Below are 98,930 nucleotides of genomic sequence, written 5' to 3' on the forward strand. Positions count from 1 at the left end.
GCTTTCGATGGCGACGATGGGAACGAAGCTAAGGGGGGCGGTGATCGCGAGCGGAAGTGTCATTTGCTACCTGTGGAGCGTCGGAATCGAACGATGCGGCGCATGCTAGTCGCCTGCTGCCGGTCGTTGTTTGCGCCACGTCAAAGACAAGGGCCATTCGCCGCCACAAACAGGCTCCATGAACAGGACCTTTCGCCCGTCAAAGGGCTTTGCAACGCTTCAGGATTTTATCGACGCGCTCGAGCGCGAAGGCGATTTGAAGCGGATTTCGCGACCGGTTTCGCTGGTGCATGAGGTGACCGAAATCCACCGCCGCGTGCTTGCCGCCGACGGGCCGGCGCTTCTCTTCGAGCGGCCGGTCGATGCGACAGGCGCCGCACAACCGATCCCGCTTCTGACCAATCTCTTCGGGTCGGAACGCCGGATCGAGCGTGGTTTCGGCCTGGCGCCGGGCGGGCTCGATGCGCTTGCGGGTGAACTTGCGGAGCTGCGCGATCCGAGAGCGCCGCAGTCGCTGCGCGACGCCTGGGATCGGCTGCCTCTGCTCCGATCGGCGATGTATATGCGGCCACGAAAGGTAACGCGTGCGCTGTGTCAGGAGGTCGTCTGGCGCGATCAGGAAATCGACCTTGGGCGCCTGCCGGTTCAATGGTGCTGGCCGGGAGAGCCGGCGCCGCTGATTACCTGGCCACTGGTGATCACGCGCGCGCCGGATGATCCGTTCGATGTCAATGTCGGGATCTATCGCATGCAGGTGCTGGGGCCCGATCGCGCCATCGTGCGCTGGCTCGCCCACCGCGGCGGCGCCCGCCACCATCGTCTCTGGCAACGCCTGGGTCAGGACATGCCGATCGCGGTCGTCATCGGTGCCGACCCAGCGACGATCCTTTCTGCGGTCATGCCGCTGCCGGACGGACTGAGCGAGCTGAATTTCTCAGGCCTGCTTCGGCGCGGCAGGACGCAACTCGTGAAGGCGAAGACCGTGCCACTTTCAGTGCCGGCCAATGCGGAGATCGTGATCGAGGGTACGGTCTCGGCGAGCAAGACCGCGGAGGAGGGCCCCTATGGCGACCATACCGGCTATTACAATTCGGTGGAGCCGTTCCCGGTCATGCGTCTGTCGGCGATCACCATGCGTCGGAATCCGCTCTATCTTTCCACCTATACCGGCCGACCGCCGGACGAGCCTTCGCGGCTCGGAGAGGCGATGAACAGGCTGTTCGTGCCACTGGTTCGCAAGCAGTTTCCGGAGATATCCGATCTCTGGTTGCCGCCGGAGGCCTGCTCCTACAGAGCCATGGTCGTCGCGATCGACAAGCGTTATCCCGGTCAGGCCAAGCGCGTGATGATGGGGCTTTGGTCTGTCTTGCCGCAGTTCAGCTACACCAAGCTGATCATCGCCGTCGACCCGGATATCGACGTGCGCAACTGGTCCGACGTAATGTGGGCTCTTGCGACCCGCTTCGATGCCAGCCGCGACGTGACCGTGATCGAGGGCACGCCGATCGACTACCTCGACTTCGCGTCGCCACGCTCCGGCCTCGGTGGCAAGCTCGGGCTCGACGCCACCAACAAGATCGGCGCCGAGACAGACCGTGAATGGGGGCGGGTGCTCGAAATGTCGCCGGAGGTCGTGGGTCAGGTCGATGCGATCTGGGCCGGTCTCGGGCTTGGAGGGCTGACCCGATGAACCGGTTGAAGATCGTCCTCGGTGTCACCGGGGCTTCGGGTGCTGCGATTGCGGTGCGCATCGCGCAGCGGCTCAGCGAAATCGAAAGCGTCGAGCTGCATCTGGTTCTGTCGCCGGCGGCGCACCGCACGCTCGCGCATGAGGTCGGCGCAGGCGCTCTTCCATCCCTGCTGCGTCTGGCCGCGCGGACCTATGACCACGCCGATATCGGCGCGGCGATTGCGAGCGGATCGTTTTCGACGGCCGGCATGATCGTCGCGCCGTGCTCCATGCGCTCACTTGCGGCGATCTCTGCCGGCATGGCCGATAACCTCGTGGTACGGGCAGCCGACGTGCATCTGAAGGAGCGGCGCAGGCTGGTGCTGATGGCACGCGAGACACCGCTGCATCTCGGTCACCTGCGCAATATGTGCGCCGTCACGGAAATGGGGGCGATTATCATGCCGCCGGTGCCGGCCTTCTATCATCGGCCTGAGAGCGTCTCGGCCATCGTCGACCATCTGGCGGCCCGAGCGATCGACCTGCTGGCACTGCCGATCACCCCGCAGGCTATGGCCTGGCAGGGTGAGGACCAAAAATCATTGTGATCTAGGAGACGGTGGCCTGAAGCAGCGGATCGGCGCCGAACAGGACCTCGTGACCGCCAAGCAGCAGCCACACGGCAATCGCGACGGTGGCAAAGGCGGCGATGATCATCACGGGATCGGCGCGCAAACGGGTTTCGCCTCGAATGATGGCCGCAAAGGGCCAGACTGACGTGCCCTTCGAGGCCGCTTGCCAGTTGTCACCCAAACGCCGGCGGGCACGCTTTTCAAGCATGAAGAAGCCACCGGCGGAAAACAGTGCGAAACCGCCGAAAAGAACCAGCGCGCGCAAGTCGCCATTGGGCACGATGTGACCGGCGGCCCAGAGCAGGAAGCCCCAGAGCACCGGGTGACGGGTGATCGTTACGATGGCGCCGGGCCGCTCGTTTCCCTGATAGATGGAGATCGACAGCGCGTTTTCGCTGAAGAGGCCAGCCAGCACGAGAAAGATGCCGAGTGGCGCCAGCACGAAGGTTACCCAGGCCTGCCAGGCCGCCGGTTCCCAGAGCGGGATGAAATCGAGCTGAAGGGCCGCGTGAAAGACGAAGCCGAGAGCAAGCACGGAAAGAAGCGAATACACCGCGAAATAGGTCGAGCGACCGAGCCGGTCGATCAGGCCCTGGCGTAACGCCGGCCAGGCCGGCACCAGATGGAGCAGCAGGAAGACGGCGAAGGCGAGGAGAAAATAGGTCATATCGGTTGTCTCACGCATGGCGCCAGAGAAGCAGGCGCTCCGTTGCGACATGGCGGCGAACAGTTTCGAAGAAGCCCCGCAGCATGTAGCCGATCGCATCCCAGCTGAGCGATGGCCTGTTGTCGAGAACCGCCTTCAGCACACGTACCAGCTCGACGGCTGCCCGATCGTCCTGGTCATGCTCGGCGCGCAGCCGTGCGATCAAGGCGTAACGGCCGTCGTCTGCCCGCTGAATTTCGACTGCTGGAAACAGGATCATTTCCTCCAGCGCGTGGACGCGCCTGAGCTTTTCCGGCAGCTCCGTCAGGATCACGCGGCAGCTCGTCAGGTCGATGCGGCGCGGGATGGAATCGGCCAGCGTCTCGAGGCGATCACACAGGGATAAAAGCTCGCGGTAAGCCTGCCCCAGCTCGTGATGTTCTGAAAATTGCTGCTGCATCGATCTGCTCCGTTGAGTGTTGGTTCGAACTACACCCGACGGCAATGATCCTCTTTGACATTTCTCAAAGTCTGCAGATCAGCGATCGAGAAACAGAACGATGGCGATCGCAACGGAGGAGAGGATCGCCGACAGCGTCGCGCCGCGCTGAAGCACGCCCATGCGATAGAGCACGAGGGCGAAGACGATGATGATGGGGGTCGCGACGGAAAGGCCGATCTGTGCGTCTGTCATCGGAAGGCTCCTTTGTTGTCAGCCAATAGCCCCGCCCCCTGCCGGCTTCTTTGCTCAATCGCAAAGACAGGGTGCGCGCTCGCGCCTAGCTCGAACGATGTTTTTTGAACGGAGGCGCTGACATGGATGCCCGCAGTCATCCGATTGCCGCAACGGTGGAAGAGGATACGACGGACGCCTTGCTGCTCTGGGTGCTCGTCTGGAGTGAACTTGCCGCGTTCGGTATTCTGCTTGTCGGCTTCCTGATTGTGGGTCTTCTCCAGCCGGACGCGTTTGCCGCCGCCCGCTCGCATCTCGATCCGCTGCTTGCCGGTATCAACACGCTTGTTCTTTTGACAAGCGGCTGGCAGGCGGCCTTGGCGACGAGGCCGAGTGCATCGCTTAAGCAGCGTCGGCGGGCGCTGGTGAATGCAGCACTTTTCGGCTTCGCCTTCGTGGGGATCAAGCTCTTCGAATATAGCGCCGAGGCCGGCGTTGCCGGCGATCCTCAGTTCGGCTCCTTCTTCGAGCTCTATTTTCTCGTCACGGGCTTCCATCTGCTGCACGTCGTCTTCGGTGCCTTCGTGCTCATCATCGTTGCCTGGCGACCGAAACCCGGCAATGTCGAGCTGATCACCACGCTCTGGCACGTGATCGATCTGGTCTGGATCGTGATGTTCCCGCTCGTCTATCTCGTGTGAGTGCCATGACCGATCGCAATCCCAGACAATTGTTCAAGACCTGGCTGCTGCTTGCCGTAGCCGTGATGTCGGGCATGGCGCTGATGGCGGTCGCCGGGCCGGCCACCCTCGTCATCGTCGTGTTGCTCGGGCTCGCCATCGTCAAAAGCCGGTTCGTCGCGCTCGATTTCATGGGGCTCCGGCAGGCGCCGTCGGCCCTTCGTCTTGGCCTTTTGATCTGGCCCGCAGCACTCGTCCTCGTCGCTGCAGCGAAGCTGGTCCTGAGCACTGCTTTCATCAGCTGAGGCTAGCCGCGGACTTGTTTGCCGAAACGCAAAGAAGCCGCCGCCGATTTCCCTAGACATGAGTCGCCCCGATTGTTGCCGGCTGCGCCGCACGAGGAGGGGATCAGATCAGCCGGCCGCACTCTCAGCGGCCAACTGAAATCGAAAGGACCACGTGATGGCAGAACGCCTCACCAAAACCGGGGCCCGTAACGTCTTTTACGGCGGGTCCTTCTTTTTCTTCGCAATCTTCGTCGGGCTGACCGCCCACAGCCACTACTACATGCGGACGACTTCGACGGATGAGTCGACGCTGACCGATGCGGTCGCCCGCGGCAAACACGTCTGGGAAAAGAACTCCTGTATCAACTGCCACACGCTTCTCGGCGAGGGCGCCTATTTCGCGCCCGAGCTCGGCAACGTCTGGAAGCGATTCGGCGGCGAGGCCGATCCGGATGGCGCCCGCGATACGCTTGAGGCCTGGATGGCTGCCCAGCCGACCGGCATCGAGGGACGGCGGCAGATGCCGCAGTTCAATCTCACCGAACAGGAACTCAACGACCTCGCCGACTTCCTCGAATGGACGAGCCGCATCAAGACCCAGAACTGGCCGCCGAACGAGGCAGGTTAAGCGAACCGAGTGGAGTGTGACACCATGAAATACCAAACCCAAAAGGTCGCGATGCTCTATTTCTACGGAGCGCTTGGCCTGTTTCTCGCCCAGGTGCTGTTCGGCGTGCTTGCCGGCACCATCTACGTCCTGCCCAACACGCTCTCCGAGCTCCTGCCCTTCAACATCGTGCGCATGGTCCACACCAACGCGCTGATCGTCTGGCTGCTCATGGGCTTCATGGGCGCGACCTACTACCTGCTGCCGGAAGAGGCAGAAACCGAGCTCTACAGCACGAAGATCGCCATCGCGCAGTTCTGGATCTTCCTGATCGCCGCTGCCATTGCCGTCGTCGGCTACCTCATGCACATCCACGAGGGGCGTGAGTTCCTCGAGCAGCCCTTCGCGATCAAGGTCGGTATCGTCATCGTCGCGCTGATGTTCCTCTACAACATCACACTGACGGTGTTGAAAGGCCGCAAGACGACCGTCACCAACATCCTGATCTTCGGGCTTTGGGGTGTCGCGATCTTCTTCCTCTTCGCTTTCTACAATCCGATCAACCTGGCGCTCGACAAGATGTACTGGTGGTACGTAGTCCATCTCTGGGTCGAAGGCGTCTGGGAACTGATCATGGCATCGGTGCTCGCCTTCCTGATGATCAAGCTCAACGGCATCGACCGTGAGGTCGTCGAAAAATGGCTCTATGTCATCGTCGGCCTGGCGCTCTTCTCCGGCATCCTCGGCACGGGCCACCACTACTACTGGATCGGCGCGCCGGGCTACTGGCAGTGGATCGGTTCGCTGTTCTCGACGCTGGAAGTGGCCCCCTTCTTCACCATGGTGGTCTTCACCTTCGTGATGACCTGGAAGGCCGGCCGCAAGCATCCGAACCGCGCAGCCCTCCTCTGGTCGATCGGCTGCTCGGTCATGGCCTTCTTCGGCGCTGGCGTCTGGGGCTTCCTGCACACGCTGTCTTCGGTGAACTACTATACCCACGGCACCCAGGTGACCGCGGCCCATGGACACCTCGCCTTCTTCGGCGCCTACGTGATGCTGAACCTCGCGGTCATGGCCTATGCCATCCCGGAGATCCGCGGCCGTGCGCCGTATAACCAGTGGCTGTCGATGGTGAGCTTCTGGATCATGTGCACCGCCATGTCGGTCATGACCTTCGCGCTGACCTTTGCCGGTGTTCTCCAGGCGCATCTGCAGCGCGTGCTCGGCGAAAGCTACATGGACGTCCAGGACCAGCTGGCGCTGTTCTACTGGATCCGCCTCGGTTCCGGTGCCGTCGTCCTGATCTCGGCGCTGATGTTCATCTGGGCCGTTCTGGTGCCCGGACGCGAGCGCAGCGAGAAGCTCGCCGGTGTCGTCCAACCCGCTGAATAACCGACCAGCCGGCGCGGCTCGCCGCGCCGGCATCTCCCCAAGAATTCCCAGCATGGAGACTTGCCATGAGCCCTGTCCAATCTGCCGTCAGTCGCGCGGCGCTCGATATCCCCGCCTATAGCCCCTCCGGCAATGAATGCGCGTTGTTCGAAAGCGCCTGGGTGCGCCAGCTGCCGCTGCTCTTGAAGGGACCAACAGGATGCGGCAAGACCCGCTTCGTCAGCCACATGGCAGCGAAGCTCGGCCTGCCGCTTTCGACCGTTTCCTGCCATGACGATCTGGCCGCCGCCGACCTTACCGGTCGCTATCTGCTCAAGGGTGGCGACACCGTCTGGGTCGACGGCCCCCTGACCCGGGCCGTGCGCAACGGCGGCGTCTGCTATCTCGACGAGATCGTGGAAGCCCGGAAGGACGTGGCCGTCGTCCTGCATCCACTGACCGACGACCGCCGCATGTTACCGCTTGAACGGACCGGCGAACTGCTCGAAGCACCGTCGAGCTTCATGCTGATCGTGTCCTACAATCCCGGCTACCAGAACCTTTTGAAGAGCCTGAAGCCGAGCACCCGTCAGCGCTTCGTGGCGATCGAGTTCGATTTCCTGCCGCGCAACGCGGAGATTTCAGTCGTTTCGCAAGAGAGCGGACTGCTGGAGAGCCAGGTGGCGCCGCTCGTCAACCTCGCGCAGCGCCTGCGCGCTCTGAAAGGGCATGATCTCGAAGAAGGCGTGTCGACCCGGCTGCTCGTCTATTGCGCCTCGCTGATTGATGCCGGAATGCCGGTGAAGGATGCGGTGCGGGCCGCGATGATCGAGCCTCTGACCGACGAACCGGATGTGCGCTCAGCACTTCTCGAAGTGGCCGGTTCTCTGATCGCCTGAGGTGAGCCATGCTTGATTTCCTCGAGCTCGAAGAAACCGTCGGACGAGCCTGGCACCGTTTCGTCGGCAACACCAGAACCTGGCGGCGTTATCCGGAGGAGGCGGTGAAGCTCGCCGACATGCTGCCGGTGCTCGGCGTTTGCTTTCGCGGACATGGCGGCGAGCCAGCGGTGCAGATCGTGCCCGCCCGCGGGCGCACGTCGACCCATCGCTTGCGGTGGCGGCAGCGCATGGGACTTGGCGAAGAGAAACTCGTCCAGCCGGCGCGCGACCACGCGTCCTTGATGCTGCCGGGCGAGATCGACATTTTTCCGACGAAAGACCTGAACCGGGATCTCTATCACTGGCTCGTCGCCTATATGGCGACGATGCCGGTCGACCCCGTCAGCGAGACCGATCCGCTCCGTCGTGACCTGGCGCTGATATCGCGCGCGCTGGAGACGGTCGAGGACGTCTTCCAGCGGTTCCCAGGCCTTAGGCGGCGCTATCGGCGTCTGGCCGAGGCTACCCTTGCCGAGCGGAAGCGGGGCGCTCTGCCGTCGATCGAGCAGCATCTTGAAAACCGCGTCCTGCGGCTGTTGCGCAGGGCCACAGGCGAGGCAGATACGACGCTGCCGGTGATCTTCCCGCATCGTGCGCCGCCCGGCTACCTGCCGATGCTGCCGATGCCGCTATGGCCGGACACGCTGTTGCGGGCCGAAACCACGACCGTGCGCGACGAAGATGTGGCCGCGACAGCGGGCACGCAGAGTGAGGGTGTCGAGGTTGAGCGCCACGTGGCGGTGCGCGAAAACCCGGAGAACCGCAAGGGCGAACGCAGCCCGTTCATCCTCAATCGCTTCGAGAAGATCCTGGCCATGGCCGAGATGGTCAACGTCGACCGTCCCGGCGACGACAGCGACGACCACGACAGCAAGGCTGCCGAGGAACTGGACGACATGACGCTCGGCGAGCGCAAGGGACGGCCCTCGGCGCGATTCCGCTTCGATCTCGATCTGCCGCCGGAAGCCGTCGATCCGACGCCGCTGACGGCCGAGCTGACCTATCCCGAATGGAACTACCGGACCGGGCAGTACCTCAAGGACCATTGCCGCGTGCTGGCAATGCCGGCTTCCGCCCAGGAAGAGCGGCGCGAACTGACCGAGGAAAGCCGGAGCTTGATCCGCCGGGTGCGGCGCCAGTTCGAAGTGCTGCGCCCGCGGCACGAGATGCTGCGTGCACAACTTGACGGCGCCGATCTCGATCTCGACGCGGTCGTGCGTGCCCGCACCGATCTCGCCGCCGGCGGCCAGGGCAGCGACCGCATCCATCTGATGAGTCGGCCGCAGGTGCATGACCTGGCGGTGACGATCCTCGTCGACGTGTCGCTGTCGACCGATTCCTGGTCAGACAACCGGCGGGTGCTCGACGTGGAAAAAGAAGCTTTGCTCATCCTTGCGCACGGGCTGTCGGCCTGCGGCGACAACCACTCGATCCTGACCTTCACCTCAAGGCGGCGTGACTGGGTGCGGGTGGAAACCGTGAAGGCCTTCAACGAGGCTATGGGGCCGCTGGTCGAAGCGCGCATTGCCGCACTGAAACCCGGCTACTATACCCGCATCGGTGCTGCGATCCGGCATGCCTCGGCCGAGCTTCGTCGGCAGCCGAACCGCAAGAAGCTCTTGCTTGTTCTGACCGATGGCAAGCCCAACGATATCGATCACTACGAGGGGCGTTTTGCGCTCGAGGATAGCCGTCGCGCGGTCACGGAGGCACGGCGCAGCGGCATAAACACCTTCGCCGTCACGGTCGACCGGGAGGCGAAGTCCTACGTGCCCGCCATGTTCGGCCAGAACGGCTATTCCGTAGTCGGCAACATCTCGCGGCTGCCGGCGGCACTGCCGGCGATCTACCGCAATCTGGTGGGGTAGGGCGGTCCCCAAGTCGAGAGAGAAGCAAGAGGCCCGGCAACCGCCGGGCCTCTTTGATTCAACGGAAGCCGTTTGCCCGCCGCGCGTGCGCCGTTTCGCGGCCATTCGGTACGGATTTGCCGATCCGCTCGCGGCTATTCTCGGGGGGGAGGAGGCTGAGTCTCGATGCTCGGGAAAAGCCGGGCATGACGTGTTGGATGGGCAGTTTTGCCAAAGTGTATCGCTGAGCTGCCAGCGATGGCTGCCGACGACAAGCTTGGAAACGGCTCGTTTTCAGTGAGCGTAGTTGCCCCAAACTTCGTCATCGTCGCCCTTGAGGCGAGGATCCAAGGCGCATCCGAACGTATTTCGTGGCACAAAATAACGAAGTGCTCGGGTCGAGCCCGAGCATGACGGAAGAGACGGATGACGCTTTGCCGGCGTGATTGCGCCGGGAAGGCTCGCAATACCAAACCTTCCCGGCGATCAGCGCACTCAAGCCGCCTTGCTGTGCACCCTCTGGGACTCGTCGATATAGGCGTCGAAGGCCGCCGCCACCGCACGGATGACGAAGCGGTGCTCGGGACGCACCGTGATGACGCCATCAGCAATATCGATCACGCTATCCTTTCGCAGTTCGGCCAGTTTGCTATTGCCGTCGACGAACGATTGCCAGTCCCGGCCATGCGCTGCGGCGATTGCGGACATATCCGCGCTGAAATCGCACATCAGCCGTTCGATGATCGCGGCGCGCAAACGGTCCTCGTCGGTCAGTCGGTAGCCCTTGGTTGTTGCGAGCCGTCCCGATGCGATGCGGCTTGCATAGACGCCGGGGGGGACCTCGTTCTGGACATAACCGTCGTGCGAGCGGCCGATTGCCGAAGCGCCGAAACCTATCAGCGTTTCGCAAGTGTCGGTCGTATAGCCCTGGAAGTTGCGGCGGAGTTGCCCGGCCTCCTGGGCGGTGACGAGATCGTCGTCAGGAAGCGCAAAATGATCGAGGCCGATCTGGCGGTAGCCGGCTTTGACCAACGCTTCGCTGATCGCCATCGCCTGTTCGGCGCGGGCGGCACTGTCGGGCAGCGCGTTCTCGTCGATCATGCGCTGGTGCTTCTTGAAGCTCGGCACATGGGCGTAACCGAAAACCGCGAACCGTTCCGGTCGCATCGCCGCGGCCGCTTCGACCGTCTCGACGCAGGAGCGCACCGTCTGATGCGGCAGGCCGTAGATCAGGTCGAAATTGATGCCACCGATGCCCGCGCCGCGCAGATGGTCGACGGCTTCGGCCGTCTGCTTCTCGCTCTGGATGCGGTTGATCGCCTTCTGCACGACGGGATCGAAGCTCTGCACGCCGAGGCTGGCACGCCTAACGCCGCCTTCGCCGAGTGCCTCGGCCATCGCGAGCGTCAGCCGGCGCGGATCGATCTCGACGGCGACATTGGCCGATGGTGACAGCGCGAAGCGCTCGCCCATCAACGTCATCAGCGCAAGGAATTCACGTGGCTCGATGATCGTCGGCGTGCCGCCGCCAAAATGTACCTCCGAGACCGGAAGCGGCCGGCCAATGGTATCGGCGACCATGCGGATCTCGTCTCGGAGCACATCGAGATAGTCGAGGATCGGATCGTCCTTCTTGGTGATCGTCGTGTGGCAGCCACAGTACCAGCACATGGAACGACAGAAGGGGATGTGCAGGTAGAGCGACACGTTCTGCCCCTCGGGGATCGCCTTCAGCCAGTCGCCGTAGGTGTGATCGTCGACATCAGCGGCAAAGCGCGGTGCGGTCGGGTAACTCGTGTAGCGCGGCAGGCGCATTTCACCGTATTTCAGGAGCGCGGAAGCTAACATTTCGTCCTCATCTGGGTGGCGATGGATACAGCTTTTGTAGGCCGCGCTGGCAGGCACCTCTTTGCGAAAAGTCAAGGACGGGGTTGGTCGAGGCCAAAGCGAGATTTGTTTGCGCTTCGACAAAATGTCGCGGCGGCGCTGTCGCTAGGTTGCGGAAATCCGGGGCGTGTGCGCCGGCGTTTCCCGGATCATCATCAAACCACGGCGCTCAGAATCGGATAACCATGACCATTGCAGAGACCGACAAGCCCTTTATCGATGTGCGGACGATCCCGCCGGTAGAACGCCATCCGAAAATCTTCGGCATGTTGAACGCACTTGCCGAGGGTGGCGCCTTCATCATCGTTAACGACCACGATCCGCGTCCACTGCACTACCAGCTGGAAACCCGCTATCCGGGCGAATTCACCTGGGAATACCTCGAGCAGGGGCCGGAGGTCTGGCGAGTTGAGATCGGTCGGCAACAGTCCTCCGGCTGTGACTGCTGCTGCGGCGGGCACTGAGCCCCTGGTGTCCTTCAAGAGCGGGGTGAGAAAAAGCGTGCGTCATTTTCCGCTCTCATCCCGCTCCCACTTAGCAGAATCGATCACGCTTGTTCGGCTCGACCAGAGCCATCGTGATCCAAGGGTTGAACCACCATGTTCGCAGCCACGCTATCCCGCTGGACCATGTCCTATTTCGCGGCCGCGCTGATTTTCCTCGTCCTTGGCGAGACCATGATGGTTCTCGGCTTTGGTTATCCGGTCTTAGCCCTTGAGGCGCCTGAAACGCTGGCGCTCGTCCATATTGTCGCTCTCGGTTGGCTAAGCCTGCTGATGACCGGCGCATTGCTGCAATTCGTACCTGTTCTCGTCGGCCAGCCGCTGTCCTTGCCGACCGTCGCCCTGCCGGCGCTCCTCTTTCTTATCGTCGGCATCGCCACCCTGACCCTCGGCTTCGTCGGTCTTTCCGGTGCGATCGATGTTCCCGTGACGCTGCTTCCTCTTGGAGCCGCTTTCTCGATCGTTGGCTTTTCGGTGCTGGGCTTTTCCTTCGCAGTCACGCTTTGGCATGCACGCCCCCTACCACTACCGGCCCGCTTCGTCGCGGTCGGCCTTGCCGCTCTCTTCGGCACGATGCTGCTCGGCGGCGTCTATGCTGGCGTGCTCTCGGGCCTGATCGACGCGGCGGGCGCGATCGACCTCACCGTCGATGGTCTCTCGCTTCATGCCTCCCTCGGCCTCTGCTGCTGGTTGAGCTTCACCACCATGGGCGTCAGCTATCGACTTTTGACCATGTTCATGCTGTCGCCAGACAAAGAGCGGACAAGCAGCCGTGTTGTCTTCATGCTTGGTGCCTTTTGCCTCGGCGTTCTGGCGGCCGCAGTGCCCGTCATTCTCGTGGGCACCGTTGGTCGCTCGCCGCTTTTCCTCCTTGCCGTCGGTTCCGGCGCGGCCGTGGTCGCGATCTATGTCGGCGATATCCTGCGTATCTATCGGGAGCGCCGGCGCAAGGCGATCGAACTCAACAGCCGCGCCAGCATCGGCGCCTTCGTGTCACTGGTCGCCGCGGCTATGCTCTTCGTCGCGCTGCTCTCGGCCGGCCGCCTTGATGAGGCTATCGGCGCCGTTATTTATCTCGCCACCTTTGGATGGCTGACGGGCATGGGGCTCGCCCAGCTCTACAAGATCGTGCCGTTCATGACCTGGCTCGAATGTTACGGGCCGGCGCTTGGGCGCATGCCGACCCCGAGGGTCCAGGACCTCGTCAGCGAAACGTCCGCCCTTCGCTGGTTCCAGCTCTTTTATCTGACGGTCGCGGTTGGCACGTTCGCCCTCCTGATCGGCAGCGCGCCTATTTTTCGTTTTGCAAGTCTCGGCCAGTTGATTGCCGTCAATGCGCTCATCCTGGAGTTCGTGCGAACACGGCGACTGATCAACGTTCCGGCCGAACTTCGATTGCCTGATGGACTTGTTCGACCAGGCCTGTTTCTGCCATCTTTTCCTCACGGAGGTTCCCATGAGCCAAGATCCTTATGAACTCGACGTCCGGCCGCACTTGCGCGGCGGCAGCGACCCGTTCCAGGCCATCATGAATGCAGTCGACAGCCTGGCGCCGGGCCAGGCGCTGAAGCTGATCGCGACCTTCCGGCCCGTTCCGCTCTTCAGCGTCATGGCGGGTCGAGGGTTCACCCATCAGGACCGCCCGCTCGACAATGGCGACTGGGAGGTTCTGTTTACACCAGAAGGCGAGGTCGAGGGGATCAGGCTTTCGGTCGGCGAAACGGATCTCGACGCCTGGCCCGACCCGAGCCGCCAGCTCGACCTGACAGAGCTCGATCCGCCGGAGCCTATGGTGCGCATTCTGGCAACGGCCGAGAAGATGGCCGAAGGCGAGGTTCTGTTCGCCTTGCTCGCGCGCGAACCGCTGTTCCTTTATCCGGAGCTCGCCAAGCGCGGCCACAAATGGGCCGGCAATTTCGATGCGACCGGCGAGACCTACCGGATCCTCATCCGCATCGGTGGGAGGCGTTCCCATGTCGGCGCCTGAAACCCTGGACCTCGAGGCGAGGATCCGCGATGCCTTGCGCATCATCATCGACCCCGAAATGGGCAAGAACGTCGTCGATCTCGGCCTGATCTATGACATCGACGTTCAGGAGGGCGGCATTGCCCGTGTCACCATGACGACGACGATCAAGGGCTGCCCAGCGACCGCCTTCCTCAAGGAAGCGGTGCAGAACTGCGTCTGGTATGTGCCGGGTGTCGAATATGCCGAGGTCCGGCTGACGTACGAGCCGCCGTGGACGCCTGACATGATCGCCGACGGCGCGTTGGAACTTGGCCACGGCAGCATCTTCTAGGACCAGCCTTCTAGAAAAGAAAAGGCGCCGCATCTGCGGCGCCTTTTGCGTTGGGTATCGACGTCCGGTCAGGGTGAGGCGCGCGGCGAGCGGCGCTCGCGCACCAGCATCGGTCCGTATTCGAGCGTGAACAGCACAAAGGCCGCGATCCACAATACACCCGAGAGCGCGATCAGGTGATGATAATGCTCCGGCAGCACCTCGGCCAGCGGCCGGATTAGCGCGGCGCCCGCGATCGCGACATAGGAGGCGCTGGTGAGTGCCGATCCCACCAGCGGCCGCCCGGTATGGCCGCGAGTGGCGCGCGTCATCACGGCGAGCATCATGAAGGCGATCACGCCGACGGTCAGCACATGCATGACCGGGTAGTCGCTGAGGAGCTCGATCGCGCCGGCCGATATGGCCAGGAAGCCGAGCGGCACGAAGGCGTAAGCCGCGTGCAGAACGAAGAGCAGCTTCTCCGGCCAGGTCGGTGATCCGTGCCAGCGCAGCAACCGTACCGTATGAAAGGCGCACGCGATCACCGCAATCGCTGCGGTGACGATGTGAACGGGCGCGAAGGTCCAGGCACCGAGCGCTGCAACGCCGATCAGGATCGCCGCGGTGTCGAACCTGTTGTAGGGCACGGGGAAATCGGTGCGGCCAACCTTGTTCAGCCAGTTGCGAGTGAAGCTCGGCACGATGCGTCCGCCGACGATCATGATCAGCATGGTGTAGGCCCCGATCGCCAGCCGCGCTGCGGCGTCGACATCGAGATTGCCGAGGACCGAGAGGTGGAACCAGATATTGGCGGCCGACAAAATTATGAGCCCGCCGATCACCTTGAGGTCCTTCCACTTGCGACCAACGATCACCTCGCGCGCGCAGATCAGCAACAGCACCGGCAGAAACAGCGCCTCGACAGCGGCTGCGACGGGTAGGCCGATGATGCCGCTCGACAAGAGAGCAACCCGACCAATGACCCAGAGTCCGAAGAGGGCAGCGAGCGGTCGGCCGGAAACCGGCAGCCTTCCCGTCCAGTTCGGGATCGCCGTCAACAGAAAGCCGCCGAGAACGGCGGAGGAAAAGCCAAACAGCATCTCATGCGCGTGCCAATGGGCGGCACCGTAGTCGCCGGCTAGGTCTAGTCCGAGAATCAGTGCGGCGATCCACAGCGCCATGGCGCCGATCGCCCAGAGGGCGGCTGCGAGAAAGAACGGCCGAAAGCCATAGGAGAAGAGCACCGGGCCGGTGGTCGAGAGTCCGCGCGGAATGCCGCCGCTCGGTTTCGGTCTTATCAATCTGTCCAACATGGTCGTGGTCCTCGTCGTGCGTCCTTGCGGACTTGCGGATGAGGCTTGATCTATCAATGGGTTCGAAGGCCCTCTTTGCGAAAACGCAAGTATCGCTGCCCGGTCGGACCACCGACGTCGCAAGGCGTAAAGAAAAGCGATCTCCTCGCAACGATTTGTTCCAAGACAAAGACGAGATTCGTCTGTGGTTCTACTTCTCTAGTGACTGCTGGGGGACCGGTGGTCGAGACCGGAGGTGAGGCCGCCCAAGTCGGCGCCGCCCACCCTAACTCGTTGAATACAGGTGCGTTTCGCAGAAGGCCAATCCCGGCCGCTGGAACGCGCCGAAGGAGAGCAAGATGACTGAACAACTTCAGATGACCCGCCGGACGATGCTTGCCGGCGCTGCCCTGGCGGGCGCGGTTGCGCCGCTTCTCCACACCGCTCAGGCGCATGCCGCTGGCGCTGCCGCGGCAGCCGGTGCTGCCCCCGTCGATATCTCGACCCTGCCTCGCGTGAAGGTCGACCTCGTCAAGCCGCCTTTCGTGCACGCCCATGACCAGGTCGCCAAGACCGGACCGCGCGTCGTCGAGTTCACCATGACGATCGAGGAAAAGAAGCTGGTGATCGACCGCGAGGGCACCGAGATCCACGCGATGACCTTCAACGGTTCGGTGCCTGGTCCGCTGATGGTGGTGCATGAGAACGACTATGTTGAACTGCGGCTGATCAACCCTGACACCAACACGTTGCTGCACAACATCGACTTCCACGCCGCAACCGGTGCGCTCGGAGGCGGGGCGCTGACCCAGGTGAACCCGGGCGAGGAAACCACGCTTCGTTTCAAGGCGACCAAGCCCGGCGTCTTCGTCTACCATTGCGCGCCGGAGGGCATGGTGCCCTGGCACGTCACCTCGGGCATGAACGGCGCCATCATGGTGCTGCCGCGCGACGGACTGAAGGACGAGAAGGGCCAGCCGCTGACGTACGACAAGATCTACTATGTCGGCGAGCAGGACTTCTACGTGCCGAAGGACGAGGCCGGGAACTACAAGAAGTACGAAACCCCGGGCGAAGCCTATGAAGATGCTGTCAAGGCGATGCGCACGCTGACCCCGACCCACATCGTCTTCAACGGTGCGGTCGGCGCGCTGACCGGCGACCATGCTTTGACTGCGGCCGTGGGCGAGCGTGTGCTCGTCGTCCATTCGCAGGCCAACCGCGATACGCGGCCGCACCTGATCGGCGGGCATGGCGACTATGTCTGGGCGACCGGCAAGTTCCGCAACCCGCCGGATCTCGACCAGGAAACCTGGCTCATTCCGGGCGGAACCGCGGGCGCTGCCTTCTACACCTTCCGCCAGCCGGGTGTGTACGCCTACGTCAACCACAACCTGATCGAGGCGTTCGAGCTGGGTGCCGCCGGCCACTTCAAGGTGACCGGCGAATGGAACGACGATCTGATGACATCGGTCGTCAAGCCGGCGTCGATGTAGCCGGGTGACAGCGGATGATCGTGGGGCCGCGCTCACCGCGACCCCACGCGCGAACAAAGGCACGCGCTTGCCGGCGCGTGCCACTTCCCCCGGAGACCTTCCATGCCCACCACCAAGAAAACTGCGGTTTCGCTCCTCTCGCTAGCAGCACCGGTCGTCCTTTTGGCGGCAATCGGCGGCGTACTTTCGGCGAAGGTGGGGCTGTTCGACGATCTCAAGGACGGCATCGATCCGTCGATCAGGCCGCCGGTGACCGTGACGATCGCGCCGCGACAGATGAGCTATCGGGCGGAGGGACACTTCCTGAAGAACGGTTTTGCCGTCGACGCGCCGATCGTGGTGGCAGCCATCAAGCAGCCGCTCGAGATCATGAAGTATCAGGTGACGCGCGACGACTACGAGCGCTGCGTCGCCGATGGCGGCTGCCAGCAGCCGGAGGGCGGCCATGGCGCCGGCCTGTCGGGTGTGCCGATGACCGGGGTCAATTACACGGACGCAACCGACTATGCGGCATGGCTGACCAAGAAGACCGGCGAGGTCTGGCGCCTTCCGACCGACCAGCAATGGGCGTTTGCCGCCGGGTCCAAATTCCCCGACGATGCGCTGGGGATCGACGGCACCAAGGACAATCCGGCGCTGCGCTGGCTTGCGGACTACGAGCGCGAATCCAGCCGGCAGAGAGCGAAGAACCCGATGCCGCTGCCCACGGGCGCCTTCGGTGAGAACGAGTATGGGGTTGCCGATCTCGACGGCAATGTCTGGGAATGGACCGAGACCTGCCACCGCCGCGTTACGATCGGCGACGACGGCGAGGTGCTGAAGGAGGCTCCCGCTTGCGGCATCTTCGTCGTCAACGGCAAGCACCGGGCGTCGATGAGCTTCTTCATCCGGGATCCGAAAAGCGGCGGCTGCGCCGTCGGCGTGCCGCCCGACAATCTCGGTTTCCGGCTCGTGCGCGACGGCCGCTGGTATTCGGGCTACCTCTATGCCTTTGAACGGCGGCTCCACGGTGCGGGCTGAGATGAGACGGCCGATGAAATTGCTGGGAAAACCGTCGCTCGGGCATAAATGCCGGGTCCTTTTGCAGGACCCGGCTCTATGCTAGAGCAAAGGCAATTTCAAATCGGCAGGATATAGGGCCAACGTGGCTGCACTCGATCGCACACTCGTCAAATCGCTCCCCCTGTTTCAGAAGATGAGCGACCCGGAACTGGACACGCTGCTGACGCGCGCCACGGTGCGGCGCGTGCCGCAGAACGAAGCCGTGTTCGAACAGGGGGCCACGGCCGATTTCTTCTTCCTACTGCTGAATGGCCGGCTGAAGGTGACACAGGTCACCAAGGACGGGCAGCAGATCATCGTGCGGGTCGTCAATCCCGGCGATCTCTTCGGTTTTGCCCGAGCGCTCCAGCGCAGCGACTATCCGGGCACCGCAACGGCGGCGACCGAAAGCCTGGTTCTCGCCTGGCCGACGGAGCTCTGGAACATCTTCGTCGAGAAAAATCCTCACCTTGCGGTCAATGCCCTCCACACCATCGGCCAGCGGCTCGACGAGGCGCATACCCGTATCCGCGAGATGTCGACTGAAGAGGTAGAGCGCCGCGTCGCGCACACGGTGCTCCGGCTCGCCGAACAGGCTGGCAAACCCGAAAGCGGCGGCATCCGCATCGACTTTCCGATCTCACGCCAGGATATCGCCGAGATGACCGGGACAACGCTGCACACGGTTTCGCGCATCCTCAGCGCCTGGGAGGGGCAGGGTCTGGTCGTCGGCGGACGGCAGAAGCTGACGCTGAAGGACATTCCCGGGCTGCGGCGCCTGGCGGAGCGCGCCGACAACTAGCCCGACCCTTGATCGCCTCTACATGGGGCGAGGCCGTCCGTCCCAAGAACGACAGATCACCAGCCCCTCAACGACCGGTCGTTTCTCGAACCCTGGTGATGCCGGTCCATGAATGGTTGAATCGGCTCGCGTAATTCACCAGTATCGGCAATTGCATGACAATGGCCATGACACGGGGGATGGTGTGGTTCGACTTAGCATGCGTGCCGGCCGCCGGCGGTGGACGATCGGGCGCGCACTTTTATCGGTGGTGATGCTGACGGCCGCGGGGTGTGCCCGGGATCCGCTTGCCCCGTCGATCGTGGTGTTCGGGTCCTACTTTCCAGCCTGGCTGCTTTGTGCCGGGCTTGGTATCGTCACCACGGTTGTCGCAAGGCTGATCCTCGTCCACGCCGGTATCGACGAACACCTGCCCGCGCCGCTTCTCGTCTACCTCTCGCTCGCGCTCACCACCAGCATCGTCTACTGGTTTCTGGCCTTTGGCGGAGCGCCGCATTGAGTGCCGATGACGTCTTCCGGCGTGCAGTTGCACGCACTCTCGGCCCGCTCATCATCGCCAGTGCGGCCGTCGCGGTCTATTTCACCTTCTGGCAGGTCGACCGCAGCCCGCGCACGGACGTCGCTGAAATCGATGCGCCGACGGTTGCGATCGCCGCGAGCGTGCCGGGCCGGATAATCGCCGTCGAGGTGCGTAACAATGCGAGCGTGAAGAAGGGCGACGTGCTCTTCCGCCTCGATCCGGAACCCTATCGCCTGCGTCTCGAACAGGCGCAGGCCGAACTGAAGGCGACGCAGTCGGAAGTGGCGCAGGGAGAGCGCAATCTCGATCTCGAGCGCGCCAATGCCGACGTTGCGGACCGGCAGATCGCCCGTGCTCAGAACAATGTCTTGCTTGCGCGCCAGACACAGGAACGGCTGGAGCCGCTCTTGCCGAGGCGCTTCGTGACGGCGCAGCAAGTTGACGAGGCGCGAACCGCCGTCAAAGACGCCGAAGTCAGCCTTGCTCAGGCGTTGCAGTCGGCCCACGGAGCCAACCGGGTGATCGGTACCCTCGACACTCGGAAAGCCCAGGCGGATGTCGCACGCGCGACGGTAGCACTTGCCGAGCGGGACCTGGAGAACACCATCGTGCGGGCGCCCTTCGACGGCAAGATCGTCGGCTTGCGCACGACGGTCGGCAAGGTCGTGGTTCCCGCCGAAACGCTGTTCACTCTGATCGATACCGCCGAATGGGAAACCGTCGCTTTCTTCCGCGAAACAGAACTCAAGGCGATCGCCATCGGCAGCCGCGCCGATGTCTTCGTGATGGCGGATCCGGAGCGCCGTATTTCCGGCACGGTCGAGGGTGTCGGCTGGGGCGTGCGTTCGGAAGATTCCGCCACGATCCTCGGCATACCGATCGTTTCCAACTCGCTGAATTGGGTGAGGGTCGCCAAGCGCTTTCCCGTGCATGTGCGGCTTGAAAATCCGCCGGAGGACCTGATGCGCGTCGGCGCCTCCGCCGTCGTCGTCATCGGGCCCGCGCATAACGACGCCGATGCTGTTCCAGCCGCGAAGTAGCGTCCGCTACACGTCGATCCTCTGGGACGAATTGCAACCCTATCCGGGCCGGCTGGACCTTTCCCTGCGCATGGCGCTGGTCACCACGCTGGTTGCTGTAACGGCGATGGCGCTGCGGGTCCCCGAAGCGGCGATCTCCTGTTATCTCGTCTTCTTCGCGTTCAGAGCTGATGCCGGCTCCGGCATCCTGATCGCCATCGGCTTGCTTGTCGGGGCGACGATCGGAATTCTGCTGGCCATCGTCTGCCTGATGGTGGTGGCGGACGAACCGGCACTGCGCCTGGCACTTGTCGCCTTTTTTACCTTCGGCGGCATGTACCTGACGCAGGCAAGCCGTGCCGGGCCGCCGATCGGTACGGTCGCCATGGTCTTTGCCTTCGTCATGACGCTCTACGATATCGTGCCGATCCCGGAACTGCTGATCCGAGGGCTCGCTTGGATGTGGGTGGTCGTGTTCTTCCCGGTGGTCTACCTGATCGCGATCCATCTCATCACCGGCCACAGCCCGGCGCGACGGCTACGCTCGGCGATCGCCGAGCGGTTGGAGGTGGCGGGCCAGCTCCTGTCCAGTGGAGACCACGCGGCGAAACGCGTGGCTGCGACGTTGCTGGCCGAAGGCAATGGCGAGCTCAAGAAATATGCCGGGTTCTCAAAGCTTCTGGCGTTGATGGACAAGCACGACGTGCCGCGCATGCAGGCGGCGACGGACGCGTCCTATGATTTGCTGACGCTGGCACTCGCCCTATCGCTTGATGAACGAAGGCCGCGGGAAAACGCTGCGGCGCCGGAGGTTCTTCGCCGCATTGCCGAAGCGATCCGCAGGCGGAAGCCGCCGGAACAGACGCTGCTAAGCTCACCCGATTTTCGCGCCTTTGAAGCCGGTGATGCGCTCCCGGCGCATCAGGTTGAAAGGATCGTCGATATCTTATCGGGGGCAGACCCGCCCGGGCCGGTGTCAGATGCGCATAAGGAAGGGTTCTTCCTGCCGGATGCTTTCAGCAATCCGCTCTACACGCAGTTCGCGCTGAAGGCTCTGCTTGCGGTGATGATCACCTACATCACCTACACGGCCCTCGATTGGTTTGCGATCCACACCGCCCTGATCACCTGTTTCATGGTAGCGCTTGGAACGACGGGCGAGACCATGCACAAGCTGGCACTGCGGCTGACGGGCTGCCTCCTTGGCGGCGCCGTGGCGATTGGCTCGACGATCTGGCTCGTGCCGCACATGACGGATATCGGCCAGCTCGCCTTTCTTGTCGGTGCGGTCAGCCTCATTGCGGCATGGATCTCCGTCGGCTCGGAGCGCATTTCCTATATCGGCTGGCAGATGGCGCTCTGCTTTTTTCTCGTCGTGCTGCACGGCTTCGGCCCGAGTCTGGATCTCAACGAGGCGCGGGATCGCATCATCGGCATCGTCTTCGGCAACATCGTCGTTTCGGTCGTTTTCTCGACGATCTGGCCGGTCAGCATCGGGCAGGGAATACGCAAGAGCCTTGCCACGAGCGGTGCCACGCTTGCCGATCTGTTAGCGCGTCGCGGCGGCCCCACCGGCGACTATGCCGACCTGATCAGCGGTATCGCTGGCGCATTGCGCCAGAGTGAACTGCTGCGTTTCGAGCCTGCAAACGTGCGACGGGGAGACATCGATGCCCGGACGACGGAGCGCATTGCCCTCAGCCTGCAGGAACTGGCCGCCCCCATCGTCGAATTGCGCGAACACGACCGGGCCTTCGGTCCGTTGCGGGGCGCGCCGACGCCGCTGAAGCGCGCGGTTCTCGGCTATGAACACGCGGTGGCGCAATGGCTGAACGATCAGGCCGAGGGATTAGAGGCATGGCACCCGCCGAAGCCCAGTGCGGATCTGGCCCTGGCGCTTCGGCGGCTGAAAGCGCGTCTCGCCCGCGCCCGGAAGGCAAGCATACATGCCGGAGGTTTTCCCCGGCGAATTCGCGACGAGCTCGCCTGGAGGCTTGCACTCTACGAGAAGATCGAGACTGTGGTTCGGCGGCTGGCAGCGGGGGATGCCTTGGAATGATGGTTTCTGCGGGGGCGAGGTGGGTTTCGGTAGGGGTGATCGCCCTTTGCCGAAGCATGTGCCGTGCTGCCCGAGGCTGTCTTCTCCTTGGCGCATTGTCGATCCCGGCAGCCTGCACGTCCGCTGCACTCGATGATCTGGCGCCACCGAGCGCCGACCGGCCGGCCGTTTCGGGAGCGGGCACCAGGGACGCCTCGAAGGTGAGTGCCGGCGCGCCGGATTTCTCTCTCGCGCCGAACCCTGAGATCCCGATTACGATCGCGACGCCGTCGATCGATCCGAAACACGATTACAGCTTGCCGGAACTGGTCGATATCGCCCAGCGCACCAATCCGATCACCCGTGCCGCCTGGCAGCGCGCCCGGCAGGCGGCGATTGCCGTCGGCATCACCGAAGCGGTGTACCTGCCTCTCCTGACGGCCGATGTACTCGCCGGTCTGGAGCAGACGTCGGCGACTGCGCCCGGCATCGGCGGTCCCATACCGATCGCCCCCGGCACGCTGACGACAACTGGCGCGCAGTTCATTCCATCCCTTACGGTCAAGTGGCTGCTTCTCGATTTCGGCGGGCGGGATGCGGGGAGAGAGGCGGCAACGCAATTGGCGTTTGCCGCAAACGTGACCTTCAACGGTACGCACCAGAAGCTGATCTTCGATGTTTCCAACGCCTATTTCGTCCTGACGGCGGCGCGTGTTCAGCTGAAGATCGCCCGCCAGACGGTGCAGAATGCCGAGCTTGTCCAGGCAGCCGCCAAGGCGCGCATGGGTCGCGGCATCGCCACATCGATCGAAGTCGCGCAGGCAAACCAGCAAGTGGCGCAGGCGCGCTTCAACCTGACCCAATCGCAAGGGCACGAGCGCGATGCCTATATGACGCTTCTCGAAGCGGTTGGGGTCTCGCCAACGCTCGAGATCCGCATCGCCGACGGCAGCAATCGTGCTCTGCCGAAGGCTGTGCCCGAGGACCTCAACCGGCTGATTGCGACATCGCTCCAGCGTCGCCCGGATGTGCAGGCGGCTTTTGCCCGCCTGCAGGCCGACAAGAACGGTATTGCGGCCGCCCGCGCGGAGTTCATGCCGAAGGTCGCGCTGGTGGGCAACGTGAACCGCAATATCGGCTCGCTCAGCGTCGAAGACACCCGTTTCGACCAGCGCTCGACGATCCGCGTCAACCAGCCGAACGCCAACCTGATGATCGGCCTGAGCTTCCCGATTTACGATGGCGGACTGCGCGACGCGCGGTTGCAGTCGGCGATGGCGCAGGTCGGCGCTGCCGAGCAGGAGATGGCGCAGTTGCAAAACACTGCGGCGCGGGAAGTCGTCGTCGCCTATGATCTGCTGCGCACCAGCCTGGCCGGCTATGCGGCCGCAAGCGAGCTGACGACGGCTGCTCAGACGACCTACGATGCTGCGGTCGACTACTACAAGCAGGGCCTGGGCACGATCACCGATGTCAGCATCGCGCAGACGGCGTTGCTCCAGGCGAAAGTCGCAAAGGCGACCGCCTACAGCGACACGCTTGTCGCCGCGGCAAGCCTTGCTTTTGCAACGGGAACGTTGACGAACCGCAATGCGGTCAATCGCTTCTGACGGCCTGAGGCGACGGGTCGCCCAGTGCCGAACTCACCAGAGGTTCGACGACGCCTCGATCAACAGTCCATCGAATCCGCCGGCAAGAATGCCTGCAACGGCCGTCGTCCCGGCGTACGCGGCAAGAACGAGCAATCCCAGCATCGAGATAGCCGATCCGATCCGGATTGCCGAAGCGCTTTCGCTTTCAACGGTCAGTGAAATGGCTACCGGCGCGAACGATATCGGCCGTGGCGCACCTCGGAGGTTCTGGTTGGCAGCACGCAGGAGGCGGGGTGGCCGCGGATACTTCAGGCGGTTTTTTTCGCATATTCCGGGATAGGTTTCGCAAACTGAGCTTGGCATCTGACGTGTCCCTGATCAACTGGATTTAAAGCGATCTTAAGCGCTCCGTCCGCATTGGCCGTTCCCGGGGGAACTCCTAAGTTGAGGGCTTGTTGCCTTCGAGGAGCGGCCGATGTTTCGCGAGCGCCTGGCCAACAAATTCGGTGAAGGCGCTGACGCGGGCCGTGCGCCGCAGATCCTCGTGTGTGAGAAGCCAAAGCTCTCTCGTCATATCGGCGACCGGTGCGCCGATGCGGATGAGACCGGGCGTCGTGTCTCCGAGATAACAGGGCAGGGCCGCAAGACCGATGCCGGCCTTTGCCGCCTCGCGGGCCGTAACCAGCGAATCGCAACGCAAGACCGCGGGTGCCACGAGCGTCGCGCGCATCCATCGTGCCACGCTCGTGGACGCAAGCGCGTCACCAAGCCCGATCCAGTGCTCCCGTGCAATATTCAGCGTGTCGGCTGTCAGCTCCCGCACATCGAGATAGGACGGCGCCGCATAGACGGCGAAAGCGACCTTCGCGATCCGGCGACCGACCAATGCATCCGGTGAATCGACCGCGGGGCGGATGGCAACGTCCGCGTCGCGATGCGAGAGGTTTGCGAGCGCATTCGAGGTGCTGACCTCGAGCAGGACGCCGGGATGGCGTTGACGGAAATCCGCCAGGATCGACGGCAGGATGGACGCCATCAGCGTATCCGTGGTGGTGATCCGCAGGCTACCCTCGAGCCGCAGATCCTGACCCGTCAAGCGGCGCTCGAGCTCCGTGACCGTTTCAGCCATCTGCCGGGCCACGGCCAGCAGCTCCTCGCCGCCGGCGGTGAGCATGTAGCCGGACGGGAGGCGGTCAAACAGCCGGACCCCGAGCTTCTGTTCGAACGACCCGACACGCCTTAACACTGTTGTGTGATTGACGCCAAGCGCCCGGGCAGCAGCAGCAAGGGAGTTCGCCTCCGCGACTGCCAGAACGAAGCGGAGGTCTTCCCAGTCGATACGGTGATGGCTGTGCATGATTGGGCAAACCTAAGACAGGTTGTTCATCGGATGAGCGAATTTGCACCGCTATCACCGCGTATTGTCAATCGCTCTGCGCAATCGAGCTCCACGGTCAAACGCCTTATTCGCTGTGGTACCGTCATTGAAGCGGCTGTGCAAATATGCAGAGGCAGTAGGCGAAACGACAGATCGTTCTGCAACCGAGCACCGTCTAAAGATGGTGTCACGATCGGATGGGCCGATCGGTGGAGCGACGCAAGATGATCCCATTCTTCAGCGATCTGGTGCCTGAGACGAGTGATCACCCGACCGTCCCGCACCTTCCTCAGGTCCGGGCGCACCAGAGCGCATCCACCTGACCAACCCTTCCTCCATTTTCAACTCATTCTCATCAAGGAGGTCCCGTCATGGAGACCCTGTTCGTCCCATTGGCCTTGTTTGCGGGTGGTCTGCTCGCTGTCCAGGCGGGTGCCAACGCACAACTTTCCAAAGCTGTCGGATCGCCTTTTGCGGCGACCACACTTCAGCTCGCGATTGGTACCGGTCTGCTGCTTCTCGTCACCCTCCTGACGGGAACAATCGCCGCGCTTGGTGCAATTCCCGCGGTCAAGTGGTGGCATCTCGTCGGAGGCACCGCCTCAGCCGTCTATGTCGTCTCGACCATCGTTCTCTTCCCCCGCCTTGGCGCCGTCGTTTCCGTCGGATTGTTCATAGCCGGACAGATGCTCGCCTCCCTGACGCTCGATAGTTTCGGCTTGCTGGGCGTTCCGCCGACGGGACTGCGGGTCGGGGCCGCCGTTGGCACGCTCGTCGTGCTCCTCGGGGTTGCCATGGTGGTGTTCGGGCAAGGCGGAAAAGACAATGTTAAAGCCGACCGGCTTGGCTGGATTGCCCTTGCGCTGATGGCAGGGGCCGTGCTCCCGGTCCAGGGCGCCGTCAATGCGCTCCTGCGCCATGATCTCGGGGGTGCGCCGTTCGCGGTGGGTACGATTTCGTTTCTCGTCGCCACGCTCGCCATGGCCGCGGTGATGCTCCTGGTGCTCGCCGGGCAAAAGACATCCCGTCCCAACATCACCGGCGTGCAGACGATGCCCTGGTGGGGTTGGCTCGGTGGTCTCGCCGGAGCGACCTATGTCACCACGGTCTTTACCGCGATCCCAGCGATTGGTGCGGCCGCGGCGGTTGGTCTCACCGTGGCCGGCCAGCAGGTCGCAAGCGTCTTCGTTGATCGCTATGGCTGGTTCCGTCTGCCGCAGAGGTCCGTGTCGGGGCTGCGCCTGGGCGGCGTGGTGCTGCTGTTGGCCGGTGTCGCCGTTATTAAACTCGTCTGAAGCCGCAACCGATCGCGATCTGCCGAACCCTGGAGAATTGCCATGTCATCCACATCGCTTGCCTGGATCTACCTCGTGCTATCCGGCGTTGCAGACGTCGCCTGGGCCGTCAGCACCAAGTTCTCGAACGGTTACAGCCGCCTGTCCTGGACGCTGGTCTCGATCGTTGCCCTGGTGATCTTTCTGTCCCTGCTCACCCAGGCGCTCAAGACCTTGCCGCTTGGAACAGCCTACGCGGTCTGGACCGGCATCGGCGCCGTCGGTTCCGTGCTCTGCGGTGTGCTGCTTTTCGGAGAAACCATCACAGTCTCGCGGGCGACCGCAATGCTGGTGATCGCCGGCGGTGTCATCGCGCTGAAGATCGTGCCGGCCTGAATTCCGGGCCGGAGTCGGCATTAAAACGTAGTTTCTTCAATTTATTGATCGATGTTCCTCAGCAAAGCTCTTGGGAACGTCAGCCAGCGCGATCCGCGTCTTGCGTAATGGGTCCCGTAGCGGCAGTTTTCCGTCCCAAGATGACCAAACCACGGACTGGGCGAGGACCTACAGAAGCGGCCGCGCAAGCATTTCGGCGCCGAGGACGAGCAGACTGATGAGGAACCAGCGCCGGAATACGGGCGGGTCGACACGGTTGCGAACGACTTGCCCCGCCCACATGCCGGCGAGCGCCGGCGCAATCGCGAGGCCGGAGAAGAGCAGATTGTCGGCCTCGAAAGCGCCCTGCCAGACGAGCCCGGCGGTGAGGGCGACTGTGGAGACGGTGAAGGAGAGGCCGAGCGCCTGCACCAGTTCGTCCCGTTCAAGACCTAGCGCCTGCAGATAGGGCACGGCCGGGATGACGAAGACGCCGGTTGCGCCCGTGACGATCCCGGTTGCCGCGCCGACCACGGGAGACAGCCACGGCTCCCACTTCGCCGGAACGCGAAGCTGGCGCGCAAAGAGCGTGAAGGCGGCGTAGAGAAGGAGGGCCGCACCAAGCGCGCCCGTCGTGAGCGCGGTGCTGCCACCGGCAAGCACCGAAGAACCGCTGAGCGTGCCAAGAACGATCGCCAGCATCATCGGCCAAAGCCGGAGCGCAAGCGCGCCGAAGCTCGGGCCCGCGAGAAGCTGCCAGACATTTGTCACGAAGGACGGGGCAATCAACAGGCTGGCGGCCGCAAGTGGAGAGATGAGCGTACCGAGCACGCCCATCGCCAGGGTCGGCAACCCCATGCCGGTGACGCCCTTGAGGATGCCGGCGGCGAAGAAAGTTGCGGCAATCGCAACGACGAGGGACGGAGCAAGATCGAACATGCCATCGGCATAGCGTATACCCGCATCGGCACAATGCGGATCATCCGCAGTCAGACTTCGGCTGGTCCGAAGGCTGTTTTTCCGTTAGCCTCCTTTGCATGCGTTTCGATCTTATCGACCTTCGTCTGTTTCTTGCCGTGGTGGATGCCGGCAGCATGACCCATGGTGCTGCGGATGCCGGGCTTTCGTTGCCGGCGGCAAGTGAACGTCTGCGCGACATGGAGATGATCGGTAAAGTCAAGCTGCTCGAACGTGGTCGCCGCGGGGTGCGGCCGACGCCGGCCGGAGAAGCGCTCGCGCATCACGCCCGGCTGATCCTGCGCCAGATGGCGCGGATGCGCGGCGAGCTTGGTGAACACGCCGATGGCCTTCGAGCTACAATCCGGCTTGCGGTGAACACGGCCGCACTCACAGAGTTTCTGCCACAGCGGCTCGGCGCCTGGATGACGGCGCATCCGCGGATCGACGTCGATCTGAAGGAACGGCAAAGCATCGAGATTGCGAGAGCAGTCGCCGCCGACCTCGTGGAGATCGGCATTCTTTCGGACGCGGTCGATACTGGCGGCCTGCAACTGCGTCCCTTTGCCGTCGACCGGCTCGTCGTCGTCATCCCACGCGATCACGTATTCGCGGCACGCAGGCGGGCACTCTTCGCCGAGATTGCGGACCAGCCTTTCGTCGGCCTGGCCGATGGCGCATTGCAGAGCCATATCGATGCACAAGCTCGGAGATTGGGGCTGACGCTGAAGATGCGCTCCCGCATGCGTAGCTTCGAAGGCATGTGTCACATGGTTTCGGCGGGTGTCGGCCTTGCCATCATGCCGGAGACGGCGGCACGGCGCGGCGGCAGATCTGCCAAGACCGCGTTCGTGCGCCTTGCTGATGACTGGGCGACGCGGCGGCTGTCCGTCTGCGTGCGCGCGGAAGAGGAACTGTCCCCGCCGGCGCGAGACCTGTTCGAGCATCTGGGCTCGAGCGGTTCGCATTGACCTTAGAAACGCGCCGGTAGCCTCACGCGCTCCGTTCCATGCGTTTGGCGTCGTCGCGCGAAGGCGGCCTTTGATCGCAAAAATTGATTTTCCCTTGGAACTCTTCGCGCCTTTGGCGGTTGGGCTCCCATAGGGATATCGTTCGGCCCGATCCTTTCCGGGCCTATAGCGTGAGAAGGAGATGGAGCATGATACTTTTCCGAACAGGACAGGACACGCCCCGGACTCCCACCTTCTCTCAGACGGACCGCCCGTGCGTTCCCACGCACGAGACACCATGCCGGACCTCTTCTGCAGGTAGCGGGGCATCATCATGATCGGAAAATCGATGCCGGCCTATGTGATCGATCTCGCCTTTGTCGAACGGATGCTGGAGATGGCGGAACGGCGTATCGCCGAGCCCACGTCGAGCGAAGCTCTCTACCGAGAGATCGCCGACGAACTTGAGCGAACCGAAGGGGATCCGAAGATGGCGCGCATCCTGCTCGTCACCTTTACCAATTCCTACGCCGCGCACGTCACAAGCGGCGATCGCCTCCGAAAGCTGAGAATTGAAGCCGAATGGGGATCTTTCTTGCGCCGAAGGTGGCTTTGAGGCCGCGAACAGAGCGCGTCCACGACAGGCGTCCTGAAACGCGGCAGTCGAGCTTATCAGAGCAACAGGAATACGGGCATCAGCGCGACCAGATAGGCGAGACCGTCGGCCGCCAGGCGATCGCGGAGGTTATGCGCAGCGAAGGAGTTGCCCGATAGGCGTCCATTATTGTTCATTTTTATTCTTCCTGGGTCGTTGTTGTCGAGCCCGCCGGGAGGAGAGGCCGGGCTCGTCGCATATGGGAGAGAGGTCGGTCGGGATCAACGAAGAGCGCCAGGCAAAGCAGTGCCCCACTCGAAATTCCGACGTCGACCGCTTGCTGATCTTCCAACGCGGTGCTTGAGGAGCCGGGTGTTAGCAGGGTTTCGACCCGATGCAATCCTTTGCCGGTCACGTCCTTGCACGTTTGCGTGAGCCCTGCGGTTTGCGACTGGAAACGAGGTGCGCCCTAGCCGGCAAACCTGACGACTATTTGCACTTGCGCTCAGTTCGCCAGGCCGATCGGATTTGCCTTCGGACGGGAGGCATCGCACGTGGCCATCTGGCTTCCCGACATGACCGCGTGCGATGGTTATGGTTGGTTTAGGCTCGCTGTTCCAGCGACGCCCCTTCAGGGATTCGGCCTTTTTCCCGCCGGATCGCCAACTTCCGCACCAGAACATAGAATACCGGCGTCAATACGAGGCCGAACAAGGTAACGCCGAGCATGCCGGCAAAGACGGCGATGCCCATGACGTGGCGCATCTCTGCGCCAGCACCTTTAGCAATCACCAGCGGAACGACGCCTGCGATAAAGGCAAGCGACGTCATCAGGATCGGTCTGAGTCGAAGGCGGGCCGCCTCAAGCACGGCGGACAGAGGATCGGCGCCTTCATCCTCTTTCGCTCGCGCGAACTCGACGATCAGGATCGCATTCTTGGCCGCGAGCCCCACGAGAACGACAAAGCCGATCTGCGTGAAGATGTTGTTGTCGCCGCCGGTGAACCAGACGCCTGCGATTGCGGAAAGCAGCGCCATCGGCGCGATCAGCAACACGGCGAACGGCAAAGACCAGCTGTTGTACTGGGCGGCGAGAATGAGAAACGCCAGCAGGACAGACAGAGGGAAAATGTACATCGCAGTGTTTCCGGCCTGCTTTTCCTGATAGGCGAGCTCCGTCCATTCGAAGGTCATGCCGGGTGGCAGCGTCTCCGCCGCGATCCGTTCTATGGCCGCGGTTGCTTGGCCGAACGAATAGCCGGGCGCCGGACCGCCGCTGATATCGGCCGACGGGAAGCTGTTGTAATGCATGACGCGATCCGGTCCCGAACTGTGCTTGACCGTCAACAGCGCCGACAAAGGTATCATCGCGCCCGCCGCGTTGCGCACCTTCAGCCGGCCAATGTCTTCCGGCTGCATGCGGAATGGCGCGTCTGCCTGGACCACCACGCGATAGGTCCGGCCGAAGCGGTTGAAATCGTTGGCGTAGAGAGAACCGAGGTTGACCTGCAGCGTTTCGAAGATGGTGTTGAGCGGCACTCCTTGAGACTTGGCTTTCACCCGGTCGATGTCCACCTGCACCTGCGGCGCATTCACCTGAAAGCTTGCAAGCATTCCGGCAAGCTCCGGCGTCTGCATCGCCTTGCCCATAATCGCGCCCTGCGCTTCGGCAAGCGCCGCAAAGCCGAGCCCGGCCCTGTCCTCGACCTGGAACTTGAAACCGCCGGTCGTACCGAGACCCGGGACGGGCGGCGGCGGGAAGATGCCGGCAAAACCGTCGGGTATCTGGCTGAACTTACCCATCAGGCGACCTGCGATCGCGAATGCGGACAAGGAGGGATCCTTCCGTTCGTCGAAGGGCTTCAACATCGTGAAGATGACAGCGGCATTGGGAATATTGACCATGCCGTTGACCGAAAGCCCCGGAAAAGCGACGACGCTTTCGACGCCCGGTTCCGCGAGGGCTATCTCCGACATCCTCTTGACGACCGCCTCGGTCCGGTCAAGCGAGGCTCCCGTCGGCAATTGGGCGATGCCGACAAGGTAGTATTTGTCCTGCGCCGGGACAAAGCCGTTCGGCACGGTCTGGAAGCCCAGCCATGTCGTGGCGACCAGGCCAGCGTAGACGAGAAGGACGAGCGCGCTGAACCTGACGGCACGGCGGACGGACCAGACATAGGCGTTCGAAGCGCGCTCGAAGAACCGGTTGAAGAGCCGGAAGAACCAGCCGAACAGGCCGTCTATCACGCGCGTCAGGAGATCGCGCTTCACCTCGCCGTGGTGCGGCTTCAGAAGCACGCCGGCTAGCGCCGGGGAAAGCGTCAGGGAGTTGACCGCGGACAGGATCGTCGAGATTGCGATCGTCAAGGCGAACTGACGATAGAACTCGCCTTGCAGGCCGGATAGGAACGCTGACGGAATGAACACGGCCGAGAGCACGGACGTGATCGCAATGATCGGCCCGGTCACCTCGTCCATGGCCTTGCGCGCCGCTTCCTTCGGCGTTTCGCCAAGCGCGATGTGACGCTCGACGTTTTCGACGACGACGATCGCGTCGTCGACCACGATCCCGATCGAGAGGACCAGGCCGAACAGCGACAGCGTGTTGAGCGAAAAGCCGAACATGTACATCAGCGCGAATGTGCCGACCAAGGAGATCGGCACGGCAACCAGCGGGATGATCGACGCGCGCCAGGTCTGAAGAAAAAGCACGACCACGATGACGACCAGCACGATCGCTTCAAGTAGCGTCATCACCACGGCCTCCAGCGAGGCCTTCACGAAGACGGTGGGATCGTAGGCGATGCGATACTCTATGCCCTCAGGAAAGCCTTTCTGCAGGTCTTCCATCGTGGCGCGAATGGAACTCGCCACGTCGAGCGCGTTGGCGCCGGGGCTTTGGATGATCTGCAGCGCCAGCGCCGGCTTGCCGTCAAGAAGACTGCGCAGCGCATAGGAGTCGGCGCCCAACTCGATGCGGGCAATGTCGCGCAGCCGGGTGACCTGGCCATCGGCGCCGGTCTTGACGACGATGGCGCCGAACTGCTCTTCGTTGGATAGCCTGCCGAGCGTGTTGACCGTGACCTGCAGCGCTGCCGAGGCATCCGGTTGCTGGCCGACGGAGCCGGCGGCCACCTGAGCGTTCTGCTCCTGGATTGCAGCAACCACGTCGGAAGCGGTCAATTCGCGCGCCGCGACCTTGGCCGGATCGAGCCAGACCCGCATGGAGTATTCGCCGGCTCCCCAGACGAGCACGTCACCCACACCCGACAGGCGCGCGAGCTGGTAGCGGACCTGCAGCGTCGCGAAGTTCGATAGGTAGAGAGGATCGTAGCGGTCATCGGGCGAAACCAGATGCACGACCATCAGGATATCGGGCGAGGTCTTCTGCGTCACGACACCGATGCGCTGAACTTCCTGCGGCAGACGCGGAAGCGCGCGCGAAACCCGGTTCTGAACCTGGATCTGCGCCATGTCGGGATCGGTGCCCTGCTGAAAGGTCACCGTCAGCGTCATGCGCCCGTCAGTTGCGGCCTGCGAGCTCATGTAGAGCATGTTCTCGACGCCGTTGATCACCTGCTCCAGCGGAGCCGCAACCGTTTCGGCGATCACTTCGGGGCTGGCACCCGGATAGCTTGCGGTCACCTGCACGGTCGGCGGCGTCACCTGGGGATATTCGCTGAGCGGCAGCTTTAGGAGGGTCAGGCCACCGCCGATCAGCATCAATACGGAGAGAACGACCGCAAAGATGGGGCGGTCGACGAAAAAGCGTGGAATGTTCATCGACGCGCCTCCTGCGAAGCGGCGGCCGCTAAGTCACCTTTGGCCGCTTCGCCCGACACCATCGAAACCGTCTGCGGGTCAACCTCCATACCAGGGCGCACGAGGCCCTTGAGAATGATCTTCTCACCCGGCCTGAGACCGCTTGCGACAACACGCAAGCCGTCGATCATCGGACCGAGTTCGATCGGCCGGTACTCGGCCTTGTTCCCCGAGCCCAGCGTCAGCACATAGCGGCGACCCTGGTCGGTACCGATCGCCTGATCGTCGATCAGAACGGTGCGGGCTGGCTGGGCCGTCACAAGGTTCACCCGAGCAAAGAGACCCGGGGCCAGCAGTCCGTCCGGATTCCGGACGATCGCGCGGGCCCGGATCGTGCCGGTGCTGCGTTCGACCTGGTTGCTGATGAAGTCGAGCACGCCGGCATGGGGGAAACCGGCATCCGTCATGAGGCCAATCCCGACCGGCAACTTCTCGGTTCCGCCTTCTCCATTGTCAGGACGCGCTCGCCCGCCAAAATCGAGAAACGTCGCTTCGTCGATGTCGAAGTAGACGTGGAGCGGGTCCGTCGAGACGATGGTGGTGAGGAGCGTGGCGGCACCCGCATTGCCGCCTGAAACAAGGTTGCCCTCGGTCACCCGGACACGATCGACCCGCCCGCCAATCGGGGCTGCGACGCGCGTGAAGGAGAGATCAAGCTCTGCCGCAGCCACTGCCGCCTTGGCGATTTCGACCTCGGCCTGCCGTTGGCGCCGCACTGCCTCGGCATCGTCATAGGTCTTGCGCGACACGGTCCCGTTCGGAGCCAGGGATTTGGCGCGGCGGAACGCGATGTCGGCGTGATCGAGAAGAACGATCGCCTGTTTCAAGCGCGCCTTGGCGGCGTCCAGGGCGACTTGGAACGGTCGCGGATCGATCTGGAACAGGACCTGTTCCGGTTTGACGAGAGCGCCTTCGGGAACACTCACCCTGTCGATGGCGCCGCCGACACGCGGACGCAGTTCAACGGATTTTGCCGCCTCGAAGTGGCCCGTGAACTCTACGGCTGGCGCAACCTCGCGCGTGATGACCTCGGCGACCGGAACCTTGGGCATGGGCGCACCCGTGTTTCCGGTCGCCGCGACTGCCTCCGACGCACTGGTCGAGGAGGCAAGCCCAAGAAGCCGACTGGCGAAGGTTCCCATTCCATCGCCGTCGGCAAGCGCAAGCCCTCCAACGGTTGCGATACCGGCTAGGAACAGGGCGGCGGCCTTTTTACTCATTCTCGTTCACCTTCATTTTGTTCACGCTTGCGGCCGGGGCGGCCACGGCAGCGATCAGTTCTTCGCGAAGGTGCGGTTTCCAACGATGGAAAGGTCAAGACCTCCTGAAACTTCTTTCGCTCACCCTGATCCGAATGATCAGGTTCTGCCGAGAAGAGATTGGAAAATCTGGATTTTCGTCTTGTGTATTCCCCGCGGCTGGCACTCAGGCGGGGGGCCGCCGACCACGACTGATCTGTGCTCTTTGCTGGGGCGCCACGCCACCGTCATTCGTGTGGTCGCGCCGAGGGTCCCACTAGGCGATCGGTCCAGGTTCGCCGTCGCATTCCAATCTCCGAAACTGAGAACGTCGGCGGTGATCCGATACCCCTTGACCTTACCAGCGCTGGAAGCCGCAGCCTGAGGGCATTTTCGCTTGCCGCCGTCAGGAACCGGCCCGCGAGAGAATTCGAACTCTGTGAGGAAACATTTGATATGACCGTCAAACGCATAGACATACGATCGGCACGAACAAACCTCGAAGTGCACGCCGACCAGACCATTCTCGATGCTGCGCTCGCCGCCAAGCTTCCTTACCCCCATGGCTGCAGATCCGGGCGGTGCGGCGCTTGCAAGTCTCGGCTGATCGAAGGCGAGGTGGAGCTTCGCCCTTCGCCCTCACCGATGAGGAGAAAGCCGGCGGTCTCATCCTTGCCTGCCGGGCGCTTCCGGTAACGAACTCCGCCGTGGCATGGCTTGGAGGCGGCGAAGAAGATGCCGTCCAAACGCCCCAACGGCTAAGCGGCATCGTTACGCATCTGGAGGACCTCACGCACGACATCAAGCTGGTGCGCATCGATGCGGAAGATGGGGGCAGCTCTCGTTTCGTCGCTGGACAATATGCGCAGGTCAGTTTCGATGGGGTCCTCGCCCGCAGCTATTCCATGGCCAACCGGCATGGCGACGGCCGGGTGGAGTTCCACATTCGCCACGTGGTCGGCGGAGCGACCTCGCAATATGTGCACGGCGCTCTGAAGGCCGGGGACAAGGTGACGCTCGAATACCCGATGGGATCCTCCTATCTGCGAGAGAACCACTCCGGCCCGATCCTGTGCATCGCCGGCGGCTCCGGCCTCGCACCGATCAAATCGATCGTCGAAACCGCCCTTGCCCACGGCCTGAAGCAGCCGATCCATCTCTACTTCGGCGCACGCAGCGAACGCGATCTCTATCTCGTCGATCATTTCCGCGCGCTCGCCGAGTGGCACGCCAATTTCGTCTTCAGGCCCGTCTTGTCGGAGGCCGATTCGGCAGGGTACCGTCGTGGATTCGTGACGGAGGCTGTGGCCGAGGATCTGTCTGACCTCGACGGATGGAAAGCCTATGTCGCCGGCCCGCCGCCGATGGTGGATGCGGCAATGGAGGTTGCGTTTGCGCGCGGCCTGAACCGCTCAGACATGCATGCCGACGTGTTTTTCACGCCCGAGCCGGTGGAATAGCCGCTCTCGGGCGCAAAATCGGCGGCGCAACTGCTTCATCTCAGCCTGGCGGAAGCTCAGCGAAACTGGGCGCCCGTCAGTTCCTCCATCTGCGGCCTTCGGATCCTGACCTTGTCGACGTTGCGGCCATCCAAGGCGACGACTTCATAGGTCAGGCCACCAAAGCTGACGCTTTCGCCCTGGTTCGGCAGGTGTCCGAGGCGCCAAAGAACGAGGCCTGCCAGTGTGGAGTAGCGGTCGGCCTCATCCACGAGATCGACCTCCAGCAGTTTTGAGACATGCCGGATATCGATCCACCCGTCGACGAGGAGCGCTCCGTCTTCCTCGCGCTCGACCGTCAACTGATCATCATCATCGTCGGCAAAGTCGCCGGCGATGGCTTCGAGCAGGTCTGTTGGTGTCACCAGGCCTTCCATCGAGCCATATTCGTCAAGGACGATCGCGACCTGAAGGGGAGACTGGCGCAACTGCTCAAGCAGGCGCAGCGCGCTGACGGTTTCATGCACGACCAGGGGCTGGCGAAGCGATCGGCTGAAGTCGATCTTGCCGGTCTCGAGCAGGTCTCTCAACAGGTCTTTCGCCAGCGCGACGCCCAGGAACTCATCGAGATTGCCGCGTCCGATCGGGAAGCGCGAATGACCTGTTTCGATGATTTTGCGGCGCAACTCGTCGTCACTCTCCTCGATATCCAGCCACTCGACATAAAGCCTCGGGGTCATGACCGATTTTGCCGGGCGCTCTGCAAGTGTCAGTACGCCTTCGATCATCTCGTGCTCCACCGGCGTGAACAGTTCGTCCTCCGTCGCCCGCTCCGCGATGACATCGGCCGTTTCGCCGAGCGACGTCTCGCTCTTGCGTCGACCGAGGAGGGAGAGAACGGCATTTGCCGTACGCTCGCGCAAGTCACCCGTCGTCATGAAGCGTTCGCGGTTGCGGCGTCCGATCTGGTTGAAGGCCTCGATCAGCACCGAGAAGCCGATCGCCGCATAGAGGTAGCCCTTGGGGATATGGAAACCGAACCCTTCGACGATCAAGGAGAAGCCGATCATCATCAGGAAGCCGAGGCAGAGGATGACGACGGTCGGGTGTTTCGACACGAAGGCCATCAGTGGTTTGGACGCAAGCAGCATCACGCCGACGGCGACAATGACCGCGATCATCATCACGGAGAGATGCTGAACCATCCCGACGGCGGTGATGACGCTGTCCAGCGAGAAGACGGCATCGAGGACGACGATCTGCACGAGGACCTGCCAGAAGACCGCATGCTCCACCTTGCCTTCCTTGTGACCGGCATGGCCCTCGAGGCGCTCGTGTAGCTCCATCGTCCCCTTGAACAGAAGGAACAGGCCGCCGAACAGAAGGATCAGGTCGCGGCCGGAGATCTCAGCGCCGAGCACTGTGAACAACGGAGTGGTCAGCGTCACGATCCAGGCGATCGAGGCAAGCAGGACGAGACGCATGCCCAGCGCCAGTCCGAGGCCGATCAGTCGGGCTCTTTCCCGTTGATGCTCTGGAAGCTTGTCCGCGAGGATGGCGATGAAGACGAGGTTGTCGATACCGAGCACGATCTCGAGAACGATGAGGGTGGCGAGACCCGCCCAGGCGGCCGGATCAGACATCCATTCGAACATCATTGGGTTTAAAGGCCAGCCCTCAAGGCAAGGCCAATCCTTCTATTGTTGATGGGAAAAGAAAAAGCGTCGCCCGCCCGTCTGGTCGACGGTTGCGGGCGCAAAGTAGGTGACCGCGAAACCGCTTCAGCGGAGCCGCGCTTGTAGGGTCTGATGAACGTTGGTCAGGGTCGGCGTCGTCAGGCATGCCGCGTGGTCCGCCTTGTCGGATAGGCCATGGAGCGGGCGGCAAACAGCAAGCCGAACTCCGCCCATCCTGCGCGACCGACAAGGTGGCGGGTCGTCGTGACCGGATGGGGGACAGGCGGTGGGCTTGGTGCAGCTGGGATCATGAGAAAGGGTTGGCTCTGAGGGAAGGCTGGCTTCCGGGGGAGGGGATGGTCCCCGGAAGCCAAAAGCGGCGTCAAATATCTTCGTCGCCGCCGAAATCCATGTCGTCAACGGGCGCTTCCGGCTCCGGGGCAGGGGCGGCTGGTTGAGCGGCCTGGGCCTCGTTACCACCCAACATGCCGGCAATCGCATTGCCGAGCAGGACGCCACCGGCGACGCCCATTGCGGTCTGCGCGGCGCCCGCGAGGAAGCCGCCGCCGGTGCGCTGTTGCATCGGCTGGCCGTAAGCCTGGCTCTGGTTGCCCCATGGCGAGCTCGGGGCCGCACGGCCATACCCGGCCTGTTGTGGCGCCGGGCGCTGAGGGGCAGCGTTGCTGCCGAACATCGAGGAGAAGAAGCCGGCGCGCTGCTGGCTTTGTGCGGTGTGCGCTTCCAGTTCTTCGATACGGCGTTGAGCCGCCTCCAGTGCCTGTTCCTGTACGACGATCGTCTGCGCCATGTAATAGGGCGCGCCCGGCTGCTGGCCGATCCGCTCTTGAATGAAGCGGTCGGCTTCCGCGTCGCGCGGAGCGGATTGGCGCTCCGCCTGGGCGAGCTTGGAGAACAGGCCGTCTATGGCCTGTTGATCATTGCGATCCATAAGATATGTCCTTGATATCGGCGACTGTTACTCTTCGCGCTGGCCGGTGAAATTCAGCAGCAGCTGGAAGATGTTGACGAAGTTCAGGTAGAGCGAGAGAGCGCCGAAGACCGCCAGCTTCTGCTGGGATTCCTGGTCGAAGTTGTCGGCATACTGCTCCTTGATGTTCTGCGTGTCCCAGGCGGTCAGACCGACGAAGACGACGATGCCGATCACCGAGACGGCAAACTGAAGGGCGCTGGAACCGAGGAAGATGTTGACGATCGAGGCGATCATCACGCCGATCAGACCCATGATCATGAACGAACCGAACTTCGCGAGGTCCCGCTTCGTCACATAGCCGTAGAGGCTCGTCGCTCCGAACATGGTAGCGGCGATGAAGAATGTGCGGGCGATGCTGGCGCCGGTGAAGACCAGGAAGACCGAAGCGAGCGACAGGCCCATAACGGCGCAGAAGGCCCAGAAGGTCATCTGTGCCGAGGATGCCGACATCGAATGCATCTTGAAGGAAAAGAAGAAGACGAAGGCGAGCGGCGCCAGCATCACCACCCATTTCAGCGGCGTGGAGAAGATCGGCACGTAAAGCGCCGGCGTGGTGCCGACGATGAAGGCGACAAGGCCCGTCACGACGAGGCCGAGGCCCATATAGTTGAAGACGCGCAGCATGTGCTGGCGAAGGCCCTCGTCGAGGGCGGCGGCCGAAGCCTGACTCATGCCGCCGAAGCGGTTCTGGTTCTGATACATGAAGGTTTCCTCAGTAAAGTGAGTTCTTGAGAAGCTCGGCCTCGTCGCTGAGGCCGATGCCCGGCGTGCTTGAAACGACGGCATAGGCAACCTCGCCGACCTGCCACCAGGCAGCCTCGGCATTGGAAAGGTTGAGGTCCTTCACGGGTTCGACCGCGAAACGACCGGGCCTGCCGGCGAAAAGTGAAATGACCGTGCCCGCGTCGGTCTTGACGCTCATCTCGACGCTGGGTCCGAATTCCGAGGGGAACACCTGGACATCGACGACGTTCCAGCCCTTCGGGAGCTCCGGCATGACGATGGCGGTCGCGGCACGAATGTCGTCCCGGTCATAGGTCTGAACCTCAGGCTGCGACGGCATTCCAGCCCTTACGACCGAGGTCTGATGGGCGCGGATGGCGTGCTCCACGAAAGCCGGCGGATGGGCCGAGGCATTGACTTCGCTCGGGCCGACCGCCGAATGGGCAATCCACCCGACCGACACCATTAAGCCGACCGCCGCAACCTTTTGCAGCGCGTTCCAAACGCGCGCATTCGCAAGCCCAGAAGAAAGGCGCCGGGCCGCCTCGCGCGTCTCAGGACGACCGGCAACGACATCCGACGTCATCGCCAGTTTGAGCGTGGTGCGCATGCCGAGGTCGGCCATGACGCGCGCCGCCGCATCCGGATTCCTGGCAAGCCAGGTCTCGACCCGCAGCCGACCGGTCGCGTCGAGCTGATTGTCGATGTAGGCGTCGAGATCGCCATCGGTAATCGTATCGACGTCAGTCATTGTCGCCTCCGACAAGCTTCAGATGGTTAGGCTTCCTCCGTCCGCTTTCGAAATCTCTGAGCGCTGCTCGTGCACGGTGGACGCGCGACATCAAGGTCCCGACGGGGATGTCGAGTATGTCGGCGGCCTCCTGGTAGGAGAGATCTTCGACAGCAACCAGATGTAGGGCTTCGCGCTGCTCCTCCGGCAGCAGCATGAACGCCTCGCGAACCTGAGCGAGCCGGACGCTGTGTTCCTGGTGGGCCGGGTAGGATGATACGGCTTCCTGCGCCGTCTGGCTGTCACGCTGGCCGCGCGATATTACCGATCGTACGCGGTCGATATGGGCGTTGCGAACGATGGCAAAGAGCCAGTTTCGAAGGTTCGCTCCCGACCGGAACGTCGAGCGCCGCTCGTAGGCTCTCACCAAAGCATCATGAACGAGATCTTCTGCGTCGGGCGAATTGCGCGCAAGCGAACGCGCGTAGCGCCGCAGCGCGGCCAGCTGCCCAATAACGTCGAAAGCGCCTTTTTTCGATTCCATACCCGCATATACGGAGCCGATGCGATTTCTCATCCATCGTCGACGAAAAAAATATTATCCATCCGGATGCAGCAGTTTCGGAGCGCATGCCCGCTGGCATCACCGAAGCGCGCCTGCGCTGGCTACAAAGGCGGCGAGCCGCACCCGCGCCCGCTCTATGCGCTCGCAGCAAACGCTTCGAGGGTCGCGGCAAGCAGCATACGGGCACCTTCGATGGAATGCGCGGGCTCGACATATTCCGCTTCGTTGTGGCTAAGCCCATCGCGGCAAGGCACGAAGATCATGGCTGCCGGCGCGACACGACTGACGAACAAGGCATCGTGGAAGGCGCCGGAGAGCATACGCCTGGTTGTCAGTCCGAGCGATGCGGCAGCGCGATCGAGGCAGGTGAGCAGGTCGTCTGAAAAGAGGGCCGGCGGCATGTCGAAGATTTGCCGCGTTGTGCTCTGGCAACCGTTCGCCTTGGAGGCGTTGTCACATGCCTGCCGGACCCGCTCTTCCAGGTCGTCGATGGCGTTGGTCTCCGGGTGGCGCAGATCGACGGTGAACGTGACCGACCCCGGAATCGAGTTCACCGAACCTGGTTCGACTGCGAAGCGGCCGACGGTAAAGCGTGCGCGCGGGTCGCCCGGCATGGCGCTCCTATACAGTGGTTCAAGCGCGGTAACGGCCGCGGCCATCGGGTCGCGACGGAATTCGAGCGCCGTCGTGCCCGCATGCGCTGCCTGCCCATCGATCCTGACCTCCAGCCACCGCGTGCCCTGGATGCCATAGACGATGCCAACCGGTATGTTCTCCCGTTCGAGCGACGGGCCCTGTTCGATATGAAGCTCAAGGTAGCCGGTGACCGGGAAGCCGAGCGGGCGCATTTCGGCTTCCGGCAGGGCTTTCAATGTTGCCTCCAACTCATCGACGAACAAGGCTCCGTCGCGGCCGCGAAGATCGGACCAGGCCTCGGGGATGGCACCGGCGGCAAAAGCCATCGATCCCATCGTGCCGGGGGCAAAGCGGCTTCCTTCCTCGTTCGTCCAGGCAACGACCTCAAGCGGAAAATCAGTCTCGATGCCGGCATCTTCGAGACTTTCCATCACCTCAAAGGCCGCCAGGGTGCCGAGCGCTCCGTCAAAGCGCCCGCCGGTCGGCTGGCTGTCGAGGTGGCTGCCGATCACGAACGGCGGCCTTTGAGGAAAAAGGCCCTCCCGCCGGATGAACAGGTTTGCCATCGGATCCTGGAAGACGCGGAAACCGCGCGCAAGCGCGAGTTCCGCTAGCAGCCGGCGGGAGCCCCGATCTTCCACCGACAAAGCCTGCCGGTTGACGCCCCCGGCCGGCGTCCCGCCGATTTTTGCGAAGTCATCAAGACGCTTGAGCAGGCGCTTGCCGTCCACTGTGGTGCGAGAGGTCATGGTCGTTCCCAAATGTCGCCTTGATCAGACGTAGGCTGCGTCATGAAAGGCGATTTCCAGTTGCTGCGCTCGCCCGAAGATAGCGCTCAGGCGTTTGCGCTCGGAAGCCTCGAGCGCGTCGCCGGCTACGTCGAGTTCTTGCTTCAGCCACTTCGCCTGAGCCGCAAACTCATCATCGGCGTGCATTTCGACCCATTCCTTCAAATGTGGATCGGCAAACGATGAACGGGCGGCCCTTTTCGACCAGATCCAGTACATCCACTCGGCCGCAAACATCGCAGCGACGGTATCGAGGAAACCGCCGTTGCGGGCGATGTCCAGCATACCCGTTCGGAAAGCCTCGACCTCGGCAACATTGAGATCATAGGTGCCGGGATCGATATTGCGTTCGGCAAAAATCCGTTCGAAGTAGGCGATCTGCTGGTTGGCGAGCGCATCCAGAACGGCAATCAACCAGCGCTTCTGTTCGATCGTCTCGGCCTTCGCCGCCGCAAAGGCGAAGATCGAGATCGCGGTTTCGACGAAGGCCCCCTCATAGACGAGATAGCGTTCGAAAACCTGCGGGGACAGGCGCTCCATCACGATGTCCTCGACGAAGCGATGGTTGACCATGGCTTCGAAGACGGTGGCGTTTTCCCGCAGGATCTGTTCCGAAAGCGTTTCAGCCGCCATCGTCATGCCTCCAGCGCGGGTTCGGCAGCGGCACGGAAAGCCTTAACCCGCTCGATATCGACCGGGTTCCACCAGACCCCGCCTTGCTTCAGAGACGAGGCGACGATCACGCCGTTGGTGCGCCTGAGGATTTCGACGATGTTGTCCTTGGTCACGCCCGAGCCGACCAGAAGCGGCAGGTGCGTAGCCGAGCCGATCTCCTCGATCTCCTCGATGGTTGCCGTATTGCCGGTGCGCTGACCGGTGGCGATCACACCGTCGGCGTCGAAGAAGGCGAGGTCGCGCGTCAGTTCCTGGATCGAGCGATCGGCCACGATGGCGTGGGCACCGTGCTTCACATGGCTGTCGGCAAAGACCTTGATGTGCTCGGCACGCAGCAATGAGCGGTAGCGCATCGCTTCTGCGGCCCGCCCCTCCATGAAGCCTTCGTTGGCGACGTAGGCGTTGGCCCACTGGTTGACACGAATGAACTTGGCGCCGCCCGCCATGGCGATGGCAAAGGCCGGGATCGGCGCATTGGCAAGGACGTTGATGCCGAGCGGCACACCTGTCGCCCGTGCGATCCGGTCGGTGACGACCGACATGAAGGCTGCCGTTTCGTGGCCGATATCTTCCGGCTTGGAGAACGGCACGTCGCCATGATTTTCGATCATCAGGCCATGCAGGCCACCCTCGACCAACGCCTCGGCGTCACGCATGCAGGCATCGTAGATAACAGACATATCGGCACCCCGATAGCGCGGCGCACCGGGGAAGGCCGGGCAATGGATCATGCCGATCAGAACCTTGTCAGTCCCAAATATTTCCCTTATGGCGCTTGTGGACTTGTCAGATATTTCCTGCATTTCTCTCCCTTTCGAAGGTATGTTCATGCACGCTTACGTAATCGGTAATGTGACGGTGGACGAGACCATCGCCGTGTCGGAAATGCCGGCCGCGGGCGCATCGATCCACGGTAGCCAGCGGTCACGGGACCTCGGTGGCAAGGGCGCGAACCAGGCTGTTGTCATGGCCCGCACCGGCCTGCCGACGAGCCTTGTCGCAGCCTTCGGCGACGGCTTTCGCGCCGACATGATCCGCCAGCATCTGGCAAGCGAACCGGTGGTCAGCAGACTTGTGCCGGTCCTCGGCAAGTCCACCGACTTCTCGATCGTGCTGACCACGCCGGATGGAGAAAACGTCAACATCACGACCACCGACTCTGCCCAGAACCTCACGCTTGCCGACGCCGTGGCAGCGCTGGCCGACGCGGTTCCCGGCGACCTTGCTGTGCTCCAGGGAAACCTGTCGGACGAAACGACGCGCGGTGTCCTTGAAGCTGCGCGCGCCCGCCACATGATCACCGCCTTCAATCCGTCTCCCTTGCGTCCTTATTTCAGCACCCTGTGGCCCTTGGTTGACATTGCTTTCCTCAACCAGGGTGAGGCGCAGGCAATGACCGGTACCAGCGGCGAAGAGGCTGCCCGCAAGCTACTTGCGGCCGGCGTTCGCGAAGTCGTCCTGACCTTCGGCGGCGACGGAGCCATGCTCGTCACCGCCGAAAGCAGTGTCCGGATCGGCGCCGTCGAATGCGACGTCGTCGACACGACAGGCGCCGGCGACACGTTCATGGCGGTGGCGCTCGCATCCGCCGCACTTCGTGGCACTCGCCTCGATCGCACCGCGATCGAACATGCAACGCGCGCCGCCGCCATCACTGTAAGCCGTCCCGGAACCCGTTCGGCGTTTCCGTCGATCGAGCAGTTGCAAGCGATCCTGGCCGCGCGCTGAGGCTCTCCTCAGCGCGCGCTCCTCGCTGCGGTTAGCGCGCCGTTTCTGTCATCCACCCAAGGATGTTCTTCCAGAGGCGGCCGTAGCCTTCCCACTCGCAGAATGCCGGCGACAGCCAGTGGGGGCCGATATCGGACGTCCAGGCGGCGGTGCGCCCCTTGCCGAAGCCGCCAAGGACGAGCAACGGGTGTCCGCCCTGATCTTCCGGGAGCCGGGCGACGACCTCGGCTCCATCGCGAACCTCCACTTCATTGACGCCGAGAAGCAACGGCCAGCTGCCCGAAAGCCCCGCCATGGTCGGATGGTCCGGCTTGACGACGTCGGCAACCGCGCCCTCGGGAATCTCGACGCGGTCGTCATAGGGAAGGCACGTCACCGGAAGCGTGTCTTCGACAGCCGTGCGGCGCCAGCGCGCCTTACCGTCGATACCCTGGAAGGAGAAGTAGCCGCCGACCATCAGCAGCGCTCCGCCCTTTTCGACCCAGGCCTTGATGAGCTTCAATCGGTTCGGAACGGTGCGCGAATGCAGCCATACGGCCGGCGGCAGCAACAGCGAGTTGGCGCCGATATCCGACAGAATGATCGCATCGTATTGGTCGAGGCCTGCCATTTCATAGGGGAACTGGTCCACGGCGTCGTGTGCGGTCATGTAGGTCAGCTCGAACTCGCTGTCCTTGAGCACCTTGACGAGCGGTTCCGCGCCCAGATGGAAGGTCACGCTGCCGAACTGGTCGAAACCCTTGTAGTGGGTGGCGGAGCTTACCCAGCTCTCGCCGACGAGAAGCACTTTCTTTGTCATGGTCTATCCGTCTGTCTTGAATTGCGTTGGGAGCCGATATCAGGCCCCGGTTTGGAATACCGAGCGGGGGTTGTCCCGCATCATTCTGTCGAGCGCGCCGTCCTCCAGCCCGTGTCGTTTGAGACGCGGCAGGAAGTGGCGCAGGACGTAGGCATAGCCGTTGCCTCCGTAGTGGCTGAGCATCATCTTCAGGAACACATCGTGCGAGAGCAGGATGCGGTCCATGTGCCCGGCGTCCACCAGCCTGGCGATCGCTCGTGCTGCCTCTTCGTCGCTCGGGCACTGTACCTGTTGATCGGCATAGAAGAAGTCCATGCCGATCATGTCGTATTCGATGAACGCACCGCGTTCGGCGAGCTCGCTTTGATAGGCGAAATCGTCGTGGGACGGGTTCATGTGACAAAGCACGGTGTGGCGCAGATCCGCCCCTTCCTCGGCGACGACATCGAGCACCCGATGGCCGAGCCGGAACCAGCCCGGCAGGTGCACCATCAGCGGCAAACCGGTCCGGACCTGCGCCCGGGCGGCCCCACGCAGGGACTTCTCCTCGGCCGGAGTGAAATCGGAGGAGACGCCGATCTCGCCGATCAGTCCGATTTTCACGCCTGTGCCGTCAACACCGTCTTTGGCCTCGCGGACGATGCCGTCGGCGATCTGGTCGACGCTCATGTCGGCGACCTCGGCCGGATGCGAGGATGCAAGATAGTATCCGGCCCCCATCACGATATTGAGACCCGTCGCCTTGGAGATGCGCCGTAAGGCGAGCGGGTTTCGACCGATGCCATTGCAGGTGGGTTCGACGACTGTACGGCCGCCTGCGGTCGCGAAAGCCTGCAATTCGGCGATAGCCAAGGGTTCGTCGTCGAGCGTAATGTTGTGCTTGTTAACGAAGGGGTCCTGGCGCAGTTCGCCGAGGATCTCCATGCAGACGAAGCCTTCGGCGAGATACTGACGCTCCTTCGTTTGCGGTGCGTTCCACCAGCAGCGGCAATCGTTGAGGATATGCTCGTGCATCAGTGTGATGCCGAGTTGATCCGCGTCGATCGCGCCGTTCACCGTCATCACCTTGCCGGACCGCACATGTCCTTCTGACAGCTCCTTGCTCATGACGGTCATCTCTTGCCGCCAAAGCGAAAGTTGGCGGTGAAGATCCGGGTGTTGAGCCAGATCGCAACGAGAATGATCGCTCCGGTAACAATCTGCGTGAAGAACGGCGAGATATGCATGAGGATCAGGCCGTTGCCGATGACCGCAATTGTCATCGTGCCGAGCACGGTCCCGAGGATCGTGCCGCGCCCCCCCATCAGCGATGTCCCGCCCAGCACTACGGCGGCGATAACCTGAAGCTCGAAGCCGACGGCCGCATTCGAAGAGCCGGAGCCGAGGCGCGCGGCGATCAATAGGCCAGCAAGGGCGCAGGCAACGCCGGCGATCATATAGACCGAGGCGATCACCCATTTCGCCGGCATGCCGACGCGGCGAGCCGCTTCCATGTTGGACCCGACGGCGACGACCTGGCGGCCGTATTTGGTGGAGGATATGACGACATAACCGGCGACCGCGACCGCAACCGCGATAAGCGCAGGCATCGGAATGCCCAGCAATTCGCCGCGGCCGAGCATGAAGAAGCCGGGAGCGTCCTTGATCGGGATCGAGTACCCTTGCGTCAGATAGAGCGCCAAGCCGCGCAGGATCGACAGGCCGGCAAGTGTGACGATGAACGCCGGAATACCCTGATAGGCGGTGAACCATCCCTGCACGAAGCCGAGAAAGGCGCCGAAGAAGAGCATCGCAACGACGACGAGAGGCCAAGGATAGCCCATGGCCAAGACAATGGCCGCAACCGCATTGACCAGGGCGACCTGCGAGCCGACAGAGAGGTCGATGCCGCCGGTGATGATGACGAGCGTCATCGCAACGGCGACGATGAGAATCGGCGCTGCCTGGCGGATGACGTTCAGAATGTTGCCGAGCGTCATGAAGGTATCGGTCGTGGCCGCGAAAAAGACGACGCAGGCCAGGAAGAAAAAGGCGATCGACAGGACCTGGGCGTTTTCCGAAAGGAAGTCTGCCGCCGGCGAGCCTTTCGCACGTTCGGTATAGGCCGTCATTGCTTGGCTCCTTCCCCGACGATCAGCTTGACGAGGTCTTCCAGGTTGGTCTTGCCGATTTCGCGCTCGGCGACCTTGGTGCCTTCGTACATCACGGCAATGCGGTCGCAGACACGGAACAGGTCCTGGAGACGGTGCGTGATCAGGATGACCGAGACGCCCTTTGCCTTGACGCGGTTGATCAGCGCGAGCACGGCTTCGACCTCCGCCACGGCGAGCGCCGAGGTGGGCTCGTCCATGATCAGGACTTTCGGATTGAACGAAGCGGCGCGCGCGATCGCGATCGCCTGACGCTGTCCGCCCGAGAGCTGAGCGACCTTGCCGGTCAGACGCGGAATGCGGATTTCCAGCGCATCGAGCATCTTGCGTGCTTCCTCGAGCATGGTCCTCGTATCGAGGAATGGCCCTTTGCTGATTTCTCGACCGAGGAAAAGATTGCCGACCACATCGATGTGGTCGCAAAGGCTCAGGTCCTGAAAGACCATTTCGATATTGCGGTTACGGGCGTCCGCAGGTCCTGAGAACCGAACCTCTTCGCCTTCCAGCGTAATGGTCCCGCCATCGGGAATGTAGGTGCCCGAGATGACCTTGGTCAGCGTCGATTTGCCGGCGGCGTTGTCGCCGACGAGGCCAAGGCACTCGCCAGGATAGATGTCGAGGTCGACGCCACGCAGCGCCTGGTGCGATCCGAACGTCTTGACGATCCCTTTGAGGGACACGCGGGGGCTGACACCGGTGCGGGAGGGCAAAGCCCCCCCGACACCAGCGACAGCGGGAGGATGCTGTCTTTCAGTCGTCATCATTTGAAGATCGCCCGATATGGCTCGACGTTGTCCTTGGTGACGATCGTTACCGGCACGGCGATGGTCTTTTCGACGCTGCCGCCGTCGGAGACCTTCTTCAAGGCGTCGACGGCAGCGGCACCCATGGCAGCCGGATCCTGCTGGATCACGGCGGTGACGTAGCCGGCGTCGATGCCGGCGATCGCCTGGGCCGTCAGGTCCCAACCGAAGACCTTCACGCTATCCTGCTTGCTCTGGCTTTCGACCGCGGCGATGGCACCCATCAGGGCCGGCTCGCCGGTCGCATAGATTGCGGTCAGGTCGGGATTGCCGGTAATCAGGTTCTCGGCGGCAGCGAGTGCGTTGTCCTGCACGTTCTGTCCATCGACGACGCCGGCCGAGCTGATACCGTCGACATCCTTGATGGTCTTTTCAAATCCCTCCTGGCGAACGTTCTGAATGAAGGAGTTCAGCGCGCCGACGACACCGATCTTGGCTTTGCCATCGGCGTTGGCCTTGATGTAATCGAGGAAGAACTTGCCCATGTCGGCGCCGGCCGTGGCGTTGTCGACGCCGATCTGCGCCTTCTGCGGGCCCTCCGGAAGGATCGCATCGATGGCGACGACGGGGATCCCGGCTTCGGCTGCCTGGTTGACCGCCGGCATGATGCCGTTGACGTCGATTGCGACGACGGCGATGCCATCGACCTTCTGCTGGATGTAGGTTTCGATCGCACTGTTCTGCGCGGCCGGGTCGTTGTTGGCATTGAAGATGACGAGCTTCGCGCCGGCAGCGTCGGCCGCCTTCTGCGCTCCTTCGTTCATCTGATTGAAGAAAAGCGCCTGCTGGTTGATTTGCACGAGTGCAAAGGTCTTTTCGGCGGCAAGGGCCGGCGAGAGAGCAGCGCCGAGGGTCGTCAATGCCGTGAAACCAAGCGTGGCGACTAAAGTCCTGCGTTTCAAATTCCAGTTCATGTTCTCATCCTCTGTTGGTTCTCCATTGCGTGATTTATCGTTTCGCAGGCGGAGCAACGGATTTCCGCACGACGATTTCGACTGGCAGGAGCTCTTCGACGAGAGCCTGTTTGCCCTGCCAGTTTGTTTCGAGAAGAAGGGAGAGGGCACGCCCGCCGATCGCGCGGACCGGCTGGCGAATGGCGGTCATAGGCGGACCGAAAAGATGGAGCGGGCCGACGTCGTCAAAGCCGATGACCGAAACATCGTCCGGGATCGACACCCCCTGGTCCCGGAAGACCTCGATCATGCCGATGGCGATTTCGTCCGAGCTGGCGAAGATCGCCGTTGCCGGGCGACCTTCCTCGATGAAGCGCTTCGCCGCCTGCCGACCGAAGGCCACGGTGTAGTCACCGGCGTATTTTAAAAGACGGATATCCTCGCCGAACGCATCGCGCAGCGTCCGCTCAAGACCGTTGGAGCGCCGACGCGAACTGATCATCGCTTGCGGGCCGCCGACGAACAGCACATCCCTGTGGCCGAATTCCGCCAGATGCCGGCCTGCGAGCGCTCCGCCCAGCTCGTTATCGCAGAAGAGCTTGGGCGCCTGCGCGCCGGGAACGTCTTCGTCGGCGATCACGACTTTGCCGGTGCGGTTTATCAACGTGGCGAGTTGACCGTCGTCCGGGTGGTTGGTGACGAAGATCAGGCCATCGACGTGATTGCGTTCGATCAGCTGGAGATAGGCGACCTCGCGACCGGCCCGGTTCAGGGTGGCGTAAAGCGAGACGGCAAGCCCGCGGGTATCCGCCTCTTCTTCGACGGCTGCCACGAGCGTCGCGAAGAAGGGGTTGGCGATATCGGGAACGACAAGACCGATCGTATCGGAACGACCGCGGCTGAGCCGGCGGGCATGCGGGTTGGGCTGGTAATTGAGGTCGCGGATCGCATCCGAGATCCGCTTCTTCGTTTCGGAAGGCAGGTCGAGCGATCCGTTCAGCAGGCGCGAGACCGTTGTCACGGAAACGCCGGCAGCTCGGGCTACATCCTTCAGACCTGTGACGCGTCGTGTGGTCACCTTGGCTCCATCCCCTGCCGTTGTAAACCGATTTACTAAAACGCTTTACAATAAGATTTCGACTTTCGTGTTCTGTCAAGAGACTTTCTCTGACACGAGGTCGGTGCGCCTATGGGGCCACGGATCGAGGCTCGGCCTGGGGCCGATTGGCCGCGGCGAAAAGGCCGCAAGGTCAATGCCGTTCGCACCTGAGAAAGCAGCATCTTGGCGCCGCGAGGCGGGAACAAATCAGGGGCTGATCGATTGAGAGATCATGAAAAACAAGGTTCCATTGGCGGCGCTGATGCTGCTATCCCCCGCCGCGCTGGCCAATGCCCAGACGCTTCAGCCAGAAGCCATCGACGGTGCATCGATTACGCCCACATTGTTGGAACGGACGACCGAGACCTCGGACAAGCCAGACCCCGCCATCGTCAGGCTCCAGGTGCTTCTCGATCGGGCGGGGGCGTCGCCCGGTGTGATCGACGGTTTCGCCGGTGAGAATGTCGCCAAGGCGATCGCCGCCTTCGAGACCATGCAAGGTCTGTCCGCTGACGGAACATTGGACGCCGACGTCATCGGGCGACTGCCGGACCAGACGACGGTGGTCGAGCCCTACGTCATCTCCGAGGACGATGCTCAAGGATTGGTCGCTGAGATCCCCGAAGACTACTCCGAACTGGCGAAGATGGCTCAGCTCGGATACACGAGCGTCGCCGAGAAGCTGGCGGAGCGCTTCCACATGGATATCGATCTTCTCAAGGCGCTCAATCAGACTTCGGCGTTCTCAGTCGGTGACACGGTTTCCGTTGTGAACCCAGGTCCACCGACGCAGGGAACGGTCAAGCGCATTGAAGCGCACCGGCGCACCGGTCAAATCGTGGCACTTGGCGCCGACGATACGCTGATCGCAGCCTATCCGGCAACGATCGGCAGCCGGGAAACGCCATCTCCTTCGGGAACGCACAAGGTCAAAGGCGTCGCCCGAATGCCGCCCTATGTCTACAATCCCAAGATCAACTTCAAGCAGGGCGACAACCGAAAGATCTTGACCTTGCCGGGCGGTCCGAACGGTCCAGTCGGCACAGTCTGGATCGATCTCTCGAAGCCCACCTACGGAATTCACGGCACGCCGGAGCCGTCGATGATCGACAAGTCGGGATCGCACGGATGCGTTCGCCTGACCAACTGGGATGCGGAGGAGTTGGCGGGGATGGTCAAGCCTGGCGTGATTGTCGAGTTCGTCGACTAAGGTAGCGAAGACGTTTAGGAATTTCTGAACGGGCAAGAAGTCGAAACCGGCCACCGATCATGCGGTGACCGCTCGCGCAATTCCCATGTCGAAGCTTCAGCGGATACGCGTCTGAACGCGCACGATGTTCATCTGGAGCTCGTGGCTGGTTGCCTGTCTACCGAGCACCTTGATCAGGCGCTGCTCTTCGGTTTTGTGAATACCGGTCCGCCGGCAATAATCCGCGACGTCCCAGATATGTCTGATCTGGGCGTTGGCGACTGTTCGAACATCCGCGTGTTTCATTCCGTGCCTCCCCTAACCCAATACAACGTTTGGAGGCTGGTTTGGTTCCGCCAGGATGCGTTCCTGGCGGCTGTGGGTGCGTTCGTACCGATCCGTCGTGTATGGGCGCCAGCTACAAGGTGCAAAGCGATCGCGACGTCGGGGTCAGCCGAGAAACCTCGATCCTTCGCCAGCACTGGCTATCCATTCGAGGAAAGACCTCACTGGTCCATCTGACGTCCTTGTTCAGTTGCTCCCGATGCCGTGAAAGGCCGTCGTCGTCCTCATGCATTTCAAACCAGATAAACACCGTTTCGCCCTCACGGACGGGGAGCCTCGGGAAGGCGTTTGCGCTGCGTTCGGTAACGAACACCGCGTCGATGCGAGCACCGGCGTCTTCGAGGATCGGCAGTGCCTCGGCGATGAAGAATGCAGCGAAACGGTCCTCCGTGCCGGGCGCCAGCGAGCAGAGGTTCACGGTGACGACACCTCTGGTCGATTGTGCCTCTTGCTCCCTTGCAAGGTTGTGAGGAAACGGCTGCATGCCAGCGACAGGCTTGACCAGCAACACATTGTCCGAGTTGAGCATCGTCTCGTTGGCGCGAGACCCATGGTCCTTCCAAACCGGGCCCGAATAAAAGGCCGCCAACGCGTCGGTTCGCGTTTGCATATCGGCAAAGGAACGTACCCAGACGAAGGCGTCGGGATCGTCGCAGTCGCGGAATTCGCCTTCAAGACGCATTCCGAGCGCTTCCTGCGGTTCAACGAATTCGCGGTCAAACAAGTCGATCAGGCGATCCCTTCCGCCGGGATGAAGTCGGTAGCGGCGAAGTTCGTAAACGGCGTGCGGTTCCATGAATCCTCCAAAACAGGTCAATTGTCCTGTTTCTAATAACAGGTTGATCGACCTGTTTTGTCAAGGCACTATGGCGAACGATTTTTCAGGCGGCGGTCATGAGCGAACACAAAAGAACCAACGATCCTCAAGCGGTGCGCCGCAGGATCGTCGATGCGGCCTACCAGGCCTTTGTCACCCAAGGATATCTCGCGACGGGAATGCAGGAATTGCGCGCGAAGGCATCCGTCTCGGGGGGCGCTATGGCCCATCACTTTCCGGCCAAACGGGAACTTGGATTGGCGGTTATCCGCGACCGCGTCGCCGAAGCGGTGCGGCAAACGTGGATCGACCCGCTGCGTATCTCGAGCGATACGCCCACAGCGATCGATCAGATCTTCACCGAGATCATCAGCGAGCTCTCCGAAAACGGCTCCGTCTCCGGCTGCCCACTGAACAATATGGCGATCGAAGTCTCCAGGCATGATGACGAGATGCAGCAGGCGCTGGGTGCAATTTTTGAGGCTTGGGAAGAAGCGCTCGCAGCGCGATTCCAGGAAGACATCCGCCTGAAGCGCGTCGCAGGCATTCAACCCGACAGCCTCGCCACCCTGATCATCGCCGCCTATTCCGGCGCGATGGCGATGGCAAAAGCCAATCAGCACACACGTCCGCTCGTGAACTGTCAGGCGGAGATCGCAGCACTTCTCGCGTCGAAATACGTCTAGGCTGGGTCCGCTCGGCTCCCTCGTGGGGAGGCCGCTGCTCCGGATTATCCGCAAATGTTGGGGGTGTGGGCGACAGCTTGAGATGCTAGAGGTGCTCATCGGGAAGGGGCACTCCAGTAAACAGGAGACTTCTCGATGAGCAGAACTGCCATGAACGCCCTCGGACAACCGCTCCATTACAGCGGAAGTTCGACCGCATGGTTTTCCGCAACCGGATCCGGGTCCACGCTCTACGGAACTCCCGGCAACGATTCGATCTGGGGCGACGGTTCCGTCGATGTGACCATGTTCGGCGGCACGGGCGACGACGTCTACTATCTCTATTCATCGACGAACCGGGCCGAAGAGGCACCCGGCGAAGGGATAGACACGATCGATACCTGGATGAGCTACAGCTTACCGGAGAACTTCGAAAACCTGACCGTCACCGGTGACGGTCGACACGCCTTCGGCAACAGCGCCGACAACATCATCACCGGTGGCTCCGGCAGCCAGACCATCGACGGACGCGCAGGCAATGACGTGCTGGTCGGTTCCGGAGGCGCTGATACCTTCGTGTTCGAGCACGGCAACGGCAGCGACCTTGTCACCGACTTCAGCTCCAACGATACCATTCGTCTCGACGGATACGGGATTACCTCGTTCGAAGAGGTGCTGGCGAATGCAGGCCAGCAGGGAGACGATCTCCGCCTCCATCTCGGCGATGGAGAAAGCCTGGTCCTGGCCGATATGACAGCCGACCAACTGCAGGAGGGCCAATTCCAGTTGAGCCTGGACCGATCCGCCCTGACGCAGACCTTCTCAGACGATTTCGACACGCTTCAGCTCACCGACGGCACGGGCGGCATCTGGGATGCCAAATACTGGTGGGCGCCGGAAGAGGGGGCGACGCTCTCGGAAAACGGTGAGCTGCAATGGTACGTCAATCCGAGTTACGGGCCGACCGCATCGGCTAACCCGTTTTCGGTCGAGGATGGTGTACTGACGATCACCGCAGAGCGTGCACCGGACGCAATCCAGTCGGAGATCGGCGGCTATGACTACACGTCCGGGATGTTGACGACCTATTCGTCCTTTGCACAGACCTACGGTTACTTCGAGATGCGGGCCGACATGCCGGACGATCAGGGCGCCTGGCCCGCTTTCTGGCTGCTGCCCGCCGACGGCTCCTGGCCGCCGGAGCTCGACGTCGTCGAAATGCGCGGGCAGGACACCAACACCGTCATCACCACCGCCCATTCCAACGAAAGCGGCGAGCACACGATCGTCAGAGACGGCGCGCAAGTAGCCGATACCGACGGGTTCCACGATTACGGCGTGCTTTGGACGGAAGACGAGATCGTCTGGTATTTCGACGATACGGAGATCGCCCGCGCCGATACCCCCGCGGACATGCACGAGCCGATGTACATGCTCGTCAATCTCGCGGTCGGCGGAATGGCCGGCACACCCGATGGCGATTTTGACGACGGGTCGCAAATGAAGATCGATTCCATCGAGGCCTATGCGCTGGACGCCGACTGGCTGATCTAGGCGGAGAAGCACGAAGGGGGCCGGCAGCGTCCGGGCTGCCGGTCCCGGCCTGTCGGAGCCGGAACGTTCGCCGTTCCAGCTCCGCAACAGGGCTAGTCCGCGATATGCGTGAGCCAATGGCGCGGCTTGTTGTCGGCGAGCTGAGCGACCTTATCGATCTTGTTGCTCATTACCCAAGCCATTGGCTGTTGGTGCAGCGGCAGCATGATGATCTCGTCCTTGACCATCTGCAGTGCCTTGGTCTGCAGATCGAGCCGCTTGGTCCGATCCATTTCGGTCGATGCCTGGATGATCAGCTTGTCGATATCAGGATAGCTCCAGCCGCCCCAGTTGAAGACGCCCGCCTTGTCGCTCCTCGTCTCGATCATCTGAAGCAGGATCGAGTAGCTGTCGAGCATCGGCTCGTTTGCCCAGCCGATGATGTAGACATCCGACAGACCGCCCGTGCGTTTGGGCGCCTGTGCCGCCGTCGGGCCGATGTCGAGTTGCGGCTTGAAGCCGGCGCGGCTCAGCATGTTGACGATGCTCTGGCAAAGCTCCTCTTCGTTGACATAGGCCTCGTTCGTGCAGACGAGCGTGAAGGGGAGATCGCTTGCGCCGGCCTCGGCGAGCAGCTTTTTCGACAGTTCGGGATCGTACGGCACGACCTTGTCCAGTGCTTCGACATATCCCGGGATTTCCGGCGCAACGATCGCACCCGCTGTCCTCGACTTGCCGCGCATGACCCGCTTCTGGATGAGTTCTGTGTCGAGCGCATGGGCGACGGCCTGGCGGACACGCAGGTCGTTGAACTTGTTGTCGACGCCGTCGGCCAGTTTCGGTTTGCGGTTGAAGCCCATCATGATGGTGCGAAGGTCGGTGCGCTCCATCACCTTCAGGTCCGGCTGCGCGACAAGGCGCGGAAGATCCTGCGCCGGCGCATTCTCAGTGAAGTCGATCTCGCCTGACAACAGTGCCGCCACGCGTGTCGCGGCTGAGACAATCGGCGTAAACTCGATGCGATCGATGTTGGACTTCGCCGGGTCCCACCACTCGCCGTTCTTGACCAGAACGGTCTTGCTGTCGGGCGTGCGGCTCTCGAGCTTGAACGGACCCGTGCCGTTGGTGTGGTAGGTAGCGTAGCCTTCTATCTTCTTGCCGACATCCGTCGGCTTCAGCGAATTGTTGTCGGCGAGCCACGTGGCGTCGAAAATGTGGATGTTCGTCAGGTCGTTCAAGAGCAGCGGATAGGGGCCGGTCAGTTCGATATCGACAGTGCGGTCGTCGACCTTCTTCGCCGACTTGTATGCCGGGAGGTTGCCCCGCAGCGGAGATGCCGGATCGCTGACCCGCGTCAGCGAGGCGATCACGTCATCGGCCGTGAAATCAGCGCCATTGTGGAACTTGACGTCCTCGCGCAGATGGAACCGCCAGACCGTGTCCGATACCGTTTCCCAGGAGGTCGCCAGGGCCGGCTCGATCTTCAGGTCGGCGTCAAAGCGCACGAGCCCTTCATAGACGTGATTGAGGAAAGACAGCGTGTAGCTGTCGCCATAGGAATAAGGGTCGAGCGAGTAGATATCGCGCGAGGAGCCCCATTTGAGCGTCTCCGCGTGAGCAGCCGCGGAAAGCGCCGTCGACATGGCGGCTGCGAGGATCAGTTTCTTGAGCATTCTGCTGTTCTCCTTTGTTGAGGTCACCGGTCCCCTTGAACGGGAAGCTTCTTTTTAAGAGGCAAGGACGGCTCACAGGCCGTCCATCTCGCCGCCCGACAGGGGCGGCCAGTGGCGTGATCTGCTGTTGCGCGGCATGACCTTCTCGGTCGTGTCGATCACCGCAAAGACCTTCGGCGGCCTATGCGGCAATCTCGATCAACCGGCGTTCCTGGACGGCGATGCACCCAAGCGAAAGCCTCCTGGCGAGGCTTGAAGCACCAAGTCCCGTTGTCGATCGGCGGTCATTCGATGGCCAACACCAAGCATCAACTCGAACAGGGGCATATCTCTGCGCCGCTTCATGGAGGCGGTTCAGAAACCCGAGGCCAGTGTTGGACGCCGCAATGGCGATCGAACGAGGAGATGTCAGGCGAGCCGGCCCGGCGGTGCGGGCTCGTGCGTGCGGCATTGCAATACATCGTGCGAGTGCGCGGTCTTCTGGAGCCCTTGCATCAACCTGCTCCTCCCTAGCTCGTTGCTGCTAAGCGGCACCATCGCACGCCAAAAGTATTTGTCAACGTCTTTGTCGACAATCTTGAATACGCTTATGGCGACAATCCAAATGACCGATTGATCGGCCCAGGCGCGAGCAACATTCCGGGCAATGGAGAGGACGCCTTAGCCCAAGATACGCTACGGCCAGCTCGATAGGGAAAGCCACAAGCGGTCAACCTGTCACTTCGCCACGGAGGCCTGCTCGCTGCCGCCGCAAAGACTGTCGATGCGGGCGCGAACCCGGGCGACGCCCTCGGCAATGCTTGTGCTTGGAATGGACGAATATCCCATCCGGAAGTAGCGGCAGGGCTGGTCGCTTCTGGGGAAGAAGGGCGAGCCGGATTCGACCAGCACGCCGTCCTGCCGCAATTCGCTGACCAGCCGGTCGGCATCGAGCCCTTCCGGTCCCTCCATCCAGAAGGACGTGCCGCCGAAGGTCGAGGAGCCTGCGACTTTCAGGTTCGCCCTACGCAGTGACTCGGCCATGATTACGTGGCGCTTGTGATATTCGGTCCGCATCCGGTGGAGCACGGCGTCATAATGGCCGAGCGCCAGGAAATAGGCTGCGGTGCGCTGAAGGTGTCCGGGCGGGTGGCGCAACATCAGCGAGCGAAGCGCACGCGCCTCGCGAATGAAGGGGGCTGGCGCCACGAGGTAGCCGAGCCGAAGCCCGGGAAAAAGCGATTTCGAGAAGCTGCCGATGTAGAGCACCCGGCCTGACGGATCGAGCGCCTTCAGCGCCGGGGAAGGCGGAGCGAGGTAGCTGATCTCGAACTCGTAATCGTCCTCGACGATGACGAAATCCCGTTCTTCCGCAGCCTGCAGCAGTTGCGTACGCCGATCCACTGGCATAGTCGCGCCGGTCGGCGAGTGGTGGCTCGGGGTCACGAAGACGGCATCGACGTTTTCCGGCAAGGCATCCGGTGACAGGCCCTCGACATCGACATCGACGGTGGTGACGTCGGCGCCGCTCAACAGCAGCGAGGCGCTGATATCGGGATGGCAGGGATTTTCGCAGACGGCGGCGGAGCCCTTCTCCAGGATCAGACGGGTCACGATCCAGAGCGCATTCTGCGCGCCGACGGTGACGAGGATTTCGTCCGGCGTGGCATGGATGCCCCGGCGCGGCAGCGTGCGCGAGCAGATGTAGTTGACCAGCCGCACATCGTCGGCCGCGGCAAAGTCGCTCGCCATCAGCACGAAATCCTCTCGCGCCAGAGCCCGGCGGGCACAGTCGCGCCAGGCATTGAGATCGAACAGTGTCGGGTCCATCTGGCCATAGAGGAAGGGGAATGGATAGCGCCGCCAGTCCAGCGGCTTGGCGACCTGGCGCACGACGCCAAAGCTCATCTTGATCTTGCGGCTCCAGTCGATCGGATTGGAGCCGGCGGATCGGCGCTCCCCTTCCACATCCATGCCCGGCGGATTGCCGGAGATGCGATAGGAGCTGCGGTTGACCGCCTCGACATAGCCCTGGTTGATCAGTTCCTGATAGGCGAGTGTCACCGTGATGCGCGATATTCGCAGATAGTCGGCGAGCTTGCGGCTGGATGGCAGATGCGCGCGCGGCTGCACCCTTCCGGCGAGCACGGCCGAAACGACCGTCTCGCGCAACTGCGCCTGCAGGCCGATCCCACTGTCGCGATCGATGAAAAAAATGGTTTCGGAAACGTTCATCTGCACGACGCCTGCTCCCCCGACGGCGTTAAACTGGATCTATTCAACTTCCAGACTGGATATAACGCAAGCCGGATCTCGGCCTTATCGTCATCAGCAAGACCGGAGAAACGGTCAGCGAATAAACAAAGAGGAGGAAGACAAATGCTACATGGACATTTCAGACGACTGGCCGCAGCCGCCAGCATTGTCGCGAGCCTGGCCGCATCCGGCGTCGCTTATGCCGAAACGAAACTCGTCGTCGGCTATCAGCAGATCGTTGGCCCGTTCGTGGCTGCGATCGCCGATGGCCGCTTCGATGCAGCCGCCAAGGAGGCCGGCTATTCGATCGACTGGCGCCAATTCAGCTCGGCCGGCGACATCACTACGGCGCTTGCCTCCGGTGACGTGCCGATCGGCGTTCTCGGTTCGACCGGTACTGCGGCTGCCGCGACGCGCGGCGTCGAACTGCAGCTCTTCTGGATCCTCGACAATATCGGTCAGTCGGAAGCGCTAGTCGCCCGCGAGGGCTCGGGCATCGAGACGCCGGCCGATCTCAAGGGCAAGAAGGTCGCCGTGCCTTTCGTCTCGACGTCGCATTTTCACTTGCTGGTCGGTATGAACAAGGTCTGGAACGTCGATCCGCGCGAGGTGGAAATCCTCAACCTGAAGCCGCCGCAGATCGTTGCCGCCTGGCAGCGTGGCGATATAGACGCGGCCTATGTCTGGCCGCCGGCGCTCTCAGAAATCCAGAAGACCGGCAAGACGATCTCGGATTCCGAGGTGATTGGCGCGGCTAGCGTGCCGACCTTCGACGGGCTGGTGGTCGACAAGGCCTGGGCCTCGGAGAACCCGAAGCTGATGGAAGCCTTCACCAAGGTTCTGGCAGACGCTTATGCCGACTACAACGCCAACAAGGCGGCGTGGACGGAGGAGTCGCCGCAAGTGGAAGGCATCGTCAAGCTGATCGGCGGCGATGGCCCGAGCACCGTCGAAGCCTTGCGCCTGCTTTCGTTCCCGAATGCGGATGAGCAGGCCTCCGAGGTCTGGCTCGGCGGCGGCGCCACGCGTGCACTGACCGAAAGCGCCAAGTTCCTCGTCGAGCAGAAGCAGATCAGCCAGTCGCTCGACGACTACGCGCCTTATGTGAACGCCGACTTTGCCAAGGCGGCCGCACAATAGGCTAATCTGTCGATTGCCCCGGCCGTTGAGGAGCGGCCGGCGCACCACCATAGACCGTGACCGAGGTGCAGGGAGGCATTTCTCATGGAAACATTGAGCGTCAGAAACATCAGTCTGACCTACCCGGGCCTCTATTCGGACCAGGCAATCATCGCCTTGAAAGGCGTCAACCTTACCATCAACAGCGGAGACTTCGTCGTTGCGCTGGGCGCATCGGGCTGCGGAAAGACGACGCTGCTCAACCTGATGGCGGGCTTCATGGCCCCGTCGGAAGGCGACATCACCCTTGGCAACCACCAGGTCAACGGACCTGGCGCCGAGCGCGGCGTCGTCTTCCAGAAGCACGCGCTTCTGCCGTGGCTGAACGTCATCGAGAATACCGAGTTCGGCCTCAAGCTGCGCGGCGTCGACAAGGCGACCCGGCGGGATCTTGCCACCAAGAACCTAGCTCTGGTCGGCCTTCAGGATTTCCACCGCCACATGATCTATCACCTCTCAGGCGGCATGCAGCAACGTGTTGGCATCGCAAGGGCGCTGACCTGCGATCCCGCGATGCTCCTGATGGACGAACCGATGGCAGCACTCGACGCGCTGACACGCGAGACCATCCAGGAGCTGCTGCTCAAGGTCTGGCAGCTCACCAACAAGATGTTCTTCTTCATCACCCACAGTGTGGAAGAAGCGTTGTTCCTCGGCTCGCGGCTGATCGTCATGTCGCCGCGCCCGGGCCGCATCACCCACACCTACGAGCTCAATTTCAACAAGCGGTTCCTCGCCGAGGGCAATGCGCGCGCGATCAAATCCAGCCCGGAATTCATCCGCATGCGCGAAGAAGTGCTCGGCATCATTTATGGCGACGAACGTGCGTCCGGCAACCCGGAGGTGGCCCATGCTTGACAGAGTGACACGCGCCAAGCCCGTAAAGGCCGGCAAGATCTTCGGCGCGCCCGGTGAAGGCAGCAGCGGCCTCATCAGCTTTTCGACGACGGTCGTCATCGTCGCTCTCTGGTTCCTCGTGACCGAAGGCGGCTGGGTCAAGCCGCTGTTCCTGCCGTCGCCGCTGGCGGTCTGGGACAAGTTCATGCTGGCGATGACCGACGGTGTTTCGAACTCGACGCTGATGCAGCACACGCTTGCCAGTATCGGCCGCGTGTTCGGCGCTTTCCTGCTGGCGCTGCTGACCGCCGTGCCGATTGGCGTGCTCATGGGCGTCAATCGCTTCGTGCGCGGCCTGTTCGATCCGATCATCGAATTCTACCGGCCGTTGCCGCCGCTCGCCTACCTGCCGCTCGTCATCATCTGGCTCGGCATCGGTGAGTTCCCGAAGGTGTTCCTGATCTATCTGGCGATCTTTGCGCCGATGGCAATTGCCGCAAGGGCAGGGGTGCGTTCGGTCTCGACGGAACAGATCCACGCTGCCTATGCGATGGGCGCCACCCGCGGGCAGGTCATCAGTCAGGTGATCATGAAGGCGGCCTTGCCGGAGATCTTCACCGGCATGCGCATCGGCATCGGCGTCGGCTGGACCACCCTGGTTGCCGCCGAAATGGTGGCGGCCAACCGAGGCCTCGGCTTCATGGTTTTGAATGCCGCCGAAAACCTCGAAAGCGACACGGTGATCATGGGCATCTTCATCATCGGCATCTTCGCCTTCGCCTTCGATCTTCTGATCCGCTACCTCGAAAAGGCGCTGATCCCCTGGAAGGGCCGCCTCTAACCGGCGACCACCTCCGACACTTCAATTGAATACGGCCTGGCGGCCTTTTGAAGACGGCCTTTCCCGTCTCCGGCGAAGCCATGCCTTACGACCAAGCCAAAGGACTGGACCATGACACTGACGGCAACCGATCTCAAAACCTTGTTCGATGCCTTCAACCGGCATGACATCGACGGGGTCATGCACTTCTTCGCCGAAGATTGCGTATTCAACGCCGTCGGCGGCCCGGAGGTCTACGGCAACCGTTTCGTCGGTACCGGTCCGATCGCAGATGCCTTCAGCGGCGTCTGGAAATCGATGCCGGACGCCGAATGGGGCAACCACAGCCACTTCGTCGAAGGCGATCGCGGCGTGTCCGAGTGGACCTTCTCCGGCACCGCTGCCGACGGCAGCCGCATCGAGGCAGAAGGCTGCGACCTCTTCACCTTCCGCAACGGCAAGATCGTGCGCAAGCAGGCGTTCCGCAAGAACCGCCCGGTCCTGCAACCCCGCTACTGATGGCCTGGAGCTAGAGCCATGCAACTGCGCGCCACACCCTTGAAGCCTGAAAGAGAGCCGTTTGACCCGGCCTATGACCCCAACCATGCCCGCAGCCCCGGCACGGGCAAGGACTATGCGCCGACCTACTGGATCGGCACCGCCGGTCCCGAACCGGAGGACGACGGTCCGATCACGGGCGATATCGATGTCGATGTTGCGATCATCGGGTCCGGCTATACCGGTCTCTCCTGCGCCATTCATCTGGCGCGCGAGCACGGCATCAAGGCAGCGGTTCTGGAGGCCAATGGCGTCGCCTGGGGCTGCAGCACCCGCAACGGCGGGCAGGCACAGATTTCCGCCGGCCGCCTGAAGCGCTCGCAATGGATCGCCCGCTGGGGCGTGGACGTTGCCCGCAAGATGCATGCGGAGATTTCCGAGGGTTTCGACCTCTTTCGCTCTCTCGTCCGCGAGCCCGAAATCGACTGCGATCCGCAGGATGGCGGCCATCTCTATATCGCCCACCGCGACAAGATGCTGCCGGCGCTGCAAAGCGAGGTTCGCGTTCTCAACGATACCTTCGGCTATCGCGCCCGCATGGTCTCGCGCGACGAGATCCACCGCGATTTCGTTCGCGACGAGGAAGCACGCGGGGCGATGTATGAGCCCGATGGCATGGGCATCCATGCCGCCAAGCTCGCCTTCGGTTACCTCAGGCTTGCCCGCAAGCTGGGGGCAAAGGTGCATACGTCGAGCCCGGTACTTGATTGCACCGCCAAGGGCGGCATGCATTACCTGACGACGCCTGGCGGAACGGTGCGGGCGCGTGCCGTCTGCATTGCGACGGCCGGCTACACGTCACCCGGCATGAACGCGCTCACCCGCCACCGACTGATGCCGATCCTGTCGAACTCGATCGTCACTCGGCCGCTGACGGAAAGCGAGCAGAAGGCGCTGAACTTCAAGGCGCGCATCCCGCTCACTGATACGCGGACGCTGCGTCACTACTATCGCATGCTGCCGGATGGCCGGGTGCAGATCGGCAGCCGCAGCGCCATCACCGGACGCGACGCGAGCAATCCGAAGCATCTCGAGCTTCTGCTTGCCGGTCTCTACCGCAAGTTCCCGGCACTCCGCGGCATCGACATCGACTACTCCTGGTGGGGGTGGGTGGATGTCAGCCACGACATGATGCCGCGCATCTTCCAGCCGGACCGGAGCCAGAGGCTGTTCTACGCCATGGGCTATGGCGGCAACGGCGTGATGTATTCCGCCCAGGCCGGCCGTCGCATGGCCCAGATGGTCGCCGGCAAAGGCGGCGGCCTCGACCTTCCCATCTTCACTTCGCCTCTGCCGGGCCACGGGCTTCTGACGCCGTTCCGACGGCTCGGCCAATGGGGAATGTACCGTTGGTACTACCTCCGTGACGAGATCCTCTAACTCTCTGAAATAATACCAGGAAAGGAACCACCCCATGAAAATGACCACCGAGGAAGCCTTCGTCAAAGTTCTTCAGATGCATGGCCTCGAACATGCCTTCGGCATCATCGGCTCGGCCATGATGCCGGTGTCGGACCTGTTCCCGAAGGCCGGCATCAAATTCTGGGACTGCGCCCATGAGACCAATGCCGGCATGATGGCCGACGGCTTCAGCCGCGCCACGGGCACGATGTCGGTTGCGATCGGCCAGAACGGCCCCGGCGTCACCGGCTTCATCACCGCGATCAAGACCGCCTACTGGAACCACACGCCGCTTCTGATGGTCACGCCGCAGGCGGCCAACAAGACGATCGGGCAGGGCGGTTTCCAGGAAGTCGACCAGATGGCGATGTTCGAGGAGATGGTCTGCTACCAGGAAGAAGTACGCGATCCCTCGCGTATCCCTGAAGTCCTCAACCGGGTGATCGAAAAGGCCTGGCGCGGCTGTGCGCCGGCGCAGATCAACATTCCGCGCGACTACTGGACGCAGGTGATTGACGTCGACTTGCCGGCGATCGTTCGCTTCGAGCGCCCGGCTGGTGGCCCGCAGGCGATTGCCGAAGCGGCCAAGCTTTTGTCCGAGGCAAAATTCCCGGTCATTCTCAACGGCGCCGGCGTCGTCATCGGCAATGCCATCTCCGATTCCATGAAGCTCGCCGAGCGTCTCGACGCGCCAGTCTGCTGCGGCTACCAGCACAATGACGCCTTCCCGGGGAGCCATCGCCTGTCGGTCGGCCCGCTCGGCTACAACGGCTCGAAGGCTGCGATGGAGCTGATCTCCAAGGCCGATGTTGTCTTGGCGCTCGGCACGAGGCTCAATCCGTTCTCGACGCTTCCGGGCTACGGCATCGACTACTGGCCGAAGAACGCCTCGATCATCCAGGTCGACATCAACGCCGACCGGATCGGGCTTACCAAGAAGGTGTCGGTCGGCATCTGCGGCGATGCCAAGCAGGTCGCCCGCCAGATCCTGGAGCTGCTCTCGCCGTCTGCCGGCGATGCCGGCCGCGAGGAGCGCAAGGCCGCGATCCACCAGACCCGCTCGGCCTGGCAGCAGCAACTCTCCTCGATGGATCACGAGGACGATGATCCGGGCACGGAATGGAACGAAAGCGCACGCTCGCGCGAGCCGAACCGCATGTCACCGCGCCAGGCCTGGCGTGCGATCCAGGCGGCCCTGCCGAAGGAAGCGATCATCTCCACCGACATCGGCAACAACTGCGCGATCGGCAATGCCTATCCGACCTTCGAAGCGGGCCGCAAATATCTGGCGCCGGGCATGTTCGGCCCCTGCGGCTACGGTTTCCCGTCGATCGTCGGCGCCAAGATCGGTTGCCCTGATGTGCCAGTGGTCGGTTTTGCCGGTGACGGTGCCTTCGGCATCTCGATGAACGAGATGGGCTCGATCGGCCGCGAGGGATGGCCGGCGATAACGATGGTGATCTTCCGCAACTACCAATGGGGTGCCGAAAAGCGCAACACGACGCTCTGGTACGCCAACAACTTCGTCGGCACGGAGCTCAACCCCAACCTCTCCTACGCCAAGGTGGCGGAAGGCTGCGGCCTGAAGGGCGTGGCGGTCAACACGACCGCAGCTCTCACCGAAGCCCTGTCCACTGCGATCGCCGACCAGAAGAAGGGCGTGACAACCTTCATCGAAGTCATCCTCAACCAGGAGCTCGGCGAACCCTTCCGCCGAGACGCGATGAAGAAGCCGGTGCCCGTTGCCGGTATCGATCGCGCCGACATGCGTCCCCAGAAGCGGGCCTGATCCTCGATTACGTCAAGCCCCGCCCGGTACCCGGGCGGGGCGAAGCCTCCCGCAGATGACCGGAACAGAACCATGACCTTCGTCGCCTCCGTCCACGAACGCTTCCGAAGCGTGCCCTCCGGCTTTGCGGCCTACTGGCCTGGCTTTGCCGTTACCGCGGCGGTGGCCGTCGCTGCCCAATTCCTTTCCGACCACTACGGCGCGCCGGCCATGCTCATGGCGCTCCTGCTCGGCATCGCCTTTCACTTTCTGTCCGAGGAAGGGCGTTGCGTCGCCGGCATCGATTTCTGTGCCAAGAAGGTGCTGCGCATCGGTGTGGCGCTGCTCGGCATGCGCATCAGCGTCGACCTCCTCATCGGGCTTGGCGCAAGCACGATCCTGCTCCTCATCTCAGCCATCGCCGCGACCATCGGCTTCGGCCTGCTTGCCGCAAAGCTTCTCGGGCGTGGCTGGCGGCTGGCGCTTATCACCAGCGGTTCGGTCGCAATCTGCGGAGCGTCTGCAGCGATGGCGATCGCAGCCGTTCTTCCCAAGAACGAGTTCTCCGAGCGCAACCTGATCTTCACCGTGCTTTCGGTCACCGTGCTCTCGACACTTGCGATGATTGCCTATCCGATCCTCGCCCAGACCATGGGGCTCGACGCGCGCGCCACGGGCATCTTCTTCGGTGGCACCATCCATGACGTCGCGCAGGTCGTCGGCGCAGGCTTCTCGGTCTCGCCGGAGGCGGGCGAAACGGCGACGCTCGTCAAGCTGATCCGCGTCACCATGCTGGCGCCGGTCGTGCTCATCTTTTCGCTGTCACTGCGCAAAGTACCGCAGCCTGAGGGCGAGACCGGTAAGCGCCCGCCGCTCTTGCCCGGCTTCGTCGTCGCCTTCCTGATCTTTGCAGCGCTGAATTCCTTCGGTTTCGTGCCGGAACTGGTGGCCAAGGCCGGCATGGAAACGTCGCGCTGGGCGCTGCTTGCCGGCATCGTCGCCGTCGGCATGCGCACGTCGCTTCGCCGCGTGCTCGATGTCGGTGGCGACGCCGTCGCGCTGATCGTCGCCGAAACCGTCTTCATCGCTCTCTTCATCCTCGTCGGCATTCACTATCTGGGGCACGCCTGATGAAACCGCTCGATCGCATTATCGAGGCCGCTAAAGCCGCCCCGCGCCATATCGTGCTCGCCGAGGGCGAAGACCCACGCATCGTCGAAGGCGCCTTGCGCGCCGTGCGCGCCGGTATCGCCAAGATCACGCTCGTCGGCGACAGGAAAATCGTCGCGGAGGAGTTGCACGCCGCCGGCGGCGCACCAGACGAAATCCGCATCGAGGATCCGACTTCGTCTGCGCTGACTGAGCACCTTGCCGTTGCCTACCACGATCTCCGTCGTAGCAAGGGTGTCGACGAAGCGGCCGCGGCAGCAGCCGTACGCTCGCCTCTTGTCTTTGCGGCCATGATGGTCCGCGAGGATCAGGCAGACGGAACGGTCGGGGGCGCTGTCGCCACCACCGCCGATACCGTGCGCGCCGCACTCCAGACCATCGGCCGGGCACCGGATGTCGGACTGGTGTCGAGCTTCTTCCTGATGATGCTCTGCGCGCCGCACCACGAAAAGAAGGGCGCCTTCGTTTTCGCCGATTGCGGGTTGGTTGTGGATCCTGACGCCACAGGCCTTGCCGATATCGCCGTGACCTCGGCACGCTCCTACGAGGCGCTCTCCGGCAAACCGGCGAAGGTGGCGATGCTCTCGTTCTCGACGGCCGGCAGTGCCGCGCATGAGCGCGTTTCGAAGGTGGTGGAGGCGACGCGCCTGGCCCATGCCTCAGCGCCGGGATTGGTGATCGACGGGGAATTGCAATTCGACACCGCTTTTGTCGAGGCCGTCAGCGCGGCAAAGGCGCCGCAATCGGCGCTGCATGGCGAGGCCAATGTCTTTGTCTTCCCCAACCTCGACGCAGCAAACATCGGCTACAAGATCGCCCAGCGCATCGGCGGCGCCACCGCCATCGGCCCGATCCTGCAGGGGCTTGCGAAGCCTGCCAACGATCTCTCGCGCGGCTGCAACGCCGACGACGTCTTCCACATGATCGCCGTCACCGTCGTTCAGGCGTCGGGCGGGCAGTCGACCGGCTAAGTCGCGCAAGTGACAGCGAACCGCCTTGCCGGTTGAGCCTGGCAAAGCTATCACCTTTGGGTCGAATTGGACCATCGGCGGTCTATCGACTGCCGATCTAAAGGAGAGACCGAACAATGACTTGGGCGTCAAGGATCATCTTCTTTCTTACCATGGCCTTCGTATCGTCGGGTATGGCAACAGCAGAGGAGGCCGCGTCTACTGACGATGACCTCACGATCCTATTGAGGGCGGATAAGGGCGCGCTCACGCTCGAATACCGCAAGCCAGGCCAACGTCTCGAAGATGATCCCACCGTCCAATGCGCCGTTGGCGCTCGGTTCACGCTTCCCGCCGGCGCGATGGTGAACCTCGAACTCGTCTCGACGGACATCGTCTATAGCTTCGAAGTACCGGGCTATGTCGAGCAGGTGGATCTCGTGCCCGGCCTCGTGAATTATCGGCAGATCGAGACGCCTGCCGAAACCGGCCAGGCCGACGGCGTGCTTCAAGTGCACCCGGATGGTTTGAAGAAGGCCATCGCAGTGCGCTTCAACAAAGAGCAAAGCGCTTTCGACGCCCGAATGCTGTGCGCCGAATAGGCGCCCGATCTTCCCGCAGCGATCTCGCCGTGCGCGCAGCGAAGCAAAATCCGGTTGCCGTGCAGGCTGTCGGTCACGACGTCATGATGAAGGGCCGGCATGTCTCCGGCGGCAGGCCATCAAGTACAAGTTTTCGGAACGCAGCATCGACTTCCCGGGGAGGCATTTCCGGTCGCTCCTCCAGCCACCAGCGCAGAACGGCGTTGAACGTGGAGACCATGTGACGGATCACGAGGTCACGCGGAAGAGCGGCATGCATCGTGGCGGGGAGCGACTGGCGAAGGACCTCCGCAAGCACCTCGTCAACCGCATCGCGAACGATGCCGCCTCCGCGTCCGCCGGCAAGCGCGACCTGGATGTCCACGTGTTCGGCGACATGCTCGAACAAGGCGCGGCTGGGATCCCACGCCTCTTCTCGCTCCCGCTCGCGTGGCGATGAGATCGTCTTGTCTTTTGCAGTCACCAGCAGATCGCGCAGACGCTCCAGACTGCGTTTCAGAAGGTCGTCTTTCGACGTGAAGTGCGCATAGAACGTCGACCGCCCGATATTCGCCTCGGTCAGGATGTCTTCGACGGTGATCAGTTCGTAGTGCTTGCGGCGTATCAAGGCGAGAAGAGCTTCATAGAGCGCCGTGCGCGTTCGGGCCACGCGTCGATCGATCGGCAAGTTTGTTCTCCTTTTTCCGAACGAGCGCGCGTTGCAGTCCCATTCGGTACACGAGGCGCCCTTCTGTTTCGCAACTTCCGAACACCGTGTTCCGGATCGTGCTAGCCGAATGTCGTCTAGTCAACATCGAGGAACAGCCATGGTTGCGCTTTCTGCAACGTCCCCTCTCTCTTCCCCATTTCGAAAAGCGGGTGCCTGCGCGCTTTTCCTGCTCACCCTGACGAGCCTGCATCACGCCTATGGCGCCTACATCTATGAAACACCGTGGCGTCTCCATATCGTCCAGTTGGCCGTGCCGGCGGCAATAGTCATTGTGGCCGCCCTGTTCGTTGGCCGGTCGAGGAGCGGGACCACGGCTGGACGTGTCGCGACCTGGCTGGCCGCCCTTGTCGTGCTTGCCTTTCCGGTCGCAATGATCGGCATCTACGAGGGCGGCTGGAACCATGTGGTCAAGAACGCCGCCTATTTCGGCTTCGGAACAGATGCAGCACGGTCCCTGTTTCCCGAGCCCGTGTACCGGTTGCCGGATAATTTGCTTTTTGAATTGACGGGGATCGCCCAGTTCCCGCTCGCCGTCATCACCGCGCTGAATACGCTCGCCCTGTTGCGGCGTCCCGTCCGGTGATCGGATTTAGGTGCCGGCGGCCGACCGGTCGTTCGGATAAGGCAACGCTGCGAACAGGCGCCGTCAGGCGATTGTTCGTGCGCTATCCGTCATCAGCTTCAGCCCCAGTGCGCCCACCACGGCGCCGGCGGCGCGGTCGATCCAGGTCTTGGAGCGCAGGTAGACGACCCGCGGGCCGTGGGAGGAAAAGCCGAGGGCGACGATTGCGTACCACGCGAACTCGTTGATGAAGAGCAGCGGGGGCAGGGCGAGAAGCATCCAGGTAGGCGCCGGCGACGGCAACAGCGCGGCGAACATCGAGGCGTAAAAGATCGCCGTCTTCGGGTTGGAGATCTGAACGAAGAGCCCCCGTAGCAGGGATTTCCAGAGCGTGCTCGGCTGGTCGGCGGGTGTCTCGGCAATCACTATCTTCTGCGGTGCGGCCCGCCAGATGCTTATGCCGATCCAGACGAGATAGGCGCCACCGGCGAGCCTCAGGAGGATGTTGAGCCATTCAACCTGAAGAAGGATCGCCGTCAGGCCGGCGACCGCAATACAGGCGAAGAAAAAGCCGCCAATGCCCATGCCGACCGCTGCCATCAATCCATCGGCGCGGGACCGTGCGATCGCGATCCGCGACACCACGATGAAGCTCGGCCCGGGGCTCATGGCTCCAAGCAGGAAGACGCCCAGGATGGAGGCAAGAATTGCAAGTTCATGCATGTCACTATCCTCTCTTTAGAACGCTGCTGCCGCCGACGCAGGGCGAGTATGAAACGCGTTGCGTCATCCCACAATCGGGAATGTCCTCTCCCGCTCTCTCCGTCGAGAGAGCGGGAGACGTTCGTCAAGAATGACCTTCCTCGATCTTCGGGAGGAACCACGCGAGAAGCCCCGCAAGCGGAAGGAACGAGCAGATATAGTAGACCGTTTCGACGCCGTAGCTATCGGCCAGTATCCCGAGAAGCGCTGCCGCAATGCCGCCGAGACCGAAGTTCAAGCCGTAGAACAGCCCGCCGATAAGCCCGATGCGGTTCGGCAACAGCTCGATGGCGTAGATCAGGATCGATGCGAAGGCGCTTGCCATGATCAGGTTGATCATCACCGTCAGCACGCCGGTCCAGAACAGATCGGCATGTGGCAGGATCAGCGTCAGGGGAAGCGGCCCCAGAACCGAGATCCAGATGATCCGGTAGCGTCCGATGCGATCGCCGACAATCCCTCCGATCAGTGCGCCTGCGGCCGAGGCAAGCAGGAAGATGAACAACATCATCTGTGCGGAAGGGATGGAGAGACCGAACTTCTCCATGAGGTAGAAGGTGTAGAACGAGCGGAAACTTTCGCCATAGGCGTTCTTGGTGAACATCAGCAGCGTCAGGACCACCAGAGCGGCGCCAATCGTCGCCGGCGCGTGGCGGATGCTGCCCGCCTTCTTGCTGTCCGCCCGCAGCGCCATGAATGCGGCGCTGATCTCCCGCTGCTTGCCGCCGATCCACGCGAGAAGCACCATTGCCAGCAACGCCAGGGCGGCGAACCAGGCGAGGCTCGGCTGCCCCCAGGGAACGATGATCACCGCGGCAAAAACCGGACCGAGTGCGCCGCCGGCCTGGCCGCCGACCTGAAACAGTCCCTGCGCCAATCCCTGCCGGCCGCCGGCGGCATAGCGCGCCATGCGCGTGGCTTCCGGGTGGAAAATGGACGACCCGATGCCGATCAGCGCGACAGAGACAAGGATCATGGCATAGCTATCGGCAAGGGCGAGGCTGACCAGGCCCGAGAGCGTGAACATCATCCCGACGACTGGCGAATAGGGGGCGGGGTGTTTGTCCGTGACCATGCCGATCGCCGGCTGCAGCAGAGACCCGGCAATCTGGAAGGTCATGGTGATCATGCCGATCTGCACGAAGTCGAGCGCATAGGCGTCCTTCAGGATCGGATAGGCGGCCGGGATCAGCGACTGCATGAGGTCGTTGAGGAGATGGGTGACCCCGAGAACGACCAGGACGGCCAGATGCGTCTTCGGGCGTGTCACGGCAGGGATGGCGACTGTCATGGTTGATTTCTTGACTCCAGGATGCCGTGAAACGGCCTGCGGCGATGCCGCGCGGCGGGGAGCTTATGCATCCTCCGATAGGCGGGCAACCACCGGATGACGCTGCGCGCGAAAAAATGAGCTGTCGGGGCGGGAGGTTAGGCTCGCACGGGCACTTTCTTGGCCAGCCTTCCTCTGAGGACGCCCCGGAGCTTGCCGGCAAGGCGCGGTTCTTGCCCCGCCGCCTCGTTCGCCCCGACTCAGGCCTTCCCCCGCGAGACAGGTCTCACGGCGCTGTCGGCTTTCGGGTGGCAAGGTCCGCGATCGCGAGGAAAACACCGATCGCGAGGAATACGGCAAGGACCAGCGCCGCTCCAGTTGCACCAGTCGCGTCGAGCTGCATCGCAGCAAGCGGCAGCACGGCCAGGATCGTCAGGTTGTTGAGGCTTTCCGAAAGCGAAAGCACCTGACCTTTTTCCTCTCCGGCGAGGCTCGCAAGAATGGCGGTGCTCGTCGGTGCGGCGAGCCCCAAGGCAAAGCCCCATGCCGTCAGGAAAACGAGGTCCCCCGTGAACGACAGGGGGTTGAGCATGAAGCCGCCGACCGCCGCACTCAGGAGGAACAGCGCAACGATCAGCGTGCGATCGTCACCGCGAAACAGCCGTGCGGCTCGGCCGACGCCGAGGTTGCCAAGCAAGAGTCCCAGACCGAAAGCCGAGATGGAGACGCCGGTGGCCGCAACGCCGAGGTCATAACGAAGCCGCAGGACCTCGCCGGCAAGAAGGAAACCGGCGACAGCCGTTCCGTTCCAAAGGCCTTTCGCGGCCAGGGGGCGGATCAAATTGCCACGGCCGAGCCAGACAGGACGCCTCATCTTCGGCACTGGGGGATTTCCCGCCCGGGCGGGAATCGCACTCCGGGCTATGGCAACTGTCGTGAGGCAGCCGGCGGCAGTCACCAGGAAAGGCGCACGCCAATCGAATGCCTCCGTCAGGACGCCGGCGATGACCGGCCCCGAGACGATGCCTGATGTCATGCCGATCATCACCGCTCCCATCGCGGCGGATTGTCGGTGCGCGGGGATGATGTCTGCCACCAGGGCAAAGGCCGTCGGCATCAGAGCCGCCGACGCCAGGCCGCCGAAGACCCGCAGGACGATCGCTGCCCCGAAGCTCGGCGCGATCGTCAGCGCGAGGCCGTCAATCGAGAACAGAACCAGCGACACGAGCAGAAGTCGGCGACGGTCTATGCGATCGGAAAGGTAGCCGAAGATCGGCGCGGCCACGGCATAGGAAAGCGCGTAGCTGCTGACGAGCCATGCGGCGTGCGCCGGCGTCGTCTCGAAGGCCACGGCCAGGGGCGAAAGCATCGCCGACAGCATGAACTCGGTCGCGCCGACAAAGAAAACGGCAAGCGCGAGGGTGGGCAAAATGAAGCGTGAGGGCACGGATTATCGTCCTTGAGCTTGAGAAGCAGGAGAGAACCGGCGCGCGAAGACGTCTAGCCCGTTCGTGGCGCCGGAAGGATCGAAGCGTTTTTTTTGGGGGGGGAGAGTGTCGGCGCTGCGGACCCCGATGGTTCGGGTCATGGCGATGCGAATGAATGCTCGCCTAAGCTGAATACGACAAGGAACCTCTAGCAAAGAGGTTTAGGGAACACAACACTTCTTCCCGATCGGTATCGGAAACGAACCGCTGGGTGGCCCGCCGCGCTATCGCGCGACCGGCCCATTCAGGCGCTCGTGGTCAAGGCAGACCCTGGCCTCACATGATCTGCGGTGGAACGCTCAGACCTGCCGGTCAATCGGCCGGTCCAGCGCCCAGCGTCCGATCCCATGGGCGCTGAGATAGGCAAAGACGCCGATCCATACCGTCGAAAGCTGAAAGCCCGTGCCGCGCGGGATCATCACCACAACCAGAATGACGATCATCTGGATGAAGAGCATGAAGGCGAGGGCGCGCGTCAGAAGCCCGAGCGCAATTGCGATACCGCCGAAAAGCTCCAAGGCGATAGTCAGATAGGCGAGCGGCCGGATCGAGGCCCCGACTCTGGAAAAGCTCGATGTCACGGGGCATGTCGCCGTTGAAGAGCTTTTCCCAGCCGAACCAGCTCACGACTTCACCCGTTGTGATCCTCAGCATCAAGTAATGCGACAAAGGCCGCGGTGAGGTTGAAGATCAGATAAAGTCCGGTGCTGCTCCCAGATCCGGCAGAACCATGGCATTCGCATGCGTGGTAGCCTGTGTCGCGGGAAGTTCCTTCCATGAATGAGCATTCGTTGTGAGGAGATGCGTGCGGCTCAGCACATGCCGCCGTTTGCCCGGATGACCTGGCCATTGATCCACGCGCCTTCCGGTCCGGCGAGGAACGAGACGACACGGGCGATATCCTCGGGTTCAGCGAGCCGTTCGAGGGGGTTCATCTTTGCCATGCGGTCCAGCAGTTCAGGGCTCTTTCCGCTCAGGAAAAGCTCCGTCGCGACAGGCCCGGGGGCGATCGCGTTCACGCGAATTCCGCGGCCACGCATCTCTTGGGCCAGCACCTGGGTCAGTCCTTCGACCGCCGCCTTGGTGGCAATGTAGATGCCATAGGTCGGCAGGCGCATTCCAATCACGCTCGACGAGACGTTGATGATCCGGCCGTCGTTGCGCAGTCGTTTCGCCGCCTCGCGGCAGACGTTGAACGTGCCCTTCAGGTTTATCGCGATGGTGTCGTCGACGACGTCGTCGGTGACGTCGGCAATCGGTGCAAGCTTCATGATGCCGGCGCTGTTTACGACGACGTCCACCCCGCCGAAGGCTTGCGTGGCCGTGTCGAACATCGCGGCAACCGCGCCGGCGTCGCTGACATCCGCTTGAATGACGCGTGCGTCGCCACCGCCGCCGATGATTTCGTCCGCGACCGCCTTGGCCGCCTCAGTGCGTCCCGCACAGTTCACGACAATCTTGAAGCCGTCACGGGCGAGGGCGCTGGCGATTTCCGCCCCAATGCCCCGCGACGCTCCGGTAACCAGCGCAACCTTGTTGCTGTTGCTCATGTGCCAAGCCTTTCAGGTGTTCCGTCTATTGATCGCGAGGAGGATACGCCTGGCATGAGAGAAGAAAAATGCATAATTCGCAGGAGATAAATTACTGAAAGTATGAGTTGTCATGACGTTTGATGCGCGCTTGCTCAGCGGGATCGGAGTGCTTTTAGCAGTCGTCGAGGCCGGCAGCTTTGCCCGGGCCGGTGAAGCAATGGGGTTGACTCAGCCTGCGGTCAGCCGCGCAGTGGCCCGATTGGAGGAGCGCGTCGGCATACGTATTTTCAATCGAAGCGCCCGGGCAATCTCGCTGACGGACGAGGGGCGGCGCTTTTATGAACTCGTCGCGCCACTTCTTTCGGCAATCGAGGAGGCCGCGATCATGGCCGGCGGCACCAAAACGCACGTGCGTGGCAAGCTGCGGATCAATGTCGATGGGACCTTCGGGCACTTCGTGCTCGCCCCGAGGATCAATGACTTTCTCGAACGCTATCCGGAACTGTCGGTCGAGATCTTCGTGCGTGACTCGATCGGCGATTTTGTCGGCGAGGGGACGGACGTTGCCGTACGCTTCGGCGAGCCTGGCGCCTATTCTATGCATACGGAACTGCTGCTGGAAACGCGTGTGTTCACCTGTGCGTCGGCGCAATACCTAAAGAAATATGGCAGGCCGCAAGTGCCAGGCGATCTTTTGCACGGGCACCAATGCGTCCTCATCCGCGACCCGGCGACCGGGCGCCCCTTCGCCTGGGAGTTTCAGAGCCGTGGCGAAGCCGTACCGTTCGCGGCGACCGGCCGGGTCATGGTCAATGACACGGGCTCGCTGATTGCCGCCTGCCGCAGCGGCGCGGGGATCGCGCAATTGCTCGAGCTCTATGTCAGGAACGAATTGTCGGACGGCGGTTTGATCCAGATCCTGCCGGACTGGTCAGAAGAAACCTTTCCGCTCCATGCCTATTATCGCCGCTCGGACCTGATGCCTGCAAAACTCTGCGCCTTTCTTGACTTCGTACGCGAGATCGTCGCTTAGCTGCTTCGGATCGCTCTATCCGGCGTTGGGCCGCCACCGCACATGCTCGATGAGGGCGCGCAGCTTCGGCGCAAGGTTCCGCCGATTGGGAAAGTAGAGATAAAAGCCCGCGAACGGCGGGAAATAGTCCTCGAGAAGCGGCACCAGTTGTCCCGCGGAAACATAGGGTCTGAAGGTTTCCTCCATGCCGAAGGTTATGCCGCCTCCGGCGCAGGCGGTCCGGATCATCAGCGACATGTCGTTGGTGGTGATCTGCGGGTTCACCGCCACGTCGAACTCGCGCCCATCCTTGCCGAACTCCCAGCGATAAGGTGCAGTTTGAGGCGCCGGACGCCAACCGATGCAGCGGTGCAGCGCGAGGTCCGATGGCTGCAAAGGCTTGCCGAAGCGTTCGATATAGGATGGCGCCGCGACAGCGGTCTGGCGTTGCTCGGCCGATACCGGGACTGCGATCATGTCCTGCTCGATGACTTCGCCGAGCCGCACCCCGGCATCATAGCCTTGGGCCACGATGTCGAACTCCTCGTCCGTGACGGTCACATCGATCTGGATCGTGGGGTAGGCCTCGGCAAAGCTTGCGAGCAGCGCCCCTGATATAAACCTTTCGGCGATCGAGGACACCGCCAGCCGCAACAGCCCGGTTGGGGCCATGTCCCGGTCGGCTGTGGCGTCCAGGGCCAGGCCGACCTCCGCGAGGGCTGGGGCAACGCGCAAGTAAAGTTGCGCGCCAGCCTCCGTAAGGCTGACGCTGCGTGTCGTCCGCTGCACGAGTGCAACGCCGAGCCGATCTTCCAGCCGCCGCAGAGACTGGCTTACGGCCGATCGGGTAACGCCCAGATGCTCGGCAGCCGCGCGAAAACTCCGCGCCTCGGCGACGGCCATGAAGACGGAGATGGCATTAAGATCGACGGCCATTGGACGGCTCAACTTACCAGTGTCGGTGTGATTGGGCAGAGTGATGATGCAATCTTGGCCCGCCGATCGACAACCTTCAAGGCATCAAAGAATGTCACCGCGAGTTCTACCGCGCCTGTGATCGCCTCCAGAAGGCTTGCCGCGATCGCAAGAGCCCGGCAGAGCCTTCACTTCTTCCCCACCTCCCGCGCGAGAAACGGCGCAATGGACATGCGGCCGCAGAGGCGGGGCGGGAGACACGCGGCAACCATCATTGGCACCAAAGGACCGGGGCGATCCCGGTAACGACGGTCTTCACGTGCTCCCCTTCCGCAATCACCTTTCGCGGTAAAACACCATGCCGCCATGGTGCAGCACGTCATCGATGAACTCGCCATCGGCCGTAAAGCCGGTGTCATCCCAGTAGTCGATCTGGTTGCCGGTCACTTCGTAGCGCCCCTGATAGGCGCTCTTTCGGTTTCCGCGCGCCTCGTCATAACGGCCGTTCGGCAACAGTTCCTGGCGGATCCGCCCGTCCTCGGTCACCCACATGCCGACATAGGGATGATCTGCTTGCTTGCTTTGAGCCTCGCTGCTCATGACGTCCTCCGCGACGGCTTGACGGGAGATCGGCGCGTCGGCAGATGCCAGACCGGCAACAAGGGTGGCGGCGGCAAGCTTGGGGAGATTGTTCATGGCTGCTCTCCCGCAGACTTGTCCTTGCCCGCTTCGGCCCGTTCGGCAAAGAGCTGCGACAAGGATTGCGAGGCAGCAATGGCGCGGGGAAATCCGGCCGGAACGGTTACCATGTAGATGATTTCCTTGAGCTCATCCTCGGAAACACCGATGTTGAGCGCGTATCCGGCATGGACATTCATCAGCTCCGTCAGGCCCATCGCAGCGAAGGCGGCGACCGCCGCCAGTTGCCGCGTCCTGTTGTCGAGACCCGGGCGAGCCCAGACGTCGCCAAGGGCATAGGCCTCGGTCGCATCGGCAAGGAACGGAAACTCCTGCCGCATCCGTTCCAGGTTGGGCTGCGTCACGCCATTGTTGAGGGTCCGGATGACGGCGGCGCCGCGTTCGCGACGCTCCTCCAGGGATTGGGCGAAGGCGACCTCCGGCGAAAGGCCCAGGAAAACCGCCGTACCTGCGGCTGCGAATTGCGATTGAATGCGATCAAGCACGTTTCTCTCCTCGATAGATTGTCTGTTGGGACATCCGACGATCGCGAACGTCGCCGTTCCTCCGGCTATTCGATGCCGGGGAGGGCGCGACAAGCGCGCGTCCTATCCGCGTCTGCTGAATTTGGGGGAGGCGCTGTCATTCGGAGCGCCGAAAGTCAGCGGGCCCTGTCCAGTTCCTCCTCCGTCTTGCGTTGCAGTGTCGACGCAAAAGGTAGGCGGGGAAGATTGGAACGATAAGACGCCGATTTCGATCCATACTGGTAAATCTGACTAACCAGTCGGAATGCTGTTCGGTGGCACGCTCATCGCGACCATGTCAGTTATGACAGGCGAATTTTGTTCTCTCGGGTACGGGCCCTTGGCGTGATTGCGGCGGCACCACCGTTTGACTTCGAAATCACTTACAAGAACGCGCCAGCCTCGCGGCTCAGCGCGTCGATCAGCAGGCGGACACCGGGCAGCATGCCGCGGCTCGGTTCCCTCGGCGACCATCCTGCGGCCGATTACGGCTGGCAGGCGGCCGATGCCGATCCCGGCCTCGATAGCCTCCGAGATGGCGCGGACGCTGTTGGCACACATGCGCGGCTTGAACTCAACCTTCACCGGGTCTTGCGCCGCATGGTGAAGTGTCCAGGTCTGGCTTTCGCCCGGTGCGATCTGCCCGCCGATCAACGGATAGGTTGTTAGGTCGGAAGGCAGCAATGACATGCCGTGCGCCGCGATCAGCGCCGGTGCTGCAAAGATAGACGCTTCGGTGCGTCTGATCTTGCGGGCGATCAGGGACGAATCCTCGAGATTGCCGATCCTCGGGAACATTCCGCCTCTCGACCTCGGCATGGACAATCTCCAGATGATCCGCAACGCCCAATTCCCGCCGGCGCTATCGCCGCTGGCCGTCCAGCCACAGGAACGCTTCATCGCGGGCGGCGAGGGAAATCCGAAGCTGCGGGTCGTCGTTCTGGATCCGGCGCCGGAGCGCCCGAACAAGCCGGCAATCCTGCATCTTCACGGTGGTGGACTGGTCGTTGGCAAGCCCGAAGTCGCCGTTCCCGAACTGCAGCAATTGTCCGCGGAACTGGGCGCGCTTATCGTTTCGGTCGACTACCGCCTTGCACCCGAGCATCCGTTCCCGGCTGGGCTCGACGACGCATACGCGGCGCTCGGCTGGTTGCATCAGGCTGCGGTCGAACTTGGCGTTGATAGGAAGCGGATCGCCGTGATGGGCGAGAGTGCCGGCGCCGGGCTTGCCGCTGCCGTCTCGCTGAGGGTACGTGACCGCGGCGAGTGGCCGATCCGCTTCCAGTTGTTGCGTTATCCAATGCTCGACGACCGCACTGTGTTGCGCTTGCCACCGGCTCACGTCGGAACCTTCATCTGGAACGCGCAGTCGAATGCTTTTGGCTGGACTTCCCTGCTCGGTCGCAAGCCGCTGATGGCGGAACCACCGGCGGAGGCGGCTCCGGCACGCGCCGTCGATCTTGCCGGCCTACCACCCACCTGGATCGGCGTTGGCACACTCGACCTGTTCGCACAGGAATCGATACATTTCGCATCCCGTCTCGTCGTGGCCGGCGTGCCGGTCGAAATGTCCGTGGTTCCCGGCGCCTATCACGGCTTCGACACGATGGTACCGCAGGCGCGCATCTCGGCGGATTTCATCGCCGGCTGGAAATCGGCGCTGAGCCGATCTTTGGAAGTCGACTAAGGGGCAGGCGCACTGCACGGTTCGCGCCGCATGACTGCCAGGGCGCAAGAGGCTTTCCGCCCGAAGGCGGCATCTCGCTTGACGACCGCCGCCATTTCTTCCGATAGGGTCAATCTACGAGCAGGTGTGCGGGGAGGTGGCGACTGTGGCAATGCTCTTTGTTCCGGGCTTCATGCTCGACGCCGATCTCTGGCGCGATGTGGTTCCCGCACTCGGCGAGTACGGTCCCGCGACCTATGCCGACCTGTCGCAAGACGGCTCGATCGAAGCCATGGCCCGTCGCACGCTGATGGATGCCCCGGATCGCTTCATACTCACCGGTTTCTCCATGGGAGGCTACGTCGCCCGGGAAATCGTCCGGCAGGCGCCCGACCGGGTGACCGCACTGATCCTCATTGCCACGTCCGCGCGCGGCGACAGCGACGTCGAGCGCCAGCGAAAGGCTGTCGTCGCCGGGCAGGCCGCTGGCACGGCATTCAAGGGGCTCAGCCGATCGGCTATCCTCTCGTCCCTGCACCCCGACAATGCGGGGCGGACCGATATCCTCGATCGCATCCAGGCGGCAGGCCATCGAATGGGAGGCGACGCCTTTCGCCGACAATCTCTCATCGAGCGGAGGGACGAACGGGACGCTCTGGCGTCGATCCAGTGCCCAAGCCTGGTCATTGCCGGCGAAGAGGATCGGTTGAGGTCGCGCGCCGAAACGCTGGAGCTTCACAATGGGCTCGTCGGCTCAAGCTTCGAGGTCGTCGCCGACACTGGCCACATGGTCCCGATGGAAGCGCCGCAACGCCTCGCCACCATCATTCGGGAATGGCTCGCTCAACAGAAGGCCGAAGCGTAACGCGCCCGAGCCAAACTCCACCGTTCGCCTCCCGTTGTCACCCAATTCTTGCCGTTTGCAGCCCTGGCCGTTCCAAATCCGGCGGGTGTCACGCTTGGGTTGAGGACGCTTTGGCAGTCTCGCCAAGCAGGACGTTCCACGGAGGAGAAGGATAGCAACCCGGCATTTCCGCTCACCCTCCACTTCGGTTACAGGACAGCTAGAAGAACGCTGTTGACAAAACACACCGATGACTGGCAAATGTCAGAAATGTACAGAGGACGCGGGTTGTCGGTTGGTTTTCAGGGGAGACAGGAGCCTGGAGCCGAAGAACCGGGAAGCATTTCCGTCTGCACAGATGCCAGCATGGGAGGGGACATCGTGGCTTTTCAGATGGATCGGCAGCTCGGCTTTCTCGCCACCGTGAACGTTGCTGCCATTGTGGCCGGTGCGGTGCTCGTCGGCGCCAGTTTCGTCGAGCTCTATAACTTCCAGTCCATGGCCTCGCAGGTTCCCGAACTGGGCTTCCTCGCTCTTGGCGTCATGCTGGCCATGATGTCCGGCAACGGCGGCATCGACCTTTCCGGCATCGCGCTTGCCAATCTCTCGGGCGTTGCCGCCTACTTCTTTCTGCGCGACGTGATTCCCGCCGACGAGGCTCCGCTTCTCTTCACCTGGAGCCTGATCGGCTTAGCGCTTGGCGTCGGCCTTGTCGGCGGCATGCTGAACGGTTTCCTGATCGCGAAGGTTGGATTGACGCCGATCATCGCCACGCTCGGCACGCAATTGCTCTTTACCGGCCTGGCGATCGTTCTCACCAATGGTTCGGCGCTCAGCATCGGCTATGTCGAGCCGCTCGACGATTTCGGTAATGCCACGATCCTGAGCGTGCCCCAATGCTTCGCTCTGTTCCTGGTCGTCGCGCTCGCGATCGGCGCCATCCTGCGTTTCACGCCCTTCGGCCAACGTCTGCTTCTGCTCGGCAACAATGCCAAGGCGGCGCGCTACGCGGGCATCCCGGAAAAGCGCATCCTGTTCCTGACCTATACGGTTTGTGGGCTATTGGCGTCGGTTGCCGGCATCGTCATTGCCGCGCGCACCTCGAGCGTGAAGTGGGACTACGGCACCTCCTATGTCCTCATCGCTATCCTGATCGCCGTCATGGCCGGCGTTCGCCCCGAGGGCGGCTATGGGCGAGTCATCTGCGTCGTGCTTTCGGCGACGTCGCTGCAGATGCTCTCCAGCCTGTTCAACTTCATGAACATCTCGAACTTCTTCCGAGACCTCGCCTGGGGCGTTCTTCTGCTCGTGTTCATCACCACCTCCGGCTTCGACTTCAGAGCCTGGTTCAGGGCCGTCCGCAGCTAACCCCGTTTCCGTCCGGGCCGGGCGCGAGCCTTCGCGCGCCACCGCTCTTTCCTTTCGAAGGCGCAATGGGAGGAACTATGCCTGATTTTCGTAAAATTGCCGCCTGCACCGTGGCACTCAGCACCATCTGGGGTGCCGCGGCGGCCACGGCCGAGGAGAAGCCCAGCATCGTGACCGTCGTCAAGGTCACCGGCGAGAACTGGTTCACGCGCATGGCCGAGGGCGTTACCGCCTATGGCAACGACAACGACACGGTTGCCACGAGCCAGATCGGTCCGGGCAAGGCCGACGCCGCCCAGCAGGCCCGCCTGATCGAGGATCTTGTCGCCAAGAAGGTCAGCGCTATCGCCGTCGTGCCGATGGATGCGTCGTCGCTCGAAGGCGTGCTGAAGCGCGCCGCCCAGCGCGGCATCAAGGTGATCACCCACGAGGCCGACAGCATGAAGAACACGCTCGTCGATATCGAAGCCTTCGAGAACAAGGCGTTCGGCGCCCGCTTCAACGAGAAGATCGCCGAGTGCATGGGCAAATCAGGAAAGTGGACGTCCTTCGTCGGTTCGCTCGGCAGCCTGACGCATGTCCAGTGGGCTGACGGCGGCGCCGAAAACGCCAAGAAGTACCCAGAAATGGAGCTGGTCTCGGAGAAGAACGAATCCTTCAACGACGCCAACCGCGCCTATGAGAAGGCCCGCGAGATCCTGCGCAAATATCCTGACATCAAGGGCTTCCAGGGCGGTTCGGCCATCGACGTCATCGGTATCGGCCGCGCCGTCGAAGAGGCCGGCCTGCAGGACAAGACCTGCGTGTTCGGCATCGGCCTGCCGAAGGATACCGGTTCCTATCTCGAATCCGGCGCCGTGGACGGCATCAGCTTCTGGGATCCGAAGGATGCCGGCTACGTCATGAACAAGGTCGCCGACATGGTCATCAAGGGCGAAGAGATCAAGGACGGCATGAATCTCGGCGTGCCCGGCTACGAGAAGGTGTCGGTCAAGAAGGGTGCTGGTGACGGCATCATCGTCGTCGGCGAGGCCTGGGTCGACGTCGACAAGTCCAACTACGGCAAGTACCCGTTCTGATCGGCTCAACCGATCAAAGCCGTCGCGCCGTAGGTCGGCGCGGCGGCATGCCCCTCGAACGCCTCTCCATGCACCATCAGGACAAAGCCATGCAGCCCCAGCCCATTGGCGGTGAACCGCATCTCAAGCCCGCGACCCCGTTTCTGGAGGTGCGCAACATCGAGAAGCACTTTGGTGGCGTGCGCGCGCTCAAGGGCGTGAGCCTTTCGATCGAGGCCGGCAACATTTATCACCTGATGGGTGAGAACGGCTGCGGAAAGAGCACGCTCATCAAGATCATCTCCGGCGCTCAAGGCGCTGACGCCGGCCAGCTCCTGATCGACGGCGAGACCGTCGCCGGGCTGACGCCGGTCGCAGCTCTCGCTAAAGGCATCGAAACCGTCTACCAGGATTTCTCGCTGCTTCCCAATCTCTCCGTCGCCGAGAATATCGGCCTGACGCAGCAGTTGGTGTCCTCCTCGGGCAAGCTCGCACGGCGGCTCGACAGAGCGAAGATGCGGGCGACGGCCGAACGCGCCCTTGCGGCGGTGGGCCTGCCGGCGAGCAGGGCCTTTCTTTCGACGCGGACGGACGAGTTGCCGATGGCGACCCGGCAGCTGATCGCGATCGCCCGTGCAATCGCCTCCGATGCCCGCCTCGTCATCATGGACGAGCCGACCACGGCGCTGACCAAACACGAGGTCGACAATCTCCTCGGCGTCGTCGACCGATTGCGCGCCAAGGGCGTCGCCGTCCTGTTCGTCACCCACAAGCTCGACGAATGCAAATCGCTCGGCGGTCGGGCGATCATCATGCGCGATGGCCAGAAAGTCGCCGAATGCGACGTCGAAACCCATTCCAAGGCCGATCTTGCCTTCTGGATGACGGGCAAGGTGCTGGACGATACGCGCCAGCGCTCCGCCGTCACGCTCGGCGAGAAGCTGCTCAATGTCGAAAAGCTCTCACGAACCGGATTTTTTGCAGACGTGTCCTTGTCGCTGCACAAGGGCGAGATCATCGGCATTACCGGCCTGCTCGATTCCGGGCGCAACGAACTGGCGCTTGCGCTCGCCGGCGTTTCGCCGGCCGACGGCGGCGGTGTATTTCTCGAAGGCAACGAGATCCGCCTTGGCAAACCCGCCGATGCGATCGCTTCCGGGATTGGCTACGTTCCCGAGGACCGGCTCTCGGAGGGATTGTTCCTTTCGCAATCGATCAAGGACAATATCGTGGTTCCGGTCCTCGACCGGCTGCGCAATGCCTTCGGCATCGTCGACGGGCGCCGCAGCCGAGCGCTCGCCGAGCGCACGGTCGACGACCTTCAGGTCGTCTCGGCCGGCGTCGACAAGCCGGTGCAGTCGTTGTCCGGCGGCAACCAGCAGCGCGTGCTCATCGGGCGCTGGCTGACGATCGAACCAAAACTGCTCATCCTGCACGGCCCGACCGTCGGCGTCGACGTCGGCTCCAAGGACACGATCTATCGGATCATCCAGCGGCTCGCCGGCGACGGCATGGGCGTCATCATCATCAGCGACGACCTGCCCGAACTGCTGCAGAACTGCGACCGCATCATGGTTATGCGCAAGGGTCGAGTCGTCAAAACCTTTGCCGCCGAGGGGCTGGCGGAAGACGTTCTCTCCCGCGCGCTGACCGACGATACCATTGCGAGGCTTCAATGAGCGAAACCACCTTCTCCCCGGCAGCACCCCGGTCTGAAAGCGCGGGCGCCGTTGCCGGCATCTGGACGTGGCTTATGCGCCACCCACCGGCCTTCACGCTGATCCTGATCGTCGCGGTTTCGCTCGTCGTCGGTGCAATCAACACGGACTTCTGGCAGGTGTCGAACCTTTTCGACATCCTGCGTGCGTCCGTCGTCCGCGGCCTCTTCGCGCTCGGCGTGCTCGTCGTCCTTGCCTCCGGTGGCATCGACGTCTCGTTCACGGCGATTGCCGCCTTCGTCATGTACGCCGTCACCATGCTGGTCGTGAATGTCGTGCCCGACATGCCGATCGTCGCGATCCTCGCGCTCGGCGCAATCGGCGGCGCCTGTTTCGGCGCGCTCAACGGCGTTCTGGTTCACGCGCTCAAGGCGCCGTCTCTGATCGTGACGATCGGCACGCAATATGTCATCCGCAGCTTCTTGCTCACCTTTGTCGGCACGGCGCTGTTCATGAACATTCCGGCGGCAATGGACGCGTTCGGAAAGCTTGCGCTCTTCACCCATCACAGCGCCAACGGTTCGACTTCGACGCTGCCGGCCTTCGTGCTCATCCTCGCCATTGCTTCGCTCGTCACCTGGTGGATCCTTGAGCGCACCCTCATCGGCCGTGCAGTCTACGCCGTCGGCGGAAACGCCGGTGTGGCCGAGCGGCTCGGCTACAACCTGCGCACGGTCCGTATCTTTGTCTTTGCCTATGCGGGACTTCTCGCCGGCATCGCCGGGATCATTCACGTCTCCAGCAACCGCCTGGCGAACCCGTTCGATCTCGCCGGCGCCGAACTCGAAATCATCGCCGCGGTGGTCCTCGGCGGCGCGCGTATCACCGGCGGCTCCGGCAGCGTCATCGGCACGCTTCTGGGCGTCGTGCTGATCACGCTCGTCAGTAACGTCCTCATTCTCGTCGGCATTCCGAGCACCTGGCAGCTCGTCATCGTCGGTATTTTTATCATTCTCGCCGGCGCGATCTTCTCGATCCGCGGCAGACAATCCTGACGGCTGGCCCCGGGGCCGCCAAGCGCGGTCAGGGCCGGCGTCATTCGACAACCCTGTTTCCTTGAGAAAGGTTTGAGTGCATGGCGCACGATGTTTCGGTCATCGGACTTTACATTCTCGACATCCTCGGTCGCCCGGTCGATCGCATTCCCGAGGGCGGCAATGTCGAGTTTATCGACGAGATCCGCTTGACGGTTGCCGGTACCGCCGGAGGCACCGTCGTCGACCTTGCAAAGCTCGGTCTCAACTGCCTCGCGGTTGGCGCCGTCGGTGACGACGAGAAGGCCGATTTCGTGCTTTCGACCTTGCAGCGCTTCGGCGTCGACACGGCCGAGATGCAGCGGATCCCCGGCGTTCCGACGTCTGCCACGATCCTCAACATCCGCCGCAACGGCGAAAGGCCTGCTCTTCACGTCCGCGGCGCGTCCGGTCATTTCGAAATCGCAGCCGAAGCGCTCGATCGCGTGACGGCGGCGCCGATTGTCCACCTTGGCGGCACGGGCCTGCTCGACCGCCTCGACGGTGAGCCGAGCCGCGTGCTTCTCGAAGCGGCCAAGGCCAAGGGCCGGATCGTCACCTTCGATCTGCTCGGCGCCAGTGAGAACACGCTTTCCCTCATCCGCCCGCTCTTCCCCTATATCGACTACTTCATGCCGTCGGTGGAGGAGGCCATGCTGATTTCCGGGCGGAAAACCGCCGAGGATGCAGCGCTCTTCTTCTGCGATCTCGGTGTGAAGCATTGCGTTTTCACACTCGGCGGCGACGGCGTCTATTTCATGGATCCGGACCGAAAGACCGTGAAACTGCCGGCCTTCGAGATCGACGTCGTCGATACGACCGGCTGTGGCGACGCCTTCAATGCCGGTTTCATCGCCGGCCTGCACCACAAGATGGACACGGAGACATCACTGAAGTTCGCGCAGGCCTCGGCCGCGCTGGTGGCGACCGGTCTCGGTTCTGATGCCGGCATCACCTCCTTCGAGGGGACGCAGGCATTCATGCGCACGGCGCGCGTCAAGGCAAGCTGACCGGCTGGCAGGGCGCTCCTGACGGAGCGCCTCAGGCCCCTTCGGCCAGCAGCATCTCGGCGGTTTCGATGTCGGTGACAAGGTGAGTGGCGTAGCCGCCATTCATCGTCGCGCGGATTGCCGTTACCTTGTTCGCGCCGCCGGCGACACAGACGCGGCTCGGGATGCGCACGAGTTCGTCGAGCTCGATGCCCACCATGCGATCGTCGAGTTCGCCGCTCACCTGTCGGCCCGCCTCGTCGATGAACCGGCAGATCAGCACCGCGACTGCGCCGTGCGCCTGGTAGGAGTCGAAGTCCTCCTGGCTTGCGACATTGGCCGACCGGATCAGCGTGTCAGGACCGATATCGCCGACGCCGAAGACCAGGATGTTGGTCGAATGGATAAGCTCGAACTGCTTGACGAGCACCGGTTCGGAGAGAAGCCAGCGTTTGAGTTCCGGCGTCGACAGCAGCGCCGGCGCCAAAAGGTTGACGCAGCGCGCGTGAATGCGCTGGGACATCAGCGAGGTACAGAACTCCGGCGAGAATTCGGGATTGGCGATGGAACTACCCGAGACCTGGACGACAGTCAGCCCATCGAGTGCTTCGGTCAGCGATATCTGGTCGGCGACTGCAAGCACGGTCCGTCCCCAGGCAACACCGATCGTGTCGCCTTGCTTGATCATGTCGGCAAGCAGGCGGGCGCCCGCCTCACCGAGCCGCGTCACCAGCGACGCAGGCTCTCCCGCGGGAATGACCAGCGCTCCTTCGAGCCCGAACTTCTCCTTGAGCTTGCGAGCCACCGCGACGCGTCCGCCGACATCGGTGTTGACGCGGATGGTGACTAGGCCGCGCTCGCGGGCCTCCTGGAGGTAGTTGACGATGGTCGCGCGCGACATGCCGAGGATCTTGGCGATGTCGCTCTGGGTCAGTTGATCGACGTAGTAGAGCCAGGCGGCCCAAACGACCCCGTCATCGAACTCGGGCGGCAACGACTTGCCTTCGCCGATCATCCAACTTGCCCGCGCGCTCTCCGTCATCCGTCACTCCGCTTGATACCGTTTGCGCCACCCAAACCGGAAAAGCGCCTGCCGTCAAACAAATTCGAACGCTCAATTGACATTTGACACACTATGTTGTCATTTGTTTATGTTCCGTTGTGACGGACGATCGAGAACGGAATCGCGCTTGAGCGGCCGCGAATGTGGCTGCATGGGCAGGCGAGACCGCGGCAGACAGGATCGGACTCGCGCCTCTTCGACGCGGCCCGCGCCAGACGCCGATCCCAAATTTCCCAAGCGGCCTTTCCCGTCAGCCTCCCGCGGCTCGGTGGGCATGGTCCCGCCATGTCATTTTTGTCCGGAGCCGTCGCAGGTGATGTCTGCCGGAAGCTGAGGAGCCTTTGCATGAAATCGAGATGGTCTGAAACCGAATATGCCAGTGTCGTCGACGCCTACGTCCGCAACGGCGTCAACCGCGACCTGGCGATCCGCACCTACACCACGCGCCTGCTCGGATCGGATCCGGAACTGGTGCTGCACGGCGGCGGAAACACGTCGGTGAAGACCACCTTTACCGATCTCGACGGTTCGGAAATTCCGGTTCTTTGCGTCAAGGGAAGCGGCTGGGACATGGGCACGATCGAACCGGCAGGACTGCCGGCCGTCCGCCTGCAGCCCCTGCAGGCGATGGTCGGTTTCCAGACGCTTAGCGACGACGACATGGTCATGCTGCAGCGCCGGTTGCTGCTCGATCCAGCGGCGCCCAATCCTTCTGTCGAAGCGATCCTGCACGCCAACCTGCCGTTCAAGCACATCGACCACACCCATGCCAACGCGATCGTATCGCTGACCAACCAGCCGCACGGGGAAGATATCGTTCGCGAACTCTTCCCCAAGGCGATCATCGTTCCCTATGTCATGCCCGGCTTCGATCTCGCAAAAGCCTGCGACGAGGCCTTCCGCGCCGATCCGACCGCCGACGGCATGATCCTCTTGAAGCACGGCATCTTCACCTGGTCGGAGGATCCGCGCGAAGCCTATGAAAAGATGATCGTGGCGATCGACATGGCCGAGCGCCGCATCGCCAAAGGCAATCCGCGCCCGTTCGTTCAGGCAAAGCAACCGGCAGCGATTGCGTCGGCCGCCGAAATCGCCCCGATCCTGCGGGGCGCCGTCGCCATCGACACCGGTGTCGAAGGCTCTCCGAAGCGCTTCGTGCTCGAACACCGCGCGAGCGAGACCGTGCTCGAGTTCTGCAACGCAGAAAACGCTGCCGATCTCGCGCGCCGCGGCAATGCGACGCCGGAACATGTCATCCACATCAAGCGCTTCGGACTGGCCCTGCCGGCGCCGGTTACCGGAGAAATGGCCACCTGGGCAGAGACGGTGCGCACGGCGGTGGCGGATTACATCGCCGAATACCGCGCCTACTTCGAGCGCAACAACGCGCGTGTTGGCGGCAACAAGAAGATGCTCGACCCGATGCCCCGCGTCTTCTACGTCGCCGGCGTCGGCCTCTTCGCAGCAGGTCCCAGCAAGAAGGCGGCACGCGTCGGCGCCGATGTCGCGGAAGCCACGATCAACGTCATCCGCAACGCCGAGGGCATCGAGAGCTTCGAGGCGCTGTCGGAACAGGATCTCTTCGACATCGAATACTGGTCGCTTGAGCAGGTGAAACTGGCGAAGCAGGTGGAAAAGCCGCTCAGCCGACAGGTCGCGGTGGTGACCGGTGGCGCCGGCGGCCTTGGCCTTGCGATTGCCGAGGCGCTGCGTGCGGAAGGCGCCGAAATCGCCCTCGTCGATCTTGCCGAAGCGGCGGTCACGAAGGAGGCCGCCCGGCTTGGCGGCCTTGGCGTCGCCTGCGACGTGACCAACCCCAAGGCCGTTGAAGCCGCTCTCGCCGGCGTTACCGAACATTTCGGCGGTGTCGACATCGTCATTTCGAACGCCGGCGCTGCCTTCCAGGGCGCCATGATCGAGGTCTCCGACGAACTCTTCGAGAAAGCCTTCGCGCTCAATTTCTGGGGGCATCACTACATTGCCCGGACTGCGACCAGGATCATGAAGGCGCAACGCACCGGCGGCGCGCTGGTGTTCAACGTCTCCAAGCAGGCGGTCAATCCCGGCCCCGACTTCGGTCCCTACGGCACCTCGAAGGCGGCGCTGATGGCGCTGATGCGGCAATACGCCGTCGAGCATGGCGCGGACGGCATCACTTCGAACGCCGTCAACGCCGATCGCATCCGCACCGGTCTCATGACCGACCAAATGGTCGAGGAGCGCAGCCGCGCCCGCGGCATCACACCGGAAGCCTACATGCGCGGCAATCTCGTTCATCGCGAAGTCGCAGCCAAGGATGTGGCCGAAGCCTTCGTGCACCTCGCCAAGGCACGCGCGAGCACAGGCGCGGTCATCACCGTCGACGGCGGCAATGTCGCGGCGATGATGCGATAGGTGGATTATGCGCGGCCGCGGTGAGCACCACCGCGGCCGTGCCCTGCGATATGAAGAACATCGGCTCGACCTGCCGATTGTGTCGCCGTGGCGAAGAAAGTTCGACAACGCGACAGCCTAAGCCAACGGACAGCGAAGGGCTACCTGACGAGCCGGCGCGTGGGCTACTAGATCCCGGAGCCGTCCAGTTCCTGTTCGTCCTCGCCTTCCCAGGGCAGGGGCATCGCGGCGCGGTCGAGATTGGCCATGGGCATCGGCATCCAACACTTCAGCTCAGGCTCGGGATACTCGATGATGCGACCGGGCGAGGAATCGGAGGCGCGCCACCCTTCGGACCCGAACTGATCACCCTTCGACCAATAGGCGAGATCGACTTCCGCGGCGCCCTGTTCGGACGGGCGGATCGTAACGAGGATCCGGCTCCCGTTTTTCGGCGCGCTTGCCATATGACGCCAGTGGTCCGCCTCAGCCATCATTTACCTCCTGCCTTGATGCACATCACAAGTGTCGCCTCGGCGCTTAAAACGGTCAACTCATTGTTTGCGTAGGCGAGGGGAGGAGGCAAGGCCAAGCGACAGCCCTAGGCAAGCGCGGAACCGGGCTGGGTGATAGATGAGCGGGATGATCAGGTCTTCCTCGTCTTCCAAATGACGAATCAGAACTTTGTCGGACGCGGAAACCTGGCCGGCGAGGCTGTCGACCGCCGGCCGGCTTCGCCCGCCTTTCCCGAAAGAGCGTCGGCGCCAGCAAACTTTACGGGATAGCGATGACCGCCTCGATCTCCACCTTCGCGCCCTTCGGCAGAGCGCTGACCTCGTAGCAGGCGCGTGCCGGGAACGGCTTGGCGAAGAAGCCCGCATAAACCTTGTTGATCTCCGCGAACTGTCCGAGGTCGGTGAGCAGAACCGTGGTCTTGACGGTGTTGGAAAGGGTCGTACCCGCTGCGGTCGCAATAGCCCCAAGGTTCTTGAGGCACTGCTCGGCCTGCGCGATCGCGTCGTCCGAGTTGAACTCTCCGGTGGCCGGATCGATCGGAAGCTGACCGGAAACGAACAGGAGGTTGCCGACCTTGATTGCCTGTGAGAAAGGACCGACGGCACCCGGCGCGTCGGTGGTGTGGATTTCCTGGATCATGATCCGTCTCCGAGATTGGTGGTTGATTGCAACACGCTTATGCGTAGCGGGCGATCGCGAGATCGGTGGCGTCGATTTCCGGCTGGCGTCCGCTGACGAGATCAGCGATGACGCGGGCCGAACCGGAACTCATCGTCCAGCCGAGCGTACCGTGACCGGTGTTGAGATAGAGGCCGGCGACCTTCGTCGGGCCGATCACAGGCGTGCCATCCGGCGTCATTGGGCGAAGCCCCGACCAGAAGCTTGCCTTCGACACGTCGCCACCCGGGAAGAGATCGGTGACGGAGTGCTGGAGCGTCAGGCGGCGAGGCTCGCCGAGATCGTTGGTATAACCCGAGATTTCCGCCATGCCGCCGACGCGGATGCGATCGCCGAGCCTGGTGATGGCGATCTTGAAGGTTTCGTCCATAACGGTCGATTCCGGCGCGCGCGAAGCGTCGGTGATCGGGATCGTCAATGAGTAGCCCTTGACCGGATAGACCGGCAGACGGATGTCATGCGGCCTGACGAGGAGAGGGGAGAAGCTGCCGAGCGCCACGACGACGGCGTCGGCCTTGAGCGTGCCATGCGCCGTGACGACGCCCTTGATCCGACCGCCTTCCACGTCGAGGCTGCGGATGATGCTGCCGTAGTTGAAGCGCACGCCGAGCGCTTCCGCCTTTTTCGCAAGTTCGTTGCTGAACTTGAAGCAGTCGCCGGTCTCGTCCTTCGGCGTCAGCAGGCCGCCGACGATCTTTTCGCGCACATGTTTTAGCGCCGGCTCGACGCGAATGCAGCCGTCGCGGTCCAGAACTTCGTAGGGAATACCGTCGGCGGCGAGCGCCTTGACGTCTTTGCCGGAGGCGTCGAGCTGGGCTTGGGTGCGGAAGAGCTGCAGCGTTCCCTGCATGCGCTCGTCATAGGCGATGCCGGTTTCGGCGCGCAGCGCGGCGAGCGAGATGCGGCTGTAGTCGGCAAGCCTGAGCATGCGGCTCTTGTTGATCGCGTAGCGCCCGGACGTGCAGTTCGAGAGCATCTTGATCATCCAGGAGATCATGGCGGCATCGACCTTCGGTCGAAGGATGAGCGGCGCGTGCTCCATGAACAGCCATTTCATCGCCTTCATCGGAATCCCGGGTGCTGCCCAGGGCGAGCAGTAGCCGAAGGAAACCTCGCCGGCATTGGCAAAGCTCGTCTCCAGCGCCGGTCCGGGCTGGCGATCGATGACGGTGACCTCATGTCCGCTCTTGGCAAGCTGGTAGGCCGAGGTGACGCCGACGATGCCGGCGCCGAGAACGATAACTTTCATGATGTCCTCAAAAGGAAAGGAAGCTCAGCGATACTGCCGTTCGTAGCGATGCCCGAGACCGGTCAGGATTTCGTAGGAGATGGTGCCGGCATCGCGTGCGATGTCTTCGAGTGTCTGGTTGGGCCCGAGGACCTCCACCAGGCTGCCGAGTTGCAGGCGCCCCTCCGGCAAGGCGGAGATGTCGATGGTGATGCTGTCCATCGACACCCGGCCGACGATCGGCAAGCGAACACCGTCGCAATAGACCGCACCCCGATCGCTCAGGCTGCGCGGCAGGCCGTCGGCATAGCCGGCAGCAATGGTGGCAAGCCGGGTCGGGCTTGCGGCGACATGGCTGCCGCCATAACCGACGCGCGCTCCGGTCGGCACTTCACGCGTCTGTACCACCGCAACATCGAGCTTGATGACCGGCTCCATCGGGTTTGGATGACCATCCGTCGGAGCACCACCATAGAGTGCAATCCCTGGCCGAACGAGCACGCCGTGATAGGCTTCGCCGAGGAAAATGCCGCCCGAGTTGGCGAAGCACAGTTCGTATTCCGGAAACTCCGTGGCGATGCGTCGGAGTTCGGTAAGCTGGTTGCCGTTCTGCTCGCTCAAGACATCGTCGGCAGAGGCCAGGTGGCTCATGACAAACTGGATGTCGATCATGCCGCAGGTCCGCAGCATCGATGCGATCGCCGGTCGTTCCTGCGGCGGGACACCGAGCCGCGACATGCCTGTGTCGAACTGCAGCGCCGCGGGAAGGCGACGGTTGAGGTTTACAGCCGCACCGGCCCATTGTCGCAATTGTTCGAGGGAATTGATGACTGGAACGATGCCATCGTCGGCGCAGGCGAGCTCATTGCTCGGCTGCAGGCCATTCAGAACGAAGATCATCGCATCGCGGGCAAGCTGAGGTCGCAGGCGCCGAGCTTCCACGAACTGGGCCACGAAGAAGTGCCGGCAACCGTGGTCATAGAGGCGCGCCGCGACCCGGTCCGCGCCAAGCCCATAGGCATCCGCCTTGACGACTGCTGCGGCTCGCGCCGGCGCAATTTCAGACACAAGCCGGTCGTAATTGCGAACCAGCGCCACAAGATCGATCGTGAGGTAGCCTGAGGCGCCGCCCTTGATCGCTTTCTGCTGCGTATTTTCCCTGACTGCGCCGTCCATGGCCGAGCCTCCCAACTTGTCCGGAGGGTAGTGAAACGATCGCAGAATTGTCGACGAATTGTCGATTGATCGTTGCGTGGATTCGTGATCCTTGAATGAAACAGCGACGAATTGGAATAATCTGCAATGCCCGCGCTCGACACCATAGACCGCAATATCCTTCGGCTGCTGCGCCTGGACGCGCGCCGGAGCAATGCCAGCCTCGCGACCGAGGTCGGGCTCTCGCCATCCGCTTGTCTAAGGCGGATAAAATTGATGGAACAGTCCGGCGTCATCCGCGGCTATACCGCCCTGGTGGACACCTCGAACGTCGAGGCCAGCATTGCCGTTATCATCAACATCACGCTGGACCGCCAGACGGAGGACTATCTCGACCGGTTCGAGGCGGCTGTACGAAGACATCCCGAGTTGCGGGAGTGTTTTTTGATGACCGGTGGATCGGACTATCTCCTGCGCGTCGAAGTCGCCAATGCCGGCGAGTTCGAACGCATCCACAAGGAGATTCTCTCGGCTTTACCGGGGGTCTCCCGGATCCATTCGAGCTTTGCGATCCGCAACGTGCTCGCGACACGTCCCAAGGCGCGTCGATAGGCTGCAGTGTCAGAACCCCGGCGGCCGCCCCTAGCAGAGCAGGAGGGCGACAGGCATCAAGGCGAGGAGGCGGGCAAGTCCATCGGCCGCAAGTCGGTCGCGCAGGCTGTGGGTGGTTGGCGATTTGTATCTCGCCCGGGACAATTGTGCCTCCAGCGTTCATATATGAAACAGAACGAATATTCCGAAGGCGGAAATTTGCGAATTCTGCATTCTATTTTCTCTTGCAGGTTCGTTATCGTTCGTTTTTAATCAGCGCACTTTCGCTGCGAAAGTCAGGCGCGACTGATTGAGGAGGATCAACGCGACTGAGCACCGAGACTTGTCGTCTCAATATTGGGAGGAACCGCCATGAGAGTTTTGAAATGGACGCTTGCGGCCACATCTGCAATCTCGATCTTCGCCGCCTCGAACGCCTTCGCGGCAACGGAGCTTGCCTGGTGGCACGCGATGACGGGCGCCAACAACGAAACCGTTGAAAGGCTTGCCAAGGAATTCAATGAAAGCCAGTCGGATTACAAGATTGTCCCCGTGTTCAAGGGCACCTATGGCGAGACCCTGAACGCGGGTATCGCCGCGTTCCGCTCCAAGCAGGCTCCCGCCATCCTGCAGGTGTTCGACGCCGGCAGTGGCGTGATGCTGGGCGCGGAAGGTGCCGTGGTCCCCGTGGCGGAGGTGCTTAAGAAGGGCGGCTACGAGTTTAATAAGGACCAGTATCTGCCGGGCATCGTCGCCTACTATTCCAAGGCTGACGGGACCATGTTGTCCTTCCCCTTCAACTCGTCGTCCCCGATTCTCTATTTCAACAAGGACGCCTTTACGAAGGCTGGTATCGATACGGCCAAGCCGCCGGCCACCTGGCCCGAGGTCTTCGAAGCGGCAAAGAAGATCAAGGCGAGCGGCGCGGCAAATTGCGGCTTCACCTCGACCTGGCTGACCTGGATCCAGACCGAAAACTTCTCGGCCTGGAACAATGTGCCCTACGGCACAAACGAAAACGGGCTTGCCGGGCTCGAAGTGGAACTGAAGATCGACGCGCCGCTCTTCGTCGACCACTTCCAGTCGATCGCCGACCTCGCCAAGGACGGCACCTTCCGTTACGGCGGTCGCACCTCGGAAGCCAAGCAGCTGTTCATGTCGGGCGAGTGCGCTATCCTGACGGAATCCTCCGGTGGCCTCGGCGACATCGTCAAGTCGGGCATCAACTACGGTGTCGGCGAGCTTCCCTACTATGAGGGCCATGGCCCGCAGAACACCATCCCGGGTGGCGCAAGCCTCTGGGTCTTCGCCGGCAAGAGCGATGGCGAATACAAGGGCGTGGCCGAGTTCTTCCATTTCCTCTCGAAAACGGAAACCCAGGCCCAGCTTCACCAGGTTTCGGGCTACCTGCCGGTCACGCTTGCAGCCTATGAGGAAACCAAGAAGTCCGGCTTCTATGAAAAGAACCCGGGCCGCGAGACGCCGATCAAGCAGATGATGGGCAAGGCGCCGACCGAAAACTCCAAGGGCGTCCGCCTGGTCAACCTTCCGCAGGTTCGCGACATCCTCAACGAAGAGTTCGAAGCGATGCTTGCCGGCCAGAAGGATGCCAAGACCGCGCTCAGCGAAGGTGTCGTGAAAGCAAACGCAGCGATCAAGACTGCAGTCGGAAACTGACCCCCAAAACGAAATGTCCGCATCGCCGAAAGGCGGTGCGGACCGGTCTTTGATGGGGAGGGGAGTCCATGCAGTCCGTCGTGTTTCCAAACAAGGTGCTGCCGTATCTTCTGCTGGCACCTCAGATCGTCTTGACGGTCATCTTCTTTTTTTGGCCCGCCAGCCAGGCGCTCTACCAGTCGGTGCTTCGCGAGGATCCGTTCGGCCTTAAATCCGGCTTCGTCGGTCTCGCCAACTTCCGGGCAATCCTTGCCAACCCGGACTATCTGCATTCGCTAAAGGTCACCGTGGCCTTCAGCCTTGCGACCGCGCTGTTGTCGATGGCGCTCGCGCTGCTGCTCGCCACGGCGGCCGACCGGGTGGTGCGCGGGCGCAACGTCTATCGCACGCTGCTAATCTGGCCCTATGCGGTTGCCCCGGCTGTTGCCGGCATGCTGTGGCTGTTCATGTTCAACCCGGCAATGGGCACCTTCTCTTACATTCTGCGCCGCAATGGCTTCGCTTGGGATCCGCTGCTCAACGGCAATCAGGCGATGTTTCTGGTGATCGTGGCGGCAGCCTGGAAGCAGATCAGCTACAACTTCCTCTTCTTCGTCGCCGGCCTGCAGGCGATCCCGAAGTCGCTGATCGAAGCGGCAGCCATCGATGGTGCCCGCGGCACTAAACGGTTCTGGACCATCGTCTTCCCGTTGCTTGCGCCGACGACGTTCTTCCTGCTCGTCGTCAACACCGTCTACGCCTTCTTCGACACCTTCGGCATCATTCACGCGGTCACAGGCGGAGGCCCCGCCAAGGCCACGGAGACGCTCGTTTACAAGGTCTATAACGACGGCTTCGTCAATCTCGACCTCGGCAGTTCGGCAGCCCAGTCGGTGATCCTGATGATCATCGTCATTGCGCTGACGGCGTTCCAGTTCCGCTTCGTCGAGAAGCGGGTCCACTATTCGTGAGGCGCAGATGATCGAGAACCGTCCCATATCAACTGCGATAAGCCACCTGATACTCGTCATCGGGATCATCATCGTAGCGCTGCCGATCTACTATACCTTCGTCGCCTCAAGCCACAGTTCGATCGAAATCGTGCGGCCGCCCATGTCGCTGGTGGTCGGAGATCACCTTGTCGAGAACTATCGGGAGGCGATCGGCGGCGGCGTCGAGCGTGTCGTCGGCGTCAGCCTCGAGCGGCTGTTGTTCAATTCGACGGTCGTGGCGATCGCGATCGCTGTCGGCAAGATCGTCATCTCCTTCCTGTCGGCCTTTGCGATCGTCTTCTTCCGCTTTCCGCTGAAAATGCTGTTCTTCTGGATGATCTTCATCACCCTGATGCTGCCGGTCGAGGTGCGCATCCTGCCGACCTACAAGGTGATCGTCGATCTCGGCTTGATCGACACCTATGCGGGGCTGACGCTGCCGCTGATGGCGTCGGCAACGGCGACGTTCCTCTTTCGCCAGTTCTTCCTGACGATACCAGGGGAGCTGGTGGAGGCCGCGCGCATCGACAATGCCGGTCCGTTTCGCTTCATGAAGGATATCCTGCTGCCGCTCTCGGCAACGAACATCGCGGCGCTCTTCGTTATCCTCTTCATCTATGGATGGACCCAGTATCTCTGGCCGCTGCTCGTCACCAATGACGCGAAGATGAACACAATCATCATCGGGCTCCGGCGGATGATCGATTTTACCGACGCCTCGACGCCTTGGAACTATGTGATGGTGACGGCGATCCTTGCAATCATCCCGCCGATCGTCGTGGTCGTGCTGATGCAGCGCTGGTTTGTCAAAGGTCTTGTGGAGACAGAAAAGTAATGGCTGAAATTACCCTGAATGACGTCCGCAAGACCTATGGCACGGTGGAAGCGATCAAGGGCGTTTCGCTCGAGATCAAGGACGGAGAGTTTGTCGTTCTTGTCGGGCCGTCCGGCTGCGGCAAGTCCACGCTGTTGCGCATGATCGCCGGGCTCGAGAACATCAGCGGCGGAGATATCCTGATTGGCGGGCGTCGGGTCAACGACGTCGAGCCGGTAGAGCGCGACATCGCGATGGTCTTCCAGAACTACGCGCTCTATCCGCACATGACGGTGCGCCAGAACCTTGCCTATGGGCTCAAGAACCGGAAGACACCGCCGGCCGAGATCGACCAGCGCATTGCCACGGCCGCAAGGACGCTTGAAATCGAGCCCTATCTCGACCGCAAACCACGGCAGCTTTCGGGCGGCCAGCGCCAGCGCGTTGCCATGGGGCGGGCAATCGTTCGCCAACCCGCCGCGTTTCTGTTCGACGAACCGCTCTCGAACCTCGATGCCAAGCTGCGCGGGCAGATGCGCATCGAAATCAAGCGGTTGCAGCGCTCGCTCGCAACGACGAGCGTCTATGTCACGCATGATCAGATGGAAGCGATGACGCTTGCCGACCGGCTTGTCGTCGTCAGCGCCGGCCGCATAGAGCAGGTCGGCACGCCACTGGAGCTTTACGAGAAGCCCGCGACCACCTTCGTCGCCACCTTTATCGGCTCGCCCTCGATGAACCTGCTGCACGGCAAGGACATGTCGGCGGGCTGGTCGCTTGCCGCAGATGTGACCAGGCCGACTGGCGATTACACGCTGGGCGTCCGTCCGGAAGATATTTCGCCGATGTCAGCCGATGCTCCAGCGCGAGCCTTCGAAGCGACGGTGCGCATCGACGGCATCGAGTTGGTCGGAGCCGAAAGCCTCATACACGGTCGCCTCCAAAACGGCGACGAGTTGGTTTTTCGCGTTTCCGGGCGCGCGCGCAACGAGATCGGTGACGAGGTGAAGGTCGGGGCGAGCACCGAAGCGCTCCACATGTTTGATGGCAGTGGGAACCGGCATGGATGATGGCCGGAAGGTCAGGGGAAGATGTTCCGGCAGAACTTCCTGTCCACCCTTAAAAATCGGCGAGAGCTATCCGGCGCTGAGTAGCGGGAGCCCGATTTGCGCCCGCCTGGTCGATAGCCAGTCTTCCAGAATACGATCAACGTGATCGGCGCCGGGCCTTCGGAGTTTGATCGCAGCAGGTTTAGTTTGCCGCGCCTCGGATCAAGAAGCCGAAGGTGTCATGTGAGCGGCCTCGAGTTGCCAAGCGCGGCAAGACGAGTGTGCGCCAACAGTCGGCATGTTTTCGTCGGCGAAGCGGTGTTGCGGGTTTTCAAGGTCGAAGCCCCGATGCTCCAGCCGACGAATGCAGCAGTCACCGTCCGGCTGGATTGTCCAGTGCAGCTCGAAATCAGCAAACGTGTAGACCAGCGTCTTGCCGGGATCGACCTCGATGACACCGCACGGAACCGCTAAAGCGGCCCGAATGGGTGTTTGCAAGTTAGTTCCATAATGTATGTTATGCGACTTAAATCTGTAGTGGCTATTTAGTAATGCGACAGTTGGGCCAGTTAGAGATGCGACAGTCTCGCCTCTCGACGCACTGGTCAAAGCCAACGTTGGGAGCAAGGATGACGACCTTCAGCCTGGTCGAGACCATGAGCGGTCGGAGTCGTCATGTCCTGTTTGATCACCATGTCGCAGAAAGAGTTGCATCGCCTCGAAGTCATCCAGAAGATCCGTGACGAGCGCCTGAGCGTTGTCCAGGCTGCCGAACTGCTCAACCTCAGTCGAAGTCAGATCCACAGACTGCTGCAGGCTTATGATCAAGATGGTCCGGCCGGTCTTGTTTCGAAGAAGCG

General features: G+C 62.5%; 97 protein-coding genes and 1 pseudogene (1 of these 98 only partly in view). 54 read left to right on the forward strand and 44 right to left on the reverse strand.

What is annotated here, in order from left to right:
• Positions 1–63, reverse strand: partial view of a ubiquinone anaerobic biosynthesis accessory factor UbiT gene (locus tag BLU15_RS19600; RefSeq protein ID WP_034790616.1) — the 5' end (the start) only. 456 nt of this gene lie to the left of the window's left edge; the window shows 63 of its 519 coding nt (coding positions 1–63); its start codon is at positions 61–63; the stop codon falls past the left edge of the window.
• 115 nt (positions 64–178) lie between these two features.
• Between BLU15_RS19600 and BLU15_RS19605 the strand changes: the two genes are divergently transcribed.
• Complete coding sequence (locus tag BLU15_RS19605) at positions 179–1,690, forward strand: UbiD family decarboxylase (protein ID WP_034790612.1); 1,512 nt, start codon at positions 179–181, stop codon at positions 1,688–1,690.
• Positions 1,687–2,277: a UbiX family flavin prenyltransferase gene (locus BLU15_RS19610; RefSeq protein ID WP_090297291.1), complete on the forward strand. Its 591-nt coding sequence runs from the start codon at positions 1,687–1,689 to the stop codon at positions 2,275–2,277. The genes BLU15_RS19605 and BLU15_RS19610 overlap by 4 nt, the downstream gene beginning before the upstream one ends.
• 1 nt (position 2,278) lies before the next feature.
• Here the strand turns inward: BLU15_RS19610 and BLU15_RS19615 are convergent, their stop codons facing one another.
• From BLU15_RS19615 to BLU15_RS19625, 3 genes are all read right to left on the reverse strand, one after another.
• Positions 2,279–2,968: an NnrU family protein gene (locus BLU15_RS19615; protein WP_060529094.1), complete on the reverse strand. Its 690-nt coding sequence runs from the start codon at positions 2,966–2,968 to the stop codon at positions 2,279–2,281.
• A 10-nt stretch (positions 2,969–2,978) separates the two neighbouring features.
• Positions 2,979–3,407 (reverse strand): hemerythrin domain-containing protein, encoded by a 429-nt coding sequence (locus BLU15_RS19620; protein ID WP_051659203.1) that lies wholly within the window; start codon positions 3,405–3,407, stop codon positions 2,979–2,981.
• Positions 3,408–3,485: 78 nt separating this feature from the next.
• A complete protein-coding gene (locus tag BLU15_RS19625; protein WP_089044838.1) occupies positions 3,486–3,641 on the reverse strand; it encodes a hypothetical protein in 156 nt (51 codons plus the stop codon).
• Positions 3,642–3,763: 122 nt separating this feature from the next.
• Between BLU15_RS19625 and BLU15_RS19630 the strand changes: the two genes are divergently transcribed.
• From BLU15_RS19630 to BLU15_RS19655, 6 genes are all read left to right on the forward strand, one after another.
• On the forward strand, positions 3,764–4,321 hold the full coding sequence (locus BLU15_RS19630; protein WP_089044839.1) for a cytochrome c oxidase subunit 3: 558 nt from the start codon (positions 3,764–3,766) through the stop codon (positions 4,319–4,321).
• Positions 4,322–4,326: 5 nt separating this feature from the next.
• Positions 4,327–4,605, forward strand: coding sequence for a cytochrome C oxidase subunit IV family protein (locus BLU15_RS19635; protein ID WP_034790601.1), 279 nt, complete (start codon positions 4,327–4,329; stop codon positions 4,603–4,605).
• Positions 4,606–4,762: 157 nt separating this feature from the next.
• Positions 4,763–5,215 carry a c-type cytochrome gene (locus tag BLU15_RS19640; protein ID WP_090297294.1) on the forward strand — a complete coding sequence of 151 codons (453 nt, stop codon included), beginning with the start codon at positions 4,763–4,765 and terminating at the stop codon, positions 5,213–5,215.
• Between the two features lie 24 nt (positions 5,216–5,239).
• Positions 5,240–6,586, forward strand: coding sequence for a nitric-oxide reductase large subunit (locus BLU15_RS19645; RefSeq protein WP_034790597.1), 1,347 nt, complete (start codon positions 5,240–5,242; stop codon positions 6,584–6,586).
• 65 nt (positions 6,587–6,651) lie between these two features.
• Positions 6,652–7,464, forward strand: a complete 813-nt coding sequence (locus tag BLU15_RS19650; RefSeq protein WP_060521135.1) for a CbbQ/NirQ/NorQ/GpvN family protein — start codon at positions 6,652–6,654, stop codon at positions 7,462–7,464.
• A gap of 8 nt (positions 7,465–7,472) precedes the next feature.
• Positions 7,473–9,374, forward strand: coding sequence for a nitric oxide reductase activation protein NorD (locus tag BLU15_RS19655; RefSeq protein ID WP_090297296.1), 1,902 nt, complete (start codon positions 7,473–7,475; stop codon positions 9,372–9,374).
• Between the two features lie 474 nt (positions 9,375–9,848).
• Here the strand turns inward: BLU15_RS19655 and hemN are convergent, their stop codons facing one another.
• The gene (gene hemN, locus BLU15_RS19660) at positions 9,849–11,201 is read right to left on the reverse strand and encodes an oxygen-independent coproporphyrinogen III oxidase (protein WP_090297298.1); all 1,353 of its coding nucleotides are present in this window, start codon (positions 11,199–11,201) and stop codon (positions 9,849–9,851) included.
• Positions 11,202–11,425: 224 nt separating this feature from the next.
• On the opposite strand from hemN, the gene BLU15_RS19665 reads away from it, so the two are divergent.
• The 4 genes from BLU15_RS19665 (at position 11,426) to BLU15_RS19680 (ending at position 14,043) form a co-directional block, all read left to right on the forward strand.
• Positions 11,426–11,704: a DUF2249 domain-containing protein gene (locus BLU15_RS19665; protein WP_034790571.1), complete on the forward strand. Its 279-nt coding sequence runs from the start codon at positions 11,426–11,428 to the stop codon at positions 11,702–11,704.
• 135 nt (positions 11,705–11,839) lie between these two features.
• Positions 11,840–13,219: a hypothetical protein gene (locus tag BLU15_RS19670; RefSeq protein ID WP_090297301.1), complete on the forward strand. Its 1,380-nt coding sequence runs from the start codon at positions 11,840–11,842 to the stop codon at positions 13,217–13,219.
• On the forward strand, positions 13,200–13,730 hold the full coding sequence (locus BLU15_RS19675; RefSeq protein WP_060583511.1) for a DUF2249 domain-containing protein: 531 nt from the start codon (positions 13,200–13,202) through the stop codon (positions 13,728–13,730). The genes BLU15_RS19670 and BLU15_RS19675 overlap by 20 nt, the downstream gene beginning before the upstream one ends.
• Entirely contained in the window at positions 13,717–14,043 is a 327-nt protein-coding gene (locus BLU15_RS19680; RefSeq protein WP_034790566.1) for a metal-sulfur cluster assembly factor, read from the forward strand. Before BLU15_RS19675 ends, BLU15_RS19680 begins: the two co-directional genes overlap by 14 nt.
• Positions 14,044–14,111: 68 nt before the next feature.
• On the opposite strand, the gene BLU15_RS19685 is transcribed toward BLU15_RS19680, so the two are convergent.
• Entirely contained in the window at positions 14,112–15,335 is a 1,224-nt protein-coding gene (locus BLU15_RS19685; protein WP_060529042.1) for an NnrS family protein, read from the reverse strand.
• Between the two features lie 338 nt (positions 15,336–15,673).
• On the opposite strand from BLU15_RS19685, the gene nirK reads away from it, so the two are divergent.
• The 7 genes from nirK to BLU15_RS19720 all read left to right on the forward strand — a co-directional run bounded on the left by nirK (position 15,674) and on the right by BLU15_RS19720 (position 23,840).
• Entirely contained in the window at positions 15,674–16,810 is a 1,137-nt protein-coding gene (gene nirK / locus BLU15_RS19690) for a copper-containing nitrite reductase (protein ID WP_034790564.1), read from the forward strand.
• 102 nt (positions 16,811–16,912) lie between these two features.
• Positions 16,913–17,830 carry an SUMF1/EgtB/PvdO family nonheme iron enzyme gene (locus BLU15_RS19695; protein WP_090297304.1) on the forward strand — a complete coding sequence of 306 codons (918 nt, stop codon included), beginning with the start codon at positions 16,913–16,915 and terminating at the stop codon, positions 17,828–17,830.
• 175 nt (positions 17,831–18,005) lie between these two features.
• Positions 18,006–18,653 carry a Crp/Fnr family transcriptional regulator gene (locus BLU15_RS19700; RefSeq protein WP_082566519.1) on the forward strand — a complete coding sequence of 216 codons (648 nt, stop codon included), beginning with the start codon at positions 18,006–18,008 and terminating at the stop codon, positions 18,651–18,653.
• Positions 18,654–18,837: 184 nt separating this feature from the next.
• Positions 18,838–19,152 (forward strand): YtcA family lipoprotein, encoded by a 315-nt coding sequence (locus BLU15_RS19705; RefSeq protein ID WP_244546777.1) that lies wholly within the window; start codon positions 18,838–18,840, stop codon positions 19,150–19,152.
• A complete protein-coding gene (gene mdtN, locus BLU15_RS19710; protein ID WP_051659199.1) occupies positions 19,149–20,213 on the forward strand; it encodes a multidrug transporter subunit MdtN in 1,065 nt (354 codons plus the stop codon). Before BLU15_RS19705 ends, mdtN begins: the two co-directional genes overlap by 4 nt.
• Entirely contained in the window at positions 20,191–22,251 is a 2,061-nt protein-coding gene (locus BLU15_RS19715; RefSeq protein WP_090297309.1) for an FUSC family protein, read from the forward strand. The genes mdtN and BLU15_RS19715 overlap by 23 nt, the downstream gene beginning before the upstream one ends.
• Positions 22,248–23,840: a TolC family protein gene (locus BLU15_RS19720; protein ID WP_090297311.1), complete on the forward strand. Its 1,593-nt coding sequence runs from the start codon at positions 22,248–22,250 to the stop codon at positions 23,838–23,840. Before BLU15_RS19715 ends, BLU15_RS19720 begins: the two co-directional genes overlap by 4 nt.
• A gap of 421 nt (positions 23,841–24,261) precedes the next feature.
• Here BLU15_RS19720 and BLU15_RS19730 read toward each other — a convergent pair whose 3' ends face one another.
• Complete coding sequence (locus BLU15_RS19730) at positions 24,262–25,179, reverse strand: LysR family transcriptional regulator (protein WP_060521144.1); 918 nt, start codon at positions 25,177–25,179, stop codon at positions 24,262–24,264.
• A gap of 392 nt (positions 25,180–25,571) precedes the next feature.
• Between BLU15_RS19730 and BLU15_RS19735 the strand changes: the two genes are divergently transcribed.
• Positions 25,572–26,495 (forward strand): DMT family transporter, encoded by a 924-nt coding sequence (locus BLU15_RS19735; protein ID WP_090297314.1) that lies wholly within the window; start codon positions 25,572–25,574, stop codon positions 26,493–26,495.
• 42 nt (positions 26,496–26,537) lie between these two features.
• A complete protein-coding gene (locus tag BLU15_RS19740; protein WP_034790543.1) occupies positions 26,538–26,870 on the forward strand; it encodes a DMT family transporter in 333 nt (110 codons plus the stop codon).
• A gap of 168 nt (positions 26,871–27,038) precedes the next feature.
• On the opposite strand, the gene BLU15_RS19745 is transcribed toward BLU15_RS19740, so the two are convergent.
• On the reverse strand, positions 27,039–27,788 hold the full coding sequence (locus tag BLU15_RS19745; RefSeq protein WP_090297317.1) for a sulfite exporter TauE/SafE family protein: 750 nt from the start codon (positions 27,786–27,788) through the stop codon (positions 27,039–27,041).
• Between the two features lie 98 nt (positions 27,789–27,886).
• On the opposite strand from BLU15_RS19745, the gene BLU15_RS19750 reads away from it, so the two are divergent.
• Positions 27,887–28,777: a LysR family transcriptional regulator gene (locus BLU15_RS19750; protein ID WP_090297319.1), complete on the forward strand. Its 891-nt coding sequence runs from the start codon at positions 27,887–27,889 to the stop codon at positions 28,775–28,777.
• A gap of 313 nt (positions 28,778–29,090) precedes the next feature.
• Positions 29,091–29,372, forward strand: a complete 282-nt coding sequence (locus BLU15_RS19755; RefSeq protein WP_143034231.1) for a hypothetical protein — start codon at positions 29,091–29,093, stop codon at positions 29,370–29,372.
• Between the two features lie 582 nt (positions 29,373–29,954).
• On the opposite strand, the gene BLU15_RS19760 is transcribed toward BLU15_RS19755, so the two are convergent.
• Both BLU15_RS19760 and BLU15_RS19765 read right to left on the reverse strand, forming a co-directional pair.
• The gene (locus BLU15_RS19760; protein WP_090297325.1) at positions 29,955–33,134 is read right to left on the reverse strand and encodes an efflux RND transporter permease subunit; all 3,180 of its coding nucleotides are present in this window, start codon (positions 33,132–33,134) and stop codon (positions 29,955–29,957) included.
• Positions 33,131–34,393 carry an efflux RND transporter periplasmic adaptor subunit gene (locus BLU15_RS19765; RefSeq protein ID WP_090297327.1) on the reverse strand — a complete coding sequence of 421 codons (1,263 nt, stop codon included), beginning with the start codon at positions 34,391–34,393 and terminating at the stop codon, positions 33,131–33,133. The genes BLU15_RS19760 and BLU15_RS19765 overlap by 4 nt, the downstream gene beginning before the upstream one ends.
• Positions 34,394–34,867: 474 nt before the next feature.
• Here BLU15_RS19765 and BLU15_RS19770 point away from each other — a divergent pair.
• Positions 34,868–35,871 (forward strand): annotated as a pseudogene (locus BLU15_RS19770) (2Fe-2S iron-sulfur cluster-binding protein).
• Positions 35,872–35,927: 56 nt separating this feature from the next.
• On the opposite strand, the gene BLU15_RS19775 reads toward BLU15_RS19770, so the two are convergent.
• The 8 genes from BLU15_RS19775 to BLU15_RS19810 all read right to left on the reverse strand — a co-directional run bounded on the left by BLU15_RS19775 (position 35,928) and on the right by BLU15_RS19810 (position 43,437).
• Positions 35,928–37,508 carry a TerC family protein gene (locus BLU15_RS19775; RefSeq protein WP_090297330.1) on the reverse strand — a complete coding sequence of 527 codons (1,581 nt, stop codon included), beginning with the start codon at positions 37,506–37,508 and terminating at the stop codon, positions 35,928–35,930.
• Positions 37,509–37,908: 400 nt separating this feature from the next.
• Positions 37,909–38,475, reverse strand: coding sequence for a DUF2076 domain-containing protein (locus BLU15_RS19780; RefSeq protein ID WP_090297331.1), 567 nt, complete (start codon positions 38,473–38,475; stop codon positions 37,909–37,911).
• Between the two features lie 27 nt (positions 38,476–38,502).
• Positions 38,503–39,219 (reverse strand): Bax inhibitor-1/YccA family protein, encoded by a 717-nt coding sequence (locus BLU15_RS19785; protein WP_034790478.1) that lies wholly within the window; start codon positions 39,217–39,219, stop codon positions 38,503–38,505.
• A gap of 10 nt (positions 39,220–39,229) precedes the next feature.
• Entirely contained in the window at positions 39,230–39,991 is a 762-nt protein-coding gene (locus BLU15_RS19790; protein ID WP_060521148.1) for an anti-sigma factor family protein, read from the reverse strand.
• Positions 39,984–40,514: a sigma-70 family RNA polymerase sigma factor gene (locus BLU15_RS19795; RefSeq protein WP_090297334.1), complete on the reverse strand. Its 531-nt coding sequence runs from the start codon at positions 40,512–40,514 to the stop codon at positions 39,984–39,986. Before BLU15_RS19795 ends, BLU15_RS19790 begins: the two co-directional genes overlap by 8 nt.
• A gap of 155 nt (positions 40,515–40,669) precedes the next feature.
• Positions 40,670–41,920, reverse strand: a complete 1,251-nt coding sequence (locus tag BLU15_RS19800; protein ID WP_090297336.1) for a Zn-dependent hydrolase — start codon at positions 41,918–41,920, stop codon at positions 40,670–40,672.
• A 24-nt stretch (positions 41,921–41,944) separates the two neighbouring features.
• A complete protein-coding gene (locus tag BLU15_RS19805) occupies positions 41,945–42,592 on the reverse strand; it encodes a TenA family protein (protein ID WP_060582269.1) in 648 nt (215 codons plus the stop codon).
• A gap of 2 nt (positions 42,593–42,594) precedes the next feature.
• On the reverse strand, positions 42,595–43,437 hold the full coding sequence (locus BLU15_RS19810) for a BtpA/SgcQ family protein (RefSeq protein ID WP_060521152.1): 843 nt from the start codon (positions 43,435–43,437) through the stop codon (positions 42,595–42,597).
• 25 nt (positions 43,438–43,462) lie between these two features.
• On the opposite strand from BLU15_RS19810, the gene BLU15_RS19815 reads away from it, so the two are divergent.
• Positions 43,463–44,362, forward strand: a complete 900-nt coding sequence (locus BLU15_RS19815; protein WP_060610860.1) for a ribokinase — start codon at positions 43,463–43,465, stop codon at positions 44,360–44,362.
• Positions 44,363–44,393: 31 nt separating this feature from the next.
• On the opposite strand, the gene BLU15_RS19820 is transcribed toward BLU15_RS19815, so the two are convergent.
• The 6 genes from BLU15_RS19820 to BLU15_RS19845 are packed head-to-tail and all read right to left on the reverse strand — an operon-like array spanning position 44,394 to position 50,085.
• Complete coding sequence (locus BLU15_RS19820) at positions 44,394–45,161, reverse strand: glutamine amidotransferase (protein WP_090297339.1); 768 nt, start codon at positions 45,159–45,161, stop codon at positions 44,394–44,396.
• A 39-nt stretch (positions 45,162–45,200) separates the two neighbouring features.
• On the reverse strand, positions 45,201–46,268 hold the full coding sequence (locus BLU15_RS19825; protein WP_060610867.1) for a phosphotriesterase family protein: 1,068 nt from the start codon (positions 46,266–46,268) through the stop codon (positions 45,201–45,203).
• 5 nt (positions 46,269–46,273) lie between these two features.
• Positions 46,274–47,272 (reverse strand): ABC transporter permease, encoded by a 999-nt coding sequence (locus tag BLU15_RS19830; protein ID WP_060610650.1) that lies wholly within the window; start codon positions 47,270–47,272, stop codon positions 46,274–46,276.
• Positions 47,269–48,072, reverse strand: coding sequence for an ATP-binding cassette domain-containing protein (locus tag BLU15_RS19835; RefSeq protein WP_034790756.1), 804 nt, complete (start codon positions 48,070–48,072; stop codon positions 47,269–47,271). Before BLU15_RS19835 ends, BLU15_RS19830 begins: the two co-directional genes overlap by 4 nt.
• Positions 48,072–49,028: a substrate-binding domain-containing protein gene (locus tag BLU15_RS19840; RefSeq protein WP_060521156.1), complete on the reverse strand. Its 957-nt coding sequence runs from the start codon at positions 49,026–49,028 to the stop codon at positions 48,072–48,074. The genes BLU15_RS19835 and BLU15_RS19840 overlap by 1 nt, the downstream gene beginning before the upstream one ends.
• 34 nt (positions 49,029–49,062) lie before the next feature.
• Entirely contained in the window at positions 49,063–50,085 is a 1,023-nt protein-coding gene (locus BLU15_RS19845) for a LacI family DNA-binding transcriptional regulator (protein ID WP_090297342.1), read from the reverse strand.
• 253 nt (positions 50,086–50,338) lie between these two features.
• Here BLU15_RS19845 and BLU15_RS19850 point away from each other — a divergent pair, with 253 nt between their 5' ends.
• Positions 50,339–51,316 (forward strand): L,D-transpeptidase family protein, encoded by a 978-nt coding sequence (locus BLU15_RS19850; RefSeq protein WP_090297346.1) that lies wholly within the window; start codon positions 50,339–50,341, stop codon positions 51,314–51,316.
• 96 nt (positions 51,317–51,412) lie between these two features.
• Here BLU15_RS19850 and BLU15_RS19855 read toward each other — a convergent pair whose 3' ends face one another.
• Both BLU15_RS19855 and BLU15_RS19860 read right to left on the reverse strand, forming a co-directional pair.
• A complete protein-coding gene (locus BLU15_RS19855) occupies positions 51,413–51,601 on the reverse strand; it encodes a hypothetical protein (RefSeq protein ID WP_060521158.1) in 189 nt (62 codons plus the stop codon).
• Positions 51,602–51,713: 112 nt separating this feature from the next.
• Positions 51,714–52,436, reverse strand: a complete 723-nt coding sequence (locus BLU15_RS19860) for an NIPSNAP family protein (RefSeq protein ID WP_060610655.1) — start codon at positions 52,434–52,436, stop codon at positions 51,714–51,716.
• A 98-nt stretch (positions 52,437–52,534) separates the two neighbouring features.
• Here BLU15_RS19860 and BLU15_RS19865 point away from each other — a divergent pair, with 98 nt between their 5' ends.
• Complete coding sequence (locus tag BLU15_RS19865) at positions 52,535–53,143, forward strand: TetR/AcrR family transcriptional regulator (RefSeq protein WP_090297348.1); 609 nt, start codon at positions 52,535–52,537, stop codon at positions 53,141–53,143.
• A gap of 135 nt (positions 53,144–53,278) precedes the next feature.
• Positions 53,279–54,676: an endo-1,3-1,4-beta-glycanase EglC gene (locus tag BLU15_RS19870; RefSeq protein WP_090297351.1), complete on the forward strand. Its 1,398-nt coding sequence runs from the start codon at positions 53,279–53,281 to the stop codon at positions 54,674–54,676.
• A 92-nt stretch (positions 54,677–54,768) separates the two neighbouring features.
• On the opposite strand, the gene BLU15_RS19875 is transcribed toward BLU15_RS19870, so the two are convergent.
• The gene (locus tag BLU15_RS19875) at positions 54,769–56,328 is read right to left on the reverse strand and encodes an ABC transporter substrate-binding protein (protein WP_034790432.1); all 1,560 of its coding nucleotides are present in this window, start codon (positions 56,326–56,328) and stop codon (positions 54,769–54,771) included.
• Between the two features lie 127 nt (positions 56,329–56,455).
• On the opposite strand from BLU15_RS19875, the gene BLU15_RS40650 reads away from it, so the two are divergent.
• Positions 56,456–56,584: a hypothetical protein gene (locus tag BLU15_RS40650; protein WP_256386627.1), complete on the forward strand. Its 129-nt coding sequence runs from the start codon at positions 56,456–56,458 to the stop codon at positions 56,582–56,584.
• Between the two features lie 461 nt (positions 56,585–57,045).
• Here the strand turns inward: BLU15_RS40650 and BLU15_RS19880 are convergent, their stop codons facing one another.
• Positions 57,046–58,542: a MocR-like pyridoxine biosynthesis transcription factor PdxR gene (locus BLU15_RS19880; protein WP_034790431.1), complete on the reverse strand. Its 1,497-nt coding sequence runs from the start codon at positions 58,540–58,542 to the stop codon at positions 57,046–57,048.
• Between the two features lie 144 nt (positions 58,543–58,686).
• Between BLU15_RS19880 and tauA the strand changes: the two genes are divergently transcribed.
• From tauA to BLU15_RS19925, 9 genes are all read left to right on the forward strand, one after another.
• Positions 58,687–59,703 (forward strand): taurine ABC transporter substrate-binding protein, encoded by a 1,017-nt coding sequence (tauA, locus tag BLU15_RS19885; protein WP_034790430.1) that lies wholly within the window; start codon positions 58,687–58,689, stop codon positions 59,701–59,703.
• An 84-nt stretch (positions 59,704–59,787) separates the two neighbouring features.
• Positions 59,788–60,600 carry a taurine ABC transporter ATP-binding protein gene (locus BLU15_RS19890; protein ID WP_034790429.1) on the forward strand — a complete coding sequence of 271 codons (813 nt, stop codon included), beginning with the start codon at positions 59,788–59,790 and terminating at the stop codon, positions 60,598–60,600.
• Entirely contained in the window at positions 60,593–61,420 is an 828-nt protein-coding gene (locus BLU15_RS19895; protein WP_034790428.1) for an ABC transporter permease subunit, read from the forward strand. The genes BLU15_RS19890 and BLU15_RS19895 overlap by 8 nt, the downstream gene beginning before the upstream one ends.
• 117 nt (positions 61,421–61,537) lie before the next feature.
• Positions 61,538–61,918 (forward strand): nuclear transport factor 2 family protein, encoded by a 381-nt coding sequence (locus BLU15_RS19900; RefSeq protein ID WP_090297417.1) that lies wholly within the window; start codon positions 61,538–61,540, stop codon positions 61,916–61,918.
• An 18-nt stretch (positions 61,919–61,936) separates the two neighbouring features.
• Positions 61,937–63,337 (forward strand): NAD(P)/FAD-dependent oxidoreductase, encoded by a 1,401-nt coding sequence (locus tag BLU15_RS19905; RefSeq protein WP_034790426.1) that lies wholly within the window; start codon positions 61,937–61,939, stop codon positions 63,335–63,337.
• A 34-nt stretch (positions 63,338–63,371) separates the two neighbouring features.
• Positions 63,372–65,147: a sulfoacetaldehyde acetyltransferase gene (gene xsc / locus BLU15_RS19910; RefSeq protein ID WP_034790425.1), complete on the forward strand. Its 1,776-nt coding sequence runs from the start codon at positions 63,372–63,374 to the stop codon at positions 65,145–65,147.
• Between the two features lie 72 nt (positions 65,148–65,219).
• Positions 65,220–66,257 (forward strand): YeiH family protein, encoded by a 1,038-nt coding sequence (locus tag BLU15_RS19915; RefSeq protein WP_034790424.1) that lies wholly within the window; start codon positions 65,220–65,222, stop codon positions 66,255–66,257.
• Positions 66,257–67,267 (forward strand): phosphate acetyltransferase, encoded by a 1,011-nt coding sequence (gene pta, locus BLU15_RS19920; RefSeq protein ID WP_034790423.1) that lies wholly within the window; start codon positions 66,257–66,259, stop codon positions 67,265–67,267. Before BLU15_RS19915 ends, pta begins: the two co-directional genes overlap by 1 nt.
• 116 nt (positions 67,268–67,383) lie before the next feature.
• Complete coding sequence (locus BLU15_RS19925; protein ID WP_090297355.1) at positions 67,384–67,848, forward strand: cupredoxin domain-containing protein; 465 nt, start codon at positions 67,384–67,386, stop codon at positions 67,846–67,848.
• Positions 67,849–67,921: 73 nt separating this feature from the next.
• Here the strand turns inward: BLU15_RS19925 and BLU15_RS19930 are convergent, their stop codons facing one another.
• Complete coding sequence (locus BLU15_RS19930; protein WP_176960312.1) at positions 67,922–68,515, reverse strand: TetR/AcrR family transcriptional regulator; 594 nt, start codon at positions 68,513–68,515, stop codon at positions 67,922–67,924.
• Positions 68,516–68,654: 139 nt separating this feature from the next.
• Here BLU15_RS19930 and BLU15_RS19935 point away from each other — a divergent pair, with 139 nt between their 5' ends.
• On the forward strand, positions 68,655–69,140 hold the full coding sequence (locus BLU15_RS19935) for a hypothetical protein (protein WP_034790421.1): 486 nt from the start codon (positions 68,655–68,657) through the stop codon (positions 69,138–69,140).
• 63 nt (positions 69,141–69,203) lie between these two features.
• Here the strand turns inward: BLU15_RS19935 and BLU15_RS19940 are convergent, their stop codons facing one another.
• The 5 genes from BLU15_RS19940 to BLU15_RS19960 form a co-directional block, all read right to left on the reverse strand.
• On the reverse strand, positions 69,204–69,842 hold the full coding sequence (locus BLU15_RS19940) for a LysE family translocator (protein WP_060582249.1): 639 nt from the start codon (positions 69,840–69,842) through the stop codon (positions 69,204–69,206).
• Positions 69,843–69,966: 124 nt separating this feature from the next.
• Complete coding sequence (locus BLU15_RS19945) at positions 69,967–71,172, reverse strand: MFS transporter (protein WP_090297361.1); 1,206 nt, start codon at positions 71,170–71,172, stop codon at positions 69,967–69,969.
• A 265-nt stretch (positions 71,173–71,437) separates the two neighbouring features.
• Positions 71,438–72,598: an MFS transporter gene (locus BLU15_RS19950; protein WP_090297363.1), complete on the reverse strand. Its 1,161-nt coding sequence runs from the start codon at positions 72,596–72,598 to the stop codon at positions 71,438–71,440.
• Positions 72,599–72,937: 339 nt separating this feature from the next.
• The gene (locus tag BLU15_RS19955; protein WP_060610703.1) at positions 72,938–73,219 is read right to left on the reverse strand and encodes a DoxX family protein; all 282 of its coding nucleotides are present in this window, start codon (positions 73,217–73,219) and stop codon (positions 72,938–72,940) included.
• A 231-nt stretch (positions 73,220–73,450) separates the two neighbouring features.
• Complete coding sequence (locus BLU15_RS19960) at positions 73,451–74,188, reverse strand: SDR family oxidoreductase (protein WP_090297365.1); 738 nt, start codon at positions 74,186–74,188, stop codon at positions 73,451–73,453.
• 112 nt (positions 74,189–74,300) lie between these two features.
• Between BLU15_RS19960 and BLU15_RS19965 the strand changes: the two genes are divergently transcribed.
• Positions 74,301–75,203, forward strand: a complete 903-nt coding sequence (locus BLU15_RS19965) for a LysR family transcriptional regulator (RefSeq protein WP_090297367.1) — start codon at positions 74,301–74,303, stop codon at positions 75,201–75,203.
• Positions 75,204–75,218: 15 nt separating this feature from the next.
• Here BLU15_RS19965 and BLU15_RS19970 read toward each other — a convergent pair whose 3' ends face one another.
• The 4 genes from BLU15_RS19970 to BLU15_RS19985 all read right to left on the reverse strand — a co-directional run bounded on the left by BLU15_RS19970 (position 75,219) and on the right by BLU15_RS19985 (position 78,097).
• On the reverse strand, positions 75,219–76,118 hold the full coding sequence (locus tag BLU15_RS19970) for a LysR family transcriptional regulator (protein ID WP_060610709.1): 900 nt from the start codon (positions 76,116–76,118) through the stop codon (positions 75,219–75,221).
• Between the two features lie 315 nt (positions 76,119–76,433).
• Entirely contained in the window at positions 76,434–76,793 is a 360-nt protein-coding gene (locus BLU15_RS19975; RefSeq protein ID WP_060529075.1) for an Atu4866 domain-containing protein, read from the reverse strand.
• Complete coding sequence (locus tag BLU15_RS19980) at positions 76,790–77,281, reverse strand: carboxymuconolactone decarboxylase family protein (RefSeq protein WP_090297369.1); 492 nt, start codon at positions 77,279–77,281, stop codon at positions 76,790–76,792. Before BLU15_RS19980 ends, BLU15_RS19975 begins: the two co-directional genes overlap by 4 nt.
• Before the next feature lie 270 nt (positions 77,282–77,551).
• On the reverse strand, positions 77,552–78,097 hold the full coding sequence (locus BLU15_RS19985) for a LysR substrate-binding domain-containing protein (RefSeq protein WP_176960313.1): 546 nt from the start codon (positions 78,095–78,097) through the stop codon (positions 77,552–77,554).
• Between BLU15_RS19985 and BLU15_RS19990 the strand changes: the two genes are divergently transcribed.
• The 7 genes from BLU15_RS19990 (at position 78,078) to BLU15_RS20020 (ending at position 85,976) form a co-directional block, all read left to right on the forward strand.
• The gene (locus BLU15_RS19990) at positions 78,078–78,986 is read left to right on the forward strand and encodes an alpha/beta hydrolase (protein ID WP_176960314.1); all 909 of its coding nucleotides are present in this window, start codon (positions 78,078–78,080) and stop codon (positions 78,984–78,986) included. The genes BLU15_RS19985 and BLU15_RS19990 overlap by 20 nt on opposite strands.
• A gap of 151 nt (positions 78,987–79,137) precedes the next feature.
• The gene (locus BLU15_RS19995) at positions 79,138–79,830 is read left to right on the forward strand and encodes an alpha/beta fold hydrolase (protein ID WP_244546781.1); all 693 of its coding nucleotides are present in this window, start codon (positions 79,138–79,140) and stop codon (positions 79,828–79,830) included.
• Between the two features lie 372 nt (positions 79,831–80,202).
• Positions 80,203–81,177 (forward strand): ABC transporter permease, encoded by a 975-nt coding sequence (locus BLU15_RS20000; RefSeq protein WP_090297381.1) that lies wholly within the window; start codon positions 80,203–80,205, stop codon positions 81,175–81,177.
• Between the two features lie 77 nt (positions 81,178–81,254).
• Complete coding sequence (locus tag BLU15_RS20005) at positions 81,255–82,256, forward strand: substrate-binding domain-containing protein (protein WP_090297383.1); 1,002 nt, start codon at positions 81,255–81,257, stop codon at positions 82,254–82,256.
• A gap of 89 nt (positions 82,257–82,345) precedes the next feature.
• Positions 82,346–83,914, forward strand: a complete 1,569-nt coding sequence (locus tag BLU15_RS20010; RefSeq protein WP_090297422.1) for a sugar ABC transporter ATP-binding protein — start codon at positions 82,346–82,348, stop codon at positions 83,912–83,914.
• A 74-nt stretch (positions 83,915–83,988) separates the two neighbouring features.
• Positions 83,989–84,948, forward strand: a complete 960-nt coding sequence (locus BLU15_RS20015) for an ABC transporter permease (RefSeq protein WP_371589963.1) — start codon at positions 83,989–83,991, stop codon at positions 84,946–84,948.
• 80 nt (positions 84,949–85,028) lie between these two features.
• Complete coding sequence (locus tag BLU15_RS20020) at positions 85,029–85,976, forward strand: carbohydrate kinase family protein (protein ID WP_090297388.1); 948 nt, start codon at positions 85,029–85,031, stop codon at positions 85,974–85,976.
• A 31-nt stretch (positions 85,977–86,007) separates the two neighbouring features.
• Here BLU15_RS20020 and BLU15_RS20025 read toward each other — a convergent pair whose 3' ends face one another.
• Positions 86,008–86,997, reverse strand: a complete 990-nt coding sequence (locus BLU15_RS20025; RefSeq protein ID WP_244546778.1) for a sugar-binding transcriptional regulator — start codon at positions 86,995–86,997, stop codon at positions 86,008–86,010.
• 366 nt (positions 86,998–87,363) lie between these two features.
• Here BLU15_RS20025 and BLU15_RS20030 point away from each other — a divergent pair, with 366 nt between their 5' ends.
• Positions 87,364–89,412: a bifunctional aldolase/short-chain dehydrogenase gene (locus tag BLU15_RS20030; protein WP_090297394.1), complete on the forward strand. Its 2,049-nt coding sequence runs from the start codon at positions 87,364–87,366 to the stop codon at positions 89,410–89,412.
• Positions 89,413–89,579: 167 nt separating this feature from the next.
• Here the strand turns inward: BLU15_RS20030 and BLU15_RS20035 are convergent, their stop codons facing one another.
• The 4 genes from BLU15_RS20035 to alr form a co-directional block, all read right to left on the reverse strand.
• A complete protein-coding gene (locus BLU15_RS20035; RefSeq protein WP_060610737.1) occupies positions 89,580–89,885 on the reverse strand; it encodes a hypothetical protein in 306 nt (101 codons plus the stop codon).
• A gap of 280 nt (positions 89,886–90,165) precedes the next feature.
• Positions 90,166–90,546 carry a RidA family protein gene (locus tag BLU15_RS20040; RefSeq protein ID WP_060610740.1) on the reverse strand — a complete coding sequence of 127 codons (381 nt, stop codon included), beginning with the start codon at positions 90,544–90,546 and terminating at the stop codon, positions 90,166–90,168.
• A 37-nt stretch (positions 90,547–90,583) separates the two neighbouring features.
• Complete coding sequence (locus tag BLU15_RS20045) at positions 90,584–91,834, reverse strand: D-amino acid dehydrogenase (RefSeq protein ID WP_034790377.1); 1,251 nt, start codon at positions 91,832–91,834, stop codon at positions 90,584–90,586.
• A gap of 24 nt (positions 91,835–91,858) precedes the next feature.
• Entirely contained in the window at positions 91,859–92,989 is a 1,131-nt protein-coding gene (gene alr / locus BLU15_RS20050) for an alanine racemase (protein WP_090297397.1), read from the reverse strand.
• 126 nt (positions 92,990–93,115) lie between these two features.
• Between alr and BLU15_RS20055 the strand changes: the two genes are divergently transcribed.
• The 5 genes from BLU15_RS20055 (at position 93,116) to BLU15_RS20075 (ending at position 98,091) form a co-directional block, all read left to right on the forward strand.
• Positions 93,116–93,580, forward strand: a complete 465-nt coding sequence (locus BLU15_RS20055; protein ID WP_034790372.1) for an Lrp/AsnC family transcriptional regulator — start codon at positions 93,116–93,118, stop codon at positions 93,578–93,580.
• A gap of 351 nt (positions 93,581–93,931) precedes the next feature.
• Entirely contained in the window at positions 93,932–95,236 is a 1,305-nt protein-coding gene (gene ugpB, locus BLU15_RS20060) for a sn-glycerol-3-phosphate ABC transporter substrate-binding protein UgpB (protein ID WP_034790370.1), read from the forward strand.
• Positions 95,237–95,304: 68 nt separating this feature from the next.
• Positions 95,305–96,186, forward strand: coding sequence for a sn-glycerol-3-phosphate ABC transporter permease UgpA (gene ugpA, locus BLU15_RS20065; RefSeq protein ID WP_034790369.1), 882 nt, complete (start codon positions 95,305–95,307; stop codon positions 96,184–96,186).
• A gap of 7 nt (positions 96,187–96,193) precedes the next feature.
• On the forward strand, positions 96,194–97,042 hold the full coding sequence (gene ugpE, locus BLU15_RS20070) for a sn-glycerol-3-phosphate ABC transporter permease UgpE (protein WP_034790368.1): 849 nt from the start codon (positions 96,194–96,196) through the stop codon (positions 97,040–97,042).
• Entirely contained in the window at positions 97,042–98,091 is a 1,050-nt protein-coding gene (locus BLU15_RS20075) for a sn-glycerol-3-phosphate import ATP-binding protein UgpC (protein ID WP_090297398.1), read from the forward strand. The genes ugpE and BLU15_RS20075 overlap by 1 nt, the downstream gene beginning before the upstream one ends.
• A 201-nt stretch (positions 98,092–98,292) precedes the next feature.
• On the opposite strand, the gene BLU15_RS38990 is transcribed toward BLU15_RS20075, so the two are convergent.
• Positions 98,293–98,568, reverse strand: a complete 276-nt coding sequence (locus BLU15_RS38990; protein WP_143034232.1) for an SRPBCC family protein — start codon at positions 98,566–98,568, stop codon at positions 98,293–98,295.
• Between the two features lie 177 nt (positions 98,569–98,745).
• Here BLU15_RS38990 and BLU15_RS20085 point away from each other — a divergent pair.
• Positions 98,746–98,930: helix-turn-helix domain-containing protein (locus tag BLU15_RS20085; RefSeq protein ID WP_143034233.1), on the forward strand; the 185-nt coding region annotated here is incomplete at its 3' end.

Origin of the sequence: Ensifer sp. YR511 (assembly GCF_900103045.1) — a bacterium.
GTDB classification, from domain to species: domain Bacteria; phylum Pseudomonadota; class Alphaproteobacteria; order Rhizobiales; family Rhizobiaceae; genus Ensifer; species Ensifer adhaerens.

Bases quoted from the DNA above. Each gene is read 5' to 3' on its own strand.
- BLU15_RS19715 (WP_090297309.1), top strand. From the start codon at position 20,191: ATGCTGTTCCAGCCGCGAAGTAGCGTCCGCTACACGTCGATCCTCTGG.
- BLU15_RS19835 (WP_034790756.1), bottom strand. From the start codon at position 48,072: ATGACGACTGAAAGACAGCATCCTCCCGCTGTCGCTGGTGTCGGGGGG.
- BLU15_RS19925 (WP_090297355.1), top strand. From the start codon at position 67,384: ATGACTTGGGCGTCAAGGATCATCTTCTTTCTTACCATGGCCTTCGTA.
- BLU15_RS19655 (WP_090297296.1), top strand. From the start codon at position 7,473: ATGCTTGATTTCCTCGAGCTCGAAGAAACCGTCGGACGAGCCTGGCAC.
- alr (WP_090297397.1), bottom strand. From the start codon at position 92,989: ATGGACGGCGCAGTCAGGGAAAATACGCAGCAGAAAGCGATCAAGGGC.
- BLU15_RS19965 (WP_090297367.1), top strand. From the start codon at position 74,301: ATGACGTTTGATGCGCGCTTGCTCAGCGGGATCGGAGTGCTTTTAGCA.
- BLU15_RS19895 (WP_034790428.1), top strand. From the start codon at position 60,593: ATGCTTGACAGAGTGACACGCGCCAAGCCCGTAAAGGCCGGCAAGATC.
- BLU15_RS19695 (WP_090297304.1), top strand. From the start codon at position 16,913: ATGCCCACCACCAAGAAAACTGCGGTTTCGCTCCTCTCGCTAGCAGCA.
- BLU15_RS19760 (WP_090297325.1), bottom strand. From the start codon at position 33,134: ATGAACATTCCACGCTTTTTCGTCGACCGCCCCATCTTTGCGGTCGTT.
- BLU15_RS19665 (WP_034790571.1), top strand. From the start codon at position 11,426: ATGACCATTGCAGAGACCGACAAGCCCTTTATCGATGTGCGGACGATC.
- BLU15_RS19830 (WP_060610650.1), bottom strand. From the start codon at position 47,272: ATGACGGCCTATACCGAACGTGCGAAAGGCTCGCCGGCGGCAGACTTC.
- BLU15_RS19790 (WP_060521148.1), bottom strand. From the start codon at position 39,991: ATGACTGACGTCGATACGATTACCGATGGCGATCTCGACGCCTACATC.
- BLU15_RS20020 (WP_090297388.1), top strand. From the start codon at position 85,029: ATGGCGCACGATGTTTCGGTCATCGGACTTTACATTCTCGACATCCTC.
- BLU15_RS19745 (WP_090297317.1), bottom strand. From the start codon at position 27,788: ATGTTCGATCTTGCTCCGTCCCTCGTCGTTGCGATTGCCGCAACTTTC.
- BLU15_RS19855 (WP_060521158.1), bottom strand. From the start codon at position 51,601: ATGAAACACGCGGATGTTCGAACAGTCGCCAACGCCCAGATCAGACAT.
- BLU15_RS19780 (WP_090297331.1), bottom strand. From the start codon at position 38,475: ATGGATCGCAATGATCAACAGGCCATAGACGGCCTGTTCTCCAAGCTC.
- BLU15_RS19940 (WP_060582249.1), bottom strand. From the start codon at position 69,842: ATGCATGAACTTGCAATTCTTGCCTCCATCCTGGGCGTCTTCCTGCTT.
- BLU15_RS19640 (WP_090297294.1), top strand. From the start codon at position 4,763: ATGGCAGAACGCCTCACCAAAACCGGGGCCCGTAACGTCTTTTACGGC.
- BLU15_RS19670 (WP_090297301.1), top strand. From the start codon at position 11,840: ATGTTCGCAGCCACGCTATCCCGCTGGACCATGTCCTATTTCGCGGCC.
- BLU15_RS19820 (WP_090297339.1), bottom strand. From the start codon at position 45,161: ATGACAAAGAAAGTGCTTCTCGTCGGCGAGAGCTGGGTAAGCTCCGCC.
- BLU15_RS19730 (WP_060521144.1), bottom strand. From the start codon at position 25,179: ATGCACAGCCATCACCGTATCGACTGGGAAGACCTCCGCTTCGTTCTG.
- BLU15_RS19615 (WP_060529094.1), bottom strand. From the start codon at position 2,968: ATGACCTATTTTCTCCTCGCCTTCGCCGTCTTCCTGCTGCTCCATCTG.
- BLU15_RS19775 (WP_090297330.1), bottom strand. From the start codon at position 37,508: ATGATGTTCGAATGGATGTCTGATCCGGCCGCCTGGGCGGGTCTCGCC.
- ugpE (WP_034790368.1), top strand. From the start codon at position 96,194: ATGATCGAGAACCGTCCCATATCAACTGCGATAAGCCACCTGATACTC.
- BLU15_RS19675 (WP_060583511.1), top strand. From the start codon at position 13,200: ATGAGCCAAGATCCTTATGAACTCGACGTCCGGCCGCACTTGCGCGGC.
- BLU15_RS20035 (WP_060610737.1), bottom strand. From the start codon at position 89,885: ATGGCTGAGGCGGACCACTGGCGTCATATGGCAAGCGCGCCGAAAAAC.
- BLU15_RS20000 (WP_090297381.1), top strand. From the start codon at position 80,203: ATGGATCGGCAGCTCGGCTTTCTCGCCACCGTGAACGTTGCTGCCATT.
- nirK (WP_034790564.1), top strand. From the start codon at position 15,674: ATGACTGAACAACTTCAGATGACCCGCCGGACGATGCTTGCCGGCGCT.
- BLU15_RS19985 (WP_176960313.1), bottom strand. From the start codon at position 78,097: ATGTTCCCGAGGATCGGCAATCTCGAGGATTCGTCCCTGATCGCCCGC.
- BLU15_RS19735 (WP_090297314.1), top strand. From the start codon at position 25,572: ATGGAGACCCTGTTCGTCCCATTGGCCTTGTTTGCGGGTGGTCTGCTC.
- BLU15_RS19765 (WP_090297327.1), bottom strand. From the start codon at position 34,393: ATGAGTAAAAAGGCCGCCGCCCTGTTCCTAGCCGGTATCGCAACCGTT.
- BLU15_RS20045 (WP_034790377.1), bottom strand. From the start codon at position 91,834: ATGAAAGTTATCGTTCTCGGCGCCGGCATCGTCGGCGTCACCTCGGCC.
- BLU15_RS19605 (WP_034790612.1), top strand. From the start codon at position 179: ATGAACAGGACCTTTCGCCCGTCAAAGGGCTTTGCAACGCTTCAGGAT.
- BLU15_RS19680 (WP_034790566.1), top strand. From the start codon at position 13,717: ATGTCGGCGCCTGAAACCCTGGACCTCGAGGCGAGGATCCGCGATGCC.
- BLU15_RS20040 (WP_060610740.1), bottom strand. From the start codon at position 90,546: ATGATCCAGGAAATCCACACCACCGACGCGCCGGGTGCCGTCGGTCCT.
- BLU15_RS20075 (WP_090297398.1), top strand. From the start codon at position 97,042: ATGGCTGAAATTACCCTGAATGACGTCCGCAAGACCTATGGCACGGTG.
- BLU15_RS19945 (WP_090297361.1), bottom strand. From the start codon at position 71,172: ATGACAGTCGCCATCCCTGCCGTGACACGCCCGAAGACGCATCTGGCC.
- BLU15_RS19700 (WP_082566519.1), top strand. From the start codon at position 18,006: ATGAGCGACCCGGAACTGGACACGCTGCTGACGCGCGCCACGGTGCGG.
- BLU15_RS19685 (WP_060529042.1), bottom strand. From the start codon at position 15,335: ATGTTGGACAGATTGATAAGACCGAAACCGAGCGGCGGCATTCCGCGC.
- BLU15_RS20055 (WP_034790372.1), top strand. From the start codon at position 93,116: ATGCCCGCGCTCGACACCATAGACCGCAATATCCTTCGGCTGCTGCGC.
- BLU15_RS19890 (WP_034790429.1), top strand. From the start codon at position 59,788: ATGGAAACATTGAGCGTCAGAAACATCAGTCTGACCTACCCGGGCCTC.
- BLU15_RS19975 (WP_060529075.1), bottom strand. From the start codon at position 76,793: ATGAACAATCTCCCCAAGCTTGCCGCCGCCACCCTTGTTGCCGGTCTG.
- BLU15_RS19620 (WP_051659203.1), bottom strand. From the start codon at position 3,407: ATGCAGCAGCAATTTTCAGAACATCACGAGCTGGGGCAGGCTTACCGC.
- BLU15_RS19625 (WP_089044838.1), bottom strand. From the start codon at position 3,641: ATGACAGACGCACAGATCGGCCTTTCCGTCGCGACCCCCATCATCATC.
- BLU15_RS19865 (WP_090297348.1), top strand. From the start codon at position 52,535: ATGAGCGAACACAAAAGAACCAACGATCCTCAAGCGGTGCGCCGCAGG.
- BLU15_RS19755 (WP_143034231.1), top strand. From the start codon at position 29,091: ATGATCGGAAAATCGATGCCGGCCTATGTGATCGATCTCGCCTTTGTC.
- BLU15_RS19740 (WP_034790543.1), top strand. From the start codon at position 26,538: ATGTCATCCACATCGCTTGCCTGGATCTACCTCGTGCTATCCGGCGTT.
- BLU15_RS19805 (WP_060582269.1), bottom strand. From the start codon at position 42,592: ATGGCGGCTGAAACGCTTTCGGAACAGATCCTGCGGGAAAACGCCACC.
- BLU15_RS19880 (WP_034790431.1), bottom strand. From the start codon at position 58,542: ATGAACGTTTCCGAAACCATTTTTTTCATCGATCGCGACAGTGGGATC.
- BLU15_RS19970 (WP_060610709.1), bottom strand. From the start codon at position 76,118: ATGGCCGTCGATCTTAATGCCATCTCCGTCTTCATGGCCGTCGCCGAG.
- ugpA (WP_034790369.1), top strand. From the start codon at position 95,305: ATGCAGTCCGTCGTGTTTCCAAACAAGGTGCTGCCGTATCTTCTGCTG.
- BLU15_RS19785 (WP_034790478.1), bottom strand. From the start codon at position 39,219: ATGTATCAGAACCAGAACCGCTTCGGCGGCATGAGTCAGGCTTCGGCC.
- BLU15_RS19630 (WP_089044839.1), top strand. From the start codon at position 3,764: ATGGATGCCCGCAGTCATCCGATTGCCGCAACGGTGGAAGAGGATACG.
- BLU15_RS19960 (WP_090297365.1), bottom strand. From the start codon at position 74,188: ATGAGCAACAGCAACAAGGTTGCGCTGGTTACCGGAGCGTCGCGGGGC.
- BLU15_RS19840 (WP_060521156.1), bottom strand. From the start codon at position 49,028: ATGAACTGGAATTTGAAACGCAGGACTTTAGTCGCCACGCTTGGTTTC.
- BLU15_RS19650 (WP_060521135.1), top strand. From the start codon at position 6,652: ATGAGCCCTGTCCAATCTGCCGTCAGTCGCGCGGCGCTCGATATCCCC.
- BLU15_RS19795 (WP_090297334.1), bottom strand. From the start codon at position 40,514: ATGGAATCGAAAAAAGGCGCTTTCGACGTTATTGGGCAGCTGGCCGCG.
- BLU15_RS19875 (WP_034790432.1), bottom strand. From the start codon at position 56,328: ATGCTCAAGAAACTGATCCTCGCAGCCGCCATGTCGACGGCGCTTTCC.
- BLU15_RS19645 (WP_034790597.1), top strand. From the start codon at position 5,240: ATGAAATACCAAACCCAAAAGGTCGCGATGCTCTATTTCTACGGAGCG.
- BLU15_RS19870 (WP_090297351.1), top strand. From the start codon at position 53,279: ATGAGCAGAACTGCCATGAACGCCCTCGGACAACCGCTCCATTACAGC.
- BLU15_RS19750 (WP_090297319.1), top strand. From the start codon at position 27,887: ATGCGTTTCGATCTTATCGACCTTCGTCTGTTTCTTGCCGTGGTGGAT.
- pta (WP_034790423.1), top strand. From the start codon at position 66,257: ATGAAACCGCTCGATCGCATTATCGAGGCCGCTAAAGCCGCCCCGCGC.
- ugpB (WP_034790370.1), top strand. From the start codon at position 93,932: ATGAGAGTTTTGAAATGGACGCTTGCGGCCACATCTGCAATCTCGATC.
- BLU15_RS20005 (WP_090297383.1), top strand. From the start codon at position 81,255: ATGCCTGATTTTCGTAAAATTGCCGCCTGCACCGTGGCACTCAGCACC.
- BLU15_RS20015 (WP_371589963.1), top strand. From the start codon at position 83,989: ATGCGCCACCCACCGGCCTTCACGCTGATCCTGATCGTCGCGGTTTCG.
- BLU15_RS20025 (WP_244546778.1), bottom strand. From the start codon at position 86,997: ATGACGGAGAGCGCGCGGGCAAGTTGGATGATCGGCGAAGGCAAGTCG.
- BLU15_RS20010 (WP_090297422.1), top strand. From the start codon at position 82,346: ATGCAGCCCCAGCCCATTGGCGGTGAACCGCATCTCAAGCCCGCGACC.
- BLU15_RS19905 (WP_034790426.1), top strand. From the start codon at position 61,937: ATGCAACTGCGCGCCACACCCTTGAAGCCTGAAAGAGAGCCGTTTGAC.
- BLU15_RS19825 (WP_060610867.1), bottom strand. From the start codon at position 46,268: ATGAGCAAGGAGCTGTCAGAAGGACATGTGCGGTCCGGCAAGGTGATG.
- xsc (WP_034790425.1), top strand. From the start codon at position 63,372: ATGAAAATGACCACCGAGGAAGCCTTCGTCAAAGTTCTTCAGATGCAT.
- BLU15_RS19635 (WP_034790601.1), top strand. From the start codon at position 4,327: ATGACCGATCGCAATCCCAGACAATTGTTCAAGACCTGGCTGCTGCTT.
- BLU15_RS19915 (WP_034790424.1), top strand. From the start codon at position 65,220: ATGACCTTCGTCGCCTCCGTCCACGAACGCTTCCGAAGCGTGCCCTCC.
- BLU15_RS19815 (WP_060610860.1), top strand. From the start codon at position 43,463: ATGCACGCTTACGTAATCGGTAATGTGACGGTGGACGAGACCATCGCC.
- BLU15_RS19610 (WP_090297291.1), top strand. From the start codon at position 1,687: ATGAACCGGTTGAAGATCGTCCTCGGTGTCACCGGGGCTTCGGGTGCT.
- BLU15_RS19720 (WP_090297311.1), top strand. From the start codon at position 22,248: ATGATGGTTTCTGCGGGGGCGAGGTGGGTTTCGGTAGGGGTGATCGCC.
- tauA (WP_034790430.1), top strand. From the start codon at position 58,687: ATGCTACATGGACATTTCAGACGACTGGCCGCAGCCGCCAGCATTGTC.
- hemN (WP_090297298.1), bottom strand. From the start codon at position 11,201: ATGTTAGCTTCCGCGCTCCTGAAATACGGTGAAATGCGCCTGCCGCGC.
- BLU15_RS20030 (WP_090297394.1), top strand. From the start codon at position 87,364: ATGAAATCGAGATGGTCTGAAACCGAATATGCCAGTGTCGTCGACGCC.
- BLU15_RS19995 (WP_244546781.1), top strand. From the start codon at position 79,138: ATGCTCTTTGTTCCGGGCTTCATGCTCGACGCCGATCTCTGGCGCGAT.
- BLU15_RS19850 (WP_090297346.1), top strand. From the start codon at position 50,339: ATGAAAAACAAGGTTCCATTGGCGGCGCTGATGCTGCTATCCCCCGCC.
- BLU15_RS19800 (WP_090297336.1), bottom strand. From the start codon at position 41,920: ATGACCTCTCGCACCACAGTGGACGGCAAGCGCCTGCTCAAGCGTCTT.
- BLU15_RS19860 (WP_060610655.1), bottom strand. From the start codon at position 52,436: ATGGAACCGCACGCCGTTTACGAACTTCGCCGCTACCGACTTCATCCC.
- BLU15_RS19935 (WP_034790421.1), top strand. From the start codon at position 68,655: ATGGTTGCGCTTTCTGCAACGTCCCCTCTCTCTTCCCCATTTCGAAAA.
- BLU15_RS19810 (WP_060521152.1), bottom strand. From the start codon at position 43,437: ATGCAGGAAATATCTGACAAGTCCACAAGCGCCATAAGGGAAATATTT.